At 55.2% G+C, this 95890-nt stretch carries 66 protein-coding genes, 3 tRNA genes, 3 rRNA genes and 1 pseudogene; 51 read left to right on the top strand and 22 right to left on the bottom strand.

Annotation, left to right across the window (positions count from 1 at the left end; genetic code table 11):
• Positions 1 to 228: 228 nt before the first annotated feature.
• From OEU85_RS01910 to glpK, 15 genes and pseudogenes are all read left to right on the top strand, one after another.
• Positions 229 to 1724 (top strand): 16S ribosomal RNA (locus OEU85_RS01910).
• A 223-nt stretch (positions 1725 to 1947) separates the two neighbouring features.
• Positions 1948 to 2023: transfer RNA gene (locus OEU85_RS01905), tRNA-Ala, on the top strand.
• A gap of 27 nt (positions 2024 to 2050) precedes the next feature.
• Positions 2051 to 2127 (top strand) — tRNA-Ile (locus OEU85_RS01900).
• Positions 2128 to 2456: 329 nt separating this feature from the next.
• Positions 2457 to 5202, top strand: a 23S ribosomal RNA gene (locus tag OEU85_RS01895).
• A gap of 159 nt (positions 5203 to 5361) precedes the next feature.
• Positions 5362 to 5476: ribosomal RNA gene (gene rrf / locus OEU85_RS01890) — 5S ribosomal RNA — on the top strand.
• Together the 16S, 23S and 5S rRNA genes with 3 tRNA genes alongside form the textbook arrangement of a ribosomal RNA operon.
• 262 nt (positions 5477 to 5738) lie before the next feature.
• Positions 5739 to 5815, top strand: a tRNA-Met gene (locus OEU85_RS01885).
• A gap of 187 nt (positions 5816 to 6002) precedes the next feature.
• Positions 6003 to 6828: pseudogene (locus tag OEU85_RS01880) on the top strand (transposase); the annotation flags it as partial.
• Between the two features lie 116 nt (positions 6829 to 6944).
• Entirely contained in the window at positions 6945 to 7685 is a 741-nt protein-coding gene (locus OEU85_RS01875) for a DUF2779 domain-containing protein (protein WP_262689740.1), read from the top strand.
• 133 nt (positions 7686 to 7818) lie between these two features.
• Positions 7819 to 8022, top strand: coding sequence for a hypothetical protein (locus tag OEU85_RS01870; RefSeq protein WP_262689739.1), 204 nt, complete (start codon positions 7819 to 7821; stop codon positions 8020 to 8022).
• Positions 8023 to 8052: 30 nt separating this feature from the next.
• Positions 8053 to 9900 carry a recombinase family protein gene (locus OEU85_RS01865; protein WP_262689738.1) on the top strand — a complete coding sequence of 616 codons (1848 nt, stop codon included), beginning with the start codon at positions 8053 to 8055 and terminating at the stop codon, positions 9898 to 9900.
• A gap of 114 nt (positions 9901 to 10014) precedes the next feature.
• Positions 10015 to 12237 (top strand): catalase/peroxidase HPI, encoded by a 2223-nt coding sequence (gene katG / locus OEU85_RS01860; RefSeq protein WP_262689737.1) that lies wholly within the window; start codon positions 10015 to 10017, stop codon positions 12235 to 12237.
• 308 nt (positions 12238 to 12545) lie between these two features.
• Entirely contained in the window at positions 12546 to 14372 is a 1827-nt protein-coding gene (gene recQ, locus OEU85_RS01855) for a DNA helicase RecQ (RefSeq protein ID WP_262689736.1), read from the top strand.
• 142 nt (positions 14373 to 14514) lie between these two features.
• Complete coding sequence (locus tag OEU85_RS01850) at positions 14515 to 15270, top strand: N-formylglutamate amidohydrolase (RefSeq protein ID WP_262689735.1); 756 nt, start codon at positions 14515 to 14517, stop codon at positions 15268 to 15270.
• 222 nt (positions 15271 to 15492) lie between these two features.
• Positions 15493 to 17532 (top strand): glycoside hydrolase family 97 protein, encoded by a 2040-nt coding sequence (locus tag OEU85_RS01845; RefSeq protein WP_262689734.1) that lies wholly within the window; start codon positions 15493 to 15495, stop codon positions 17530 to 17532.
• A 101-nt stretch (positions 17533 to 17633) separates the two neighbouring features.
• Positions 17634 to 19121 (top strand): glycerol kinase GlpK, encoded by a 1488-nt coding sequence (gene glpK / locus OEU85_RS01840; protein ID WP_262689733.1) that lies wholly within the window; start codon positions 17634 to 17636, stop codon positions 19119 to 19121.
• Here the strand turns inward: glpK and glpD are convergent.
• Both glpD and OEU85_RS01830 read right to left on the bottom strand, forming a co-directional pair.
• Positions 19118 to 20632, bottom strand: coding sequence for a glycerol-3-phosphate dehydrogenase (gene glpD / locus OEU85_RS01835; protein WP_262689732.1), 1515 nt, complete (start codon positions 20630 to 20632; stop codon positions 19118 to 19120). The genes glpK and glpD overlap by 4 nt on opposite strands.
• Positions 20614 to 21063 (bottom strand): hypothetical protein, encoded by a 450-nt coding sequence (locus tag OEU85_RS01830; protein WP_262689731.1) that lies wholly within the window; start codon positions 21061 to 21063, stop codon positions 20614 to 20616. The genes glpD and OEU85_RS01830 overlap by 19 nt, the downstream gene beginning before the upstream one ends.
• Before the next feature lie 291 nt (positions 21064 to 21354).
• On the opposite strand from OEU85_RS01830, the gene OEU85_RS01825 reads away from it, so the two are divergent.
• From OEU85_RS01825 to OEU85_RS01775, 11 genes are all read left to right on the top strand, one after another.
• Positions 21355 to 22317, top strand: a complete 963-nt coding sequence (locus tag OEU85_RS01825; RefSeq protein WP_262689730.1) for a glucokinase — start codon at positions 21355 to 21357, stop codon at positions 22315 to 22317.
• Positions 22318 to 23030: 713 nt separating this feature from the next.
• Complete coding sequence (locus OEU85_RS01820; RefSeq protein ID WP_262689729.1) at positions 23031 to 23474, top strand: ATP-dependent zinc protease family protein; 444 nt, start codon at positions 23031 to 23033, stop codon at positions 23472 to 23474.
• Between the two features lie 16 nt (positions 23475 to 23490).
• Positions 23491 to 24396, top strand: a complete 906-nt coding sequence (rimK, locus tag OEU85_RS01815; RefSeq protein ID WP_262689728.1) for a 30S ribosomal protein S6--L-glutamate ligase — start codon at positions 23491 to 23493, stop codon at positions 24394 to 24396.
• 5 nt (positions 24397 to 24401) lie between these two features.
• The gene (locus tag OEU85_RS01810; RefSeq protein ID WP_262689727.1) at positions 24402 to 25448 is read left to right on the top strand and encodes a succinylglutamate desuccinylase/aspartoacylase family protein; all 1047 of its coding nucleotides are present in this window, start codon (positions 24402 to 24404) and stop codon (positions 25446 to 25448) included.
• Between the two features lie 148 nt (positions 25449 to 25596).
• On the top strand, positions 25597 to 26259 hold the full coding sequence (locus tag OEU85_RS01805; protein ID WP_262689726.1) for a pentapeptide repeat-containing protein: 663 nt from the start codon (positions 25597 to 25599) through the stop codon (positions 26257 to 26259).
• A gap of 226 nt (positions 26260 to 26485) precedes the next feature.
• Entirely contained in the window at positions 26486 to 28078 is a 1593-nt protein-coding gene (locus tag OEU85_RS01800; protein ID WP_262689725.1) for a sodium:solute symporter, read from the top strand.
• A gap of 48 nt (positions 28079 to 28126) precedes the next feature.
• The gene (locus OEU85_RS01795; RefSeq protein ID WP_262689724.1) at positions 28127 to 29146 is read left to right on the top strand and encodes a LacI family DNA-binding transcriptional regulator; all 1020 of its coding nucleotides are present in this window, start codon (positions 28127 to 28129) and stop codon (positions 29144 to 29146) included.
• 55 nt (positions 29147 to 29201) lie between these two features.
• On the top strand, positions 29202 to 32501 hold the full coding sequence (locus tag OEU85_RS01790) for a S41 family peptidase (RefSeq protein WP_262689723.1): 3300 nt from the start codon (positions 29202 to 29204) through the stop codon (positions 32499 to 32501).
• A 113-nt stretch (positions 32502 to 32614) separates the two neighbouring features.
• Positions 32615 to 33766, top strand: coding sequence for an efflux RND transporter periplasmic adaptor subunit (locus OEU85_RS01785; protein WP_262689722.1), 1152 nt, complete (start codon positions 32615 to 32617; stop codon positions 33764 to 33766).
• A 9-nt stretch (positions 33767 to 33775) separates the two neighbouring features.
• Positions 33776 to 36823, top strand: a complete 3048-nt coding sequence (locus OEU85_RS01780) for an efflux RND transporter permease subunit (protein ID WP_262689721.1) — start codon at positions 33776 to 33778, stop codon at positions 36821 to 36823.
• Between the two features lie 182 nt (positions 36824 to 37005).
• The gene (locus OEU85_RS01775) at positions 37006 to 39825 is read left to right on the top strand and encodes a phosphoenolpyruvate carboxylase (RefSeq protein WP_262689720.1); all 2820 of its coding nucleotides are present in this window, start codon (positions 37006 to 37008) and stop codon (positions 39823 to 39825) included.
• 6 nt (positions 39826 to 39831) lie between these two features.
• Here the strand turns inward: OEU85_RS01775 and OEU85_RS01770 are convergent, their stop codons facing one another.
• Positions 39832 to 40866: a LacI family DNA-binding transcriptional regulator gene (locus OEU85_RS01770; RefSeq protein ID WP_262689719.1), complete on the bottom strand. Its 1035-nt coding sequence runs from the start codon at positions 40864 to 40866 to the stop codon at positions 39832 to 39834.
• A 474-nt stretch (positions 40867 to 41340) separates the two neighbouring features.
• Here OEU85_RS01770 and glk point away from each other — a divergent pair, with 474 nt between their 5' ends.
• The 6 genes from glk (at position 41341) to OEU85_RS01740 (ending at position 51426) form a co-directional block, all read left to right on the top strand.
• On the top strand, positions 41341 to 42330 hold the full coding sequence (gene glk / locus OEU85_RS01765; RefSeq protein ID WP_262689718.1) for a glucokinase: 990 nt from the start codon (positions 41341 to 41343) through the stop codon (positions 42328 to 42330).
• 112 nt (positions 42331 to 42442) lie between these two features.
• Positions 42443 to 45004 (top strand): TonB-dependent receptor, encoded by a 2562-nt coding sequence (locus OEU85_RS01760; RefSeq protein WP_262689717.1) that lies wholly within the window; start codon positions 42443 to 42445, stop codon positions 45002 to 45004.
• 95 nt (positions 45005 to 45099) lie between these two features.
• The gene (locus tag OEU85_RS01755) at positions 45100 to 45810 is read left to right on the top strand and encodes a SapC family protein (protein ID WP_262689716.1); all 711 of its coding nucleotides are present in this window, start codon (positions 45100 to 45102) and stop codon (positions 45808 to 45810) included.
• A gap of 18 nt (positions 45811 to 45828) precedes the next feature.
• The gene (locus OEU85_RS01750; protein WP_262689715.1) at positions 45829 to 47412 is read left to right on the top strand and encodes a tryptophan halogenase family protein; all 1584 of its coding nucleotides are present in this window, start codon (positions 45829 to 45831) and stop codon (positions 47410 to 47412) included.
• 8 nt (positions 47413 to 47420) lie between these two features.
• Positions 47421 to 48935, top strand: a complete 1515-nt coding sequence (locus tag OEU85_RS01745; protein WP_262689714.1) for a tryptophan halogenase family protein — start codon at positions 47421 to 47423, stop codon at positions 48933 to 48935.
• Positions 48936 to 49113: 178 nt separating this feature from the next.
• Positions 49114 to 51426: a beta-N-acetylhexosaminidase gene (locus tag OEU85_RS01740; RefSeq protein ID WP_262689713.1), complete on the top strand. Its 2313-nt coding sequence runs from the start codon at positions 49114 to 49116 to the stop codon at positions 51424 to 51426.
• A 70-nt stretch (positions 51427 to 51496) separates the two neighbouring features.
• Here OEU85_RS01740 and OEU85_RS01735 read toward each other — a convergent pair whose 3' ends face one another.
• Positions 51497 to 51979 carry a VOC family protein gene (locus OEU85_RS01735; RefSeq protein WP_262689712.1) on the bottom strand — a complete coding sequence of 161 codons (483 nt, stop codon included), beginning with the start codon at positions 51977 to 51979 and terminating at the stop codon, positions 51497 to 51499.
• A gap of 29 nt (positions 51980 to 52008) precedes the next feature.
• A complete protein-coding gene (locus OEU85_RS01730; protein ID WP_262689711.1) occupies positions 52009 to 52362 on the bottom strand; it encodes a DUF1428 domain-containing protein in 354 nt (117 codons plus the stop codon).
• A gap of 150 nt (positions 52363 to 52512) precedes the next feature.
• On the opposite strand from OEU85_RS01730, the gene OEU85_RS01725 reads away from it, so the two are divergent.
• On the top strand, positions 52513 to 52851 hold the full coding sequence (locus OEU85_RS01725) for a zinc ribbon domain-containing protein YjdM (protein WP_262689710.1): 339 nt from the start codon (positions 52513 to 52515) through the stop codon (positions 52849 to 52851).
• Between the two features lie 65 nt (positions 52852 to 52916).
• On the opposite strand, the gene OEU85_RS01720 is transcribed toward OEU85_RS01725, so the two are convergent.
• The 4 genes from OEU85_RS01720 to OEU85_RS01705 are packed head-to-tail and all read right to left on the bottom strand — an operon-like array spanning position 52917 to position 57202.
• Positions 52917 to 54227: a sugar MFS transporter gene (locus OEU85_RS01720; RefSeq protein ID WP_394805375.1), complete on the bottom strand. Its 1311-nt coding sequence runs from the start codon at positions 54225 to 54227 to the stop codon at positions 52917 to 52919.
• A 31-nt stretch (positions 54228 to 54258) separates the two neighbouring features.
• Positions 54259 to 55404, bottom strand: coding sequence for an N-acetylglucosamine-6-phosphate deacetylase (gene nagA / locus OEU85_RS01715; RefSeq protein ID WP_262689708.1), 1146 nt, complete (start codon positions 55402 to 55404; stop codon positions 54259 to 54261).
• On the bottom strand, positions 55404 to 56453 hold the full coding sequence (locus tag OEU85_RS01710) for an SIS domain-containing protein (RefSeq protein WP_262689707.1): 1050 nt from the start codon (positions 56451 to 56453) through the stop codon (positions 55404 to 55406). Before OEU85_RS01710 ends, nagA begins: the two co-directional genes overlap by 1 nt.
• A 14-nt stretch (positions 56454 to 56467) precedes the next feature.
• The gene (locus OEU85_RS01705) at positions 56468 to 57202 is read right to left on the bottom strand and encodes a GntR family transcriptional regulator (protein WP_262689706.1); all 735 of its coding nucleotides are present in this window, start codon (positions 57200 to 57202) and stop codon (positions 56468 to 56470) included.
• 211 nt (positions 57203 to 57413) lie between these two features.
• On the opposite strand from OEU85_RS01705, the gene zwf reads away from it, so the two are divergent.
• From zwf to OEU85_RS01665, 8 genes are all read left to right on the top strand, one after another.
• Complete coding sequence (gene zwf / locus OEU85_RS01700; protein ID WP_262689705.1) at positions 57414 to 58895, top strand: glucose-6-phosphate dehydrogenase; 1482 nt, start codon at positions 57414 to 57416, stop codon at positions 58893 to 58895.
• Entirely contained in the window at positions 58892 to 59590 is a 699-nt protein-coding gene (pgl, locus tag OEU85_RS01695; RefSeq protein WP_262689704.1) for a 6-phosphogluconolactonase, read from the top strand. Before zwf ends, pgl begins: the two co-directional genes overlap by 4 nt.
• A 41-nt stretch (positions 59591 to 59631) precedes the next feature.
• The gene (gene edd, locus OEU85_RS01690; protein WP_262689703.1) at positions 59632 to 61446 is read left to right on the top strand and encodes a phosphogluconate dehydratase; all 1815 of its coding nucleotides are present in this window, start codon (positions 59632 to 59634) and stop codon (positions 61444 to 61446) included.
• A 2-nt stretch (positions 61447 to 61448) separates the two neighbouring features.
• Positions 61449 to 62075, top strand: coding sequence for a bifunctional 4-hydroxy-2-oxoglutarate aldolase/2-dehydro-3-deoxy-phosphogluconate aldolase (locus OEU85_RS01685; RefSeq protein ID WP_262689702.1), 627 nt, complete (start codon positions 61449 to 61451; stop codon positions 62073 to 62075).
• 72 nt (positions 62076 to 62147) lie between these two features.
• Positions 62148 to 62555, top strand: a complete 408-nt coding sequence (locus tag OEU85_RS01680) for an MAPEG family protein (RefSeq protein ID WP_262689701.1) — start codon at positions 62148 to 62150, stop codon at positions 62553 to 62555.
• Positions 62556 to 62652: 97 nt separating this feature from the next.
• Positions 62653 to 63183, top strand: coding sequence for a hypothetical protein (locus tag OEU85_RS01675; protein WP_262689700.1), 531 nt, complete (start codon positions 62653 to 62655; stop codon positions 63181 to 63183).
• Entirely contained in the window at positions 63183 to 64679 is a 1497-nt protein-coding gene (locus OEU85_RS01670; RefSeq protein ID WP_262689699.1) for a sodium:solute symporter family transporter, read from the top strand. Before OEU85_RS01675 ends, OEU85_RS01670 begins: the two co-directional genes overlap by 1 nt.
• 52 nt (positions 64680 to 64731) lie before the next feature.
• A complete protein-coding gene (locus OEU85_RS01665) occupies positions 64732 to 66174 on the top strand; it encodes a cryptochrome/photolyase family protein (RefSeq protein ID WP_262689698.1) in 1443 nt (480 codons plus the stop codon).
• 6 nt (positions 66175 to 66180) lie between these two features.
• Here the strand turns inward: OEU85_RS01665 and OEU85_RS01660 are convergent, their stop codons facing one another.
• From OEU85_RS01660 to OEU85_RS01650, 3 genes are all read right to left on the bottom strand, one after another.
• Complete coding sequence (locus tag OEU85_RS01660) at positions 66181 to 67056, bottom strand: TolB-like translocation protein (protein ID WP_262689697.1); 876 nt, start codon at positions 67054 to 67056, stop codon at positions 66181 to 66183.
• Positions 67057 to 67162: 106 nt separating this feature from the next.
• Entirely contained in the window at positions 67163 to 68254 is a 1092-nt protein-coding gene (locus OEU85_RS01655) for a CaiB/BaiF CoA transferase family protein (protein WP_262689696.1), read from the bottom strand.
• Between the two features lie 192 nt (positions 68255 to 68446).
• Positions 68447 to 69217 carry an SDR family NAD(P)-dependent oxidoreductase gene (locus OEU85_RS01650; protein ID WP_262689695.1) on the bottom strand — a complete coding sequence of 257 codons (771 nt, stop codon included), beginning with the start codon at positions 69215 to 69217 and terminating at the stop codon, positions 68447 to 68449.
• Between the two features lie 251 nt (positions 69218 to 69468).
• Here OEU85_RS01650 and gor point away from each other — a divergent pair, with 251 nt between their 5' ends.
• From gor to OEU85_RS01635, 3 genes are all read left to right on the top strand, one after another.
• Positions 69469 to 70821 (top strand): glutathione-disulfide reductase, encoded by a 1353-nt coding sequence (gene gor, locus OEU85_RS01645; RefSeq protein WP_262689694.1) that lies wholly within the window; start codon positions 69469 to 69471, stop codon positions 70819 to 70821.
• Positions 70822 to 71003: 182 nt separating this feature from the next.
• Positions 71004 to 72854: a 2-oxoacid:acceptor oxidoreductase subunit alpha gene (locus OEU85_RS01640; RefSeq protein WP_262689693.1), complete on the top strand. Its 1851-nt coding sequence runs from the start codon at positions 71004 to 71006 to the stop codon at positions 72852 to 72854.
• Positions 72855 to 72867: 13 nt separating this feature from the next.
• Entirely contained in the window at positions 72868 to 73908 is a 1041-nt protein-coding gene (locus tag OEU85_RS01635; protein WP_262689692.1) for a 2-oxoacid:ferredoxin oxidoreductase subunit beta, read from the top strand.
• A gap of 53 nt (positions 73909 to 73961) precedes the next feature.
• Here the strand turns inward: OEU85_RS01635 and OEU85_RS01630 are convergent, their stop codons facing one another.
• Entirely contained in the window at positions 73962 to 74405 is a 444-nt protein-coding gene (locus tag OEU85_RS01630; protein WP_262689691.1) for an SRPBCC family protein, read from the bottom strand.
• Between the two features lie 157 nt (positions 74406 to 74562).
• Here OEU85_RS01630 and OEU85_RS01625 point away from each other — a divergent pair, with 157 nt between their 5' ends.
• Complete coding sequence (locus OEU85_RS01625; protein WP_262689690.1) at positions 74563 to 74892, top strand: ArsR/SmtB family transcription factor; 330 nt, start codon at positions 74563 to 74565, stop codon at positions 74890 to 74892.
• A 1-nt stretch (position 74893) separates the two neighbouring features.
• Positions 74894 to 75331: an SRPBCC family protein gene (locus OEU85_RS01620; RefSeq protein WP_262689689.1), complete on the top strand. Its 438-nt coding sequence runs from the start codon at positions 74894 to 74896 to the stop codon at positions 75329 to 75331.
• On the opposite strand, the gene OEU85_RS01615 is transcribed toward OEU85_RS01620, so the two are convergent.
• The 6 genes from OEU85_RS01615 to glgC all read right to left on the bottom strand — a co-directional run bounded on the left by OEU85_RS01615 (position 75328) and on the right by glgC (position 84710).
• Positions 75328 to 76026 (bottom strand): helix-turn-helix transcriptional regulator, encoded by a 699-nt coding sequence (locus tag OEU85_RS01615; RefSeq protein WP_262689688.1) that lies wholly within the window; start codon positions 76024 to 76026, stop codon positions 75328 to 75330. The two genes, OEU85_RS01620 and OEU85_RS01615, sit on opposite strands and share 4 nt — an antisense overlap.
• An 83-nt stretch (positions 76027 to 76109) precedes the next feature.
• Positions 76110 to 77741, bottom strand: a complete 1632-nt coding sequence (locus OEU85_RS01610) for an alpha-D-glucose phosphate-specific phosphoglucomutase (RefSeq protein ID WP_262689687.1) — start codon at positions 77739 to 77741, stop codon at positions 76110 to 76112.
• A gap of 28 nt (positions 77742 to 77769) precedes the next feature.
• Positions 77770 to 79884 (bottom strand): 4-alpha-glucanotransferase, encoded by a 2115-nt coding sequence (gene malQ / locus OEU85_RS01605; protein WP_262689686.1) that lies wholly within the window; start codon positions 79882 to 79884, stop codon positions 77770 to 77772.
• A 5-nt stretch (positions 79885 to 79889) separates the two neighbouring features.
• Positions 79890 to 81971 carry a glycogen debranching protein GlgX gene (glgX, locus tag OEU85_RS01600; RefSeq protein ID WP_262689685.1) on the bottom strand — a complete coding sequence of 694 codons (2082 nt, stop codon included), beginning with the start codon at positions 81969 to 81971 and terminating at the stop codon, positions 79890 to 79892.
• A gap of 10 nt (positions 81972 to 81981) precedes the next feature.
• Positions 81982 to 83445 carry a glycogen synthase GlgA gene (gene glgA / locus OEU85_RS01595; protein WP_262689684.1) on the bottom strand — a complete coding sequence of 488 codons (1464 nt, stop codon included), beginning with the start codon at positions 83443 to 83445 and terminating at the stop codon, positions 81982 to 81984.
• Positions 83445 to 84710: a glucose-1-phosphate adenylyltransferase gene (glgC, locus tag OEU85_RS01590; RefSeq protein WP_262689683.1), complete on the bottom strand. Its 1266-nt coding sequence runs from the start codon at positions 84708 to 84710 to the stop codon at positions 83445 to 83447. The genes glgA and glgC overlap by 1 nt, the downstream gene beginning before the upstream one ends.
• 255 nt (positions 84711 to 84965) lie before the next feature.
• On the opposite strand from glgC, the gene OEU85_RS01585 reads away from it, so the two are divergent.
• Both OEU85_RS01585 and glgB read left to right on the top strand, forming a co-directional pair.
• Positions 84966 to 87389: a glycogen/starch/alpha-glucan phosphorylase gene (locus tag OEU85_RS01585; protein ID WP_262689682.1), complete on the top strand. Its 2424-nt coding sequence runs from the start codon at positions 84966 to 84968 to the stop codon at positions 87387 to 87389.
• Positions 87379 to 89604, top strand: a complete 2226-nt coding sequence (gene glgB / locus OEU85_RS01580; protein ID WP_262689681.1) for a 1,4-alpha-glucan branching protein GlgB — start codon at positions 87379 to 87381, stop codon at positions 89602 to 89604. The genes OEU85_RS01585 and glgB overlap by 11 nt, the downstream gene beginning before the upstream one ends.
• A gap of 7 nt (positions 89605 to 89611) precedes the next feature.
• Here the strand turns inward: glgB and OEU85_RS01575 are convergent, their stop codons facing one another.
• Positions 89612 to 91969, bottom strand: a complete 2358-nt coding sequence (locus OEU85_RS01575) for a hybrid sensor histidine kinase/response regulator (protein ID WP_262689680.1) — start codon at positions 91967 to 91969, stop codon at positions 89612 to 89614.
• Between the two features lie 98 nt (positions 91970 to 92067).
• On the bottom strand, positions 92068 to 93231 hold the full coding sequence (locus tag OEU85_RS01570; protein ID WP_262689679.1) for a type III PLP-dependent enzyme: 1164 nt from the start codon (positions 93229 to 93231) through the stop codon (positions 92068 to 92070).
• A gap of 226 nt (positions 93232 to 93457) precedes the next feature.
• Here OEU85_RS01570 and OEU85_RS01565 point away from each other — a divergent pair, with 226 nt between their 5' ends.
• The 3 genes from OEU85_RS01565 to OEU85_RS01555 all read left to right on the top strand — a co-directional run bounded on the left by OEU85_RS01565 (position 93458) and on the right by OEU85_RS01555 (position 95084).
• Entirely contained in the window at positions 93458 to 94084 is a 627-nt protein-coding gene (locus OEU85_RS01565; protein ID WP_262689678.1) for a glutathione S-transferase family protein, read from the top strand.
• A gap of 99 nt (positions 94085 to 94183) precedes the next feature.
• Positions 94184 to 94555 (top strand): hypothetical protein, encoded by a 372-nt coding sequence (locus OEU85_RS01560; RefSeq protein WP_262689677.1) that lies wholly within the window; start codon positions 94184 to 94186, stop codon positions 94553 to 94555.
• Positions 94556 to 94652: 97 nt separating this feature from the next.
• The gene (locus OEU85_RS01555; RefSeq protein ID WP_262689676.1) at positions 94653 to 95084 is read left to right on the top strand and encodes a substrate-binding periplasmic protein; all 432 of its coding nucleotides are present in this window, start codon (positions 94653 to 94655) and stop codon (positions 95082 to 95084) included.
• Here the strand turns inward: OEU85_RS01555 and OEU85_RS01550 are convergent.
• A protein-coding gene (locus tag OEU85_RS01550) for an IS5 family transposase (RefSeq protein ID WP_262689381.1) occupies positions 95043 to 95818 on the bottom strand; the annotation gives its coding sequence in 2 pieces (ribosomal slippage) (positions 95043 to 95503 and positions 95503 to 95818; 777 coding nt in all). The two genes, OEU85_RS01555 and OEU85_RS01550, sit on opposite strands and share 42 nt — an antisense overlap.
• Positions 95819 to 95890: the final 72 nt, after the last annotated feature.

Genomic DNA, 95890 nt, shown 5'->3' with positions numbered 1-95890 from the left:
TTTGCTCTTTGACATTGTAGGATGGAAGGGAGATGTGGACGGTGGTCTGGTGACCATTGTTTAGATCTCAAGGATACTCCGGAGGTTTAGTAAGCCTCTTATGTATCCGGCTACTTCGAGAGAAGTAGCGTCAGTGAATTCTTGAGCACGGTGAGCGATCATCGTGAGGAAGATTTTCTGGTTGTGTGAAGAACGGTGGTTTTTACGGAAACCATTAGGTTTCTTGTTCAACTTGAGAGTTTGATCCTGGCTCAGAACGAACGCTGGCGGCACGCCTAACACATGCAAGTCGGACGAGAAGGTAGCTTCGGTTACTGGACAGTGGCGGACGGGTGAGTAACACGTGGGAATATGCCTTTCGGTAAGGAACAACGCCTGGAAACGGGTGCTAATACCTTATACGCCCTTAGGGGGAAAGATTTATCGCCGAGAGATTGGCCCGCGCTAGATTAGCTAGTTGGTAAGGTAATGGCTTACCAAGGCGACGATCTATAGCTGGTTTGAGAGGATGATCAGCCACACTGGGACTGAGACACGGCCCAGACTCCTACGGGAGGCAGCAGTGGGGAATATTGGACAATGGGGGCAACCCTGATCCAGCGATGCCGCGTGAGTGATGAAGGCCTTAGGGTTGTAAAACTCTTTCAGATGGGAAGATAATGACGGTACCATCAGAAGAAGCTCCGGCTAACTCCGTGCCAGCAGCCGCGGTAATACGGAGGGAGCTAGCGTTGTTCGGAATTACTGGGCGTAAAGCGCGCGTAGGCGGCTTGGCAAGTAGAGGGTGAAATCCCGGGGCTTAACCTCGGAACTGCCTCCTAAACTGCCGAGCTAGAATCCTGGAGAGGTGAGTGGAATTCCTAGTGTAGAGGTGAAATTCGTAGATATTAGGAAGAACACCAGTGGCGAAGGCGACTCACTGGACAGGTATTGACGCTGAGGTGCGAAAGCGTGGGGAGCGAACAGGATTAGATACCCTGGTAGTCCACGCCGTAAACGATGGGTGCTAGATGTTGGGCAGCATGCTGTTCAGTGTCGAAGCTAACGCGTTAAGCACCCCGCCTGGGGAGTACGGTCGCAAGATTAAAACTCAAAGGAATTGACGGGGGCCCGCACAAGCGGTGGAGCATGTGGTTTAATTCGAAGCAACGCGCAGAACCTTACCAGCCCTTGACATACCAATCGCGGTTTCCGGAGACGGATTCCTTCAGTTCGGCTGGATTGGATACAGGTGCTGCATGGCTGTCGTCAGCTCGTGTCGTGAGATGTTGGGTTAAGTCCCGCAACGAGCGCAACCCTCGCCTTTAGTTGCCATCATTTAGTTGGGCACTCTAGAGGAACTGCCGGTGATAAGCCGGAGGAAGGTGGGGATGACGTCAAGTCCTCATGGCCCTTATGGGCTGGGCTACACACGTGCTACAATGGCGATGACAGAGGGCCGCGACACAGCGATGTGGAGCCAATCTCTAAAAGTCGTCTCAGTTCGGATTGTTCTCTGCAACTCGAGAGCATGAAGTTGGAATCGCTAGTAATCGCAGATCAGCATGCTGCGGTGAATACGTTCCCGGGCCTTGTACACACCGCCCGTCACACCATGGGAGTTGGTTTTACCCGACGCCGGTGGGCTAACCTTTTGGAGGCAGCCGACCACGGTAGAGTCAGCGACTGGGGTGAAGTCGTAACAAGGTAGCCGTAGGGGAACCTGCGGCTGGATCACCTCCTTTCTAAGGATGGCGATGAGATATCTTAGGATTGATCATTACCAGCTTAGCAAAAAGGCCAGTCATGAGCCTTGCTTTCAGATCAGATTAAATTCTGGCAGAAAGCTAAATCAGGCGGTCAGGCCGCCGTTCACATGTCCCTTCCATAGGAAATAAGAAGAACAGATGCTTCATGGAAGCATTTGCACGCCGGTTGAACTGCGAGTGAATGACCTTGTTCTGTAACGGGGCCTTAGCTCAGCTGGGAGAGCGCCTGATTTGCATTCAGGAGGTCAGCGGTTCGATCCCGCTAGGCTCCACCATTCACACGACAGTGTTCGGGTTGGTAGGGGCCGGTAGCTCAGGTGGTTAGAGCGCACGCCTGATAAGCGTGAGGTCGGAGGTTCAAGTCCTCCTCGGCCCACCATTTGCTTTTGCAGATGGCGCCCGCCATGAAGAGCTTTTCTGTGCGCTTCTTATTTTGGTCAAAAAGGGAAACGAGATTCCTCATTGTATGAGGAAGTTTTGAGTTTGCTGTTTGAAATTGTGAAGATGTTAATTGCGTGTTGTAGCTGGTTTTTCCAGTTACACAAACCTGTGGTCACTAGTCTGACGATCACAGGTTAAATACATGCTGAAAAAAGATCCGACATATCAGCTTTGGTATGGAGGTTGCGGCGCCGAGTGCTGCAGTCTTCGATTAAGTTCGCTTAATCAGCCAGGGTGGAGAGTTTTGCTCTCTGGATATGGAGGAGCTCTCAAGTGATTTAAGGGCATTTGGTGAATGCCTTGGCGTATGGAGGCGATGAAGGACGTGACAGGCTGCGAAAAGCTGTGGTGAGGTGCCAGTAACCTTTGACCCACAGATATCCGAATGGGGAAACCCACTCCTTTTGGAGTATTGCATGGTGAATACATAGCCATGTGAGGCGAACCCGGCGAACTGAAACATCTAAGTAGCCGGAGGAAAAGACATCAACAGAGATTCCCCTAGTAGTGGCGAGCGAACGGGGACCAGGCCAGTGTTATCTTTTGATCTACCGGAACCATCTGGAAAGTTGGACCATAGTAGGTGATAGTCCTGTACGGGAAAGAAAAGAAGATAGCCTCGAGTAGGGCGGGACACGTGAAATCCTGTCTGAACATGGGAGGACCACCTTCCAAGCCTAAATACTACCATACGACCGATAGTGAACCAGTACCGTGAGGGAAAGGTGAAAAGCACCCCGATGAGGGGAGTGAAATAGAACCTGAAACCGAATGCCTACAAGCAGTCGGAGCACCCATGTGGTGTGACGGCGTACCTTTTGTATAATGGGTCAGTGAGTTAGTCTACTTAGCAAGCCTAAGCCGTTAGGTGTAAGCGTAGCGAAAGCGAGTCTGAATAGGGCGCCTGAGTTAAGTGGATTAGACCCGAAACCCGGCGATCTAGTTATGGGCAGGTTGAAGGTGCAGTAACATGCACTGGAGGACCGAACCCACGTCTGTTGAAAAAGACGGGGATGACCTGTGACTAGGGGTGAAAGGCCAATCAAGCCGGGAGATAGCTGGTTCTCCGCGAAAACTATTTAGGTAGTGCCTCAGGTATTACCTACGGGGGTAGAGCACTGGATGGATGCGGGGGGCGCGAGCCTTACCAATTCTAACCAAACTCCGAATACCGTAGAGTAGAGCCTGGGAGACAGACTGTGGGTGCTAAGGTCCATAGTCGAGAGGGAAACAGCCCTGACCACCAGCTAAGGTCCCTAAATCATGTCTAAGTGGGAAAGCATGTGAGACGGCCATAACAACCAGGATGTTGGCTTAGAAGCAGCCATCATTTAAAGAAAGCGTAACAGCTCACTGGTCTAATTAAGCTGTCTTGCGGCGAAGATGTACCGGGGCTAAAGACATGTACCGAAGCTGTGGATGTGCACTTATGTGCACGTGGTAGCGGAGCGTTCCGTAAGCCGTTGAAGGTGTGGCGTGAGCCATGCTGGAGGTATCGGAAGTGAGAATGCTGACATGAGTAGCGATAAAGAGTGTGAGAGACACTCTCGCCGAAAACCCAAGGGTTCCTGCGCAAGGCTAATCCGCGCAGGGTGAGTCGGCCCCTAAGGCGAGGCCGAAAGGCGTAGTCGATGGGAAACAGGTTAATATTCCTGTACCTGATGAGATGTGACGAATACTGGTCATAGTTCCTCCTTATTGGATTGGGGGGGCTGTAAAGGTGTTCCAGGAAATAGCCTCATCATATAGACCGTACCCTAAACCGACACAGGTGGGTTGGTAGAGCATACCAAGGCGCTTGAGAGAACTATGCTGAAGGAACTCGGCAAATTGCCTCCGTAACTTCGGGAGAAGGAGGCCCACCGTTGAGGCAACTCATCGGTGGGGGCACAAAAGAGGGGGTGGCGACTGTTTACTAAAAACACAGGGCTCTGCGAAGTCGCAAGACGACGTATAGGGTCTGACGCCTGCCCGGTGCCGGAAGGTTAAGAGGAGGTGTGCAAGCACCGAATTGAAGCCCCGGTAAACGGCGGCCGTAACTATAACGGTCCTAAGGTAGCGAAATTCCTTGTCGGGTAAGTTCCGACCTGCACGAATGGCGTAACGACTTCCCCACTGTCTCCAGCATAGACTCAGCGAAATTGAATTCTCCGTGAAGATGCGGAGTACCCGCGGTCAGACGGAAAGACCCCGTGCACCTTTACTACAGCTTCAGAGTGGTATTAGGGATAACATGTGTAGCATAGGTGGGAGGCTTTGAAGCCGGGACGCCAGTCCTGGTGGAGCCACCCTTGAAATACCACCCTTGTTGTTCCTGATATCTAACCACGTCCCGTGAAACCGGGACTGGGACCCTCTGTGGCGGGTAGTTTGACTGGGGCGGTCGCCTCCCAAATGGTAACGGAGGCGCGCGATGGTAGGCTCAGATCGGTTGGAAATCGATCGTTGAGTGCAATGGCATAAGCCTGCCTGACTGTGAGACTGACAAGTCGAACAGAGACGAAAGTCGGTCATAGTGATCCGGTGGTTCTGTGTGGAAGGGCCATCGCTCAACGGATAAAAGGTACGCCGGGGATAACAGGCTGATACTGCCCAAGAGCTCATATCGACGGCAGTGTTTGGCACCTCGATGTCGGCTCATCTCATCCTGGGGCTGGAGCAGGTCCCAAGGGTTTGGCTGTTCGCCAATTAAAGAGGTACGTGAGCTGGGTTTAGAACGTCGTGAGACAGTTCGGTCCCTATCTGCCGTGGGCGCAAGAGACTTGAGAGGAGCTGCCCCTAGTACGAGAGGACCGGGGTGGACGGACCTCTGGTGGACCTGTTGTGGCGCCAGCCGCATTGCAGGGTAGCTATGTCCGGACGGGATAACCGCTGAAAGCATCTAAGCGGGAAGCCCCCCTCAAGATTAGGTCTCTCTGAGAGCCGTGGAAGACCACCACGTTGATAGGTCAGGTGTGGAAGTGTGGTAACACATGAAGCTAACTGATACTAATTGCTCGATAGGCTTGAGAGCCCTCCATAGACAGAGAGGAAAGTTCTTCTTCTTATGTCTGCTTCCGGTATCGCAGTAGCGATCCCATGAAGCGCGCTCAAGGCTGCTGGTGAAAACCTGCAGACTTAAGTGATGGATCTTTAAAGCAGCATGTAAAACACGCAATTACTCTTTTGTTGATCTGGTGGTTATAACAAGGTTGTCCCACCCGGTCCCATCCCGAACCCGGAAGTGAAAAGCCTTTGTGCCGATGGTACTTCGTCTTAAGGCGCGGAAGAGTAGGTCGCCGCCAGATCTACAAAAGAGTAAAACATCTTTACACTCAAACACTTAAAACCGGCCAAAGGCCGGTTTTTTAGTTAAGGCTTTTGCCTGCCCCAGGCGCCGGCGCTCACGCTTGGCTCTCGCGAATACGGTCGCGGCGGCCAGCCGGCCTTACCTCAGCCCTAAGGGCGTCGGTAAGATGTGTGACACCGCTCGGTTCCTGCTCGTCAGGCAGCCCTGAGCGCCTTCCATGGGATCGCGTCAAGCGATACCAGGAGCAAAGAAAAAATTGACGCGGGATGGAGCAGTCCGGTAGCTCGTCAGGCTCATAACCTGAAGGTCGTAGGTTCAAATCCTACTCCCGCAACCACTTCCGTTATAACTCCATAATATGTGAGATATAACAAAGACCTACAAGAAAAACACCTCGCTCAGCGAAAGTTGAGCGGGGTGTTTTTTATGTGCTGACCGTCCCGCCCAATAAGACAAGCCCAGTGACCTGCGTCCTTTAAAACCAGTTAGTTAGAAGTAGAGTTCGTCAGACAGGAGACGGACATATGAAGAAGTGCAGGTTCAGCGAAGAACAGATCATCAGGGTTCTCAAGGAACAGGAGGCGGGGCCGCCGACGGCGGAGGTTTGTCGGCGTCATGGTATTGGTGAGAGCACCTTCTACAAGTGGAAGAGCAAGTACGGCGGCATGGAAGTGTCGGACGCCAAGAAGCTGAAAGCGCTTGAGGACGAGAACCTTCGCCTGAAGCGGCTGTGTTGGCCGACGGCATGCTTGATAACGCCATGCTGAAAGACTTTAGTTCAAAAAAAATGGTGACGCCCGCTGTCAAGCGAGAGGCGGTCCCTCACTTGAAGGCGAGCTATCAGGTGAGCGGACGGCGGGCGTGTCGGCTTGTGGCTGCTGATCGGGACATGATCCGGTTCCAATCAAGACGCCTGGATGACCAAGCGCTGAAGGATCGGCTTAAGGCGTTGAGTCATGAGCGCAAGCGTTTTGGCTACAGACGGTTGCATATCCTGCTGGAACGGGAGAGTGTTCACGTGAACCATAAGAAGCTCAGGCGGCTGTACCGGGAAGAAGGACTGCAGGTGAGGAAGCGGGGTGGTTGCAAGCGTGCCTTGGGCACACAGGCGCCTCTGGTGGCGCGGTCCAGACCCAATGAGCGCTGGTCGCTTGTTCGCGAAGCGGGCATTTACGCCACCTTGTCAGCGACAGCTTCACCGATGGTCGCCGGTTCAGCATGCTGTGCATCGTTGATGATCATAGCCGCGAATGCCTGGTGCTGGTGGCCGACACATCGCTGTCGGGCGTCAGGATGGCGCGAGAGCTGGACCGGTTGATTGCTGAGCGCGGCAAGCCTCATACGATTGTCCTTGCTTGTTCAAGTCTCGCGCGCACCATTGTGATACATTTTCGGTCTTTAATCCCGACGTGCCCACTCCCTCGATCTACAGTCTGCCAAGACTGAGCTCGACAAAGAGAGCTGAGTTGATCGCGAACGGCATATTCGACCTTCTCTCGATTCCTGATGACTTCGCGCTCACCGCCAATCAGAAAGGGGTTGTGCAGGCAGCAAAGTCAGGTGCGCCTATCATTGATTTCGAAGGGATGAGGGCTTTCTTTTCTGCTCTCAGCTTCCCGCTCTATTTTCTCGACTACGAGACCTATGCGTCAGCCGTGCCGCTGCTCGACAGGACGAGCCCCCACAAGCATTTTCCGGTTCAGTATTCGCTGCACGTCCCTCATGCCGATGGTGAGCTTGAACATCACGAATATCTGGAGCGCGAGGCGCGGCTTCCTGATCGCCTGGTTGCACAATTGAATGCCGATATCGGCAGCGAAGGCAGCATCGTTTCGTGGCACGCTTCGTTCGAGAAAACACAGAACAAAGAGATGGCACGGCTGTTCCCGGAGTATGCTGCATTTCTCGCCGATCTGAACGAGCGCATGGTTGATTTAGAGGGTGTTTTTAAAGCCAATTACGTTGATGCCCGCTTTGACGGCTCGACCTCCATCAAGAAAGTGCTCCCCGTTATTTGTCCCGAGCTCAGCTACAAGGAGCTCAATGTGCAGGATGGTGCCACCGCTATGGACGCGTGGCAGAAGATGATCGCTTCGGACGGCGATGAGGCCGATCATATGGCCCGCAATTTGCTCAGTTACTGCAAACTCGACACCTTCGCGATGGTAGAAATCTATCGGTTTCTGTCCAAGCTTGCAGCAATGTGACCCCGTTATCTTGCGCGTCGCCTGCCGATCATAGAACATAAACGTCAATTGAGCGTATATAAGGGGTATAAGAGTCTTGGCGGTTTTGGGTGATTCTATTCCAGTGGATTACTTTACTGGAAGCGGTTTGCCCATGACACAAAAAGAAAAAGTGGCGGCCAATGACAATGGCGCCGGGAAGGAAGAGGCGGAGCAGCATCTGCGCAGCATTGCCCGTGCTGTCGGACGCCACATTGCCCGTGAGCATTTTAGGGCCTGGGAAAGGCGGCGGCAACGGGCGGCCAATGATAACCGGCCTGTGGTGTCAGAGGAAGAGGGGCAGTCCCCGGAGGGGTGAAACCTGGTTTTAAGAGAAAGGAAAAACCCCATGGCCCGCACCGCGCTTTACGCCCGTTATTCCTCTGATATGCAAAGCACGTCTTCCATCGACGATCAGTTCCGCATCTGCCGCGATCAGGCGGCGCGGGAGAAATGGAAGGTGGCGGGCACCTATAAGGACGCCGCCATTTCCGGCGCCAGCGTCACCTTGCGTCCGGGCATTCAGGCGCTGTTGCAGGATGCGACCGCCGGTAAGTTCGAGATCGTGTTGGCGGAGGCGCTCGATCGCGTTAGTCGCGATCAGGCCGATGTAGCGATCCTGTTCAAACACCTGAAATTTGCCGGTGTTAAAATCGTCACGCTGGCCGAGGGCGAAATCTCTGAGCTGCATGTCGGCCTCAAGGGTACGATGAATGCGCTGTTCCTCAAAGACCTCGCCGCCAAGACCCATCGCGGCCTGCGCGGGCGGGTGGAGAAGGGCAAGGCAGGCGGTGGGCTTTGCTATGGTTATGATGTGGTCAAGCGCCTCGACGGCAACGGCGACCCAATCCGCGGCGAGCGCAAGATCAATAAGGCCGAGGCAACCATCGTCCGCCGCATCTTCCGCGAATTCGCCGATGGCAACAGCCCCAAGGCCATCGCCAGAGACCTCAATCGCGACAATATCCCCGGCCCTTTCGGTAAGAATTGGGGTGACACGACCATTCGCGGCCATGTCAATCGCGGCACTGGCATCATTCACAACGAGCTTTACGTGGGCGTTATCGTCTGGAACCGGCTGCGCTATATCAAGAACCCTGAGACGGGCAGGCGCGTCTCACGCATCAACCCGGAAGCTGAATGGATCAGGACGGAAGTGCCCGAATTGCGCATCATCGATGATGAGCTGTGGCAGGCGGCGCGCCAGCGGCAGCGGGAAATTTCTGTGAAATTCGAGAATGTCACCAAAGGCGTGCGTGCCTATCGCGCCAAGAAGCTGAATGGCTTGCGTCGCCCGGCGTTTCTGTTCTCCGGCTTGCTGAAATGCGGCTGCTGCGACGGGCAATATGGCATCATCACCAAGGATCGCTATGGCTGCCTCAACCGCAACCGGCGCGGTACTTGCGATAATGGCCGCACCATCCGCCGCGATGTGATTGAAGAGCGCATTCTTGCGGGCCTCACCAAAAAGCTGGTTTCTGCTGAAAACGTCACCGAAGCCGTGCGCGCCTACGCCGAGGAACTGAACCAACAGAACCGCGAATGCCGAGCGCAAACCGATATTGACCGCAAGGCGCTCGATAAGATCGAACGCGGCATTGCAGGTATCATGTCCGCCATCGAGGACGGCATGTATCAGCCCAGCATGAAGACGCGGATGGATGATCTGGAGCGGCAGAAGGTCGAGATCCTGGCACGCATGGAGGACGTGCCTTCGGATGTGCCGGATATTCATCCGAATATTGCACAAATCTACAAAGCCAAGGTGACGCAGTTGAGCGATGCGCTGGCCGATCCGGAACTGCACAATCAGGCAGCCGAGGCGATCCGCGCGCTTGTGGGTGAAGTGGTGCTTATGCCCGGCGACAAACGTGGCGAGGTAAACGCCACCTTACGCGGCGAGCTGATGGGGATTCTTGACATCGTTTCCGGGCGCAAAACCCAAAACCGATCCCAAGTTATAACAAAAGAAGTTGCGTGCTCCCGCAACCAAAGCAGAAAACCTCAGCCCATCGGGCTGGGGTTTTTGCTTTTTGGTCGCTGTGAGATACGGATTTTACACCTTGTAAAACAAGATAACAGACTGATTTACAAGGTTCTTTGCGAAGTTGACGAACCGCAAAGCGGTGAGGCTAATCCTACTCCCGCAAGCAATAAAACAAAGGGTCCCCAATCGGGGGCCCTTTTGTTTTATTGAGGCCGCCTATTAAACATATCGAAAAAATAGATTAATAGAACAAAAATAATCAATTTTACTCAATAATTCCCAAGAAGTATTAATCAAAAATTCTGATTTCTGGAGGAAAGATCAATGCTTAGACAAACCTTATCTGTGATCGCCATAGCGGCGGTTAGCTTCTCGTCGGTTGTTGTATCGAACGCGGCACTTGCCGACGATAAGATGGTCACAAATGAATACTGGTGGCCCAATAAGCTGGACTTGGGCCCACTTCGCCAGAATTCGGAAGTGTCAGACCCCATGGGGCAGGCTTTCGACTACGCAAAGGAGTTTAACAGCCTCGACCTGCAGGCAGTGAAGGCGGACATTGAGACGCTGATGACAACCTCGCAGGCGTGGTGGCCAGCCGATTATGGCAATTACGGACCATTTTTCATCCGGATGGCGTGGCACAGTGCAGGTACCTACAGGCTTTTTGATGGACGCGGCGGTTCGGACGGTGGCATGCAGCGCTTTGCGCCCCTCAATAGCTGGCCAGACAATGCGAACCTTGATAAAGCGCGGCGGCTTTTATGGCCCGTCAAGCAGAAGTATGGCCGGAAAATTTCCTGGGGCGATCTTATGGTTCTTGCCGGGACTGTGGCTATGGAATCCATGGGCTTCGAGACGTTCGGTTTTGCAGGTGGGCGTATAGATGCGTGGCAGCCGGAAGAGGTATATTGGGGTCCCGAGGGTGAATGGCTAGGCAGTGAGCGCCACAGTAACGACAGGCAGCTCCAAAAGCCACTTGCTGCAACCCGAATGGGGCTGATTTATGTTAATCCCGAGGGGCCGAATGGTGTGCCGGATCCGCTCGCTGCGGCCAGAGATATTCGGGCGACGTTTGGCGGCATGGCGATGACAGATGAGGAGACGGTTGCTCTCATCGCCGGCGGCCATACCTTTGGTAAGGCGCACGGTGCAGCCGACGCAGCGAAAAATGTCGGTGTGGAGCCGGAGCGCGGAGGCCTTGAACAGCAGGGCCTGGGGTGGGAAAACAAGCACGCTAGCGGTAGAGGCGCGGATACGATCACAAGTGGTCTCGAAGGCGCATGGACCGTTGACCCCGCCTCATGGACCCACAATTACCTTCAAAATCTGTTTATGTTTGACTGGGTACAGACAAAAAGCCCGGCCGGGGCGATCCAATGGACGCCGTCCGATGAAAGCGCTTCTGAACTTGTGCCGGATGCCTATGACCCGTCGAAGCGACACGCGCCGATCATGTTCACCACCGACCTTGCGCTTAAGTTCGACCCGGCATATCGCAAGATTTCTGAGCGGTTTCTTGAGAATCCGGAAGAGTTCGAGCTTGCTTTTGCCAAGGCTTGGTTCAAGCTGACACATCGCGACATGGGCCCGCGAACACGCTATCTTGGTGACCTGGCTCCAAAAGAGGCGTTGATCTGGCAGGGCCCGGTGCCTGAGGTTGATCACGACCTTATTACGCCTGAAGACGTTGCTGCGCTCAAGGCCGATATTCGCGCGACGGGCCTGTCAGTACCTGAGTTGGTGCGAACGGCGTGGGCATCTGCGTCCAGCTTCCGTGGAACAGATATGCGCGGCGGCGCAAATGGTGCACGTGTGCGCCTGGCACCACAGAAGGACTGGGCAGCCAATAGCCCGCAAGAACTGGCGAAAGTGTTGAAGATGCTGGAGGGCGTTCAGGACAACTTCAACAAATCCCAATCCGGCACCAAAAAAGTATCTCTTGCAGACGTTATTGTTCTGGGCGGGGCTGCTGCTATTGAACAGGCTGCCATGAACGCCGGTTATGATATTGATGTCCCTTTTATGCCTGGGCGTACCGATGCCACACAGGAAATGACCGACATTGATGCCTTTGAAGTGTTGATGCCGACGGCGGACGCTTTCCGGAACTATTTTGTGGTGGATAATCCGAGGTCGCCAGCAGAGATGATGGTTGAAAAGGCGGCGCTCTTAAATCTGTCCGTGCCTGAAATGACGGTGCTGCTAGGCGGCATGCGCACGCTGGAGGCGAATGCGGGCAAGTCCAAACACGGAGTGTTTACCGACCGCCCAGGCACCCTGAGCAACGACTTCTTTGTCAACCTGCTGGACATGTCGACACGTTGGAAGAAGGCGACAGACACAGAAGGGGTTTACGAGGGGTATGACCGGAACACGGGTGACGTGAAATGGACCGCGACACCAGTGGATCTTATCTACGGCTCCAACAGCGAGTTGAGGGCGATCGCGGAAGTTTACGCCACCGATGATGCAGGCGAAAAGTTTGTTCAGGATTTCGTGGATGCCTGGACCAAGGTAATGCGTCTGGACCGGTTCGACCTCTGATCCGCAATTGTCTGATCAAGGTTGATCCGGAGGCTGCACAGAGGTGGCGGGGTTTCCGGCTAGTGTCGCTGTGAGGGCCATTACTCAAAGATAAGTCGGAAAGGATCTGGGGGCACTCAGGTCCTTTTTTGCTGTCACCCTTGTGTGGCTTTGCGGAATACTACGCAGGGCAGCGCTATAGAGTCGCTATTCCCCTATATCGTTGGGAAGGTATATTTATTTCGGGTGTTTTTGAGGTTGTCGTGGCCGTATGCCCATGTATGTATCAGCCTGTATCGTTGTTCACCCTATAGCTGCAGGTTGCCTTCATGACTTCTGCCCGTGCTGAAAACTCAATTAACGAGCTGTTGCGAGAGGTCTTTGGATTCTCCGCGTTCCGACGTGGGCAACAGCATGTTGCGCAAACCTTGGTGGAAGGGCGTAACATGCTTGCAATCATGCCAACAGGCGCAGGAAAAAGCCTGTGTTATCAAATAGCTGCGCTGGTTCGACCAGGGGTGACGGTTGTGGTTTCGCCGCTTCTGGCGCTTATGGACGATCAGGTTGCCAGCCTCAAGGCAAACGGAGTGGCAGCGGAAACAATCAACAGCACAAGAAGCCGCGATGAGAAAATCGCGATATGGAAACGGCTGACGGGGGGTGAGCTGAAGCTCCTTTATATGTCACCCGAACAATTGATGAATGGCCGTGTGCTTTCGTCCTTGACGAGGCAGCACGTCGCCATGTTCATCGTGGATGAAGCGCACTGTGTGTCACAGTGGGGCCATGATTTCAGGCCGGAATACCGGCAGCTCAACGCGCTGCGCGAAACTTTCCCGGGCATCCCTATCGGCGCGTTTACCGCAACGGCGGATGAGCGCACCCGGCGGGAGATCATGGATAATTTGTTGGGCAATAACGCCGAAGTGGTGGTGCAGGGCTTCGACCGACCCAATATTCGTATTGACGTCCAGCAGAAAAACAATGCCAGCAAACAGCTTCTGGATTTCCTGCAGGACTTTCACGGTCAACAAGGGATCGTCTATTGCCTGTCTCGCGCCCGCGTGGAGGCCACTGCCAAACTTCTCAATCAGAAGGGGTATAAAGCCCTGCCGTATCACGCCGGATTGCCTGCGGATGTGCGTCAGGAAAACCAGGAACTGTTTTTGAGCCGGTCCGGCATCATTATGGTGGCGACGATTGCCTTTGGCATGGGCATCGACAAACCCGATGTACGGTTTGTCATGCACATGGACCTGCCAAGCAGCATGGAGGCCTACTATCAGGAAATGGGCAGGGCAGGCCGCGACGGTGCGCCGGCGCGCGCCATGATGCTTTATGGTTTTGACAATATCCGCGCGCGGCGTGAGATGATAAATGGGTCCGGCGCATCGGAGGAGAAAAAGCGTTCTGAGCAGCAACGTCTCAATGCATTGCTGGCGTTTTGTGAAGCGGCAACATGCCGGAGGAACGTCTTGTTGCGGTATTTTGGGGATGCCGAAAAACCGCCTTGTGGGCATTGTGATACGTGCTTGTATCCTCCGGATGTTTATGACGGCACGCCGCTTGCGAAACTCGCCCTTGGGGCGATTGATGCGACAGGTGAGATCTACGGCCGCACATATATCGTCGACCTGCTGGTGGGGGCCGGAAACCAAAAGCTTAAAGCCTCTGGGCATGACCGGCTCGAAATTTTCGGGCTCGGGAGAGACGTGTCAGGGCCTGAATGGCAAAATATCTTCAGGCAAATGCTTGCGTGTGGGCTAGTCGATGTGGATACCACATACGGGTCTCTAAAAATTCGGCAGGCTGGGCGCGCTGTGCTGCATGGTACAGAGCATGTGCAATTCGTTAAAGGGAATGCTGCCATCTCTCGCAGGCGCAAAAAAGTGGTGCGAGAGCAGCACCTGTCCACGGGCGACGAAGCACTTTTTGAGCATCTGAAAGCCGTCAGACTCGAGCTTGCGCGCGAAGAAAATGTGCCAGCCTACGTGATTTTTCATGACGCCGTCCTGATGGAATTTTCTGCCCTGAAACCCGGAAATGAACCTGAGATGCTTGCGGTCAGCGGGGTTGGCCCCAGAAAGGTCGAAAAATACGGTGCCACTTTCATCAAGGCAGTGGCGAATTTTAGACCCGGCCCCGGCCCGGCGTAGATGCACACGTGCCCTGACTTTCACAGGGCTGTCACATACTGCGGGCAAAGATGTCATAGTCCTTAATAGAAATAATCTGACGGCAGACATGAGAGCCTTCCTTGGTGGAAATGACGGTCCTGCGACCGAAAGACTGAACCTTATGGGCCACTCTACAATCCTGCTCACCTGTGAGCATGCCTCGAACCGGTTGCCGGAGCGGCTGGGCACGCTTGGTCTGATGCGGGATGTGCTTGAAGGCCATATTGCTTGGGACATTGGTGCTGGGGCACTGACTGAGCGCCTGTCGGATCTCCTTGACGCGCCAGCGATTATGCAGCGTTTTTCCCGCCTTGCATACAATTGCAACAGGCCGCCCGATGCAGCAGATGTGATACCGCACTCCTATAAAGGATGCCCCATTCCCGGTAATCTGGAGGTGACGGGCGAGGAGCGCGCGCTTCGGCAACAAGCCATTTGTGACCCGTTTCACGCCCTGATTAGTAGCAGCCTGAATGCCGTTGGTCGGCGTAGTCCATATGCGACACTGATTTCAGTTCAGTCCTTCGCGCGCGAAGCAGCTACGGATGACCTGGATATCGGGGTCGTGTGTGACAAAGACACGAGGCTGGCTGACGCGCTCTATGAAGTGTTTTGCCATGATGCTACCTACCGCGTTGCCCGAAACAAGCCTTATGGTCCAGACCAAGGGGTCACCCATATACTCAAATCTCATGGTATGGCGCGCCATTTGTTAAATGTGATGGTCACTGTACGGAATGATTTGATCCACGATAGCTTGGGCCAAGACAAAATTGCGCGTTATCTAGCTTCCGTGATCAGGGAGGCGATGACGGGACTGACGGTTCCGCGCCCGCACCGACTCGAGCCGGCTCGGCGGCGGAGGTGTTATAGCTGATGACAATATTTGGCGCAGGATGTATTGACAGCGCTGTCAGCGTTACATACAACTTGTGCCGGGAAGGATAGTGCACATCAATGTGTGCTATGATATTTCTGACATTGCTTCAAATAACAAATAAGACCCGGGCCCCTCGGGCGAAGCGTCGGTATAACAAGGTTGAGCGTCACAATGCGCCACAGGCGCGGTGTATGTTCCGCAATACATGAGGGGCTTTCGATGCTGAAACGCATTGCACCAATAATTCTATTCCTGTTTTTTTCCCCGGCATCTGCGTATGCCGCGGGGGAAGCCAGCGTCAGTTCGCCGGATGGCAAACTTATGGTCTCTGTCCTGACGGAGAGTGGTAAGCTCTATTATACCGTTGCACGAGATGGCAAAGCTGTTCTCACTCCGTCGCAACTGGGCTTCCGGTTATATGAAGACAAAAGTTTTGAACGCGGGCTGCAGATCACGGGCTCTCGTACCGTCGGTTTTGATGAGACCTGGGAGCAGCCTTGGGGTGAACGTCAGTTTGTGCGCAATCACTATAATGAGCTGACTGTCGAGGTTCGCGAGCAAGCGAAACCTAAGCGCCATTTGAGTGTTGTGTTTCGCGTCTATGACGATGGTATCGGTTTCCGTTATGAAGCCCCTGCAGACAGTGGCTTTGGCGAAATCGGCATCACCGATGAAATTACAGAATTTGCATTTGCGGAAGAAGCCAGGGTCTGGTGGATCCCGTCGCGCTGGTGGAACCGGTACGAATATATCTATAACGAGACCGCGCTGCATCAGGTGCCCATCGCGCACACACCGATCACCATGCGCCGTGAGGATGGGCTGCATATCTCCATTCACGAGGCGGCGCTCACAAACTATTCAGGCATGTCGCTGCTCAAGAAACATGGTTTGACCTACGAGGCTGATCTGGCTCCCGGGCCGGACGGCATCAAAGTGCGGCTTGATGGTGGCGCGTTTGTAACTCCCTGGCGGACCTTGCAGATCACCGAAGATGCGACAGGTCTGCTAGATTCCAGCTTGATCCTCAACCTTAATGAGCCGAACAAGCTGGGCGATGTTTCATGGGTGGAGCCGGGGAAATACGTTGGTATTTGGTGGGGGATGCATTTGGCCGTCGAAAGCTGGGGTTCTGGCCCGACCCACGGCGCTACAACTAAAAACACCAAACGTTATATCGACTTTGCCGCCAAATATGGTTTTGACGGTGTGCTGGTCGAAGGCTGGAATGAGGGCTGGGATGGTGACTGGTTCCACAACGGTGATGTGTTCAACTTCACTAAACCTTACCCTGACTATGACCTTGAGGAGCTTGGGAAATATGCCCGGGAACGTGGTGTGCGGATTATCGGACACCATGAGACATCGGGCAGCGTCAGCAACTATGAAAGCCAAATGGCTGGCTCGTTTGCCCTACTGGCCAAGAATGGTGTCGCGCAAGTGAAGACCGGGTATGTCGCACATGCGGGGGACATCAAGCGCGTTGATGAAAATGGGAAGCCGGTTTACGAATGGCACGATGGCCAGTTTATGAGCCAGCATCATGAACGGGTCCTAGTGGAGGCAGCAAAGCATCATATCGCTATCAATAGCCATGAGCCAATCAAGGATACGGGCCTGCGGCGGACCTACCCAAACTGGATCTCCCGTGAAGGAGCACGAGGCCAGGAATATAATGCCTGGGGCTCCCCCGGTAACCCGCCAAGCCATACGGCGGTGTTGCCTTATACACGCATGCTTTCCGGTCCAATGGACTTCACGCCGGGTATTTTCGATCTGTTGTTCGAGGAAGCCCAGCCAAATGACCGGGTGCGCACCACGCTCGCCAAGCAGCTGTCGTTCTATGTGGTGCTCTATAGCCCGATCCAGATGGCGGCGGACCTGCCGGAGAACTACGAGGCGCGTCAGGATGCCTTTCAGTTCATCCGCGACGTGCCGACCGATTGGGCCGAAAGCCATGCGCTCAATGGTGAGATCGGTGACTATGTCACCTTTGTCCGCAAAGACCGCAATAGTGATGATTGGTATCTCGGCAGCCTGACCAATGAGGAAGGGCGGACGCTTGAGATAACGCTTGATTTTCTGGAAGCAGATCGCCTGTACACTGCTGAGATCTACCGCGACGGCGTGAATGCGGACTGGGACACCAATCCTTACGCGATGGTCATTGAAAGCAAAACCGTGACTGCATCAGACAGGATGGCACTGTCGCTTGCACCGGGCGGAGGTATGGCTGTCCGCTTTACACCGGTAAAATAGTAGCGGCCGCGTCCACCTGTTGAAGGTGGGCGCGGCTTCTGCCAGACTATCCGCAGAAGCATTGTGTCACTGTGCACAGCATCGTTTTCTGGGGATTTTTTATGCAGGACTGCATTCTGGCTATGGACCAGGGCACGACGTCGAGCCGAGCCATCGTCTTCAACAAGACGGGCGAAATCATAGCACTCAAACAGGCTGAGTTTGCGCAGCACTATCCTGCTGACGGCTGGGTGGAGCATGACGCGGAAGAGATATGGTCCACCAGTCTTCAAACTGCCCGTGCCGCTCTGCGGGAAGCCGAAAGCAAGGATAACCGCGTTGTCGCAATTGGCATTACCAACCAGCGGGAAACCTCTGTCCTGTGGGAGCGAGAGAATGGTAAGCCCTTGCACCGCGCTATTGTGTGGCAAGACCGGCGCACGGCAGATGAGTGCCGGAGGCTAAAGCAGGACGGCGCTGAAGCCGATATTCAGAACAAGACAGGTTTGCTGTTGGACCCTTATTTCTCGGCGACCAAAGTGGCGTGGATGCTGGATAATGTGAGCGGCGCCCGTGCGGCAGCGGGGGACGGTAAACTCGCGTGGGGCACCGTCGACAGTTATCTGATTATGAAGCTGACAGGCGGCAAGGTACATGCAACCGACGCCACCAACGCCAGCCGCACCAGCCTCTTTAACATCCGCAAACAGGAATGGGATGATGAGCTGTTGAGGCTTTTTAACGTGCCGGCGACCATTTTACCGGATGTGCGGGATTGTGCTGCGGATTTTGGTCAAACGGACCCGGAACTTTTCGGTCGTGCGATTCCCATATTGGGCGTGGCGGGCGACCAGCAGGCAGCGACCATCGGGCAATGTTGCTTTGAAGAAGGCGCGATCAAAAGCACCTATGGTACGGGATGCTTTGTCCTGATGAACACAGGCACGGAATTTGTCCCGTCCAGCAACCGGCTGCTGACCACCGTGGCATACCGCTTGGGCGGCAAGACAACCTATGCGCTTGAGGGATCTATCTTTATCGCTGGAGCCGCTGTGCAGTGGTTGCGAGATGGTCTGCAGATTATAAAAAACGCAAAAGAGAGTGAACGACTGGCCATGTCGGTTAAGGATAGTGGCGGTGTTTATATGGTGCCTGCTTTCACGGGGCTCGGTGCACCGCACTGGGACCCGGATGTACGTGCGGCTATCTTTGGCATGACGCGCGCCACTGGCCGAGCCCAGGTGGTGCGGGCAACGCTTGAGGCAGTTTGTCATCAGACCCATGACTTGTTCAGTGTAATGGCGGACGACGGTATAAAACCTGCAATATTGCGGGTGGACGGAGGCATGGTTGCCAATGACTGGATGGTGCAAACCCTTTCGGACACATTGGCCTTGACCGTCGACCGGCCCGAGGTGATGGAAACCACAGCACTTGGGGCGGCCTATCTCGCCGGGTTGCAGTTCGGCCTTTATGGATCGCTGGAGGACCTCAGCGCAAACTGGCGAGTGGAAAGACGTTTTGAACCCGCAGCAGACAATGATGATCGGCGGAGAAGACTTGAGAAATGGCAGTGTGCAGTGAAGGCCGCGCGGGCATTTTCAGCTTAATGTTGTTCGTGCGCAGCCATCCAGTTGGAAAGGGTATGTTGCTCGGTCGCGGTTAGGCAAAGACCGAGTTTGCTGCGGCGCCACAGGATGTCTTCTGCTGTTTGCGCCCATTCATGTGCCATCAAATAAGTGACTTCGCGTTCATAAAGACCGGCCCCAAAATGGATGCCAAGGTCCTTTGTCCCTTCCACGCCTTCCAGGAGATGCGCGACCCGCGTGCCATATGCAAGGCAAAGTCTGCGCAGCAGAGCTGGGCTTAGCCAGTCATTCCGGGCTTGTATGTTAGTATAAAAGGCATCGAAATCACCAGCTTCGATGTCCCCTCCAGGCAGTACCGCGCCGTGTGTCCATGGCCTGTGACCATGAGGGATAAAGGGCGATAACTTTTCCAACACGTCTTCCGCCAGTCGGCGATAGGTGGTGACTTTGCCCCCATATATGCTGAGAAGTGGCGGAGTTTTTTCATCTGCTTCGAGATCCAGCACGTAGTCTCGCGTAAGTTTGGAGGCGTTTTTTTCCCCGTCATCATATAGGGGGCGTACTCCGGAGAAGCTCCAGACCACCTGCTCGGGCGTAACCGGGCTGGCAAAATAACCGGAGACGAGGTCGCAAAGATACTCGATTTCTTGTTTATCGATTTTCACCCGCGCGGGCTCGCCGTGATATGGCACATCGGTTGTGCCTATCAGGGTATAGTCACCGCGGTAAGGAATGGCGAATACCACCCGGCCGTCACTCCCCTGAAAGGTATAGGCGCGTGAACCTTCATAGAGTTTGGGGACAACGATGTGGCTGCCCTTGACGAGCTTCATGTTATTTACCGTACCGCTCATGACGGGCAGGTGTTCCTGCACCATGTCAACCCACGGCCCGGCGGCATTGACGATAACGCGGGCGGTGGCGCTGATGCGTTTGTGTGTTGGTGTTTCGTATTCAATCCGCCAGCAGTCACCCGTTTTTGACGCGCGCAGGAAGCGGTGCCGGGTTAATATCGAGGCGCCTTTTTCGGCGGCGGCAATGGCGTTTATTATAACGAGACGGCTATCGTCCACCCAGCAGTCGGAATATTCGAAGCCTTTTTTAAATTCTGTCTTAAGGGGGGACTGTTGGCTGGGATCAGCCAGATTCAAGGTTTTGGTCACGGGCAACAGTTTACGGCCACCAAGGTGGTCATAAAGCCAAAGGCCAATACGCAAGATAAAGGCAGGGCGCAGCCCACTGTGATGCGGCAGGACGAAGCGCATGGGATGAATGAGATGAGGGGCCATGCTCATCAATGTTTCACGCTCCCGCAGGCTTTCCCGCACCAGATGGAATTCGTAGTTTTCGAGGTACCGGAGGCCACCATGGATGAGCTTGGAACTGGCACTGGATGTGGCGCTGGCGAGGTCATTTTGTTCAACCAGGCAGACGCTTAAGCCCCGTCCGGCAGCGTCTCGGGCGATTCCGACCCCGTTGATGCCCCCTCCGACGACAAAAATGTCAAAGTGGTTCAATTGCGACTCTGACATTCAATCCTTCCTTTAACCGCTATTGCATTCGACCAACCTGCTGGTCTTGTCAGTGAGACGACACCGCGATAAGGGGCGGTGTCCTGTGCGGCATTTATAGGGCGAAGGGTGAGCGAGATGGAAAGGCGGTGACCTTCCAGCTCCTGCTTCAACCAGAGGCCATTTTCAAGCTTGTTGTTGGCGCGTTTGAGAGTCAAGCGTTGCTGTTTCTTGTCGAGCGCGATAAAGGCTTCTCGGCGCCCCAGAACCTGGAAAAAGATTGGATCAGCCTTTTCTGCCCTCGGCATCAGCACAATCGCGCACTGACCTTTGGGAATGGCCGTGGGTACAGGCGCAAGTCGGTCCTGCAGGGCCGCGCTATCGAGCACCGATGATGGCGCACGGCAAGCAGCCAAGCATAGGAGCACCCCTGCCAGTAACGTGCGTTTCACCAATTTCTCCCCACAGTGGACCGTGCTGATAGCAGTATCCCATTTTGCTCTTGCTGTTACTTAACAAGGACCAGGGTGGAAACACAATATGACGAATGGGAAGATTACTTCAGAACGGCGTGAAGCTGGATAGTTGATTCTTGGCCAAAGGGAGGCCAAGCTCAATTGACAGCGCTGTCTTTTGCCGCTAAAGACACTGGGCACTAAAGGTCTGACAGTGCACTGCTGGGAAGAGTAAGTACCAAGCGGGAAACGCCGAAAATGGCCGTGCCGTTTGGGAAGGGGAAGGTTATGACAAACACTGAAACTTGTGTTGTGGCCGATGTTGGCGGCACAAACGGGCGCTTTGGACTCGCGCGCTTCTTTCCGGGCGAACACAAACCCCATATCGAAAAAGTTTCAGTTTTTGCCTGTGCTGAAAATTCCGGTGTCAGTGAGATGCTCGGGCGTTACCTCAATGAGCTGGGCGCTGATCGCCCCAGCCTTGCCCGCCTCGCCATTGCAGGACCGACCAATGATCGGCACGGTCGCCTGACCAATCTTGGGTGGCAGGCAGACGCGACAACGCTTGAGGCCGACCACGGTCTAAAAAACGTGAAACTGCTGAATGACTTTGGTGCCCTTGCCGGAGCTTGCCAATTTCTCGAAGAGGGCGTTGATTATATTTCTCTGAAAAAAGGCGCTGAAGATTCCAAGGGTCCTATTTCTGTCATGGGGCCGGGCACGGGGTTTGGGGTGGCGCTACTTGTGCCCGTCGGTAGTGAATGGATCACTGTGCCGACCGAGGGCGGTAATATGGCGTTTGCCCCGTCTACGCGACTTGAACATGACCTGACCGAACATCTGCGTGCAGAAATGGGCCATGTTTCCGTTGAGACTTTTCTTTGTGGTGAAGGGATTGCCCGCATTCACCGTTTTCTGGTCGATTATGGCGGGAGTGGTGATCGTGGCTTGAGCCCAGCAGAGATTACCAAGATGGCTGGAGAAGGTGGTGCGCCATCATGCACGCGGGCGGTGCAGCTTTTCCTCTCGATCGTTGGCAGCTCAGCAGGCAATATTGCACTGGCGCACGGCGCGACGGGGGGTGTTTTCCTTGGTGGCGGCATCTTGCCCAAAATCGTTAATATGGTTTCTTCAAGCGACCTGTTACGCCGATTTGTGGCCAAGGGACCGATGCAGCCTTATCTCGATCGCATCCCGGTCAACCTTATTACCGCAAAATATGCAGCGCTGATTGGCTCCGCTGTTTTGTAAGTAGCCATCTGCAAAAACGAATTTGACCCCCCAGGCAAAAAAAACACCCCGACAGAATTTTCTGTCGGGGTGAAGATGTGCTCTCATCTGGAACAGCCGCGCTGTATCGGGAGGTTGTCGGCTATCTTCAAAGAGGCCCCTAATAGAAATGCACAGGCTCTGCCGAGGGAACTCGGTACGGGAGAGCCAATACAAAAGAACTTTATCGGCTATTTTGCAAATATCAATGCAAATCTATTATTTTTTGCAAAATTTGAGTGTTGTTCCGTCGTATAATGCTCATATTTTCTTATTAAATATTTGTTTTATATGTATTTATTTTTTTGTAAAATATGCAAAATAGCCCTGCTGCAACTTGAGCTCTGGTTGCATGGTAGCGTGGCCTTCGCTACTCTGGGGCGGCAGGGAGCGGATTCTCGAATCCGCCTCGGAATCCGTAGAAGCGCATTCGTTGGCAGTTGACGCTGTCCGGCGTTTGCTGCTGAAAAGCAAGTTCTCGAGTGAAGTTAAGTTTTGGTTTCGCCAATATTTTGGCGGATTGTCTGGCTACTGAGCAAAACCGGCTTGGCATTCACCAGCCTGATTTGATTACGCGCTTGCCGCAGGAAATATTTGGCTTCTAATGTTAGAAGATTTCAGATAAAGGCTGCGCCGACTTATAGCTTGTCAGGAGTGCACAGGCAAAAGAGCAGGGCAGCGTTGGGGGCCGTGTTATGAAAAGTAAATTGATTATCGGGTGGCGTGAATGGGCCGTCTTGCCTGATTTTGCCGTTCCCGAGATCAAGGCTAAGATTGATACCGGAGCCAAGACATCTGCACTTCATGCATATCGCATTAAAAAAATTATGCGGGATGGCGTGCCGTGGGCCGAATTTTTTGTCCATCCTGTACAACGACGAAAGCGCCCCGAGGTCAAATGCGCGGCACCGATTGTTGGTGAACGTGAGGTGAAAAGTTCGAATGGCATAGTACAGACCAGACTTGTGGTTTCGACCATACTGGAACTGGGGCCGTTTGCACAGAAGATAGAATTGACACTGACAAACCGGGACGAAATGGGTTTTCGTCTCCTGATTGGGCGGCAGGCGCTCACTAGGCGATATCTGGTGGACAGCGGCCTGTCCTATGGACTCGGTGAACCCGAAGCCCAACTCTAACAACAAGGAATTTGAAATGCGGATCGCGCTGCTGACACGTAATGCCAATCTGTATTCCCACCAGCGCCTAATCGAGGCGGCTGAGGCACGTGGGCATGAGATTGACGCCATCGATACTCTAAAGGTTTATATCAATATTGCATCACACCGGCCGGAAATGCGGTACAAAGGCGATATTCTCGAAGGCTATGACGCTGTTATTCCCCGGATTGGTGCATCTATCACTTCCTTTGGGACGGCCGTCTTGCGCCAGTTTGAGGTGCAGGGGGTATATCCTGTGAACGAATCGGTAGCGATTACCCGGTCTCGCGACAAGCTGCGCAGTTTCCAGCTGTTATCGCGCCGTGGCTTGGGCTTGCCTCTTACGGCATTTGCCCATGGCACCAGCGAGGCAGACGATGTGATTGACATGGTTGGCGGCACACCTGTGGTGATCAAGTTGCTCGAAGGTACCCAGGGCGTGGGGGTTGTGCTGGCAGATACCAAGGATGCAGCGCGCAGCATGATCCAGGCCTTCGGCAAGCTGAAGGCCAATATTCTCGTACAGGAATATATCAAGGAGGCCAAAGCGCAGGATATTCGTTGCCTGGTGGTTGGGGGGAAGGTGATTGCTTCCATGATGCGCAAAGGTGCTGAAGGCGAATTCCGGTCCAATCTCCACCGAGGTGGTTCGTCCAAGACGGTGAAGATCACGCCGGAGGAGCGCTCTACCGCTGTGCGCGCCGCACGGGTGATGGGGCTCAATGTTGCTGGGGTGGACATGCTGCGATCTAACCACGGGCCGGTTATTATGGAGGTGAACTCCTCGCCAGGGCTGGAAGGGATCGAAAAGGCCACCAATATTGACGTAGCGGGCAAGATTATCGAGTTTATCGAGGCGAACGCTCGCCCTCACCGCACTAAAACCAGAGGGAAAGGCTAAGTCGTATGGCAGGCCGGGCCAGTTTTGAGATCGCAGGGCAAAAAATTGCGGCGGGTGGCCGTGCTTCTATTTCCCTCACATTGCCTGGCCAGTCGCGTTACACGCCGCTGTCCATGCCGCTCCATGTGATCCATGGTCGCAAGGAGGGACCAACGCTGTTTGTCAGCGCGGCCATTCACGGAGATGAGATCAACGGGATTGAGATAATCCGCCAGCTTCTGAAGCAGAAGTCCCTGAACAGGCTGAGGGGCACGCTTTTGTGTGTGCCGGTGGTTAACGTGTATGGTTTTCTGCATCACACCCGCTATATGCCTGACAGGCGTGACCTGAATCGGGGCTTCCCAGGCTCGGAGCACGGGTCACTCACTTCCCGGGTTGCCTATGTGTTCAGGAAACAGATTATTGATCGTTCCGATTATGGCATTGACCTGCATACAGGCTCAAACCATCGGACCAACTTCCCCCATATACGAGCCAATATGGCAGACCCTGAGACGGCCCGGTTGGCGCGCGCTTTTAATACGGCCGTCACGGTGAATGCCAGCTTGCGCGACGGGTCGCTGCGGGGCTATGCGGTGGAGAAGAATATCCCGGTACTTCTTTATGAAGCGGGAGAGGCGCTCCGGTTTGACAAGCTGGCCGTTCGAGCAGGTGTGCGTGGTGTTTTAAACGTGCTCGGGGCTGTCGGTATGATCAAGCGGGAGATAAAGCGTCGCCCTCATGTTTCCCTTGAAGCCGAAAGTTCGCATTGGGTCAGGGGCGCACGCTCAGGTTTGATTCGTGAGGCAATCAAGCTCGGCAGTCGCGTCAAGGCCGGTGACCGCCTGGCCTACCTCTCGGATTTGCTGGGGGATGAACAATCCGAAATCCGGGCGACACAAGAAGGTGTTGTGATCGGTCGTACAAATTTGCCAATCGTCAATGAGGGGGATGCCCTTTTTCACGTGGCCGAATTCGACAATACTGAAAAGGCCGGTAAAACAGTAGAGCGTTTTCACGCCTCGCTGGAGGGGCTTGGTGAAGGGGATTATATTGATCCGCTGGCGGAGTGAGGCGGTCGCTTGGTCGGTGGCAAACTATAAAAAATTCGAAAGTCCGATAAAAGTTGAATCAATTCTTTACGGTTTCATCATCAAGTTTCATTATGGTCTCGAAGGTTGAAAATTGAGAACAATCTGTGGTGCCGGAGCGACCGTGAGTATGGACCTGAAAACACTGACGAATATGTTTCCTTCCCATAAGCTGGTTATGGGGGAACAGTTTGCGCAGGAAAACATTAGTGCACTGAAGGTCAAAAGTGTGCTGCGGTGGTCCGATACGATTTTTGTTAACTGCGATTTTTCGGAAGCGCAGTTTCATCTGCTCATTCTTTCGGGTGCGATCTTCTTCAAGTGTGATTTCTCGGGTGCTCGTTTCACTGCGTGTGATGTTGATGGCTGCGAGTTTATCACGTCGAACCTTACCTGCACTCTTTTTGACGGGTCAAGCGTGACCGATACCAGTTTCACCGATTGTATTATCGGGGGCATGGCGGGGCCACAGGACTTCCAGAGCTGTAGTTTTTATGGGGTGCGGTATTCGCGGCATATTCCGATCGTCTCCAACACGCCCTATTATGTGATCACCACACCCGAACAGCCGATTTATGTTTTCTGCACGCCCAATGCCTGGCGGCTGCATGGTAAAGGTGTCCGCATGACCGTGGAGCCGAATGAGGTTATCGGCCTCGAAGAGCCATATAAGGCGGTTGTGCGTTATGTTCTTGAGATAGAGCAGTCGGTAGGCCGCCGCGCGGTAGCAGGCTTTTGGGCTCATGATCCCTCCCCCGAACAGCAGAAAACAACGGTTACCGAAGCACCCTGACAGCAATCGGGCGCTATCGGTATGCGTTTCCTCAAATAAACACTGAGTGTTCCAGGTAAGCGCGCGTCGGCCTGATGTCTGACATGTTCAGCATTCGACTATCACGGTTATTGACAGCGCTGTCACCATGAAGATATGGTCATGTTGGGAAGTTTCAGTGCGGAAGACCTGCTCAGGTTGAACAGGGCAGGACGCTGAAAACGATAAAAGTTTAGGGGAGCTGGTGATGGGATCCATCGACTGGGGCGTTCTTGCCGTCTATTTCGTGATTATTTTTGGTGTCGCCATTTGGGCGGGTCGTCAGGAGCGCAAAGGCGGTGAGTCGGAAGACTTCTTCCTCGCAGGTCGCAACGTCGGCTGGTTTGTCATCGGTGCTTCGCTTTTTGCCTCCAATATCGGTTCCGAGCACCTCATTGGCCTCGCGGGGACCGGGGCTGCTTCCGGTGTGCCGGTGGCGCAGTTTGAAATTATTGCAGGCCTTGTGCTGCTGTTGCTTGGCTGGCTGTTTGTACCCTTTTACGTTGCGTCCGGCGTATTTACGATGCCAGAGTTTCTTGAGCGGCGTTATTCGCAGGGCTCGCGCACCTATCTTGCCATCATCTCCGTCGCTGGCTACATCCTGACAAAAATATCGGTGACCGTCATGGCGGGTGGTCTGGTATTTGAAACCCTCATGGGGATCGACTTCTGGACCGGGGCAACCATTGTTGTGGTTGCCACTGCAATTTACACGGTTTGGGGTGGTTTGCGAGCTGTCCTGTATACGGACATGGTGCAGATGTTTGTGTTGCTGGGCGGGGCTGTCGCGGTGACGTGGTTTGGTCTTGAAGCCGTGGGCGGCTGGGGTGAACTGCAAGCGAGTGTGGGCGAGGAAGCCTTCAGCCTATGGCGCCCGATGACGGACCCTGAGTTCCCGTGGACAGGCATCCTCTTTGGCGCCCCCATTCTTGGTGTCTGGTACTGGTGTACCGACCAGTATATCGTCCAACGCGTATTGTCGGCCAAAAGCCAGGACGACGCCCGCAAGGGTACCATCTTTGCCGCCTACCTGAAGCAGTTGCCAATCTTTATCTTTGTTGTGCCGGGCATTATCGCGATGGCGCTGGCCAATAAGGGCATCATCACATTGGACGAGCCTGATCAGGCGCTTCCTGCCCTGATGGGTGCCTTGCTGCCTGTTGGCATAAAAGGGCTGGTGGTCGCGGGCCTTCTGGCGGCGCTGATGAGTTCGTTATCAAGCGTGTTCAACAGCTGTTCGACTGTGTTTACGATGGATATCTATCAGCGACTCAAACCTGCGACAACAGACCATGAACTTAAGCGTGTTGGGCAGGTTGCGACCATCATCATGGTTATCCTTGGCATGGCATGGATTCCGCTGATGGAACTGATCTCAGACAAGCTCTACACGTATATCCAAAGTGTGCAGGCCTATATTTCTCCGCCAATTGCGGCTGTCTTTCTTATCGGTATCTTGTGGAAACGAGCCAATGCGACAGGAGCTTTGGCGTCACTGATGACGGGGCTGGTCCTTGGTGTCACGCGGCTGGTTCTTGAGGCGAATAAAGGCAGTCTTGACGGTGTGTGGCTTATGCTGGCGTCCATCAACTTCCTGCATGTAGCGATTTTCCTGTTTCTTATCTGTGTTGCGGTGCTTGTTATTGTCAGCCTTCTGACGGAGGAGCCAGACGAAGAGAAAGTCGCTGGCCTTACAATGTCCGCACGTGGCGCCGCAGTCGTGGGCGCAACACCGCAAGCGAAATGGGCCAGTATCGGTGTTCTGGTATTTATTGGCGTAATGTGGATTTATTTTTCCTGATGACCCGGTTATCACCAGATGGGAACAAACATGGGTAAAGGGAACCACATGCGCTCAGTAACCATCGACGATGTGGCCAAAAAGGCTGGCGTTTCAATCAAGACGGTTTCCCGGGTCGTAAACCGGGAGCCGAATGTACGTGCCGCAACCAAAGAAAAGGTCGAACTCGCAATCAAGGAATTGAATTACCGGCCAAACCAGTCGGCGCGCGGACTTGCTGCACGCCGTTCCTATATGATCGGGCTTCTTTACGATAACCCGAGTCCAAATTATCTCGCGAACCTGCAATCCGGCGTGCTCGAAGCCTGCCACGAAAAGGACTATGGTCTTGCCCTTAACCCGGTGTCCTTTCATGATCCGGACTTGATCGACACGGTCGTGCATTGGGTGCGGCAGTCTTTCATCGACGGTGTGGTTGTCACGCCGCCCCTGACTGACAGCGTGCCACTTCTCAATGCGCTTCATGCGGAGAATATCCCGGCAGTGGTGATTTCATCCCGTGGCACCGGGGACGCCCCGGCCGCGCTTATAGACGAAGAAGCTGCCGCCTATGAGATGACTCGGCATCTTATTGGTGAAGGGCACAGCAGGATCGCCTTTATCAAAGGGCACCCTGACCACTACGCCAGTGGTTTGCGGGAAAAGGGGTACTACCGGGCCTTGAGGGAAGAAAATCTCGCGGTTGTGCCGGACTATGTTCAGCAGGGTTTTTTCGATTTTGCATCCGGGCAGAAAGCCGCCTCGAAACTGTTTGATCTAAGGGACCGCCCGACGGCGATCTTTGCCTCGAACGACGATATGGCCGCCGCGGTAATTTTTGAGGCACACAGCCGTAAAATAGAAGTTCCCAGGGACCTCGCTGTGGCCGGTTTCGATGATACGCCACTGTCACGCCAGATATGGCCGGGGCTCACAACGGTGCGTCAGCCTATTCGTTCCATGGGCCATCAGGCGGCGGACGTTCTTATTGATACGCTGAGCGCGGGTAAGGATGCAGGTAAGGAACGCAGAGATCTTACGCAGTTTGACTTTGAGCTGAAGTTACGCGGGTCAACAGCGAGGGCATAGACGCTCCCGGGTTATTCCGGTACGCTCCCGTTCAGATATGAAGGGGATTAACTACATGAAACGACAGCTTGGTGCGCTGGCAGCGCTTGCTTTTTCTCTGGCTCTTGCGGCGCCCATGCACGCTGCTGCCGATCAAACCCTGCTCCTACGTACGCCGGATATCTCAAAGGATCATCTGGCGTTTGTATACGCGGGTGACATCTGGGTTTCCGCGAGAGATGGTAGTGATCCGCGACGTTTGACGTCTCACCCCGCCGATGAGAGTTTGCCACGATTTTCCCCAGATGGCCGCTGGATAGCTTTTACTGCCAACTATAATAATAACACCGATGTCTATGTAATTTCATCCTCGGGTGGCCAGCCAACTCGGCTGACATATCACCCCAGCGACGACCATGTCACCGGCTGGACCTCGAAGGGTGACAGGGTCACTTTTTCATCTGACAGGGAAGTCGCCAGCGGGCGCTCAAACCAACTTTATCATATCTCTGTAGCTGGTGGCTATCCGAGCAAGGTGATGGAAGCCCCGGTTATGGAGGCGGATTATTCTCCTGACGGCAAACGCCTCGCCTACCGCCCGTACAGTCAGGCTTACCGCGGCTCAAGTGGTTGGCGCCAACACCGGGGAGGTAGCACTCCACCAGTCTGGATTTATGATTTTGATGCAAAGTCGCACGTCGAAATTCCACATGTAAACGCCAGCGACACCAACCCCATCTGGCTTGGTGACAATGTCTATTTTCTGTCGGACCGCGCCGACGGTGCGGTTAATCTCTTCGGCTATGAGACCAAATCCCGGAAGCTGACCCAGTTTACCAAAAATGACGTTTGGGATATTCGGTCCGCGAACGGCTTTGGCGATACAATCGTCTATGAGGCTGGTGGCCACCTTTATGAACTGAAGGTGAAAACAGGCAAGGCCCGAGAGATCAAAATATCGATCGCCCCGGACTTGCCGCAGTTGCGCCCTCAATGGAAAAATGCGGCTTCCATGCTGGAGGAAGCCTCGCTTTCACCAACAGGAAAACGGGCGCTCGTAACTGCGCGGGGTGATGTGTTCACAGTGCCGACCGACGAGGGGTCAACCCGCAACATCACCGCGACTGACGGTGTGCGAGAGCGAACGGCAATCTGGTCTCCAAATGGTGCCAGCATTGCCTATATATCTGATGAGGGTGGCACTCACCGTATCATGGTTGAAGACCAGACAGGCATGAGCGCGGCCAACAGCTTCGAACTGGAGGACGCGGCCTACTATAGCCTGCTGTTCTGGGGAGGGGATGGTAGTCAACTCATCTATCAGGACAATCACTTGAATCTCTATGCGCTTGACATCCGGTCAGGCAAAAGCCTCAAGGTTGCGACAAACAACCGTCGCGGAAGCTTTGCCGTTGCGCAGTCGTCTGATGGCCGCTGGCTTGCCTTTACTATCGCGGGCGCAAACTATTTTGACCGGGTCATGCTCTATGGTTTTGACAACGGAAAAACCTTCGCCGTGACAGACGGCTTGAGCCATGCAAGCTATCCGGCGTTCAGCCCCGACGGTAAATACCTCTATTTCGTGGCCTCCACCAATTCGGGGCCCAGCCAGGTTGGGCTTGATATGTCCACACAGGAACGTCCGCTGCGGTTTGGTTTGTACGCCGCGATCCTGCAGGCTGATGGTAAGTCGCCGCTGCTGCCGAAGGCAGGCGATGAAGAAGTGAAAAAGGGCGACGCCAAATCAGACGAGAAAAGAGACGACACGGAAAAGAAAGAAGAAGAGGAACCGTCTGGCAAGCCGGAACCGGTACGGATCGATACCGATGGCCTTCCGTCACGGATCATCGCCCTGCCAGTGCCGGAACGGGCGTATGACACACTGAAGGTCGCGTCGGATGGTGGCCTCTTTTTCATGGAGCGTCAGCAACCGGGTGTCAGCCATGAACTGCCAGACAGCGATAGGAGTGCGGTTGACACCCTCATGCGATTTGATTTCGAAGAAAAAACCGCAAACAGCGCGTTTGAGCGGGTGAGCGGTTTTGACCTTTCGGCTGATGGTAAAAAGCTGATTGTGATGGGGGCAGGTAGCCACCTGATGGTGGCGGACGCATCGGCTAACCCACATGGCAAGGGCGTTAGCCTTGGTGACGTAAAAACTTTTGTCGATCCGCGGCATGAGTGGGGACAGATATTTGATGAAGCCTGGCGCATGGAGCGCGACTATTTCTACGCGCCCAATATGCATGGCCTCGACTGGGACGCGGTATACAAGCGCTACCGTACACTTGTTGATCATGTCGGACGCCGGGAGGACCTGAACACGCTGATGGTAGAGATGATTGGCGAACTGCAGGTTGGCCATAACCGTGTCCGGGGAGGGGATGTTCACCGCGAGACAGGTGTTAGCGTTGGTCTGTTGGGCGCGGACCTGCGTGTGGAAGACAGCCGCTACCGCGTTGAGAAAATATATACCGGTGAGCGCTGGAACCCATTTCTCAAGGCACCTCTCGCCATCCCTGGTATTGGCGTTGAGGAAGGGGATTTCATCCTTGCCGTGAATGGGCAGGAGGTAACTGCGGACAGTAATATCTTCGCCTATTTCGAGGACACGGTTGGCAAGCAGGTCACCCTGAGGGTTGCAGGTGACGCAAAAGGCAAAGATGTCCGCGATGTGGTCGTCGAACCCATCGGGCGGGAAGATGACCTGCGGCACTGGCATTGGGTTGAAAGCAACCGCAAGAAAGTGGCGGAAGCAACGGATGGCCGGGTGGCCTATGTTTACCTGCCTAACACGGCGGGCGCAGGTTTTACCTATTTCAACCGCATGTTTTTTGCTCAAGTAGACAAGAAAGCCATCGTTATTGATGAACGGTCAAATGGCGGTGGGCAGGCCGCAAATTACATTACCGATGTCTTGAGCCGCACCTATCTTGCCAGTTGGAAAGACCGTGACGGCATGACCTTTGACACGCCCGGGGGGGCAATTTATGGTCCAAAAGTGATGCTGATCGACCAGGACGCGGGCTCAGGCGGCGACTTTCTGCCCTACGCCTTCAAGCGCATGAAGCTTGGCACACTGATCGGCGCCCGCACATGGGGTGGCTTGATCGGTATCTCGGCCAACCCAGACTTTATTGATGGTGGACAACTGGTGGTGCCGTTCTTCCGTTTTTATACGCCGGATGGAGAATGGCGTGTGGAAAACGAAGGGGTTTCACCAGACATCAATGTGGTGCAGGAGCCAGGTGCAATCAATGAGGGCCGTGATCCGCAGCTTGAGCGCGCGATTGCCCAGATACTCAAGGATCTTGATGAATACCGGCCTATCAAGCGACATGAAGCGCCGCCTATTCCTACCGAGGTTGGGAAATAGATGCCATGGTTCAGTCTAAATACTGGACTAATTAGTATGGTAAATATATTTGATGGCAAAGAAAGGATACGCTATTCTGGCGATTCCTTTCTGCCAAGGTAGGGGCTTCCCACATGACTTTCCTGTCCGTCCGCCGTCCTGGTCGCCTCGCGGCGATACTCTTTCCCATGCTGTTTCTTGTGGCGTGTGGCGACAGCAAACAGGCGGATAAAGAAGAGCCCATTCGGGGCCTGAAGGTTTTTGAGGTGCGCGAAACTGCCGACAATATGGTGCGTCGGTATCCCAGTGTGATTGTGCCCGCAGATGAAAGTCGGTTGTCGTTTGAGATCGGGGGGCAACTAACAGAAGTCACCCTTGAAGTGGGGCGGAAGGTTCAAGCTGGGCAGGTGTTGCTGACGCTTGACCCAACGACCTTGACCTTTGAGGCGCAGCAGGCGCAAGCCGCGCTCGAACAGGCCAATGCAAGCCTGTCAAGCGCTCGCCAGGACTATGAGCGCAAAGCGCAGTTGATGCAGTCTGGCAACGTAACGCGCGCGGCATTTGACGCCGCTGAAAGCAATCTGAAAAGTGCAAAGGCGCAGGTGGAGCAAGCCCGTCAGCAGTTAGCCATCGCTCATGAAAGACTGCAGAAATCCACGCTCAAGGCGCCCTTTGATGGCGTTATATCAAGCGTGGACGTGAAGTCCTTTGCCAACGTGTCACCAGGGCAATCTGTGTTGATGCTTTATAGCCAGAATGCTTTCGAGGTGGAATTCAGCGTACCGGCAACGGTCATCAACGCACTTTCGACGGGCGATTCTGCACGGGTTGTAGTGACAGACCTCGAGGACGTCAGCCTCAAGGGGCGCATCAAGGAACTGGGGTCACGCGCAGGGCAGGTGTCGGCCTTCCCTGCGGTGGTCATTCTTGAAGAGGAGCATCCCGGCGTGAAAGCTGGCATGGCCGCCGAAATTGCGCTTGATGTGGGTTTGCTTACCGGAGACGAGGGGTTTCTCGTACCGGTACGCTGTTTCGCGCTGGAGCAATCCGAAGCCTTGCAGCGCGGAGAGAGTGTGCGCCATACAAATGGCGGTAATGCACAGGTTTATGTCTTTGACGAAGCGTCCTCGACCGTGCAGGCCCGCACAGTGCGCACAGCGGGTGTGCGGGATAATATGATTATCGTCACCGAAGGGCTGAAGGCAGGCGATGTGATTGCAGCGGCGGGTGTGTCGTACCTTCATGACGGGCAGAAGGTACGGCGTTTGAAAGCATCCAACAAATAAGGGCAGGCCATGAATTTCCTCACCAAACTGGGGCTTGGTCGTAGCCGCTTTACCCTTCTTCTGATGGCGGCCCTCGTGTTGAGCGGGCTGCTTCTCTACAAGGACTTCGCAAAACGGGAAGCCCCTGAAATCACAATTCGCACCGCGATCGTCTCTGCGCTGTATCCAGGTATGCCGCCGAAGCGGATTGAAAACCTTGTTACTGAAAGGGTGGAGCGCAAGATACGCGAGATAGCCGAAGTGAAGGAGATCCGTACGATCCTGACCACCGGGCGGATGCGGAGTTATGTCGAACTCAAGGACGGCGTCAACGATCTTGAACCGGTCTGGCAGTCTTTGAGGGACAAGATGTCGGAGATCAGCCGTGATTTGCCTGACGGTGCCATGGGGCCATTTGTGAATACCGATTTTGGCGAGGTCACTATCGCCAGTATTGCGATGACGGCAGAAGGCTTTTCATATCGGGAGATGGAAGAGAGCGCCAAGGATATGCAGCGCTCGCTATATACTGTGGACGGCATCTCCAAGGTTGAACTCTTTGGTGTGCAGGAGGAGCGTATCTGGCTAGAGCTGGACGCGCGGCGGTTCAAGGCCATCGGCGGCCAGCTCAATACGTTGATCAGCGACCTGCAGAACCAGAATATTGTGCTGCCGGCAGGTGAGATTAATGCGGAGGGGGCGTCGATCCTGTTGGAAGCGACGGGCGATTTCAAAAGCGTGGCTGACATTGAAAATATGCTTACACGGTCGGTCGGCAGCGATAATTTTATTCGGCTGAAAGACCTGTTGAAGGTCAGACGAGGTTACGTCTCGCCCCCGGAAAGCCGGGTCTATTATAATGGCCGGCCTGCACTGGTGCTCGGTGTACAGATGCAGCCAGGGTATGATATTGAAAATGTAGGCGACCGGATGACCGAGGCCATGCGGGGCTTTGAGATGACTTTGCCGATCGGTTATGAACTTGAGTATGCGACCTATCAGCCGGAGGAGGTTTCCAAAACGGTTGCGGGCGCGCTCTCAAATGTCGGGCAGACGTTTGTTGTCGTTCTGGTGGTCGTGCTGATATTCCTCGGTCTGCGGTCGGGCATGGTAATCGCATCTATTGTGCCTTTTGCGGTGATGTTCGCGCTTATCGGAATGAAAGCGCTCAATATTGCACTTGAGCAGGTGTCGATTGCCGCTGTGATTATATCGCTTGGCTTGCTGGTAGATAATGGCGTTGTGATTGTTGAGGATATCCTGAGCCGCGTGGACCGAGGCAGTAAGCGCCGAACAGCCGCGCTGGCGGCGGGAGGCCAGTATGCGGTACCGCTTCTCGTTTCGTCGCTGACAACCATCTTCGCGTTCACTCCCTTCTTTTTGATTGATGGTTCCGAGGGGGAATATGCCTTCTCGCTGGGGGCGGTACTTGCGCTGACTCTTATCGGTTCATGGGTCACAGCCATGTTTTTCCTGCCGCTCATTTGTGCGCGCGTGTTGCGCAAACGCACGGAAGGTAAAGAAGGCGAAGAAATAACCGGCGAGGATCATACACCCCGATATGTAAGGCGTTATCAGGAACTTCTGGCGCCATGCCTGCGCGCGGCCGCTCTGGTTGTGATTGGAGCCTATGGGCTTGTGATTGTTACCGGCCAGCTTTTTGCGACCCTGCCCAAAGAGATGTTCCCGGTCAGTGACCGTAATGAAGTGCTGATTTATCTGGATATGCCCAAAAGCGCGCATTTTGAAGCAACCGAGCGGGTGGCGCTTGACGTGTCCAACTGGATATCAGATGCGCAGGTCAATCCTGAGGTCAAAGACCACATCATCTATATTGGGGAGGGCGGTCCCAGGTTTTACCTCAGCCTCAATCCGGTGGACCCTTCACCGTCAAAGGCGTTTATTCTGGTCAATGCCAAATCACCGGAAGAAGCCCAAGCATTTGGGTCGCGGGCGAAAAAATACTTTTATGAACAGGTGCCGGACGCGCGATTTACCATCAAGCGCCTTGCGATGGGAGCCAGTGAATCTGGTCAGGTGAAGATCGAAATTTCAGGCCCCGAACATGAGCCCCTTCTGCTCGCTGGGCGCGAAGTTGTACGCATCTTTGCGGATGTACCTAGTGTCGTACAAAACGAAAGCGATTGGGGTGAGAAACTCGTTAAAATGGTGATCGAGGTCGACCAGGACAAAGCCCGCCGTCTCAATATGTCGTCGCAAACGCTGGCACAGAACCTGAACGCCTATTTTGACGGCTTCGAAGTATCGAACTTCCGTGATGAAGACAGCACTATCCCGATTGTGTTGCGGGCGCTGGAGCGGGACCGGGACAGCCTTGAAGATTTGCTCAATATTATCCTGCCGGGGGACAACGATGTGGTGGCTCTTGAGCAAACTGCGGTGCTAAGACCGTCACTCGAGTATTCGCAAACATGGCGAAAAAACCAGCGACCAACAATTACGGTCACTGCCAAAAGTACCGATTTCACTGCTTCGGAGCTTTATGATCAGGTAAAAGCGCAAGTCAACGCGCTGCAGCTCGGTGAAGGCTACGACATTGTTGTCGCGGGTGAATTGAAAGATTCTGCAGAGATATATGGCAAGCTTGGCGCCGGGCTGCCGTTTGCTCTGCTTCTGATGATCCTTGTGGTAATGTACCAGTTCAACAGCTACCGCCGCATCGCCATCATTTTCATGAGTGTCCCGCTGGTGCTTGTCGGGGTCCCGGCTGGGCTTATGATCACGGGGCAGCCTATGTCATTCTTCGCGATGCTTGGGCTCATCAGTCTGGCGGGTATTATCATCAATAATGCGATCGTGCTTGTGGACCAGATTGACATTGAACGGCAGGAGTGCCGCTTGATGGATGCAATCATACGCGCGAGTGGACAACGCATGAGGCCTATTTTGTTAACCTCCATCACCACGGTGGTGGGTTTGTTGCCGCTTTATCTTTTTGGAGGCCCGCTTTGGGAGCCGCTAGCAGTTGTCATGATGTCCGGGCTTGCAGTGGCTTCTGTGCTCACACTGTTTTTTGTGCCGGCGACTTATATGTTATTCTTCCGGGCACAGAATTGACGAATCGTAGAATATAGCTGTGCAGACAGCAATTTATTCCAATGTTTGTAATAAAATATGCCAAACTGGGGCGTATAGAGACATTTTATTAGGTGACAATGCTGCTGGTTCTGGTAAAACAGCGCCAAATTGACAGCGATGTCACGAGTTCATCGCTTAAAATACAAAAAGAGGGACTGCTTATGTTTGACCATCCTGGCCAAGGAAAAAGCGAAGCGCGGCGACAGCACCTGGCTGCCGCATTTGATATTGCTGCGGGACTTATGGATGGAAAACACGACCTGGATACGTTGGCGAAAGACCTCGCAGCCAGGGGAAAGCGCTGCCTTGACGGCAGGCTTGGTGCTCTTTCAAACCAGTGGACCACCATCTCGCGCAGCGAAAACGAGGGCCGACTTGCCGCGCTTGTGCAAGGGTTTGCTGACGATGGTGACGGCGGCACGATCCCGTTTGAAGACTTCAGCGCGCTGCTTGAAGATGAGCTGGCGGGCCTGGTCATCACCGCGCACCCGACCTTTTCCTTGTCGGACAGTGCCTGGACCTATGCGCGATCATACCTCGGTGCGGTCGCTGGCGGCGCGGATGCTGTTGCCGCAGCAACAGAAAACCTTGATGTCGACACCGTGCATCCAACCCGGTCCCCCACGCTCCATGAGGAGCTGGAATATGCCCGCATCGCAGTCGGCAACATCCGCCGCGCGATCCGCCGGTTTTATACCATCGTGTTCAAGGAAGCGGCGAAACTTTATCCAGAGGACTATAAATCTCTCCGCCCGCGCCTCGCGACGGTGGCCAGTTGGGTTGGCTTTGATCTTGATGGCCGTACCGATATTGATTGGTCGCTCGGCCTGTTGTTTCGTTACCGGTCTGCACTGCATGGCCTTGGCGAATGTCTTGCTCTTGCCAACAGCACGGAATTCACTGGCGAAGCGGGTAACTGTTGGGCGACCATTCGCTCCGGTTTTGAAGACCTGCGGTCTTGTTTTGAGATGGGTGCACGCACGCTCGAGGAACATCAGGCGTCCGGCTCCAGCCTCGGCAAGCTAAACCAGTTGGCGGTGGAGAACCGCTCCCGCAAGGAAGCGGCTGCCGGTCGTATTGGTGAAGCGTTTGAGAAATTGCTGGCGCTTGATGTTCCACATGACAGCTGGTGTGCGGCGGCGACGCTCTATACCGAATGGCGGTCCATCGGGCTTGGTTTATCGCACATTCATTTCCGGCTTAATGCAGCCCAATTGCACAATGCCATTGGCCCCGAAATCCAGATGACAAAATCGCCGGACCAGTCCGCGACCCGTCGCCATTTCCTCGCGGCGATTTCCGAGAAACTGGACAAGGTTAAAGCAAAGACAGTCCATTACGGTACGCTGTCACGTGAACAGACGACCGCCAAGCGTGTGTTCATGACCGCAGCGCAGTTCATGAAGCATTTTGATGCCGCGACGCGCATCCGCATGCTGGTGGCGGAATCGGATACACCTTTCACTCTGCTGACGGCGTTATATTACGCCAAGCTGTTTGGCGTGGAAGACCATGTGGAAATTTCGCCGCTTTTTGAGACCGCCATCGGGCTCGAACGGGGTGACCGTGTTATTGCCGAACTGGTGGATAACCCGCATTTCCTTGAATACATCAAGAAGCAGGGGCGTTTCTGCCTGCAGCTCGGTTTCTCCGACAGTGGCCGTTATATCGGGCAGCCTGCGGCAACACTTGCGATTGAGCGCTTCAAGCTACGTGTGATCCGGCTTTGGAAGGCGCGCGGCCTTGGTGACGTGCAGCTGCTGTTCTTTGACACGCATGGCGAGAGCATGGGCCGGGGCGCGTACCCGGAAAGCCTGAAGAAGCGTTTCCTCTATACCCAGCCACCGCGCGTGCGCCAGTGGCTGGCGGAACTGGAGCAACCGGAGAAGCATGAGGTCAGCTTCCAGGGCGGAGAGGGCTTCCTATGGTTTCTGGCGGAAGACACCGCACTTGCGACCCTCACCGATTTTCTGGAGGTTCGCTTTGGGAAATATAGTGCGGACGATGATCCATTTTATGAGCAGAAGGGCTGGTCGCTGGACTTTTTCCTGACCCTTGTGGAGTACCAGAAACACCTGACAGACCACAAAGGTTATGTGCGGCTGATTGATGGCATAGGCCGAAGCCTGCTGTATCCCACGGGGTCCCGTTCGCTGCGCCGTCAGGCAGGGGGGGCGGTGCATCAGCGGCTGGAGCGTATTTCACAAATCCGAGCCATTCCGCACAATGCTGTGCTTCAACAACTTGGGTATCTTGCCAACAGCTGTGCCGGCCTTGGCACTGCAATTGCCCGCTCACCAGACATGTTTGAGGCGCTGCATGCCAAGTCTGATCGTTTGCAGATGGTCACGAACCTTGCCGTGAATGCGCTTGCGCGTTCCGATGTTGGTGTGATTGAGGCATATGCCAAGCTTTTGAGCCCCGGCTATTGGCTGGACCGGTCCGACGAGACGCCTGCACCCGCGCGCCGCGAACAGTTGCGCCGTTTGTCGAAACTTCTGGAAGATCTGTTTGAAGCTGACGAGGTGGATGCCTGTATTCGTAAGCTGCGGCGCGATGCGGGTACCTTGACGGACTGTATATCGGACGATGCGATGACAGCAGCCTTTGATGCAGGTGCACCGGACGCGGAACTGTTTGAACTGCACCAGATACGGATTGGCCTGATTCAGTATATCTATCTCAAGGCGATGGAAATTCCGCGGTTCAGTACACGGTTTGACTTCTCCCTTGAGGAGTTGCTTGTTGAGCTGCTGCACCTTGAAGTGCCGGACACGGTGGCACAACTGCGCAAGATTTTCCCCGAAGCTCCGTTCGAAAGCCATGACGAAGTTTATGGTGAGGAGACGACCTACGAAGGCGGGGTATCGTCGGGCTACGCGGCCGCACACCGGGAGATATTCGACAAGCTTGAGCTTGCCTATACGCTGGTGCTGGAGATCAGTGGCCTGATTGCACTTAAAGCCGGTGCTTTTGGCTAAATAAGCTCAGCGCGCTTCCGCATCGGTGGAGGCGCGCGCGATCAGCTCCGGGATAAATTCGCTTTTGCGGTCGTTGTTCCCATCCGTCATTGCCTGCGGTCGCAATTCAGATACCAGCAACATCATCGCCTGTTTGGCGATATCGCCAATGGATTGCGCCGCTGTGGTGAGCGGCGGCTGAGCCTGCTTTGAAAAGGGGCTGTTCTCGAAGCCTGCTATGGCGACATCACCCGGCACATTGAGCCCTAACGACTTTGCGGCGGCCAGGGCGCCGGCTGCGATCTCATCATTACAGCCAAAAATTGCGGTGGGGCGTGTATCACCGCTCAAAAGCGCCGTTGCGCGTTGGAAGCCGCTATCAAAACTGTAAGACCCTTCAAGCACCATATCATCTCGCACGGGAACGCCATGTTCCTCGAGGGCCTTGCGGTAGCCTTTAAAGCGTTCGCCGCTTGAGTGGTGTTCTTCTTCCCCCAGCAAGAACGCAATATTGCTATGGCCCTTGTTGATCAGGTGGTCGGCCACGGCAAAGGCCGCTGCGCGGTCATTGACGTACACGCAAGGTGAGGCGCCTGCCGGGGCACTTGAAGCCGACACGATACGGACAAAATGGATACCACGCTCATAAAGGGCGTCTGTTACCCGGTCATCTTCCGAGATAGGCGGGGCGATGACAAGCCCGGCCAAACGAGAATTGCGGACAAGATCAGACAGTTCTTCAACAATATCGCCGGTTTCCGCGTCACAGGGATGGATTTGCAGGCTGTAGCCCAACTCACGGCAAGCCTGCAGGACACCTTCTTGCACGTCGACAACATAATATGGGTTAGGGTTGTCGTAGACGAGACCAACCGCATACGACTTGTTGCCACGCAGGTTGCGGGCGGACATGTCCGGCTGGTAGCGAAGCTCCTCAATTGCCTCGAGCACTTTCTTGCGTGTTGCTTCCTTGACGGTGGGCTCGTTGTTGATAACGCGGGAGACAGTCTTAAGCGAGACTTCCGCAACCCGTGCAACGTCTTTGATGGTGGCTTTGCTCAAGAAGCACCCCTGATGGCTGGGGCCGAATGTAGCGGCCGCTGAGATAAACTTGCACCGGGCAGGCGGAGCCCGATTCTCCCTTGAAAATAATGTGAAACCTTTATGGCTCCTGGGGGTGAACTAGTCAACGTTGTCATGTTGACGCCGAAGTCAGGATTTCTGGAAACAGCTAATTTTCAAGCACTTAAGATGATAACGATGTCATTAAAAATGACAACGTGAACATTTTTTTAAATTTTTGTTGGACAACGTTGTCATTTTGTCTCTTACTCAAGCTAGCTCTTTGTGGCGTTTCCTATGGGCCGGATGCCAAACTTCCGCCCTGCCCTTCCGGGGGTGGAAGTTTGATCCGGCACACAAGACAGGGGGACAAAACATGAGAGCAGCGTTTCTTTACTCGGAAAAAAGCCTGGGGAGGGTATGTGTTTGAGTATCTGTTTAAATATATCCGACGCGGATGCATGGAGGTGGGGCATGGCTGAAACAGCTCCTGTCATCGCGGCTGATATTGGAGGAACCCACTCCAGGCTTAGCCTTATCTCGCGCGCTGACCGTACAGCGCAGCCGCTAAATGTGCGCAAATATCACAAGTTTAAAAATGCCGACTATGGTGGGCTTATCGAGATTCTTGATGAATTCCTGACCGGTGTTGATTGTAAAAATATCCGGGCGGCTGCAATTGCGAGCGCCGGGTATTTTATTGGTGACGATCTGGTCGCTGCGAACCTGCCATGGCGTGTATCGCTTGCAGACATCCGCGCCCGCCTTGGCCTGAATGCCATTTGCGGCATCAATGATTTTGTGGCGGTGGCGTATGGCACGCTTTACCTCAACCCGGCGGACGTTGTGGTCTTGAACCGCCGCGCGGTCCGGCCTGAGCAGGGCGCTGTCGCTGTCCTGGGACCAGGGACGGGGCTGGGTGCATCGGTGTTGCTGCAAGGCGCATCGGGGCCGGTCGCGCTTAACACCGAGGCTGGACAGTCGGGCCTGAGCCCCGAGACAGACCTTGAACTCGAAATCTTCAAACTGCTTCGTGCGCAGCATGGCTTTGTGCCGGTTGAGAAAGTGCTGTCGGGCCCAGGGTTGTTGAATATCTATAACGCACTGGCAACGATTAATGACCGCGCGACAACCCTGTCATCGCCGGAAGCCATATCGGAAGCAGCGTTGGATAAAAGTGATGCGGCAGCCGCGGAGGCGCTTTCACTCTTTTGCGAAATGCTTGGCAGTGCGGCAGGCAACTTTGCGCTTTCATATGGCGCACGCGGCGGCATGTATCTCGCCGGAGGTATACTGCCAAAAATCAGAGATTTCCTCATTGAGAGCCGATTTATGGATCGCTTCACCGCGAAAGGAGACATGCGTCCCTTTCTTGAGGCGATCCCCGTCAACCTCATTGAGCACGGCCAGCTGGGCGTCATTGGCGCAGCTGGCTGGTACATGGATTCACTAAGTAGCAACTGATGCACGGGGGTGCTCAGGGCTCTTGGATGAGTGGGTAACAAGTAAAGCGATTGTGGCAGGCACCGGTAATGGGAGCGGGCTTGCCCGATAAAGTGGGAACCAGGAGGAAAACATGCGAACAGGTAAAAAAATATTCTACCGCTCGGTCAGTGCATTGGCCGTGTTGGGCAGCGCCACCACAGCGTTTGCTCAGGATCAGGCTTCCAGTGGCTCAATGGATGAGTTTGAAGAGATTGTCGTTACCGGCATTCGGGGCTCGCTCCAGCAGAGCCTGGCTATGAAGCGCAACAACAATGCAATCGTTGATGCGATCTCGTCTGAGGACATCGGTAAATTTCCCGACAAAAACGTGGCTGAATCGCTTCAGCGCGTGCCGGGGGTTACCATCCAGCGACAATTTGGCGAGGGCGCGGCGGTGTCGATCCGTGGTGCGGGTAACGAGCTGACGCTCACCACCCTGAACGGGCAGAATGTGGCCTCAACGGGCTGGTTCGTGCTTGAGCCAGCGAAGCGCAGCTTCAACTATGAACTGCTGCCATCTGAACTCGTTGGCAACATCGAAGTTTATAAAAGCTCACAGGCTGATCTCGCTGAAGGCGGTGTCGGCGGTACGGTTGTGATCAACACCCGCAAGCCGCTCGATATGGATTCGCTCAGCGTCTATGGTTCCGTTGAAGGCCAGCACCAGACAGACTCTGACAAGATTGATCCGCAGTTCTCGGGCCTTGTAAGCTGGAAGAACGAAAAAGAAAACTTTGGCCTGATGGTCTCCGGTGTATATCAGCGCCGTCACTTGCAGCGTCAGGGCAACGAAGCGTTCTGGGAATGGGGCGCAGGCCCTGTGGCATTTGAGCAGGATCGCCGTCGTTCTGCCATTACAGCGACAGCTCAATTCCGCCCGACAGAGAATCTCGATATCGTCGCCAACTACATGGACATGAAGATGCGCGCCGATAACACCAACTATGCGCTGTGGCTGACGCAAGGAAATACGTCCTGGTCGGGTGTCGATGTGCCTGATAACTGCCTGCAGAACGGCACACCGGTTTGCGGCCCGATCGGACTTGCGTATTATCAAGCGCGTCCGCGTGAAGCGACAATGAATTCTAGCGTTTATGACGTGACGGCGACCTATGCTGGTGATGGCTATCAGCTTGAACTGCAGGGCGGTCACACGACATCGACTGGCGGTACAGACTTTGAGATGGTGGTTGATGACGGTTCTGGCGGCGCGCCGGTACCGGGCGGCACCTATGATTTCACGAATGGTGAACAGACGTGGGACACAAACGGCTTCGATATTTCAAGCTATGATCCCGGCAGCCTGACCATGGGCATTGGGCCAAACTTCAACCGCACGCCAAAAACCGATCAGGAGACATACGCGCAGGCAGACCTTGAGTTTGATGTGGACTTTGGACTGGTGAAGTCAATCAAGACCGGCCTGAAATACGCGGATCATAATTCCACGAGCCGCCGCTTTGAGTATATTCAGGCCGCAGGCTTCAACCCAACTATTTCTACAGATGGATTGATCCTTGGCACCATGGATATTGGCGCGGGTGATTATCAGATGCTGCAGATTGACGCCGATGCACTGAAGGATTGGGCAAAGGCGAGCATCACCGGTGAAAACGAAGACCTCGGTGCCTATAGCGAGATCGACGAGATCAACATCTCGGCATATGCCATGGCTGCGTTTGAAGGTGATGGCTTCCGCGGTAACTTTGGTGTTCGTTACGCGCACACCGATGCGACCTCTACATACTATCTGGATGGTGTACAGACCGAGGCTGAAGCCAGCTATTCGGAAATCCTGCCAAGCTTCAACATTGCGATTGACCTGGCTGATGATGTGATCCTCCGTGGTTCGGCGGCGCGCACGATGGCACGGCCACAGTATGTGGATATGTATGTGAACCCGAACGTGACAGGTTCCAACGATGACCTGCCGAACAACCAGTTCTGGATTGTTGGCAACGTGGGTCTGAAGCCGTTTGTCGCCAACCAGTTTGATCTGGGTGTCGAATGGTACTTCGCTGAAGGCTCGCTCTTCTCCGTGGGTGTGTTCATGAAAGATGTGAAGAACTTCGTGAACTTCACGGAATATCATGCAAATGCAGGCCAAATACCGTTTGACCTGCCAGCGGAAGAGGCCGCTAACGGCTGGACCGTGCAGGAAAAGATCAACGGCAAGGCTGCGACGATCAAAGGCTTTGAAGCCCAGTTCCAGCAGGATTTCCAGAACGGCTTTGGTGCGATCCTGAACTATACGTTCACGGATACCTCGACCGATGCGGACACCTTTGTTGATGGCAACCCGTATCTTAGCGATAGCTCGAAGCACTCCTACAACGTCACGGGGTATTATGAGGGCGAGAACTTCCAGGTGCGTACGTCCTACAACTGGCGTTCCAGCTATATGCTCCGGGAATCCGGCTCTTACGGTAACCGTCTGCACAAACCATATGGCAGCCTTGATATGAGCGCGTCCTATTTCATCACGGACCAGATCTCTCTGAACCTTGATGTTGTGAATCTTCTTGAAGACCGCTCGAAGCAGTTCGGTAACAATGTGACGCCGACACCGAACAGTGGCTTCACAGGCGGTTTCCCGCTTTATGAGTTTGAGATGGCACGGCGGGTGACACTGGGCGTCAGCTTCAAGCTCTAGGCGTAAACCAAAGAAAAAGGGGAGATATGCTCCCCTTTTTCTCCCAAGCAGTATAAGTTGGCTGATCAATTTTAATTCTAATATGGGAGCGACTAGTGGCGCGCATTGTACCTTTGCATCCTGATCAGCACAGCAAACTGAAAGTTAAGGACGGGGCTGAATTCAACCTTGTCGAAGCCGAGCATATTATCCCGCTCGTAGTGCATGAATTTGTGGCGGCCGCCACGGACATGCCGATTGTTTTTGTCAAAAATTCCGATACCGGCCAGTTTCAGGCCGTTGCCATGCTGGGCGTGAAACCGGGTGAAAATGTTTATGTGAATGACGGCAAGTGGCTGGGCATGTATGTGCCAGCGATCCTGAGCCAGGCACCTTTCCGCCTGATGCCCAACAGCCATAACCAGGATCAGTTGATGCTGGCCATCAACGAGGAAAGCGAGCTCGCTTCTTCCGGCGAGGGGGAGCTTTTGTTCGGCGATGATGGTGAGCCGACCGAGTATCTCAAAAAGCGTCAGAAGGGTGTGGAGACATTCTTCGAACACAATCAGGTCACGCAGGGCTTTGTCGCGTTGCTGGCAGAGATGGAGCTGCTCGTCGAGCGTACGCTGAACATCGATGTGGATGGCGAGAAGATTAATCTTTCCGGCGTTTACTTCGTTGACGAGGAAAAACTGGGTAGCCTGTCCGACGAAAAGTTTATGGATATCAAGAAGCGTGGCTTCCTGCCTGTGATTTATGCGCACCTTATCTCTTTGAACCAGATTCGCCGCTTGGGACAACTCAAGGCGGACCGCGCGCGAGATTGATGGGGGTTTTGGGCTGATATGGCACATGAGGGCAGCGGGCAAAAAAACATCAAGCATGTGCTTGTCGTTGGTGGTGGCACCGCCGGCTGGTTGACCGCTTGCCACCTTGCCCGTTCCCTGAAGGCAGATACGCCGGACGGGGTGAAGGTCACCCTTATTGAAAGTGCCAATATTCCTACCATTGGTGTGGGTGAAGGCACGGTTCCTGCGATCCGTGCCTCGCTCGAGCATCTTGGTATTCGCGAGACAGACTTTGTGCGCGACTGTGATGTGACGTTCAAACAAAGCATCAAATTTGTAGATTGGCTTCACGCGCCGCGAGCGGGCGAAAGTCATGCCTACCACCATGTGTTTGACTATCCTGACCGCCGCACACTGGACCCCACACCCTATTGGCTGATGGGGGAGGCGAGCAACACGTCCTTTGCGGATGCCGTGTCGGTGCAGGAGTATCTGTGTGAAGGTAACTTTGGCCCGAAGGTGATGACGCACACCGAATATGACGGGGCGGTCAATTACGCTTATCATCTGGATGCCGCCAAGTTCGCTGCCTTCCTGACCAAACATGCCACGGAAAGGCTGGGGGTCGCCCACAAGATCACTAACGTTACGGATGTGAAACTATCAAGGGATGGCGATATATCCGCAGTGATGACAGACAGCGAAGGCGCGCTGGAAGCCGATCTCTTTGTCGACTGCACCGGGTTTGCCTCGCTCCTGATTGAAAAGGCCATGGGGGTCGGTTTCATCCCCAAGGACGATGTGCTTTTTGTGGACCATGCGTTGGCCGCGCAGGTGCCGTACTTGAGCGAAAATGAGCCAATACCGTGCCATACCCTTGCAACGGCCAAGGAAGCCGGATGGATTTGGGATATCGGGCTGTCGGCCCGGCGCGGTACGGGCTATGTCTACAGCGCCCGGCACACGGAGCATGACCGAGCGGAAGAGATTTTGCGAAACTACCTGCGCACGAGCGTGGGTGACATGGCAGACAAGCTTGATTGCCGTCGCATCCCCATGCGGATTGGCTACCGTGAAAAATACTGGGTCAAAAATTGTGTGGCAATCGGGCTTTCGCAGGGTTTTGTGGAACCGCTGGAAGCCACGGGCATCCTGATTTATGACGCAACTGCGCGTATGCTGGCGGAGCAGTTCCCGGCGCACCGGGGGGCGATGGATACACTCGCCACCCGTTTTAATACCCGGGTCCGCAATGCGTGGGACCGGGTGATCGATTTTATCAAGCTGCACTATTGCCTGTCAAAGCGGGATGACAGCCAGTTCTGGCGGGATAACCGCGACAAGGCCAGTATTCCGGACAGCTTGCTTGAAAACCTCGCCGTCTGGCGTGACCAGCCACCCAGCAGCTATGACTTTGCGTCCAAACTCGATGTCTTCAACTTCGATAATTATCTCTATGTACTATACGGCATGGGGTTTGAGACCAACATGGCGCCGCTCAAATCACGTTATCAGGAGGGCGCGGCGTCGCAGGAATACTTCAGCCGCATGCGGTCCTATGCCGAGCATTTGGCATCAGGCCTGTTACCGCACCGCGAGCTTATCGCACGTATCAAACACTATGGGTTGCAGCGAGTTTAGGGGGCTTTATGGACACGCAGAAACCTAAATCACTGGTGATCGTGGGTGGGGGCTCGGCAGGCTGGATGACGGCGGCCTATCTTAACCGCCTGTTCAACCGCGAGCGGCAGAACTTTGACATCACGGTCATTGAAAGCCCGGATATCGGCATCATTGGCGTGGGGGAAGCTACAGTGCACAGTGTGCGCTTCTTTCTCGCTGCCATGGGGCTGGATGAAGAAGAACTGCTGCGGGAAACTAACGGTACACTCAAGACCGGGATATTCTTCCGGAACTGGATGAAACCGCGCGGCGGCAAAACCCACGAGTATTTCCACCCGTTTGAACAGCAGAGGCTTGGCCGGGGCATTGACATTTCAAGCGCCTGGATGGTCGCGGGTCGTGACGCGGTGGAGCGTTACGATGAAGGCGTGAGCTTGAGCGCCACCCTCATCCGCGCGGGGCATGGGCCAAAGGGCCCCAATTCCCCTGCCTATCAGGGGGTGGTGCCCTACGGCTATCATATCGACGCCACCATGCTGGCGCGGTTCCTGCGGCGCAAGGCGGTTGAGGCGGGTGTGAAGCATGTCGAGGCAACGATCACCGATGTCCAGGTTAAGGGCGACAATATCGCAGCGGTCATCGCGGGGAAACAGCGTTTCGAGGGGGCTTTTTTCCTTGATTGCACCGGCTTCCGCGGGCTGTTGATCGACAAGCTGAAGGCGGACAACTGGAACTCGTTCACCGACGCATTGCCATGCAACAAAGCCGTCGCAATCCAGCGCGAGTTGGCGGCGGGGGAGACACCAAAACCCTATACCACGGCAACCGCGCTGTCGAATGGCTGGGCGTGGCAGATTGACCTCACCGGCAGGCAGGGCTCAGGTTACGTCTATGATGGCAACAGGTTGTCAAGCGATGCGGCGGAGGCCGAGTTGCGAGATTTCCTGGGCCCGCAGTCACAAGTGCTGAAATGTACACACCTGAATATGAAGGTGGGGTGCCGGGAAGAATTCTGGGTTGGTAACTGCATTGCCACTGGCCTTGCGGGTGGCTTCATCGAACCGCTTGAATCCACCGGTCTACACCTTATTAATCTGGCGGCAGGGTTGATGGGCACACACTTGCTGGCGGATAGTCCCACACGGGCCAGTCGCGACAGCTTCAACCGCCTGATGCGTGGCTTTTATCAGGATCTCAAGCAGTTCATCGTATTGCACTATTGCCTGACAGACCGGGACGATAGTGACTTCTGGCGTGCCGCGCCAGCAACGGTGAAAGAGGTGCCGTGGCTTGAAGCCCAGCTTGAGGTCTGGCGGCACAAGGTTTGTGAGTTTCATGACCTTGCGGGCAGCTTTTCGACCACGTTTTCAGACGAGAACTACCGCTACATCCTTTACGGCATGCAGCATTATCCGAAGCTGAATTTCTGCATGAGTGACGTGGCGGTAGAAGGGTTGTTTGCGGGGGTCAGGAATATGAGCAAACAGGCGCTGGCGGCGACAATGCCCCACGACGCCTATTTGCAGAAACTGCGAGTTTAGCACCCGCGCGGTGCACCAGGATGGTTGCAGGCTCCGGGCATGACCTCCCACGGGAGCCTGTTTCCAGCCAATCAGTCGAATTTCGGCTGATTATTGGGGAACTGGGCGGTGTAGGACACTGCACCGCCCATTTTTTTATACTGATAGTGAGTTAGGGGCCTTGGGCCGGGGGAAGACGATGAAAATGAAATTGCTGGTAACGGTCGCGGTGTCACTTGTGTTGTCGGGGTTCCTGACTGCCTGCCGCGAGGAGGGCACCGCACAAACTGTACAAGCACCTGCAATTATCCCGGCGCCGGCGCAGCTTGAAACTCGCGAGGGCAGTTTTGAACTGACCGCCAATACCAGCATTTCGGTGCCCGCGGGTGACCAGGTGTTGGCCCGCACAGCAGCATATCTGGCTGACAAATTGCGCACTACGACAGGCCTGACCCTGACGGTTATTGAAGGGGGAGATAACCGCGCGGGCATCCGGTTTGCACGGGCGAGTGGCGCCATGGGAACTGGTGCCTACAATCTTGCGGTTGATGCCAAGGGGGGCATCGTTCAGGCCAGCACGGACGAAGGCTTTTTCTATGGTGCCATGTCGCTTTGGCAACTGGCTGACCCACAGGCGGACGGCACCTTCATGCCGTTCGTGGAGATCACGGACAGCCCACGGCTTGAATGGCGCGGTGCCATGCTGGATGTCAGCCGCCATTTCCGCAGCGTGGACTTTGTGAAAAACTTCATCGACTGGATGGCCGTTCACAAAATGAATGTGTTCCACTGGCACCTGACGGACGATCAGGGCTGGCGGATTGAGATTAAAAAATACCCCAAGCTGACAAGCATCGGTGCATGGCGTGTGCCAGCAGGGGACGCACCGCAGGCGGACATAGATCCCGCCACAGGAGAGCCGCGTCTGTATGGTGGTTTTTATACGCAGGAACAAGTGAAGGACGTGGTGGCCTATGCCGCTGAGCGCTTCGTCACTGTGATGCCGGAGATTGACTTGCCTGGCCACGCATCAGCAGCCGTGGCGGCCTACCCTGAATTCGGGACAGAGCCAGTGGAAGCCGTGGGTTCAGACTGGGGCATCTACTATAGCACCTTCAACCTTGAACCCGCGACAATCACCTTCCTTGAAGATGTGATGGATGAAGTGCTTGCGTTGTTCCCCAGCACATTTGTGCATATCGGCGGGGATGAAGTTGCCACCAGGCAATGGGAAAACTCCGCGCGTATCAAAGAGCGCATGGAAGAACTGGGTATTGAGAATGTGCATGAAGTTCAGCCCTATTTCACCCGTCATTTTGCCAACTACCTCGCCGAGCGTGGCCGTCGTCTGATCGGCTGGGATGAAATCCTCGAAGGCGGCTCAATCGCCGACAGCGCAATCATGTCATGGCGCGGCATCAAGGGCGGCGTGGAAGCGGCGAAGGCGGGCCGTCAGGTTGTGATGGCACCAAGCCCGATTTATTATACCGATTACCGCCAGAGTTACCTGCCGGATGAACCTCCGGGGCGCGACCATGTGCAAACCCTGCAGGACATTTATGAGTTTGATCCGTTTGAAGGCTTGTCAGACGAGGAGGCAAAGGCCGTGCTTGGGGCGCAGGTAACCGTGTTCACGGAGCATATGCGCACCGAAGAGCGTGTTGAAAAAATGGCGTTTCCGCGCGCGCTCGCGCTGGCGGAGCGTGTCTGGTCTCCCGAAGGCGCTAAACCGTTTGATGATTTTGCTCGCCGCCTGATGCCCCATATGGCGCGGTTGAAGGCTATCGGACTGCACCCTGCTGACAGCGCTTATGCGGTGCGTTTTGATGTAAGCCCGGCAACGGGTGGCAAGCATACCGTTACACTTGATACCCAGTCAGGGCAGGGCACCATTCGGTATACGCTGGATGGAGGTGAGCCAAATGCGGCCAGCCCGGTCTACCAGGCACCGTTGGTGCTGGGGGGCGATACGGTGATGCGTGCCGCCAGTTTCTATCAAGGCACAGCCTTGTCACACGTGCGTGAGCAGAAGCTGGACTGGTCCTCCCGCACTTTCCGTAACGAGGATGAACTGGCGCTGTGTTCCGCAGACCTTGCCATCAAGCTGGATGATGATTGGCCGCGAGATGGTGAACGCGCCAACTTCCTGATCGATATCGTCAAACCGTGCTGGGTCTATGAAGCACCGGATATGGCGGGGGTGACCGGGGTCCGGATCAGTGTTGGCAACCTGCCGTATAATTTTCAGATCGGGGATCTGATCAACAAGGTTGAACTGAAGGAGCCGCAAACCGAGGCAGGTGAAATTGTCGTCTTTAAGGATAGCTGTGATAGCGGTATGGAACTGGCGCGCTTGCCCTTGGAAGTGGCGACCAAACACTACGGCGTGACGACACTTGAGGCCCCGCTTGAGGGTGCGGCAGACGCGCAGGCGCTGTGCTTTCAGGTGGCGGCAAGCCACTATGAACCCTTGTGGGCGCTCGACTGGGTGCAATTGACACGCGGCGAATAGGTACGCTTGAGACAATAAAAAGGGTGGCATTTGTCACCCTTTTTGTCTTCGTTGTCGCGGGGATAATGTTTTAGGCGGCTTCCATCGCTGCGATATCCAGTTTTCGTGAGCTCATCACCACCTGCATGACACGGTTCGACCGTTCCGGGTCGCCGCCAATAAGCTCTGCGATATTGGCGGGCATGACCTGCCATGACAGGCCGAACTTGTCCTTGAGCCACCCGCACTCCACTTCCATACCGCCATCGGCGGTTAATGCCTCCCAGAAATAGTCGATCTCTCTCTGGTTTTCGCACATGATGCAAAGGGAAATCGCTTCGCTAAATTTGAAATGCGGGCCACCATTCAGACCCATGAACTGCTGCCCGCCAAGCTCGAACATGACAGTCATGATCTCGCCGGGTTCATGGCCATGTTTGTCCTGCCCGGTTTTCGGATAATGGGAAACATTGGTGATTTTCGAGTCTGAAAAAACCGACGTGTAGAATTCCGCGGCTTCCTTGGCCTGGCCATCAAACCAAAGGCAGGGTGTGATTGGTGTTTTGATCTTCATGGGTCTATCCTGTTGTTGCCAGTTTGTCGTTACGCTTCAAGAATGGTTTTAAAGCCACCGAAGATCATACGCTGACCATCGAACGGCATCTTGGATGTGTCCATATCCATGCGCGGGTCTTCCATGGCTTTTTTCATGCCTGTGTCACGCGTTTCTTTTGATGGCCATGTGATCCACGAGAAAACGACGGTTTCGTCATCTGTTTTTTTGACGGCCATCGGGAATGAGGTGACCTTGCCGTCCGGCACATCATCACCCCAGCATTCCACTACGCTTAATGCGCCGTGATCCTTGAAGACAACGGCTGCCTTTTGCGCCAGCTCTTCGTATTCAGCCTTTTTGGCGGTTGGAACCGCGAGTAGATATCCGTCTACATATGTCATGTCAGCATTTCCTGTCGTGATATTTATGTTGATATCAACGTATAATATAAAAATGGCAAAATCAAGGGGTGGATTGAGGGCGAGGGGAGTTAGCGATTGTGGAGATAATCTCGAGGGATTATAGAAAGCGAAAGCTTGAAAGGATAATAGATGAGCGACCTTGCCCCTTGCCCGAATTGCAGTTCGCCCTACGCCTATGAAGACCGTGACATATTGGTATGCCCTGAGTGCGCCCACGAATGGCTTGCGGGGGCCGTGGCCTCAGTGGCGGGCGAAATGGTCATCACTGACGCAAACGGCAATCCGCTGGCGGATGGTGATGCGGTCACGGTGATCAAGGACCTGAAGGTCAAGGGCTCGTCGAATGTAGTGAAAGTGGGCACCAAGGTAAAGAACATCCGCCTTGCAGACGGGGACCATGATATCGACTGCAAGATCGACGGTTTTGGCCAGATGAGCCTGAAGTCGGAGTTTGTGAAAAAAATCTAACGGAGATACAGCCCCAACAGATAAAGGCCGCGAAGTCTGTCGCGGCCTTTTTTGCTTTATGGCGTTTATTTCCAGGCTCGCCGCTTGTAGCCCTTCACTGCATAGAACCAGATGAACAGGTAACATGGCAGGCACAACCAGTAGGCAGGCTGCATATCGCCGAAGCTGGAAGACAGCGCGCCCAGGGCCGGTGGCAAGACAGCGCCACCCGCGATGCCCATGATCAGAAGCGCGGAGCCTTGAGGCGTGAACTTGCCAAGCCCGTCAAGCGCGAGTGGCCACAGTGCGGGCCACACAAGGGCGTGGGCAAGGCCCATCAGCGCCACGAACATCACCGCATTTGGAACCGTTGGGATGCCAGACCAGCCGATCAGTACTTGTGAGAGTGTGTGGCTATCGGTCGAACTGAGCACCACACCAAGCACGCACAGCGTGCCTGCGACGGCTGACCCTAACAGCGCTTGCTGTTGGCTGATGATTTTTGGAATACAGGTGACGCCGATGATGTAGCCAATGGTCATGCACACCATGGTGTAGCTGGTGAGTGTGGCAAAATTGGCCAAGCCCAGCTTTTTGCCAAACAGGCCGATACTGTCGCCGGCGATAACCTCAACCCCAACATAGGCAAACAGGGCAATGGCGCCCAGTACTACCTGCGGGAATTGGAGGATACTTTGTTTCTCTCCGGACGCAACAACTGGTTCCTCTTCCGGCTCAATGTGCGGCAGGGGGGAGAAGCGCACGAGGGCGATCAGGAATGCAAGCGCGCCCGCCATATAGAGGTATGGCAGGATCAGTTTTTCAGACAGCGCTTGCAACTCGGCCGCCGTGAGGGTCTCCAGCGCTTCCGGTGAGGTGTTGCCAAGGTCTGAGAAAATCAGCGCAGCGAATACCATGGGCACGATAACGCCAGCCCCCTTGTTGATCAGGCCCATGATGCTGATGCGTGTCGCTGCACTCTCTTTTGGTCCCAGAAGCACCACATAGGGGTTGGAGGCCGTCTGCAGGATTGTCAGCCCGGTACCGAGGACAAAAAGACCGAGAAGGAACATGGGGTAACTGGCAGCAAGCGCCGCAGGGATGAACAGCAGGGCACCAATGACCATGATGGCTAGGCCAAGCGCCATGCCACCTCTATAGCCGATCTTGCCCAGCACAAGCGACATCGGGAACGCCATGATGAAATAGGCGAAATAGAAGGCGGTGGTCACAAAAAACGCCTGAAACTCATTCAGGTGGCAGATGATCTGCAAGAAGGGGATCAGCGCCCCGTTCAGCCATGTGACAAAGCCAAAGATAAAAAACAGCAGGCCGATGATTGTCATCGGTATGACGGTGCCGTTTTTCTTTTCCTCAACGGGCAATGCTGCGTCCATAACGCCGATCTCCTTTTCCCCGGTTCCCATATTATTTTCCGCCATAGCGGGCTCCCCCGATCCAGACCTTCTGGACCTCGATATTATCGTTCAAAAGCACAAGGTCGGCCCGCATGCCCGCGCGCAGGCTGCCAACGCGGTCAGCAACGCGTAGAAAGGCGGCCGGGCTTGCGCTGGCCATCTTCGCGGCACCTTCAAGCGGGATACCCAGCATCCTGTGCGCATTCCGCACGGCTGATGCCATATCAAGGTCCGAGCCCGCGAGTGTGCCGTCCGGCGCGGTGCAGCGGCCTCCTGTGACGGTGATCTCTCTGCCTTGCAATATGAAGTTCTTGTCGGCCGCGCCCACGCCTGGCATGGCGTCAGTCACCAGCATCAGGTGGTCCGTACCCTTGGCGTGCAGCGCCACATTCAGGCTGGCTTTATGCACATGGAAGCCGTCGACAATGATGCCAGCAAAGGCTGTGCGGCTTTCAAGTGCCGCGCCCACAACACCCGGCGCCCGGCCTTCAAGCCCTGACATGGCATTATAAAGGTGCGTGAAACCGCGCAGTCCCGCCTTCAGGGCTGTGTGGGTTTCTTCATAGGTTGCGTTGGTGTGCCCCGCCGACAGGATGACGCCTGCATCCGACAGGCGACGGATCATTTCTGGCGTCGTGGTTTCCGGCGCGAGCGTGATATGTGTGACGCCATGCTTGAGCGAAGTCAGTAGCTTGAAGGCGTTCTCATCCAGTGTGCGAAACTTGCCTGCGTCATGCACACCTTTTTTGGCCGTCGCGAGAAACGGTCCTTCGATATGTATGCCAAGCACGCCGGGCACACCGGCTTCAATTGCCTGTTCGACCGCGCGCATGCACCGGTCGACAACGGCAAGGTCATCACTGATAAGGGTGGGCAGCAGGCCCGTCGTGCCGAACTGGCGGTGGGCTTCGGCGATTTTCCTGATGCCCTCAACTGTTGGCTCATCATTGAACAGGACGCCGCCACCGCCATTGACCTGCACATCGATGAAACCGGGCAGGAGGATATTGCCGCCCAAAGAGTACTTTTCAATATCGTCGGGCAGCTCTGAGGTTTTTTTCAGCTCCGCAATGGTATCACCCTCAATGACCAGCGCGATCTCATCGGTCCAGCGTGGTCCAGTGATTGTTCGAGCATCTGTCAGCGCGAAGGCCATCAGACTGTCTCCGTCACTTTATTGAGGTGAGGCGGTTCATCCGGGTTAAAACCGCGCGCGAGTGATAACGCGTTTGCCATTTTATAAAAGCTCTGAATAAAGAGGACCGGCTCAATCACGGCGTCCGCGTCCCGGACGTATGGGAGGGCGATGGCGCCATCGGTTTCAAAGCCAGTGGTCATGACCCTTGCGCCTCTTGCGGCGAAGTCTTTTACGATGTCTTCCACGCCCTCACGGCTGGCATCATTCTGGCTGAACACAAGTACGGGGAAGCCTGCACCGACAATCGCCATCGGGCCGTGTTTGACCTCAGCGGCGGAATAGGCTTCAGCGTGCAGGCCGCAGGTTTCCTTGAACTTGAGCGCTGCTTCAAGCGCCACACCAAAGCCCGCGCCCCGGCCAACGACAAAAAAGTTGCGGGCGTCCAGAAGGGTGTGGGTGGCGGCGCTCCAATCCTGCATCCAGGCTTCCCGCAATTTGCCCGGCAGGGAGGTAACTGCGGCTTTAAGCGCGTTATCTTTGGCCCAATAGGCGACAAGTTGCAACACTGCGCTCAAGGACCCGATATAACTTTTGGTGGCGGCGACGCTTTTCTCTGGCCCTGCATGCAGCGGGATAACTGTATCTGCCAGGTCGGCCAGCGGCGACTGTGTGACGTTGACGAGCGCGATTACATAGGCACCACCTGCCTTCGCGGCTTCGGCGGTGCGCACAAGATCCGGGCTTTTTCCAGACTGTGAGATGGCAATGAACACAGTACCTTCCAGCATTTGACGCGCTGCATAGACAGAGCTGACGGAAGGTGCGGCGCTTGAAACGAGAAGGCCAAGGTTGGTTTCGATCACATATTTGGCAAACATCGTGGCGTGATCGGAGCTTCCACGCGCACAGGTGACAACCGCGCGCGGCTTGAGAGTGCGCAGTTTTGCGCCCAGTTCCTCCATGGCGGCCTCGTTGAAGGCAAGCTGCTTGGCAACAATATGGCTTGCCTCCTGCGCTTCGCGGTACATCAGCGTGGAATCGGGGGATCTGCGGGGGGGTGCTGTCATCATACTGTCCTTACTCATGCATGCAGTTCGGCGACAAAGTCGTAAGCGTCGCCGCGATAATAAGATTGTGTCACCTCGACCGTGGTGCCATTGGCAAGGAAACCGCGCCGCTCGATAAAAAGGCCTGGGTCGCCATCTTTTACGCTCAGACGTTTGGCCTGCTTGGGTGTGAAGGTAACCGCACGTAAGCGCTGCAGAGCCCGCACAGGTCGGTGTCCGGTGCCTTCAAGCGCCGTGTAGAGCGATGTCTTGACCGCATCGAGGCCGGGCAGGGCAAAGGCGGGGATGATGGCAGTTTCAATGGCCATCGGTGTGTCGTCTGCATAGCGGATGCGGGTAAAGCGGTACACCTTGGTGCCGGGGCCAAGGCCGAGATTCAGGCTTTCTTCAGGTGTGATGACGCCTTCAGAGCGGGTTACCCACTCACTGCGCGCCGCCCAGCCGCGGCCTGCCATGTCCTCCGAGAAGGAGGAAAGGCGGGAGAAGGGTTTTTCAACGCGCCCGGAGATAAAGGTGCCGGCCCCTTGCTTGCGGTCTAGCAGGCCGTTTTCCACCAAGCCGTCCAGCGCCTTGCGCACCGTAATGCGTGAGACATTCATGTCTGCGGCAATATCGCGTTCGGGAGGAAGGGCATCCCCCTTGGGCAGGGCGCCACGCTCAATCGCGCGCTCAATCGCCCGTGCTAGTTGCTGATATTTTGGCAGCGGGCTGGTGCCGTCCAAGGTTCCGATGAGGTTTGAAAGTGCCATTTGCTGGTGTCCTGAAGTTCAATTAAAGACATCTCTATCACATATATAATACCAATTAAATACCAAAATAGGATGTTTTGGTCTCGAAATTTTTACAAAAGTAATTTATCCTAGGTTTAGTAATGCTTTGTGCCATGCAGCCCATTGTGAAATTGACACCGCTGTCAGTTAGGCGTAGGTTCCGGCGCGAGTAATTTTTGGGAAGATTGTGATGGTAGATGTTTTCGATTTGGTCATCTTCGGTGGCAGTGGCGACCTCTCGCGTAAAAAGCTGTTGCCTGCGCTTTATGCTGGTTTTGTTGCTGGGCGCGTTGCGCCGGATAGCCGGATTTACCTGACGTCGCGTTCCGGGCTTAAGGGTGCCGTCTATGACTGGCTCAAAGAAGTTTTTGACGAATCACACCCTGCCTGTCCGGTTGAAGATGCCGACCTTAAGGCCTTTGCTTCCATGGTTTCTGTGGTTGAGTTGGGTCTGACCGAAGGCGGCGATGATTGGGAAGGCCTCAAGATGTCCCTCGCGTGTGACGATGATGCGCGCCCGCTTGTGCATTTCCTGGCGATCCCGCCTGGACTTTTCACCAGTACATGCGAACTGCTGGGCAAATATGAGCTGAACGGTAAACGCGCCCGCGTGGTGCTTGAAAAGCCGCTGGGACACGACCTTGCCTCGGCCCAGGCAATCAACGCGGATGTTGGCCGCACGTTTGAGGAAAGCCAGACCTTCCGGATCGACCATTATTTGGGCAAGGAAGCCGTGCAGAACCTTCTGGCGCTGCGCTTTTCAAACATCCTTTTTGAAGAGCTGTGGAGTGGCCGTACCATCGACCATATCCAGATTACCATCGCAGAAGACCTCGGCGTGGAAGGCCGCGCTGGCTTTTATGAGGGCACAGGCGCCATGCGTGACATGGTGCAAAACCATCTGCTGCAGCTTTTGTGCCTTGTGGCGATGGAACCACCGGCCCGGATGGACGCAGACAGCATCCGCGATGAAAAGCTCAAAGTGCTGAAGTCACTCAAGCAACTGTCAGGTCCTGAGATTGACCGTGACGTGGTCCGTGCCCAGTATGCCTCTGGCGCCATGCGCGGTGAAGCTGTGGGCAGTTACAGTGAAGACCTGGAGCTTGAGCAACCCAGCAACACGGAGACCTTTGTCGCGCTGAAGGCGCATATCGAGAACTGGCGCTGGGCTGGTGTGCCGTTTTACCTGCGCACCGGAAAGCGCCTGCCGGACCGTTTCGCCGAGATCGTGATCCAGTTCAAGCAGATTCCGCATTCACCACATCCGGGTTGGGGTAATAACATCAGCCCGAACCGCTTCATCATTCGCCTGCAGCCGGAAGATCATCTGGCGCTTCGGATGATGGTGAAAAATCATTCTGCCAAGGCTGAAACGCTTAAAGAGGTGGAGATGAACCTGGACGTAACCGGCGATAACGCCGTGCGCCTTGGGCCTTACCTGCGCCTTATTCTTGACGCCGCGCGCGGCGATCAGAGCCTCTTTGTTCACCGTGATGAAGTTGAGCATGCCTGGCGCTGGGTTGACCGTATCATCGAGCATTGGGACCAGTCGGACGAGCCGCCTGAGACCTATCAGTCTGGTACATGGGGGCCGTATGAGGCGCATGACCTGATGACTCGCGACCGTCGTGAATGGTTCCACGAAACCAGTCACAGAAAGGCTGTGCGTTGATTACCTGGCGCAATTTTGACGACCGGGCGCAGATGGTTGATGCACTGGAGGAAGACACCTCTGAAGCTTTGAGCCGTGCGATCCGGCGAAATGGTCGCGCAGCGTGGGCGGTCTCCGGCGGGTCCACGCCCAAGCCACTGTTTGAGGCAATGGCGCAAGTCGCCCTGCCTTGGGAAGACGTTCAGGTGGCTTTGGTTGACGAGCGCTGGGTGGATACCAACCACCCGCGCAGCAACGAAGCTTTTATGCGCGGGGCGTTGCAAACAGGCCTTGCCGCCGAAGCGCACTTTGTCGGTATGAAAAGTAAGCATGACAACCCATGGGAAGCCGCCGCTGATGTGAACAAGCGCTACAGCAGTCTTGCCCAACCGTTTGCCAGCGTGCTTCTGGGTATGGGGAGCGACGGGCACACGGCTTCTTTCTTTCCGGATGCGGAAGGGCTGGAAGCGGCGCTTGATATGCGCAAAGATGCTCTGTGTGTTGCTTTGACCGCGAAGAAAAGTGAAGTGACAGGTGATGAGGTAGACCGCATGAGCCTCAGTGCCTCTGCTATCGCGGCATCACCACACATCGCGTTGATGATCACGGGGGAAGAGAAAAAAACCGTGCTGGAGCGTGCACTGGAAAAAGATACGCACCTGCCGGTTGCGCGGCTCGCAGAAGTCGCCGACATAACTGTATATTGGGCGCCCTGAGTTCCCGGGCTGCCCCAACGTCTTGATGACGGGAGCGTAACATGACCCATCCAAAGCTGACCAAGATCACCGAGCGTATCCGCGCCCGGTCAGAAAAAAGCCGCGCGGCCTATATGGACCGCATCGAAGCAATGCGTGGCGCAGGCCCGGCACGGCCGCATCTGTCGTGTGGTAACCTCGCCCATGCGATTGCCGCTTGTTCGGAAGCCGAGAAATCCAAGCTGATGCAGGAAGGCATGGTCAATATCGGCATCGTCAGTGCCTACAATGACATGTTGTCGGCGCATCAGCCCTATCACGCAAAGCTTGATGAAGTGAAGGAAGCGGTGATCAAGGCTGGCGGTGTTGCACAGATGGCGGGCGGTGTGCCAGCTATGTGCGACGGCGTCACGCAAGGTCAGCCAGGCATGGAAATGTCGCTCTTCAGCCGCGAAGTCATTGCAATGGCGACGGGCATTGCGATGAGCCACAATGTGTTTGATGGCGGCCTTCTTTTTGGCATCTGCGACAAGATTGTCCCCGGGCTTCTCATTGGCGCACTGGCATTTGGCCATCTGCCGTTTGTGTTTGTGCCGGCGGGGCCCATGCCGACCGGCATTTCAAACTCGGAGAAGGCGAAGGTCCGCCAACAGTTCGCCGCCGGAGAAGTGGGGCGCGACGCGCTGCTGCAAAGCGAAAGCCGCGCTTACCACAGCCCTGGTACCTGCACATTTTACGGCACTGCCAATTCGAACCAGATGATGCTTGAGATGATGGGGCTGCAACTGCCTGGTTCCAGCTTCTTTACCCCGGAAAATGGTATCCGCGCCGCGCTTGATGCTGCTGCTGCTGATCGCATTGTCCAGCTTTCTGAAGCCAAAAACGGTATTGGCCTTGCGGAGATGGTTACGGTCGAGGCCGTGGTAAATGGCGCGATTGGTTTGCTGGCCACAGGGGGCTCCACCAATCACACCCTGCATATCGTGGCAATTGGTGCAGCGGCCGGGATTGAGATCACCTGGCAGGACTTTGCCGATCTTTCCGAAATTATTCCGCTTTTGGCGCGGGTCTACCCGAACGGCACGGCGGACGTAAACGCTTTCCACGAAGCTGGTGGCACGCCATTTGTGATCAAGGAGTTGCTAGCAGGTGGCTTGCTGCACGAAGACGTGGAGACCATTGTGGGCCGCGGTTTGAAGCCCTTTGCGGAGATGCCGGCGCTGGTGGGCGACACCCTGACATGGCGGTTGTCGCCGGACGAACCTGCGGACGATATGATCCTGCGCAAGGTTGATAAGCCGTTTCAGCACAACGGTGGCCTCGCGCTCCTTAAGGGTGCGCTGGGTGAGGCAGTGATGAAAGTCTCAGCGGTAAAGCCTGAGCACAGGCTTGTGGAGGCGCCAGCCGTGGTGTTCGAGGATCAGGACGATTTGCTGAAGGCCTATAAGGCGGGCGAGCTTGAGCGCGACTTTGTCGCGGTTATCCGCTTTCAGGGACCAAAAGCCAATGGCATGCCGGAATTGCATAAGCTGACGCCAAGCCTTGGGGTGCTGCAGGACAAGGGTTTCAAGGTCGCGCTGGTGACCGACGGACGTATGTCCGGGGCAAGCGGCAAGGTCCCGTCCGCAATCCATGTCACGCCGGAAGCTGCGAACGGCGGACCGATCGCGCGAGTGAAGGACGGAGACATGGTGCGCGTAGATGCCGAGTGCGGCGAACTTGTGCTGTTGGTTGACGAAAAAGAATTTGCTGGCCGCACACCATCAACCGGCCCTAATAATCCTGAAACATTTGGCCGCAATCTTTTTGCTGGTATGCGCGCGCTTGTGGGACCCGCCGGCAAGGGTGCGTCGGTTTTCACCGGGAATGAGGGATAAACATGTCTGACGTTGTTGATGTTTTAAAAAAATCACCGGTTATCCCGGTGCTGGCGTTCAAAAGCGAACAAGAAGCGGTTGAAGTTTGCCGTGTGCTCTTTGATGAAGGCCTGAGCGTGCTTGAGATCACGCTTCGGCACGATAGTGCATTGTCTGCGATTAATGCAGTGAAGGCGGACCTGCCGGCCGATGCCTGCGTTGGCGCGGGTACCGTTATCACGGCTGATCTTGCGGAAGCCGCCATTGAAGCAGGCGCAGAATTTGGCGTAAGTCCTGGACTTACGCCTGCGCTCGCCGATGCCGTGAAGAAGCTGAACTGGCCGTTCCTTCCCGGCGTTGCCTCTCTGTCTGAGGCGATGCAGGCGCGCGAGTGGGGGTTCAGGGCGCTTAAGTTTTTCCCGGCCAATATCTCTGGCGGTACGGGCTTCCTGAAGGCGGTTGGCAGCGTGCTGCCTGACCTGATGTTTTGCCCCACGGGCGGCATCACGGTTGATACGGCGCCCGATTACCGTGCGTTGCCGAATGTGGCGACCGTTGGTGGTTCCTGGATCACCCCGCGCGGGAAGGATGGCACCATCGATCTTGGCCTTGTCCGCGAGTTGGCCCGCACAGCGGTTGAAACGGTTTAGGACCCCGCGCGGGATTGCACTTTGCCTCACTTCGCTGTTTGATGTGACGAGAAAATCAGTGGGGTGCGAGCAATGGGCGTTATTCCAATCACAATTTTATACGCGGGACTATATGGCCTGTTGATGGTGTTCCTTTCCATCCGCGTGTCGTTCAGCCGCGCTCGGCTTGATGTGGAATTTGGTGACGGCGGAAACCCCGGCCTTCAGACCAAGGTACGGGTTTTTGGCAATTTCACTGAGTATGTGCCCATGATGCTGGTGCTGTTTCTGGTGCTCGAGTTGGCGCACACACGTGCCGTTCTGTTGCATGCTATTGGTGTGTCGCTGCTGCTTGTGCGAATCCTGCATGCGGTTAGCCTCAAGGTTGATGCCAAGCCGGTGCCGTGGCGACGCATGGGGCGGTTTGTCTCTGCGCTTGGCACGCTTTTGATTCTGCTTGGGATGAGCCTCCTTCTCGTGAAACCCTATATTCTACCGTAAATTTGAACGATCGTTGAAAAATTGCCATAACGCCCCTTGACCGTCGTGGCCAAAGCCCACTAGGCTCTGCGTCCAACTGGTGGAGGGGAGGCCATCTGTGAAAGCAATTCATCTAGCCTTTGTGTTTTTGCTGGCGATAGCTGGTATCACCGTTTTCGTTCTCATCAGCGAACCGCCCACAGGGGCGACCGGTGTGGCTCATGACACCATTGCGGGAATGAAGCTTGGTGGTGATGGTGCCGCGCGGCTCGCGACAATTGGCCGGACGCCTTTTTACTTCCAGCTTGGGGTGATTGGCTTTGCGGCCACGCTCCTTTACATGGGTGTTGCCGAGCGCAGGCGCGATGGCGCACTCAGGGTCGCGATCCTCACCATGACCGCTGTCGCCCTCTTTATCTGGTACATGCTTTATAGCGGCTATGAGGACTATCTCGCGACTGGCGAAACAGATGTGGTGTTTGGCTTCCCTGTGCCAACGAACTGGATGTTCTGGGGTATCTGGGGCAGTTTCGCGATTTTTGACCTGTTCTATGTGGTGGCCTTTCGCCGTTATTTCCTTCCCAAGGAAGACGAGGCAGAATTCGCGGCCCTTGTTGCCGAACTGAAGGCAGATGAGGGGCAACACTAATGGAAGAGTATCGTCAGGCAATTATTCTCACTTGTGTGGGCCTTTACATGGTGATGTGTATCTGGGTGGGCCTGTGGGCCATGCGGCGCACCAAATCAGCAGGAGACTTTTTTGTCGCGGGCCGTGGCCTTGGGCCCATTGTTGTCAGTCTCGCCGTGTTTTCCTCCACCCTGTCTGGCTTCGGTTTTGTAGGCGGCCCAGGTCTTGTCTATGCCACGGGCCTCAGTTCCATCTGGATGGCTGTGTGCTCCGCACTTGGGTATGCCACAGGCTTTTACCTGATTTCAAAACGTATCCGCATGGTGGCGGAAGTGCGGGACACCATGTCGCTGCCGGATGTGGTTTTCGCGCGCTACGGTAGCAATGCCGCGCGGCTTCTGACAGCGGGTACCATCCTTTTGGGGGTGCTGGGTTATCTTGCGACCCAAATTCTGGCGATGGCGCTGGTGCTGCAGTCCATTTTGTCTGCGACAGAGGCATTGGCGGACATCAGCCTGATCGCCTGTGTGGTGGTCTCGTCAGCCGTGCTGATTTTCTACTGCGTGACCGGCGGCATACTGGCCTCGGTCTACACCGATCTGGTGCAGGGCATTGTGATGATTGTCTCCGGCGCGCTGGTGGTGGTCACAGCGGCCAGCGTGTTTGACGGCGGCTTCAGCGAGGTCAGCGCGATTCTGCTGCAGCGCGACGGCGAAGACATTATGCCTTTCGGCACCTTGGGCACCATGGCATCGCTCAGTTGGTTTTTCCTCTTTGGCCTGGGCCTTGCCGGGCAGCCCCATGTAGCGACGAAAATGATGATGAACCGCAAACTGAGCGACAACCGCATTATCATGCCGGTTGCAGTGCTGGGTTATGTGGTGGCAGCCATGCTGTGGATATCCGTTGGCGTGGTGATGCGCGCGCTGGTGCTGGGTGACGTTGCCATGCCGCTGGGCGCGCCGGACGAGGCTGCGCCAGCTTTTCTCACCACCTACGCCCATCCGCTTCTGGCCGGGATCGTGTTTGCCGGGCTGTTTGCCGCCATCATGTCCACCGCAGATGGCTTCCTCAATATCGGGGCCGCTGCCATTATTCACGATATCCCGAAGGCCATTCGCGGCCGGTCGCTGGATAACGAGCTGTTCTGGGCGCGGACTGCCACCATTGGCCTTTCGGTGCTGTCGGCAGGGTTTGCGCTTTACAGTTTCTACGGCAGCAATGCGCTGGTGGCGATCCTTGGTGCTTTTGGCTGGGGCACATTCGCCGCCGCCCTTGTGCCGGTGGTGGTTATCGGCCTCAATTGGAAGCAGGCCAGCGCGCGGGCCGCAATTGTCGCCATTATCGCCAGCCTGACCATCAATCTGGGCGTTCAGCTTTTTGGTGTCAGCATTCCCTATGCCATTTCGCCCGGCTTCCTGGCAATGCTGACGTCGCTCATTCTTTTCATCGGCGTGTCGCTTCTGGAAAAAACGAAGCCGCTGCCAAAAGATATTGATCGGATCATGGACCTCTGACGTACAGTTTCACAAATAATCATTATATACTTTTTGTTCAAAAAGGCTTTTTGTGAAACCTGTACTTGTCCTGATGAATGGCGCGCTTCGGCTTGATGATCACCCGGCGTTTGCGACGGCTTGTAGTGCCGGTGCGCCGGTCATCCCGGTTTTTATTCTGGACGATACCGCCGCCGGGGACTGGAAGCTTGGCGGTGCCCGCAGGTGGTGGTTACTTAAGTCTTTGTCGTCGCTGCAAGCGACCTTGCTGAAGGCGGGTAGCAGGCTGGTTCTTCGCTGTGGAGACACCATAGATTGCCTGAAAGCCTTGATTTCTGCGACGGAGGCAAGCGCGGTGCATATGACGCGGGCCTATGATCCGCAAGCGCGCACTGTGCAGGATGCTGTGCATGATGTGTGCAACGAACTGGACGTCGTTGCCCGTCGTTTTTCAGGAAACCTGCTGCTGGAGCCAGAACAGATTCGCAACAAAACTGGCGGCATTTATGAGGTTTTTTCACCCTTTTGGCGGCGCGCGCAGGAGTTGATTGACGACACAGAACCCGCCAGAGTCCCTGTGCAGGTGCTTGCGCCCGAAAAATGGCCCGAAAGCGATGATATCGCCACGCTGAAGCTGGAGCCAAAACCCGCTTATTGGGCAGAGTCAATTGAAGCCTTCTGGGAGCCGGGAGAAGCCGCGGCTCATGAACGTCTGGATGACTTCCTTGATGATGTGGTGCTGGCTTACAAGGATATGCGGGACTATCCGGCGACGGATGCCACGTCGCGGCTATCGCCTTATCTTGCCAACGGTGAAATCAGCCCGCGCCGCATCTGGCATGACACAATGATTGCAATTGCCGATAACAAGGAGATAGAGCGCGGTGCACACTGGTTCCTGCGTGAACTGGGCTGGCGTGAGTTCAGTAGCCACCTTTTGTATCATTTTCCGGACATCCCGGAACGCGGGCTAAAAAGCAAGTTTGATGCTTTCCCCTGGCGGGAGGGGTGTGATGAAAAAGTTGCAGCGTGGCAGAAGGGCCAAACCGGGTTTCCCATCATCGATGCAGGCATGCGCCAGCTTTGGCAAACCGGTTGGATGCATAACCGGGTCCGCATGATCGTGGCGTCGTTTCTGGTGAAGGACATGCTGTGGCACTGGCGCACCGGTGAAAACTGGTTCTGGGATACACTTGTGGACGCCGACCTCGCCAACAATGCCGCAAGCTGGCAGTGGGTTGCGGGCTGCGGTGCCGATGCCGCACCCTATTTCCGCATCTTCAACCCTATCACGCAGGGCGAGAAGTTCGATCCCAAGGGCAAATATATCCGTGAATTTGTGCCGGAGCTGAAGGACCTGCCAGACGCATATATCCATGCACCGTTCGAGGCACCGGCGGGTGTGCTGAAAATGGCCGGCATCACGCTCGGGCGCGACTACCCCAAACCCATGCTCGACCGCAAAGCAGCGCGGGAACGCGCGCTCGCAGCCCTTGAAAGCACCAAGGGGGCATAGGGGCGGTTATTCCGCCCCGCTCATGGCTTTCTGCCTCAGCTCATTGATGATGCCAGCGTCCATCCAGTAGATGTCCACATTCACAGTGTCGCCGTCCCGCGCTACGACGCGGTCGAACATCAGGTATTTGCCGTCCGGCGTTACGCTGGCCCAGAAGTCATCGTCGTCTGAGTTGACGGTCGGCCCCATGTTGATCGCCGGCCCCCATTCGCCGTCCGGCATACGGAAGCTGATGTAAAGGTCGGACTGGCCGAAACCGTCTTCGCGCTCACTGTCCCAGATCAGGTAGCTCTCGTCTGCCGCGATGAAGGGGTGGGCGGTCATCTTGCCGCTGTTGAACTGGACGGGCATCGCCTCAGCGGGCTGCCGTTCGCCGCCCACCATGCGCGAGATGCGGATCATGTCGCCGGTTTTATAGTCGTCAAAAACATAAGTGCCCGCGTCCGATGCGGTGAGGCGCATGATGCCCCAGTCCTCTCGATCAAACAGGGGGCCGAGGCTTTTGGTCTCAGACCAGCTGTCCCCCTCCCGCGCCCGGTAGCCTTTAGCCAGATGCATGGTCTGGCCGTCAGACGTGATGAAGGGCTCGCCGGTGCGGCGGAACTCGGTGAATTTTTGCCACACGCCGTCTGTCATCCGGAAGCCGATGATATGGGGCCTTTCAAAGCCCTCTCGCGTGACGAAGTAGAACTCCTCCATGCCGGGCGCAAAAACGCCTTCAAGCTCCCACTTGTCTGTGGAGATGACGCCGGGGGCAAACACTTCCGCCATCTTACCGGGCGGCGTTTGGCCCATCAGCGGGCCTTCAAGTTTTGGGAAATCCCCGGCCATGGCTGTCGCGGAAATGCCAAACGTTAGCATCAGTGCGAGATACTGTTTCATAGACCTCTCCCTCAGATGTGTAATGTTATTTCGTTTTTAAGTGCAAAGGGAAGGAGCTTACCTCAATGATTTTGGGTTGAGGTGAGCCTGTGCTGCGACAAGCGGCTCAGGCGAGGCCCAGTTCTTTCAAGATGGCCTCCGTGTCGGCCCCTTTGGCGGCGGGGCCAGAACTGACCTCCGGCGCGGTGCGGGAGAACCGAGGTGTAGGTGCTGGCTGGCGCAGGCCATCAACCTCAATAAAGCTTTCTCGCGCCGCGTTATGCGGGTGTGTATGGGCCTCCCAAAACGGCAGCACCGGCGCGAAGCAGGCATCGCTTCCGTCCAGCATGTTACACCATTCGTTCTGGTCGCGTGTCTTGAAGATGGCCCTCAGCTCTTCCTTCAGGCCCGCCCATTCCAAGGGGTTCAAGTGCTTCTGCATCCATGCGGCGTCAAGGCCCGTTTTTTGGATGAACACCTGCATGAACTGCGGCTCAATCGCGCCAAGGGAGATAAATTTGCCGTCTTTGGTCTCGAACGTGCCGTAAAAATGCGCGCCACCATCGAGCAGGTTCACGCCGCGCATCGGTGCCCAGCGCCCGTTTGCCAGCATGGTATGGAAGATGGACATCAAGGCGCTTGAGCCTTCAACCATACTGACATCAATAGCCTGTCCCTTGCCGGAGGTGCGGGCCTCCAACAGGCCGCACACCAGGCCGAACGCCAACATCATGCCGCCGCCGCCATAGTCGCCCACAAGGTTCAGTGGCGCGCTGGGCGGGCCATCCGCAGGCCCCATGCCGTGCAGCACACCCGAAAGCGAAATATAATTGATGTCATGCCCGGCGGACTTGGCAAGCGGGCCTGTTTGCCCCCAGCCAGTCATGCGGCCATAAACCAGTCTTGGGTTGGCCTGAAGCACCTCATCCGGGCCAAGGCCCAGTTTTTCCATCACGCCGGGGCGGAATCCTTCAAACAGTGCGTCGGCTGTCTCAACCAGCTTCAGCAGCGTGGTGCGCCCTGCGTCCGACTTAAGGTCAAGCGCGATGGAGCGTTTGCCGCGCCGGTTGATATCAACCTTCATATCCATGGGCGAGGGCGGGCCCGCGCGGTCAACCACAATGACTTCGGCGCCCATATCCGCCAGCATCATGCCCGCAAACGGCCCCGGGCCGATCCCTGCAAGCTCGATGATGCGTATGCCGTCTAAAGGCCCCATAACTTGTCCCCATGTTATTGCTGTGTATGACTATCACCTAGGGCAATAAAACAGGATTTCGAGGGATAAAAAAGCCGACACCCCTGATAGGTGCCAGCTTTCCTTTGGCGGCATCATGCCCGAGCAGGCGGGCATCCGTCTAGCCTTGCCCGTCTGGCCTCCCACCTTCGCGGGAGTGACGGTGTATCAGCCTTATTTGGGCGCCATGCGCGCGGCGGCATCCATGCGGATGGTTTCGCCGTTCAGATAGGCGTTATCGATAATGTGCGCCGCGAGCTTGGCATATTCGTGTGGCTTGCCAAGGCGCTTGGGGAAAACAACCTGTTGCTTGAGGCTGTCAACCGCCGCTTCCGGCAGGCCGTCAAACAGGGGTGTGTGGATAAAGCCTGGCGCGATGGTCATCACGCGCACTCCCTGGCGGGAGAATTCGCGCGCCGTTGGCAGGGTCAGCGCCGCGATGCCGCCCTTGGACGCAGCATAAGCCGCCTGGCCGATCTGGCCCTCGAACGCTGCGACGGACGCCGTATTGATAATCACGCCGCGCTCGCCGTCCTCGTTTGGCTCATTCGTTTGCATGGCTTCGGCCGCTTGCGCCAGCACATTGTAGCTGCCGATCAGGTTGATGGAGATGACTTTTTTAAAGTGATCCATCGGGTAGCGGTTGCCGTCGCGGTCCAGCACTTTTTGTGGTGTCCCGATACCGGCGCAGTTTACCGCAATATCGACACTGCCGTATTTGTCCTTGGCGACAGCAACGGCATTGGCGACAGCCACTTCGTCCGTCACGTTGGTGTTGACGTAGGTCACTTTACCGCCCTGCGCTGCCGCAACCGCCGCGCCTGCCTCGTCATTGAGGTCCAGGATGACGACGTTGGCGCCAAGGCTTACGAAATGCTCTACCGTTGCTCGGCCAAGGCCCGATGCGCCGCCGGTGACCAGCGCGGTTTTCCCTTTAATGTCCATCAAAATGCTCCAAATCAATTATGTTGCGCCGCAGCATAGTGGAGCGTGGGGGTGTGATCAAGCGTCACCGTGCCGCATATTATATGGTGGTCTACTTTTAAACCGCATCATACAATTGTGATGGCGACCTTCGGCGCATTCGGCTTGGTATTTTGCACAGTGCCCTTATATTTTGAAGCCAAGCTACAGGCATTGCATACAGCGATTTATTATTGCATATGCAATAATAAATGAGTGAGAACGGATGCGTTATGGAATTTGATTACGACCTTTTTGTCATTGGCGCAGGCTCTGGCGGTGTACGAGCCAGCCGGATTGCGGCCAGTTTTGGTGCGCGTGTCGCGGTGGCCGAGGAATACCGTGTGGGTGGCACCTGTGTGATCCGTGGTTGCGTGCCGAAGAAGTTAATGGTCTACGCCTCCCACTTCGCAGATGATCTTGAGTTGGCGCGTGGTTTTGGCTGGTCGGTCGGTGAAACAGCGTTCGACTGGAAGGCGTTTATCGCCCGCAAGGATGCGGAGATCGATCGCTTGAACGGTCTCTATATCAATACGCTTGAGGGCGCGGGGGTTGAGCTTATCAACGGCAGCGCGGTTGTTTCGGGGCCAAACAGTGTGAAGGTGGATGGCCGGGAGATAACGGCCAAGACTATCCTGGTGGCTTCTGGCGGTTGGCCGCATATGCCGGATGTACCTGGAATTGAACACGCGATCACTTCGAACGAGGCCTTTCACCTTGAAGAACAGCCGAAGCGTGTTGTGATTGTTGGCGGTGGTTATATTGCTGTTGAGTTCGCCGGCATCTTCCATGGTATGGGGTCTGATGTGACGCTTCTTTACCGGGGTGAGCAGATTATGCGTGGTTTTGACGATGACCTGCGTGACCGTCTGGCGGATGAGATGCGCCGGAAAGGCATCGAGACCCGCGTTGGCACAAATGTTACCCGCATTGAGAAGCGGGATGGCAATGTGCGGCTGACCCTGACTGATGGCAGCGAGGTGGAAGCTGACACAGTGATGTATGCGACAGGGCGCGTACCAAACACCCGGGGGCTCGGGCTTGAGGATGCTGGTGTAGATTTGGCACAAGGGGGCGCTGTGAAGGTGGATGCCTACGGCAAGACCAATGTGGACAGCATCTATGCCGTGGGTGATGTGACGGACCGGGTGCAATTGACGCCGGTTGCTATCAAGGAGGGCCACGCTTTTGCGTTGACTGTCTTTGCCGACACGCCAACCGCGCCTGAACATGACGCCATTCCAACGGCTGTCTTCTCGCAGCCGCCGATTGGTACAGTTGGTCTTTCTGAATCTGACGCCAAAGCGAAGTATGGTGACATTGAAGTCTATACCTCCGACTTCAAGCCGATGAAGCATACGCTGGGTGGTTCGGATGAGCGGGCTTTCACCAAAATGATCGTTGACAAAAGCACTGGCAAAGTGGTTGGTGCGCACATGATTGGCGCGGACGCGGCGGAGATTATCCAGGGTATTGGCATCGCGGTGAAAGCCGGGCTGACAAAAGTCCAGTTTGATGCCACGGTTGCGGTGCATCCCTCAAGCGCGGAAGAGTTTGTGTTGATGCGTACACCGCGTGCGAGTTGAGTTGGCTATTTTGGTAATTGATTAGAATAAAATTCTCAAAATAGCTACGTTACATGCGGATGATAGAAAAAGTTCTTCGTGTTTTTGCTTGAAGATCGCTATTAAAAGCGCACATGTGACAAAGAGCATTGACAGCGGGCGCCGATAGGAGTTGCCTGCGCACTTTAAGGATATGGAATCAGATGGCTTCTGACGTACAGGTTCTGGAATCGGCGGTTGTCCGTTTCGCGGGCGACAGCGGCGACGGCATGCAGCTTACCGGCAGCCAGTTTACCACTTCAACGGCGCTGTCCGGTAGTGATCTTGCCACCTTCCCGGACTTTCCGGCAGAAATTCGCGCGCCTGCGGGCACCACCTTTGGTGTCTCCGCCTTCCAGATCAACTTTGGTGCAAAGTCGATCAAGACGGTCGGTGACCGCCCGGATGTGCTGGTGGCAATGAACCCGGCGGCACTCAAGGTGAATATCAAGACCCTGCGTCCGGGTGGCCTGCTGGTTGTTGATACTGGCGCCTTCTCCAAGCGTAACCTTCAAAAAGCTGGTTATGATGTTGACCCATTGTCCACGCACGAACTGGAAGCCTATCAGTTGGTTGAGCTTGATGTCTCCAAACTGACGCTCGAAGCCGTGAAAGACTTCGGCCTTGGTAACAAGGAAGCGCTGCGCTGTAAAAACATGTGGACGCTGGGGCTTATGCTCTGGATGTTCAGTCGCAAGCGTGAGCCTGTTGTTGCGTGGTTGGAGAAAAAATTTGCCAAGCTTCCCGATATTGCGGGGGCGAACGTTGCGGCGCTCAATGCGGGACATGCCTTTGGCGAGACAGCTGAGTTGTCCGTTCACTTCAAGCGCTACCAGATTGGTGCAACGCACAGCGAACCTGGCATCTATAAAACGGTGACCGGCAGTCAGGCGCTGTCATGGGGTATCACGGCGGGCGGTGAACTTTCCGGCTTGCCTATTGTGCTGGGCTCGTATCCCATCACCCCGGCGTCACCCATCCTTCACACGCTTTCAAACATGAAAGAGCTGGGTGTGGTAACCTTTCAGGCGGAAGACGAGATTGCGGCAATCTGTGCTGCTATTGGCGCGGCCTATGGCGGCGCGCTGGGTGTGACCAGCTCATCAGGCCCTGGCATTGCCCTCAAGGGTGAGGCGCTTGGTCTCGCGATCTCAATCGAGCTGCCGCTAGTTGTGATCAACAGCCAGCGTGGTGGCCCGTCGACTGGCTTGCCGACAAAAACAGAACAATCAGACCTTTATCAGGCTATCTATGGCCGGAACGGTGATGCGCCGCTGCCAGTGATCGCGACCCGCAGTCCTGGTGACTGTTTTGAAGCCGCGATTGAGGCATGCCGTATCGCGGTCAAGTATATGACGCCGGTGATGCTCCTGACGGATGGTTTTATCGCCAACGCGGCGGAGCCATGGAAGTTGCCGGATCTCGACAAGATCGAACCCTTCAAGGTGACATTTGCCGAGGCGCCAGAAGAAGGGCTTGAGTTCAACCCCTTCAAGCGGGATGAGGTCACATTGGCGCGCCACTGGCCGAAGCCGGGCGTGCCGGGTACTGAGCACCGCATCGGCGGTATTGAGAAGAGCTTCGACAGCGGCCATATTTCGTATGACCCTGAAAATCACCAGAAGATGACCGATACTCGCGTGGGTAAAATCGACGGCATCGCGAACGATATCCCGGCACAGGGTGTTGATCAGGGAGAAGACAGCGGCACGCTCGCGGTGGTCGGCTGGGGCTCGACATACGGCCCGATCTCTGAGGCTGTGAAGGCCGGCCGCGAAGAAGGCCTTAAGGTTTCGCACATACATATTCGGTATCTTAATCCATTCCCGGCCAACCTTGGGGAACTTCTTGCCAGCTTCGACAAGGTGATTGTGCCGGAAATGAACACAGGGCAGCTCAAGACCGTGCTTCGGGACAAGTTCCTGATCGACGCCAAGCCGCTCAACAAAGTTTCAGGCCAGCCGTTCAAGATCCAGGAAATCCTGGATGTGATCCACGCTGAAGCCAGCAGTTAAGGGAGACGGTGCCATGAACGAACTGAGCGCCCCCAAAGCGAACCTGACCATCAAGGACTTTACTAGCGACCAGGAAGTGCGCTGGTGCCCGGGTTGTGGTGACTATGCCATCCTCAAATGTATGCAACGCACGTTGCCTGAGATGGGTGTCACACGCGAAAATACGGTTTTTGTATCGGGCATCGGCTGCTCAAGCCGTTTCCCCTACTATATGAACACCTATGGTTTCCATACCATCCATGGCCGGGCACCTGCGGTAGCAACGGGCCTGAAGCTGGCGAACCCCGAACTGGACGTCTGGGTGGTCACCGGGGACGGTGATGGCCTGTCGATCGGTGGCAACCACCTGATGCATGCGCTCCGGCGGGATGTCGACCTCAATATCCTCTTGTTCAACAACAAGATTTACGGTCTGACGAAAGGACAATATTCGCCCACGTCTGACCTTGGTACGCGCTCTCCGTCAACGCCGCAGGGTTCCGTTGATCCAGCGCTGAACCCGATCAGCTTTGCGCTTGGTTCTGGTGCGCACTTTGTGGCCCGCACGGTGGACACTGCGCAGAAGCACATGCCGGGTGTGTTCAAGCGTGCGCATGCTTTCAAGGGTGCCTCCTTTGTGGAGATCCTGCAGAACTGTATCGTTTATAACGATGCAGCCTGGAAAGGGATCACCGAGAAGAATGTCGTGGCTGATAAGCAGTTGCTCGTGGAACACGGCGAAAAGATGCTGTTTGGTGCCGAACGCAACAAGGGCATCCGCTTCAATGCACAAAAATTTGCGCTTGAGGTGGTGGTCATTGGTGAAGGTGGCATCACCGAAGATGATGTTCTGACCCATGATGAGACCAACCTGCAACTGGCCCGCATGTTGGGCGAGCTTGGCGGGCAAGCGGACGAACCGGTGGTGATGGGGGTTTTATATGCCCGTCAGGCGGAACACAGCTATACCGATGCAGTTCTTGGGCAGGTTGCCGAGCGCAAGGGCAAAACAACCCTCAAGGATATCATGTATGGTGGCCAGACCTGGGAAGTAAGTGAGACAATCACTTCCTGATATATGACGGATGTAAAGATAAAGCCCGGCGTCATGCCGGGCTTTTTTTATGCCTACATACCGGCAGCTTCGATCTTCAGGTCATTGGGAAACGGTGTACCATTCCCCTTCTCCACCATGTCCCGCATGCTCAGGATGAAGGTTGCCCATTTTGTTGAACAGTGATGGAAAAATGGCGCTTCCTCCGCCCAGCCAATATGGCGGAACATCAGCCGGTTTTGCCCGTCATCATCGATGACCTTGAATTCAAGCTGGGTACCAACCCAGTCCTCCGGTCCTCCCCTGACTTCCCAAAGTACAAAGCCGTCGCGGTTCTCTTTGACCTCCATGTCGAAGCCGCCATTATCGCCAAATCGGAATTGGAGTGTGCCGCCCTTGGTTGGCTCGCCGGTAGTGGTTTCCGTCCACCAACCCTGCAGGCCATCCAGAGTGTTGAGTGCCGCCATGATTTTCTCTTTGGGGGCATATGTACTGAACGTGTGACAGATATTCGCCATCGTCTGTTTCCTTCCTGTTTGCGAAACCTGTATTCATTTTATGGCTGGCGCACGGTGTTTAAATAAAATACAGAAAATAAATAATAATAATTAAGATATTGATATTAAATATAAAAATAAAGTTCACTATCTAATTATTATGATATATTTTCCATATATGGAAAATGATGATCAATTGGATGCGGTGTTTATGGCGTTGGCGGACCGGCGCCGAAGGGCGATGTTGGCTGAGCTTGCGGCAGGGCCACGCTCCATTGGAGAGCTTGCTGCCATTGGCGGATGGCGGATGAGTGCAGCATCCAAAAACATCGCCGCGCTTGAAGGCGCGGGGTTGATCCTCAAGTCGCGTCGCGGGCGTGAGGTTTATTGCCATATGAATTTCGATGTTTGGCGAACAGTCGCGAGCTATATCGCACTCCATGCCAAATTCTGGGCGGGACGGCTTGACGAGCTTGAGAAATATATAAATGAGGCAGGAGGGGAGTAACATGGAGCCGTTGGTGATCAAACGTGTGATGCCATGCAGCAAGCGGCAGCTTTTTGATGCGTGGGCGAAGCCATCTGTCATGGGACGGTGGTTTTTCGCAAGTCAGACACCCCTGAAGAACAGCACAGTCAGGAGTAGTTTTGCAGTGGGTGGCAGCTACAGCCTGACCATGCACCTGCAGACCGGTGATTACACCATGAGCGGCGAATATATCGAGATTAACCGCTACACCCGTATCACCTTCAGCTGGAGCTCGCATATTATAGACAACAGCCTTGTCACGCTCGATTTCCGCGAGTTGTCGCCGAACCGGACTGAAATGGTGCTGACACAAACGCGCTTCCCATCCGATGAAGTACGTCTGAGTCATGATCAGGGTTGGAATGGCTGCCTCGACAGCCTTGAGCGGTTTGTCGCTGCCGAATTTGGCTCCGTCTAGTCCTTGAGCCCGTCGCGGTAATTGAGGCGTGCCAGATAGGTTTTCAGGCTGGTCTCTGGTGTGTCGGTAAATATATCCCCTGTAGGGGATGCCACCAGCATACGGTCGAGGCGGAAGTGGCGGAAATCCTGCCGCATTTCGCACCAGCCAAGCATCATCCACACGGGACCGATAAATACCAGTGACAATGGCCGAACAATCCGTTGGGTGGTGCGGCCTTCCTCGTCGGCATAATCAAGGGCGAGCTTTTCTTTCTGCCGTACGGCCTGCCTGAGGAATGAGAAATCAATATTCCATGGCAATTTGGCGCGAGAGGGCGGCGCGAAGAGCGCGACGCCAGAAAAAGCCTCGCGGTCTTGTGTCGTCAGAACATTCTTAATCTTGAGGATAAGGCTTTTGGCCGATGCGGCCATATGTGCATCCGTCCAGCTTGATACCATCGCTGCCCCCAGCATCAGGGTTTCAAGCTCGTTTACATCGAAACTCATCGGCGGCAGGTAATAACTTTTGTCGAGGATATAGCCGACACCAGCTTCGCCTGAGATCGGCACGCCCGTGGTGATCAGGTCCTGAATGTCGCGGTAAACAGTGCGGACGCTGATATCAAACTCTTCCGCGATATCCTGTGCCGTGATGGCGATACGCCGCCCCTGAAGGTAGCTTACGATCTGAAAAAGCCTGTCTGCGCGTCTCATAGTGGAAGCGTACCATCACCTACTGACAAAATTAGTCAGTAGGTTACAGTTGCCAAGCCCGACGTCAAGGCTGTTGGGGTCGTTTATGAAACGACATCGGGTTCAGCGCGCCCTGTGCGTTCAGCTATCCCGCCAATCTGATCAGCGATGCTGATAATGCGTTCCAGCGCCACCTGTGTTTCCACTTGATGTTCGGATGGGTCGACAACATAGCGTTCAAGATAGACCCGCAGGGTGGCACCTTCGGTACCCGTGCCGGACAGCCGATATACGATACGGGCACCACTCTCGAAGACGATGCGGACGCCCTGGTTTTTCGCGACCGATCCATCGACAGGGTCGGTATAGGAAAAATCGTCGGCGGTCCGGGCAGTCTCCCCTGAAAAAGCTTGCCCCGGAAGGTGTTCGAGCTTTGTTCGCAGGTCTGTCATGAGTTTGTCTGCTACGGCACTGTCAACCGCTTCATAATCGTGGCGTGAATAGAAGTTGCGGCCATAGGTGCGCCAGTGCGCCTTCATGATTTCAGCGATGCTCTCTTGCCGTTCTGCAAGAATATTCAGCCACAAGAGTACCGCCCACAGCCCATCTTTCTCGCGCACATGGTCTGAGCCCGTACCTGCACTTTCCTCGCCGCAAAGGCTTACCTTGCCAGCGTCAAGCAGGTTGCCGAAATACTTCCAGCCCGTTGGAGTTTCGAAGCATGGCATGCCAACCTCTGCAGCAACACGGTCAACAGCCCCGCTTGTCGGCATGGAGCGTGCGACACCCGCAAGGCCATTCTCGTAGCCAGGCGCCAGATGTGCGTTGGCAGCGAGAACGGCAAGGCTATCACTTGGCGCCACATATATGCCCCGGCCAAGAATGATGTTGCGGTCGCCGTCACCATCAGATGCCGCGCCCATATCTGGGGCGTCTTCGCCAAACATCAGGTCAAATAATGCGCGGGCGTGCACCGGGTTTGGGTCCGGGTGGTGGCCGCCAAAGTCTTCAAGTGGCTGGTAGTTCACCACGGTGCCCTTGGGCGCGCCCAGCTTGCGCTCAAGAATATCCTTTGCATAGGGGCCGGTGATGGCGTGCATGGCATCAAATCGCAGCCGGAAGCCATTCCTGAAAAGCTTTTTGATCTTCTTGAAGTTAAACAGGCGCTTCATCAGGCGTCGGTATTCTTTGACCGGATCGACAATTTCAACCGTCATGTCGGCCAAGGTAAATTCGCCAAGCTCATCAAGAGCGATGTCGTCCGCGTCCAGAATATTGTAGCTATCTATGATTTGTGTGCGTGTATAGATCGCGTCTGTGATGCTCTCCGGCGCAGGGCCACCATTATTGCTATTGTACTTTATGCCAAAATCTTCATCCGGGCCACCAGGGTTATGGCTTGCCGAGAGAATGATGCCGCCCTTGGCCGCAAGTTTGCGGATAAGGCATGATGCGGCAGGGGTGCTGAGCAGCCCGTTTTGACCCACAACCACGCGACCAATGTTATTCGCCGCTGCCATTTTCAGAATAATCTGGATTGCCTGCCGATTGAAAAAACGGCCGTCGCCACCAAGCACCAGCGTTGCGCCTTCCATATTCCCCACAGCGTCAAAGATGCTTTGGACAAAATTCTCCAGATAATGTGCTTCCCGAAACTGCCTGACTTTCTTGCGCAGTCCCGAGGTGCCGGGTTTCTGGCCGGGAAACGGCGTCGTTGCTATTGCTCGTATCGTCATTGTGTTCCCTCTGTCTAAGCCTTTAAAACTATGGCCTTTCTTCTCGAATGGCCGCTACGATACGCGAGGCAAGCGCGCAATTGAATACGCTTTCTATCTCTACAGGTAATTTGCGGCGCCAATTGGGCTCCTCAGTCGTGGTGCCTGGCACATTGGGCTGATCACGCAGGCCGAGCAGGTCCTCCAACTGGACAGCGATGATGTCCGACTGTGTGCGTGCGAGATAGGTATGGATGGCTACCGCGAGGTCATCCGAGAGCTTTGCAGGGGCGGCATCCGGGGATACGCCGTCCGGTAGCAAGCCTTCTTCTTCAAGCCTCTTCAGCATCAGCCACCTGTCATGGAGGCGCTCATTCCTGTCGCGTTCCAGCCGGTTATCCGCGGTGCCAATGTCCAGCGTTTTCCGCCAGCGGAAATCTTCCCCTTCCCAATACCCTTTGAGCGTGGGGAAGTCGTGATTGTTGAGTGAAGCGAGTTTTGACTCCTCAAACCGTGCGGGGGCCTTGAAGGCACCATACTCGCGTTCAAAGTAAAGGATGGCACAGCCAAGCAGCCCCCAGTCCGCCAGACGCTCGCGGAAGCCTTCCGGGACCGTGCCAAGATCCTCGCCAACAACGATGCACCGGTTACGCTCACTTTCAAGTGCGATAACACCAAGCATGTCTTCTCGGGGGTAGTTTAGATAATTTCCGGGAGCCTCGTTTGCAAGCGGGCACCAGAAGGCCCTGTTCAGACCGAGAATATGGTCAATACGGATGAGCCCTGCTGATTGCATCGCCTCTCTGAGCGTCCGGCGGAAAATGCGGTAACCAGTAGCCTTGAGGGCAATCGGGTCCAGGGGTGCCAGATGCCATTTCTGACCATCAGGGTTCGCGGCGTCGCCTGGCGCGCCAAGGCTCATGCCGTGCACGATAGCTGAAGGCTCTGCCCATGCTTCAGCTCCTCCGGGAACCATACCAACGGCGAGATCGAGATAGAGCCCGATGCGCATGCCCGCAGCTATTGCACGGGCATGCGCCGCATCAAGCTGTGCATGGGCAATCCATTGCAGGTAACAATAGTAGGTGACACGGTCTTTTTCCTGCTTGTCAACTTCCGCACTGGCATCGGTGTCTGGTGATCGCAGTTCTGGTGGCCAGTCGGTCCAGCCTGACGCCGCCGGGTTGGCTTTGCGCTGCCTCTCGAACAGGACATTGTAAAGCGCATGGCGTTTCAGCGCGGTGCCCTTTTTGTCGAGAAAAGCTTGAAAGGCTTGCCGCCTTTTGTCGCTTGCCTGCTCCTTGAACAGGCTAAAGGCCGCTTCAAAAGCGCGGGTCTTCAAGCGATAGACCGCCGGGTAGTCCACAAGCTCGGAGGTCCGCACAGTGCGATAGACTGGATCCGACCTAAAGGTACTGAGCAACTTTTCAGCCGCGGCACAGCTTTGAAATTCCTCTATCAGGTCTGGCGCGATATGCATGATGTTGAGGAATTCCCGGCTTGACGGCGAATAGGGACTATAGATGTCAGGCGCACTGGGAAAGAGGGCGTGCACCGGATTGATGCCAATAAAGTCAGCACCCGCCCTGGCGGCGCATTCGGCCAGCACCGCCAGATCCTCATAGTCGCCAATCCCCCAGTTACGTGAGGATCTCAGGCCATAAAGCGGAGCTGTGATGCCCCAGGCTTTTGTGTGCCCCGTAATCTCCGCAACAGCGACCGTTTGAGGTGGGGTGACGATAAGATGACAATGTTCAACTGAGTTACCCCTACCCAGCGTTATTTCGTGATATCCTTTTGGCAATACGTGCTCAATGACAAGCGCCGTCGCGCCGGTCTCCAGCGCGCCCTCAATTGTGGTACCGTCTTCCAAGCTGATCGTCCACGGCAGGCTGCTGTATACTTGTTGCTGTAGCTCGAACGCGCAGGCATCGTGTTGACGTATGACAAGGCTTGCGGGCAGGTGGCGCTGTTTCTCACGTTCCTGCTCCGCCAACGCGTTTTTGATATCCTCATTGCTTTCAATGGAAACATTCATGGCGGCAAGCTGCGCCAGTTTTGTCTCGTCACTGGCCTGAATATAAGCGCCGCCCAGGTCATGATAGCCATGATATACGCCAAGGCTTTCGCAAAGCTGGTGCAGGAGGTTGGGATCAAGGCGCATGGCCACTACTTTCCGACTTTGCTGGCAAAGAGGATGAAACTTTCTGGGGGAATGGTCTGCTCGGCAGTTTCGCATCCATATGCGCTAAACTCAGTGCCCAGGTTTACGGTATTCAGTATGACCCGCCACGGTGCTGAGCTGGGAAGCAGGAATGGCAGGGGACTTTCCGATGCATTCAAGACCATCAACAGCGTGTCTGACGCGCCTTTGGTTGGTGCGAGGAGCAAAGCAACCGTTTTCAGTGTCGGGTCCTGCCACTCCTCGGGGGTCAACTCCGAGCCTGTGGGCGATAGCCACACCGCATCCTTGGCGCCATGCTCCGCCGTTTCCGCACCATGTAGAAAATTGTTTTGCCGGAGTGCCGGGTGGTCACGTCGGAGGCGGATAAGGGTGCTGGTATAGTTGCAAAGCCCCTGATCGGCGCCCGCCCAATTCAACCATGTGATCTCATTATCCTGACAGTAGGCGTTGTTATTTCCCTTCTGGCTGTGACCAATTTCATCGCCTGCCAGCAGCATTGGACTGCCTTGCGACAGCATAAGCGTAGCCAACAGGTTTCGCACACGTCGGGCACGCCTGAGCAGTACATCCGGGTCCGAACTTGGACCTTCCATGCCGCAGTTGTCGCTCAGGTTATGTCCGTGGCCGTCGCGGTTGCCCTCAAGGTTTGCTTCATTGTGCTTGTCGTTATAGCTGGCGAGGTCCTTCAGCGTATAACCGTCATGACTTGTTATGAAATTAACCGATGTTGTTGCCCGTCTGCCGCTATGGTCAAAGATATCAGCCGAGCCCAGTAACCGGGCGGCGAGGTCTGGTGCGCAGCCGTTATCCCCGCGCCAGAATGCGCGGCTGGTATCGCGAAAGCGATCATTCCATTCCTGCCATCCGGGTGGGAAGGCGCCCAACTGGTAACCCCCGGGGCCAACGTCCCAGGGTTCTGCTATCAGTTTAACTGCCGACAAAACAGGGTCTTGGGCCACCGCTTGCAGGAACGCACCATGGCGGGCGTAGCTTTCATCTGTGCGCGCAACCGTGGTCGCAAGGTCGAAGCGGAAGCCATCCACATGCATTTCTGTGACCCAGTACCGTAGCGAATCAAGCACCATCTGCAAGACGCGAGGATGCGCCACATTGAGGGTATTACCGCACCCTGTATCATTCACGTAAAGACGCGGGTTCTCGCCATCCAGACGGTAGTAGCTTTTATTATCGATGCCGCGCCAACTGAGGGTTGGGCCAAGCTCCCAGCTTTCGGCGGTGTGGTTGTACACGACATCCAGGATCACTTCGATCCCGGCGCTGTGCAGCGCTTTGGTCATGCGTTGGAACGAATGTATGCCAGAAGGCCCAAGGTATGAGGGCTCGGGGACAAAATATCCGACCGGATTATAACCCCAGTAATTATTGAGCCCCAGTTCAGTCAGACGCGGTTCCGGGAAACACGCTTGCACAGGCAGGAGTTCAACCGACGTGACCCCAAGCTTTAAAAGGTGATCCAGCATTTTGGGGGTGGACAGGCCCTCAAATGTGCCTCGTTTTTTTACGGGAACACCTTTGTTGAATTTGCTGATTCCTTTCACATGGGTCTCATAGAGAACCGTCTGAGACGGTGTAACCTCGGGACGCGCATCCTTGCCCCAGCGAAAACCGGTTGATCCGACCACGCATTTCGGCATGAAAGCCGCGCTGTCAGCTTCCGAAAAACTAAGGTCCTGGTCGTCAGAGCCGAGATCAAAGCCGTAAAGCGCGGGGTTTAGCGTGAAATTGCCCACCAGGCGCCTGGCGTAAGGATCAAGGAGAAGTTTGTTGGCGTTGAAGCGATGCCCTTGCTCGGGAGCGTAGGGGCCATGCACCCGGTAGCCGTATAACTGCCCGTCGCCGATTTCCGGCACAAAACCATGCCAAATCCCATCGGTGAACTCACGTAACGCCACGCGTGCCAGTTCCTTTTCCCCGTTCGGTGAAAAAAAGCACAGGTCGACGCCGGTTGCGTGATTGGAGAATATCGCGAAATTGGTACCCCCCTCTTGTGGTGTGGCACCTAGTATTTTGGCTGTGCCGGGAGAAGGAGGCGCAAATGACGACATGGTTTCCTCTCTATGTCTCGCGCGTGAGGCCATTGTATATGGTGGCGTAAGCCTTTGCGGGTAAAGCCCAGCTTACATCCTGCTTCATCGCCCGCCGCCTGAGCGTGGTAAGGATTTTCGGATTTCGGAAAAGATCGAGAAAACGGTCGGTAGCGCTGACAAGCCTGTCGAAGTTGACGGGCGAAAATTGCACACCGTTACCTGCGCCAGCCATTAGCGCAGCCTCATTGGCATCTACAACGGTATCTGCAAGCCCACCAACTCTTGCTACGATAGGAATAGTGCCATAGCGCAGTGCACAGAGCTGCGTGAGACCACAGGGTTCAAAACGGGACGGTACAAAAATGGCGTCCGCGCCAGCTTGCAGGCGATGCGCCAACGCTTCGTCATAGCCTATCTTTACGCTGACATGGCCGGGATGGGTGCGCGCAGCCGCGATAAAAGCCTGCTCAATCGCCTTGTCGCCGGTGCCAAGCACCGCCAGTTGCCCGCCATTTCCAACGAGATGGGGGATGGCCCCGACAAGAAGATCAAGGCCTTTTTGTTCGGTCAGGCGACTGATCACGCAAAAGAGCGGACGAGCGGCATGCGGATCAAGGCCGACTTCCTGTTGCACTGCTTTTTTGTTCGCGGCCTTGCCTGTTATGGCCCGTGGGGAGAATGGTTTTGCAAGGGTGTGGTCGGTTTCTGGGTTCCAGATGTCGGTGTCGATGCCGTTTCTGATCCCCGAAACCTTGCCGCTGCAGCTTCGCAGCAGGCCACCGAGACCCATGCCGCTATCGTCAGTCTGGATCTCGCGTGCATAGGTCGGGCTGACTGTCGTCACCCAGTCGCTGTATATGATCCCAGCTTTCAGGAAGCCAACCTGATCCCAATACTCAAGCCCTTCCTGCGAAAACATTTCCTTTGGCAGTCCAAGTTCGGCGAAAGTTGTTTTCGGGAACAGGCCTTGGAAGGCGAGATTGTGAATGGTGAATATGGTCTTGGTTGTACAGTTCTTTTTTGTGCGCAGGTACGCGGCACTCAGGCCGGCCTGCCAGTCATGGGCGTGCAGGATATCTGCGTGCCAATCATTGATGAGTTCGCCAGCTGCAAGGTCGGCAGCCACCTTGGCAAGGGCTGCGAAGCGTCGGCAGTTGTCGGGTCGGTCTTTGCCGTCGCTGCCTTGATAGGGGTTGCCGGGTACGTCAAATAAATGCGGCGCATCAAGGAGATAAAGCTTTAATCCATTTTCTGATGCTGCGCGGAGAAGTGATGCATTCCCGCCAAAAAGCGAGGGGATAGCTGATAGTTTTTCCTGTTTTTGCGCCGCCTTTTTGACAGCAGGGAAGGCGGGGAGCAAAACATGTACCTCAAGCCCGTCGCGGGCGAGTACAAGCGGCAAGGCCCCGATTACATCTGCAAGACCGCCGGTCTTGATAAGCGGAAAACATTCAGAAGCAACAAATAATACACGCTTGGGCCTCAGGGGCATTAATCAAGCTCCAACTCATCGATCATCTTTTGGGTAATCAGGCATACACCTTTGTCGGTGCGGCGGAAACGGAGCGCATCTTCCTCCGGATCCTCGCCGACAACAAGGCCACGAGGAATTTCAACACCACGGTCAATCACTACATTCGACAGTCGTGCCCCACGATTGATGTTTACATACGGCAGGGCGACAACTTTCTGCAAACGGCTATAGGAGTGAGCGTGCACTCCTGTAAACAACAGTGAACTTTCGATGTGGCTACCAGAAACGATACAGCCGCCAGCAACAAGCGAACTGATGGACGCGCCGCGCCTGCCTTCCTGATCATGAATGAATTTTGCTGGCGGCGTAATCTCGGCATAAGTCCAGATCGGCCACTCGCGGTCATACAGGTTCAGGCCGGGTTCGATTGTCGCGAGATCAAGGTTGGCCTCCCAGTAGCTATCAACCGTTCCAACGTCCCGCCAATAGGCTTCACCGCCTGGCACACTGCGGATGCAGGACTTGGTGAAGCGGTGAGCGAAGACTTTGGCATTTTCAACAAGATACGGGATAATATCCTTGCCAAAATCGCGCGATGAATTGGGGTCTGCCGCGTCACGGCGCAACTGTTCAAACAGGAATTCGGTCTCAAAGACATAAATACCCATCGACGCAAGGCAGACGCTCGGCTTGCCGGGGATGGTCGGCGGATTTTCAGGCTTTTCAAGGAAGTCGGTCACATAGTCATCATCGTCAACATGCATGACCCCGAAGCCCTTGGCTTCTTCCGGTGTGACTTCAAGGCAGCCGATGGTCACATCGGCGCCTGAGTTTACATGTTCCTCAAGCATCATCTCATAGTCCATTTTATAGACATGATCACCTGCGAGGATGACCATGAATTTTGGCGCATATGATTCAATGATGTCGATATTCTGGTAAACGGCGTCGGCAGTGCCTTCGTACCACTGTGTTTCGGAAACGCGCTGGCTCGCGGGTAGAATGTCAAAGCTTTCGTTGCGTTCGGCGCGATAGAAGTTCCAGCCGCGTTGCAGGTGTTTGATCAGACTGTGAGCCTTATATTGGGTGGCGACACCAATGCGGCGGATACCGGAATTCATTGCGTTAGAGAGAGCGAAATCGATAATGCGGCTTTTGCCACCAAAATAAACAGCAGGTTTCGCACGTTTGTCAGTCAGCTCCTTGAGGCGACTACCCCTGCCTCCGGCGAGGACATATGCCATGGTGTGACGTGCGAACGGTGCGGTTACTGTTGTTTTCAAGACATGTCCCCCGATTTTCGGTTATGGCGAGGCATTTCAGAGCTTGTAATACTCTTGCAAAACTGCAATCGATTGCGCAATAAAAGAATCGTAAAGTATGTCGAATGTTTCGAAATTTGTTTCACGCGAAACTTACGCGGTCCTGTAAATCGGATGTCACAAATTGGGATTTACTCTCTTGCTGAGCACCGATGATCTGATGTGTCCCCTCTACTGCGACAAGGCTAAAGTAATATGACAAGCCCAGATTTAACCATGCCCCAAACGTCGGCAACGGCGGTTCCTCTCGGCCAATCAGTTTTACGCCATCTGGTTTATTCCGTCGGCAAGGACCAGTCTCACGCCGTAGCGCGCGACTGGTGTGTGGCTCTTTCACTTGCGATTCGTGACCGCATGGTCGACGGATGGATGGACACCACTCGCCGCATCTACAAATCAAAGCAGAAACGTGTTTATTACCTGTCGATGGAATTCATGATCGGTCGACTTCTGGAAGATGCGATTGCCAACATGGGACTGACAACCGAAGCCAAAGAGTTTTTTGGCGACATTGGCTTCAAGTTGAACGATATCCTCACTTCGGAGCCCGATCCGGCCCTGGGTAATGGCGGCCTTGGCCGTTTGGCGGCGTGTTTTATGGACTCGATGGCCACCGTCGGTGTGGCGGGTATCGGGTACGGCATCCGTTATGAGCACGGTATTTTCCGCCAGAGCTTTCAGGACGGCTGGCAACTTGAGGAGCCGGAAGACTGGCTTGTTTTTGGTAATGCGTGGGAATTTCACCGGCCTGAGGTTGAATACTCTGTTGAGTTCGGCGGTTCCGTGCAGCGCGAAAGCAGCGGCAAGATGGTGTGGACCCCGTCCGAGCGCATCCTTGCCGGTGCTTTCGATACGCCGATCGCGGGTTGGGGCGGTAAACACGTAAACACACTTCGGCTTTGGTCGGCCCGGTCGGCCGAAGTATTGAACCTGCACCAGTTCAACCAGGGTGACTTTATGGCGGCATCGCAGCAGCAGGTGCTTGCGGAATCGATCACAAAAGTCCTCTACCCCGGTGACCACACTGCGGAAGGACGCGAGTTAAGGCTCAAGCAGGAAGTGTTTTTTACATCGGCCAGCCTGCAGGATATCCTTCGGCGTTTTTTGCTTGACCACCATGATCTTGGTGATCTGGCTAATCATGTGGCCGTCCAGATGAATGACACCCATCCGGCAATCGCTGTGCCGGAGCTTGTTCGCCTGCTTGTGGATAAGCACGGGCTTGAGTTTGTGAAGTCATTCGAGATCGCGCGAGCGGCCTTACATTATACCAATCACACGCTTCTACCAGAAGCGCTGGAAAAGTGGCCGCTTGAGCTTTTTGAACGCTGCCTGCCACGCCACCTGCAGATCATTCGGGAGATTGATAATCTTTTCACGGCGGAGGTGGGGGCAAAGTTCGAGGGTAAGAACCTTGATCCGATGAAAGTGATCGACCCTCATCATGGCGGTTGGGTCCGGATGGGGAACCTGGCGTTTATTGGCTCAAGTCATGTGAACGGCGTATCCGCGTTGCACACGGAACTGATGAAACAAACCGTGTTCAAGGATCTGCATGAGATTTATCCGGAACGCATTCTCAACCAGACGAATGGAATCACACCCCGGCGTTGGCTTTTGGAATGCAATCCGCTGCTCGCCGACCTTGTCACCGAGACAATTGGTGATGAGTGGATCGAAAATCTGGAGAATATCTCAAAGCTCGCACCTTTTGCTGATGACAAGGCCTTCCGCAAAAAGTTCGCGGCAGTAAAGGCCGAAAACAAAGTGCGTCTTGCCGCGTTTATCGAGCGCCAAACAGGCATCAGGGTCAATCCCAAAGCCATGTTTGATATTCAGATCAAACGTATCCACGAATACAAGCGACAGCTTCTGAATGCACTGGAGACCATGGCGCTCTATCAGGCAATAAAGGAAGACCCCAAAGCTGGGTGGCAGCCACGCGTCAAGATATTCGCAGGCAAGGCCGCACCCAGTTACACACTCGCCAAGCTGATTATCAAGCTGATCAACGACGTTGCAGCGAAGGTGAATAATGACGAGGATGTTGGCGATTTGCTGAAAGTGGTGTTCCTGCCCAATTACAACGTCTCCGCGGCGGAGGAACTGATCCCGGGCGCGGACCTGTCCGAGCAGATATCGACCGCTGGTTTTGAAGCTTCGGGCACGGGCAACATGAAGTTTGCCCTCAACGGTGCACTGACAATAGGGACGCTGGATGGCGCCAATGTCGAGATCAAGGAACATGTCGGTGACGACAACATCTTCATTTTCGGCATGGAAGCGGAGGAGGTTGCCTGCCGCCAGCGAGACGGGTGCCAGCCGTGGGTCACGGTGGCTGAAACACCGCGCTTGCAGGACGTGGTGAAACTGATTTCGTCTGGCTATTATTCAAATGGCGATACCGAACGATTTGCGGGCATTGTCGATAACATCCTTGCGCATGATTATTTCCAGGTCACTCCTGATTTCAATGCCTATTGGGATACCCAGCGCCGGATCGACGACGAGTTTAAAGACACGGAAAACTGGCACCGGAAAGCCATATTGAACACTGCCAATATGGGCTGGTTCTCGGCCGACCGCACCATTCGCGGCTATGCAACAGATATCTGGAAAGCAATGCCGGATGGTAAGTGAGGCTGTGGCGATTGATGCCGGTGCTAGCATGAAGGCCGAAGAACTGGATGCGTTGGCAAAAGGCTGCCACGGCGATCCGTTTGCCTGCCTTGGACGGCATCCGGCGGAGGGGACAACGGTTGTTCGCACGTTTATCCCCGGTGCGGAAAGGGTGGAAGTTTGCACGCGGAAGGGCACCACACCACTGTGCACCATGAAGCTTATCCACGCTGCTGGCGTGTTCGAGGTGTACCTGGCCCCCTCAAAAGCCAAAAGTGGATACCGGCTGAAGGCCAGCGCGGGTGATCACAGCTGGTTCTATGATGATCCCTATCAGTACGGCCCCACAATCGGGGACCTCGACCTGCATCTATTGTCGGAAGGGTCGCATGAACGGGTTTATAGGTGTCTGGGCGCACACGTATGCGAACACGAAGGTGTGCCCGGCACCCGCTTCGCTGTATGGGCACCCAGCGCGCTGCGTGTTACGCTGGTTGGGGACTTCAACCACTGGAACAGTGCACAGCACGTCATGCGTTCCCGCGGCGCCAGCGGTGTGTGGGAGCTGTTTGTGCCGGGCGTTGGTGATGGGGCACACTATAAATACTGCATTTTCAGCAGTAGCGGCCAGCAGTTGCCGCTGAAGGCGGACCCGTTTGCATTCGGGACCGAATACCGGCCAAACACGGCATCAGTCGTGCGCTCGATCGAGAATTATGCGTGGCGGGACAGCCGTTGGATGGCTGACCGTGGCACCCGCCAGCACCGTGCCGCGCCAATCTCGATTTATGAGGTTCACCTGGGTTCGTGGATGCGGACGCGGGAGGATGTTTTTCCCTATCTTAGTTACAAAGAACTGGCGGAACGGCTGATCCCTTACGTCAAGGATATGGGGTTCACCCATATCGAGCTGATGCCGGTTACAGAACATCCGTTTGATGGCTCCTGGGGGTATCAGCCTGTCGGGTTATATTCCCCCACCCGTCGGTTCGGAACGCCTGCTGAGTTCAAGGCTTTTGTAGATGCCTGTCATCAGGCGGGAATTGGGGTCCTGCTTGACTGGGTGCCCGGGCATTTTCCGGCGGATGACCACGGTTTGGTAAAGTTTGACGGCACACATCTTTTTGAGCATGCCGACCCGCGAAAAGGGTTCCACCCTGACTGGAATACCCTGATTTTCAATTTTGGCCGCCGGGAAGTCGCGAATTATCTGGTCTCCAACGCTCACTTCTGGCTGGAGGAATACCACCTTGACGGGCTGCGCGTTGATGCCGTCGCCTCGATGCTGTATCTGGACTACAGCCGCAAGGAAGGGGAGTGGCTACCCAACGAGCATGGCGGCAATGAAAATTGCGAAGCGATTGCCATGTTGCGGGCGATGAATGAGCGTGCCTATGGCCTGAATGGCGGGATCATTACGGTAGCGGAAGAATCAACGGCCTATCCAAAAGTATCAGCCCCCACATATGACGGCGGTCTTGGTTTTGGTTTCAAATGGAACATGGGCTGGATGAATGACACGCTTGATTATATGTCGCGCGAACCCGTGCATCGTCGGCATCACCATCACCAGTTGACCTTTGGCATTCAGTATGCGTTTTCGGAAAATTATGTGCTGCCGCTCAGCCACGACGAAGTCGTGCATGGCAAGGGATCCCTGATCGGGCGTATGCCGGGGGATCGTTGGCAGAAATTTGCCAACCTGCGTGCCTATTACGGGTTCATGTGGGCCCATCCCGGCAAGAAGCTTCTGTTTATGGGCGGGGAGTTCGCACAGGAACGCGAGTGGGATGCAGACAGTAGCCTTGACTGGCACCTTCTCGAAAACGCCGACCATAAAAAGGTGCAGACCCTTGTGCGGGACCTGAACCGGCTATACCGAGACACTCCCGCACTGCACCGCAAGGATTGCGACGCGGACGGCTTCCAGTGGATCGATGGTGGTGCGTCTCAGGACAACATCATTTCCTTCGTGCGCCGGGGCGGCGTTAACCGCCCTTGTCTTGTTGTGTGCAATTTTTCTCCCGTGGTGCGCGAGGGCTACCGCCTTGGAATGCCCTACGGCGGGTTCTGGGCGGAAAAACTGAATACGGATTCGCACTTTTACGGTGGGTCTGATGTGGGTAATGGCGGCGGCGTTGAAGCCAAGTCCGTGCCGTGGCACATCCAACCCTATTCGGCGCTCATCACCGTGCCGCCGCTGTCGACGGTCATTTTCCAATATTCACCGCGCTGAAGCGGGTTCAGCCCAACCATTTCAGCAGGGTGTCGTAAAGCATGCTAGCTTTGAACGGCTTTGGGATGTGGTCATTCATACCTGCGTCAAGACACATCTGCCGGTCCTCTTTGGTTACATTTGCTGTCATGGCAATGATCGGCACGGTTCCAGCGATGGCTGTCTTTCGAAGTTCGCGGGTCACGGCTATGCCGTCCATGCCGGGCATTTGCAGATCCATCAGAATAAGGTCGTATGGCGTGTTTGAGGCCTTGCTGAAGGCCTCAATGCCATCATGGGCAACATCGACTTTTGCCTCCAGCGCATCAAGAAGCTTGAGTGCGATTATCTGGTTTACCGGGTTATCCTCAGCCAATAGAATATTGACCTTGGCGCGCGGCATCTTCTGGTCCGGTTGCTCGGTCGCGGTTTTCAGTTCGAAACCTGCTGCATCCTCTGGTGAGGGCAGGTCAAGCAGCGCCGAAAACTCAAACCGGCTCCCTTCCCCTGCGGCGCTGGAAACCGAGATGGAGCCATGCATCAACTCCACGAGTTGTTTGCAGATGGCAAGCCCGAGGCCGGTGCCGCCATATCTTCGGGTAATCGACTCATCGGCCTGACTGAAAGAGCAGAACAAGCGCCCTTGTTCCTCCGTCGTCATGCCGATGCCAGTATCCGTGACAGCGCAGCGGAACCAGATCTTCCCGTCGTCTCCTGGCTCTGTCACGGCAGATATCGTAAGCGACCCTTCCTCAGTGAATTTCACAGCATTATTGGCGAGATTTATCAGTATCTGTTGTAGGCGCGTTGGGTCACCACACAGCACGGGGGGGAGGGCATCAAGGCCGGTAAATATGAGTTTCAGGCCTTTTTCCCGCGCTTTGGCGCTCACGATGGCATTGACGACATCAAAAATGAGAACTGGCCTGAAAGCCGTTCTTTCTATGTTAAGTTTTCCTGCTTCGATTTTTGAGAAATCCAGAATATCGTTAATAAGAGCCAGCAGGATATCTCCGGAAGCCTTGATGTTGCTGACATAACGGCGTTGTTTGGGGTCCAGTTCCGTTGTGGCGGTTAGGTCGCTGAGCCCGATAATCGCGTTAAGCGGCGTGCGGATTTCGTGGCTCATGCGGGCGAGGAAATCGGATTTGGCTTCGTTTGCTGCTTTTGCCTGTTCGCTCGCCATACGGGCGATGTCCCTTTCGTGCCGGAGCTGTACGATGCGGTCGGCAATCCCGATGGATAGAATGACGGTCTCAAGCGCCATGCCGATCGGCATGGCAAACTCGACGAGCGCACTGTGGGGAATGAAATCGAGACCGCGCAGGACACGGATGGCAACGCCGATCACGGGCAGGAGCCAGCCGGCGGCATAAAACATGGCGGAGCGGCTACCACGCGGTATGGCCATGGCAAGCGATACCAGTACAACAAGAATGCCGCCGAGAGCTAAAAGGTTGAAGGCGAGATCGATGGTATCTGTGTGCCAGCCCCGCGCCGAAATATAAAGCACCGAGCAAAGCAGAAAAGGCACAGCGGTCACTTTGATAACCCGGTCCCACCACGTGGGGAAAATACCTTTTTCAATGAACGCACTCAGGAACAACATGCCGGAAAGGCCATTCAGGCCAAGCGCGAGGATGGTGATGTTCATCTGCTGACCGACTGTCAGGACTCCGGGCAGGAAATAGGCAATAGTGCCATAAGCTGTCGCCGTATAGACAAAGATTGAAAAGACAAACAGGCAATACTGCAGATGGAAGTTGAACTGAAGCGTAGCAGCAAGCGAGATATTATAGAGCAGCATCGCCAGAAGCGCGCCGATGATAAGGCTGATAATCAGGTGACCCGTGACTTCCCGCGTATCCCACTCCTCCGCCTTGACAAAATTGAGCTGCCGGAACAGCTTGATTGAGGACGGGTTTTCAAGCCCAATAAATATATGGCTGACACGGCTTTCGCGCGCTGGTGCAGGGAAGACGACAAAATTTCCAACCGACCAATAGCGGTCGAAGTCATAGGGGCCGAGATTATAGCTGATGTAGCTGCCGTCCTCATAATGTAACTGTATTGCCGCGCCTTCCACCCAGTGCCGGAACAGCACAAGTGAGTACTCAGTGTCAGCTTCGATCTCGAGTGATGCAGTGTTGATGGAAAGCCAGACCGTATCCCGCGAGGGTTGAGCCATGCCGTCGCAGCGCTGCTGCACGGCCATCTGCCTCATGTCCGGATATTCATCCTGGGTGTCGGTGTAGAAATAGCAAGCCTCAGGCAGCAGATTGAGCGGGGCTTTCACAATGGGAAACGGGAAGGCTGCCAGAAAAACGAATATAGCCAGGAACACCGGCATGACAAACAGCCATGCTGGCGAAATTCTGCCGTTCATTTCCGAAGATTGCCCCATCACCGCCCACTTCATTGTGTCACTTCTTTACACTATGAGGCGAAATGCGCAATGGGCAATGGTCCCCGCTCATTGGGAAGCTATATGTAATAGCCCTGCAGGGGTGGAAATCCGTTAAATTCGATAGCGCTGTAGCTGGTCGTGTAGGCTCCGGTCGAGAACCAATAAAGCCGGTCGCCGATCGCGAGGTTGAGCGGCAGCGGTACTTTGGTGTCTTCGTACATGATATCGGCGCTGTCGCAGGTTGGCCCCGCAATAATCGAATGCTCCATTTCGCCCGATTTTTCTGTGTAGATCGGATATTTTATGGCTTCATCCATTGTCTCGATAAGGCCGGAAAATTTCCCGACATCGGTGAAGACCCAGCGGTGCAAGGACATGCGTGCCTTGCGGGAGATAAGGACAACCTCACTGACGAGAATACCCGCATTGGCAACAAGCGAGCGGCCGGGTTCCAGAATAATTTCCGGCATGTCGTCGCCGAAGTCTTCCTTGAGGAAACGGGTTATCTCATCGGCATAGGTTTGCAGGTCGTGGGCGCGGGTGACATAATTGCCTGGGAAGCCGCCGCCCATGTTGATCATTTTCAGTACAATGCCGTCCTCGTCGCGGAGGCGTTCAAAAATATTTGTGACTTTGGCAATCGCGGCATCCCACGCGCCGATATCGCGCTGTTGTGAACCCACATGGAAAGAGATTCCATAAGGCTCGAGACCAAGTTCACGCGCCAGCACCATCAGATCCATCGCCATATCGTTTTGGCACCCGAATTTTCGGGACAAGGGCCAGTCAGCTGTGTGCGTGCCTTCCGTCAACACCCGGGCATAAACGCGGGAGCCCGGCGCGGCCTTCGCGATATTGCGTAAGTCGTCTTCAGAGTCAGTCGCGAACAGGCGCACACCTTTCTCATGGAAATAGCGAATATCGCGGGACTTTTTGATGGTGTTGCCATAGCTAATGCGATCGGGAGACACGCCAAGCCCCAGAACGCGATCCAGCTCATAAGTTGATGCGATGTCGAAGTTGGACCCCTTGTCCCGCAAAAGCCCGATGATTTCGGGTGCGGGGTTTGCTTTGACGGCATAAAAGATTTTCGCGATGGGAAACGCGCCCGTAAGTTCGTTGTATGCTGCATCAATCATCTTTGTGTCGACCACAAGAAATGGCGTTTCTTTGGTGTCGGCGAAGGCCTTGATGCGGTCGAAGGTTTCCTTGGGATAAAAATCTTCAATAGCGATGCTCATTGCGGGATAGGTCCTTTATGCGGTTGGGCCGGTAAAAAATCCGAGCATTTCATCGGCTCGGGGGAAGCAGCAACCTAACATATGACACGTAGTGTCCCAACGGATTTTAGGGTGCCGGAACATATCGGCCACCGCTTTGTCCAGGCAGCTTGCAGAATAATGTTTGCGGGCTAGATACAGTTTGTGCCCACATTCCTGTTAACTGCCAACCCAGCAAGAGTATCATATGATTAAAATTCATCACCTGAACAACTCCCGATCACAACGTATCCTTTGGCTGCTTGAGGAGTTGGGCGTCGAATATGAAATCGCTTTTTATAAACGGGATAAGGAAACGCGTTTGGCACCGGAAAGCCTGAAGGCGGTTCACCCGCTTGGCAAGTCCCCGCTTTTGGAGGACGGTCCCGTGAAAATTGCCGAGTCTGGCGCTATTGTGGATTATCTGGTGCGGACCTACGGCAAGGGCGCCTTTGGTCCGGCGGCGGGAGACGATGACTATAACACTTATGTCGAATGGCTGCATTACGCAGAAGGCTCTGCCATGCTGCCTTTCATGTTGAGCCTCTATGTCGGCCGGTTGGGTGAAGCGGGTGCCCCTCTTGGTCCGCGCATCCAAAGCGAAATTGTCAACCACCTGAGTTATGTTGCCAAAGCGCTTGCTGAAAAGCTGTTTCTGGTGGGGGAGAGCCTGACGGGAGCCGATGTGATGATGGTTTTTGTGTTGGAGGCCGCGAACACAGGCGGCGTGCTGGCACACTTCCCTAACCTGAAGGCGTATCTTGAGCGCATGCAGTCACGCGCGGCCTACAAGCGGGCGGTTGACCGTGGTGGGCCTTATAAGCTTGGCGCGTAGAGCCAGGGAAACGGAGATCAGCCTGCGGCACTGAGTCCTATAGTCTGCCGCCCATATGCCGCGTAGCCTTGTCGCAACCCTGAACACAAGGCTACGCCTATGAACGTTTACTTTATCTCCGCTGCCGCTGTTACCGCTGTTATCTGCTTTATCCATTGCTGGTTCGGTGGCCGGTATGTCGCGGCCCCACTTCTCCAGGCGCGGGACCTGCATGCGGTGCCAAAGTTCACCAATTATTATTGCTGGCATATGGTGTCGATCAATCTGGCGGTGATGAGCGCTGCCTATCTATGGGCGGGCCTGCACGCGGATGCAATTGAGCTTGCAGTTTTGGCCTTTGCCTTGTCGGTTGCGTTCTGTGTGTGGAATCTTGCTCTTATCGTCTGGAAAAAACAACAGTTCCATCAGATGCCGCAGTGGTCGCTTTTTGCGGTGGGGGCTATTATTGGTGGTCTCGGCTTTGCAGTCTAAACGGTTCCTGTCCGCCGTTTAACTATCCGCCGTCGCGCAAGGTCGCAGAACGTGCTATCTTTCAGCTTTGGTGATCCGCTATAGGCGGGAGACGGTGTTGCGGGGGCAAATACAGGGTTTTGTTGCAGTTTGTTGTTTATTAGCCATGCCTGCCGAGGCGGCCGATGATGATGTCACCGTGTATACTGAGGAGTTTCCCCCCTATAATTACAGCGAGCAAGGAAACGCAGTTGGACTTGCAACGGCCAAGGTTCGACAGGTTCTGGGGGAAGCGCGCCTCAATTACAAAATTCGTGTGGTGCCATGGCCACGGGCCATGCAGCGGGCCCTGAGCGAAGACAATGCGTTCATCTTTACAATTGCCCGCACGCCCGAGCGCGAGGACACGTTTGACTGGATTGTACCTATCGCGAAATCGGAGTTTCACCTCTATGTGCGAAAGGGGGAAGCAGGCCGTGCCACCGAGCACGCTATACGTGTGGGGGAACTAGGTCGTAGACTCATAATTTTTCAACCAGATACAGACTGAAGCCAGTTTTACAGCGGCGAGGAAATTCTCCGGGTTTTTGTCATAGCGCGTTGCAATGCCCCGATAGTGCTTGAGCTTATTGAAGAAACGCTCGACGAGATTACGGTGTCGGTACAGCCATTTACTGAAGGTAAAGGACTGCTTGCGGTTGGCTTTTGGCGGAATATTGGCCCAAGCTCTGCGCGCTGTGGTGAAGGCACGAAGCGCGTCGGTATCATAGGCTTTGTCAGCGAGCAAGATCGCTTCCTCCTTGATGTCCTCAATCAGATCAAGGGCCGGTTTGCTGTCGTGGGTCTGTCCAGCAGTCAGCGAAAGCCTGATCGGCAGACCATCCGCATCGACGAGGGCGTGGATTTTGGTGGTCAGTCCACCCCGGGAACGGCCCATGCAGCCATCGTCCTGATCCCCCTTTTTGCCGTGGCCCCTTGTTGATGCACACGGACACAGCTGCTGTCGATCATAATGATGTCACCGTCATGGGCTTTGCTCACCGCCTCGAACAGTCGGTCCCACACCCCGGCCTTGCGCCAGCGGACAAACCGGTTGTAGCAGGTGGTGTAGGGACCATATCTTTCGGGAATGTCTGCCCACGGCGTTCCCGCCCGAAAGCGCCACAAGATGCCGTTGATCACCCGGCGGTCATCCACCCTAGGCACCCCGCGCGGCTTGTTCGGCAGCAAAGGCTCTATGATCGACCATTCATAATCTGTCAGTTCATACCGGCGGCGGCGCATCAAAACCTCCTCAATGATTTGAGAAGCGTTGAATCATATCTTCGCCTGTTTGGGAATCCCTTTTATGAGTTT

The organism is Kordiimonas aestuarii (genome assembly GCF_025574465.1).
Classification (GTDB): Bacteria; Pseudomonadota; Alphaproteobacteria; order Sphingomonadales; family Kordiimonadaceae; genus Kordiimonas; species Kordiimonas aestuarii.
This window is presented reverse-complemented; position numbering and strand designations above follow the sequence as displayed.

Excerpts from the sequence above, each read along its gene's own strand:
- OEU85_RS01870 (WP_262689739.1), top strand. The coding sequence starts at position 7,819 with ATGACACAAAAAGAAAAAGTGGCGGCCAATGACAATGGCGCCGGGAAG.
- OEU85_RS01865 (WP_262689738.1), top strand. The coding sequence starts at position 8,053 with ATGGCCCGCACCGCGCTTTACGCCCGTTATTCCTCTGATATGCAAAGC.
- katG (WP_262689737.1), top strand. The coding sequence starts at position 10,015 with ATGCTTAGACAAACCTTATCTGTGATCGCCATAGCGGCGGTTAGCTTC.
- recQ (WP_262689736.1), top strand. The coding sequence starts at position 12,546 with ATGACTTCTGCCCGTGCTGAAAACTCAATTAACGAGCTGTTGCGAGAG.
- OEU85_RS01850 (WP_262689735.1), top strand. The coding sequence starts at position 14,515 with ATGGGCCACTCTACAATCCTGCTCACCTGTGAGCATGCCTCGAACCGG.
- OEU85_RS01845 (WP_262689734.1), top strand. The coding sequence starts at position 15,493 with ATGCTGAAACGCATTGCACCAATAATTCTATTCCTGTTTTTTTCCCCG.
- glpK (WP_262689733.1), top strand. The coding sequence starts at position 17,634 with ATGCAGGACTGCATTCTGGCTATGGACCAGGGCACGACGTCGAGCCGA.
- glpD (WP_262689732.1), bottom strand. The coding sequence starts at position 20,632 with ATGTCAGAGTCGCAATTGAACCACTTTGACATTTTTGTCGTCGGAGGG.
- OEU85_RS01825 (WP_262689730.1), top strand. The coding sequence starts at position 21,355 with ATGACAAACACTGAAACTTGTGTTGTGGCCGATGTTGGCGGCACAAAC.
- OEU85_RS01820 (WP_262689729.1), top strand. The coding sequence starts at position 23,031 with ATGAAAAGTAAATTGATTATCGGGTGGCGTGAATGGGCCGTCTTGCCT.
- rimK (WP_262689728.1), top strand. The coding sequence starts at position 23,491 with ATGCGGATCGCGCTGCTGACACGTAATGCCAATCTGTATTCCCACCAG.
- OEU85_RS01810 (WP_262689727.1), top strand. The coding sequence starts at position 24,402 with ATGGCAGGCCGGGCCAGTTTTGAGATCGCAGGGCAAAAAATTGCGGCG.
- OEU85_RS01805 (WP_262689726.1), top strand. The coding sequence starts at position 25,597 with ATGGACCTGAAAACACTGACGAATATGTTTCCTTCCCATAAGCTGGTT.
- OEU85_RS01800 (WP_262689725.1), top strand. The coding sequence starts at position 26,486 with ATGGGATCCATCGACTGGGGCGTTCTTGCCGTCTATTTCGTGATTATT.
- OEU85_RS01795 (WP_262689724.1), top strand. The coding sequence starts at position 28,127 with ATGCGCTCAGTAACCATCGACGATGTGGCCAAAAAGGCTGGCGTTTCA.
- OEU85_RS01790 (WP_262689723.1), top strand. The coding sequence starts at position 29,202 with ATGAAACGACAGCTTGGTGCGCTGGCAGCGCTTGCTTTTTCTCTGGCT.
- OEU85_RS01785 (WP_262689722.1), top strand. The coding sequence starts at position 32,615 with ATGACTTTCCTGTCCGTCCGCCGTCCTGGTCGCCTCGCGGCGATACTC.
- OEU85_RS01780 (WP_262689721.1), top strand. The coding sequence starts at position 33,776 with ATGAATTTCCTCACCAAACTGGGGCTTGGTCGTAGCCGCTTTACCCTT.
- OEU85_RS01775 (WP_262689720.1), top strand. The coding sequence starts at position 37,006 with ATGTTTGACCATCCTGGCCAAGGAAAAAGCGAAGCGCGGCGACAGCAC.
- glk (WP_262689718.1), top strand. The coding sequence starts at position 41,341 with ATGGCTGAAACAGCTCCTGTCATCGCGGCTGATATTGGAGGAACCCAC.
- OEU85_RS01760 (WP_262689717.1), top strand. The coding sequence starts at position 42,443 with ATGCGAACAGGTAAAAAAATATTCTACCGCTCGGTCAGTGCATTGGCC.
- OEU85_RS01750 (WP_262689715.1), top strand. The coding sequence starts at position 45,829 with ATGGCACATGAGGGCAGCGGGCAAAAAAACATCAAGCATGTGCTTGTC.
- OEU85_RS01745 (WP_262689714.1), top strand. The coding sequence starts at position 47,421 with ATGGACACGCAGAAACCTAAATCACTGGTGATCGTGGGTGGGGGCTCG.
- OEU85_RS01740 (WP_262689713.1), top strand. The coding sequence starts at position 49,114 with ATGAAAATGAAATTGCTGGTAACGGTCGCGGTGTCACTTGTGTTGTCG.
- OEU85_RS01735 (WP_262689712.1), bottom strand. The coding sequence starts at position 51,979 with ATGAAGATCAAAACACCAATCACACCCTGCCTTTGGTTTGATGGCCAG.
- OEU85_RS01730 (WP_262689711.1), bottom strand. The coding sequence starts at position 52,362 with ATGACATATGTAGACGGATATCTACTCGCGGTTCCAACCGCCAAAAAG.
- OEU85_RS01725 (WP_262689710.1), top strand. The coding sequence starts at position 52,513 with ATGAGCGACCTTGCCCCTTGCCCGAATTGCAGTTCGCCCTACGCCTAT.
- OEU85_RS01720 (WP_394805375.1), bottom strand. The coding sequence starts at position 54,227 with ATGGACGCAGCATTGCCCGTTGAGGAAAAGAAAAACGGCACCGTCATA.
- nagA (WP_262689708.1), bottom strand. The coding sequence starts at position 55,404 with ATGGCCTTCGCGCTGACAGATGCTCGAACAATCACTGGACCACGCTGG.
- OEU85_RS01710 (WP_262689707.1), bottom strand. The coding sequence starts at position 56,453 with ATGACAGCACCCCCCCGCAGATCCCCCGATTCCACGCTGATGTACCGC.
- OEU85_RS01705 (WP_262689706.1), bottom strand. The coding sequence starts at position 57,202 with ATGGCACTTTCAAACCTCATCGGAACCTTGGACGGCACCAGCCCGCTG.
- zwf (WP_262689705.1), top strand. The coding sequence starts at position 57,414 with ATGGTAGATGTTTTCGATTTGGTCATCTTCGGTGGCAGTGGCGACCTC.
- edd (WP_262689703.1), top strand. The coding sequence starts at position 59,632 with ATGACCCATCCAAAGCTGACCAAGATCACCGAGCGTATCCGCGCCCGG.
- OEU85_RS01685 (WP_262689702.1), top strand. The coding sequence starts at position 61,449 with ATGTCTGACGTTGTTGATGTTTTAAAAAAATCACCGGTTATCCCGGTG.
- OEU85_RS01680 (WP_262689701.1), top strand. The coding sequence starts at position 62,148 with ATGGGCGTTATTCCAATCACAATTTTATACGCGGGACTATATGGCCTG.
- OEU85_RS01670 (WP_262689699.1), top strand. The coding sequence starts at position 63,183 with ATGGAAGAGTATCGTCAGGCAATTATTCTCACTTGTGTGGGCCTTTAC.
- OEU85_RS01660 (WP_262689697.1), bottom strand. The coding sequence starts at position 67,056 with ATGAAACAGTATCTCGCACTGATGCTAACGTTTGGCATTTCCGCGACA.
- OEU85_RS01655 (WP_262689696.1), bottom strand. The coding sequence starts at position 68,254 with ATGGGGCCTTTAGACGGCATACGCATCATCGAGCTTGCAGGGATCGGC.
- OEU85_RS01650 (WP_262689695.1), bottom strand. The coding sequence starts at position 69,217 with ATGGACATTAAAGGGAAAACCGCGCTGGTCACCGGCGGCGCATCGGGC.
- gor (WP_262689694.1), top strand. The coding sequence starts at position 69,469 with ATGGAATTTGATTACGACCTTTTTGTCATTGGCGCAGGCTCTGGCGGT.
- OEU85_RS01640 (WP_262689693.1), top strand. The coding sequence starts at position 71,004 with ATGGCTTCTGACGTACAGGTTCTGGAATCGGCGGTTGTCCGTTTCGCG.
- OEU85_RS01635 (WP_262689692.1), top strand. The coding sequence starts at position 72,868 with ATGAACGAACTGAGCGCCCCCAAAGCGAACCTGACCATCAAGGACTTT.
- OEU85_RS01630 (WP_262689691.1), bottom strand. The coding sequence starts at position 74,405 with ATGGCGAATATCTGTCACACGTTCAGTACATATGCCCCCAAAGAGAAA.
- OEU85_RS01625 (WP_262689690.1), top strand. The coding sequence starts at position 74,563 with ATGGAAAATGATGATCAATTGGATGCGGTGTTTATGGCGTTGGCGGAC.
- OEU85_RS01620 (WP_262689689.1), top strand. The coding sequence starts at position 74,894 with ATGGAGCCGTTGGTGATCAAACGTGTGATGCCATGCAGCAAGCGGCAG.
- OEU85_RS01615 (WP_262689688.1), bottom strand. The coding sequence starts at position 76,026 with ATGAGACGCGCAGACAGGCTTTTTCAGATCGTAAGCTACCTTCAGGGG.
- OEU85_RS01610 (WP_262689687.1), bottom strand. The coding sequence starts at position 77,741 with ATGACGATACGAGCAATAGCAACGACGCCGTTTCCCGGCCAGAAACCC.
- malQ (WP_262689686.1), bottom strand. The coding sequence starts at position 79,884 with ATGCGCCTTGATCCCAACCTCCTGCACCAGCTTTGCGAAAGCCTTGGC.
- glgX (WP_262689685.1), bottom strand. The coding sequence starts at position 81,971 with ATGTCGTCATTTGCGCCTCCTTCTCCCGGCACAGCCAAAATACTAGGT.
- glgA (WP_262689684.1), bottom strand. The coding sequence starts at position 83,445 with ATGCCCCTGAGGCCCAAGCGTGTATTATTTGTTGCTTCTGAATGTTTT.
- OEU85_RS01585 (WP_262689682.1), top strand. The coding sequence starts at position 84,966 with ATGCCCCAAACGTCGGCAACGGCGGTTCCTCTCGGCCAATCAGTTTTA.
- glgB (WP_262689681.1), top strand. The coding sequence starts at position 87,379 with ATGGTAAGTGAGGCTGTGGCGATTGATGCCGGTGCTAGCATGAAGGCC.
- OEU85_RS01575 (WP_262689680.1), bottom strand. The coding sequence starts at position 91,969 with ATGAACGGCAGAATTTCGCCAGCATGGCTGTTTGTCATGCCGGTGTTC.
- OEU85_RS01570 (WP_262689679.1), bottom strand. The coding sequence starts at position 93,231 with ATGAGCATCGCTATTGAAGATTTTTATCCCAAGGAAACCTTCGACCGC.
- OEU85_RS01565 (WP_262689678.1), top strand. The coding sequence starts at position 93,458 with ATGATTAAAATTCATCACCTGAACAACTCCCGATCACAACGTATCCTT.
- OEU85_RS01560 (WP_262689677.1), top strand. The coding sequence starts at position 94,184 with ATGAACGTTTACTTTATCTCCGCTGCCGCTGTTACCGCTGTTATCTGC.